Here is a 112,936-nt window from a genome sequence, read left to right on the forward strand (position 1 = left end):
TCGGCGCGATGACCTTGTGACCGCGATAGGATGTGCCAAGAATGTATAAGTTGTGGGCGACCATGACATCTGCGAGCGTTTGTCCGATCAAGATCGAGCCCTCTGGAACACGTATCTCGAACATATCGGCCCTAAGCCCATAGGTGTTTTCGACATAGGTCTGCATGGACCGGGCTGAGCTTGCGTCCTCGCCACGCTCTCGCTGCGCAGGGAGAACCCAACGACCAAAGAGCACAAAGTAAAGCACCCCTGTCAGCACCAGCATCACACCGATAGGCGTGACTGAAAACAACCCAAATGTCTCCATTTGTTGGTCAGCCGGAAGGGTTGAATTTGCCGAAACAATCAGGTCATTCAACAGGATGAGGGCGACGACCCGACCAATGTGATCGTACCACCCAGAATCGCGCAAAACCCCATGGGCATAAGCAACCTACTCATCGGGATTTCCGTACGTGCGGAGATGCGGCTCACAACTGGCAGAAAAAGCGCAGCAGCTCCCACGTTCTGCATGAAAGAGCTGATCACACCAACCGTAGTTGAAATTATCGGGATTATCCGTGCCTCTGTCGTGCCTCCGTTCTTGAGGATCAGGGCCGCAACCTTTGACATGAGTCCAGTCTTATCAAGCCCAGCCCCAATTACCATAACTGCGATGATGGACATCACAGCGTTCGAGGAGAACCCTTCAAAGAGCTTGGATGTATCGGCTAAATTACTTAACCCCGGTAGATAGCTCAGTGCACCAAGCAGAACCATTACAAGAATTGCTGCAACATCGATCCGAATAATCTCGGTAACAAAAAGTAAGACTGTAAAAGACAATAGACTCAGTACGACTATCATTTCGTACGTCAGTGTTGGTAATTCCATATTGTACTCCCAACCTAACGTTACCTGACTACCAGCAAATACGAAGGACCAACTCTGCGCAGCAGATAAGGCCAAAATCCATCAAGCCAACTCAAGCGGCTCGTTTTCTCGGACGTGATATCTGCTGAAACCTGGAATTCGCCTACCCAATGAGATGCTGATGACAAACTCATAAGCCTCTCTCGAACATCGCGATGCGAAATGAACTTTCACTATTGCTAGATTGCCAACATATTAATTTGCCGTGTCGTCATCATTCATTTTCAGTCAATTTTGCTACCGGGATTCTGACATTGTGGCCGTGATTACTGAGGCCAATCGCGGTTGCGAGCGGTGCGGAAACAGCTGCCGGACGCAAATCTTCGATGCCTGGATCGTCAACATGTGCCGCTGGTACATGCACCGCACGGTGGAAAACACCGGCAAGTCGAAGGCCAAGTTCAACATCCGACAGCTGCCGAACGATCCCCTCCGGTGTCAGAGTTGAGGCTATTTGGGTCATCCGAAAGTGACGGCACCGAGATCGGTTGCCTGCCATTGAAGCTGAAGCTTCGGTTTCCCGCTCTTCTTTTTAGGAAGACGCAGTTACGAAAGAACAGCCGTTTTGGGCATTTGCCATCACCGCCATCTTTGGCGTGTTCTGCAAATGATGTGGCGGGAGATGCCATAAACATTCTCGGCTGCATTGGCTATGTTCGGTTCAATCGCCAACGAGCAGATTAATGCCAACGCCTGACAGAATAAAGACGCCAGACACTTTCTAGAACGCTCTTTAGAGCCTGTCGATCAATCGTGCTGCGCTCCTGCGAGAGGCCGAGCTTCCGTCGAGCGCGTTTTCGTCAGAGGCGCGCATGAGCACGAAGCAACTCTTTGCAGTGTGGGAAGCGCTACAAACAAGCTTAGAAGTCCAGGTTCTCGACACTCAATGCGTTTTGCTGAATGAACTCACGACGGGGTTCGACCACGTCGCCCATCAGCTTGGTGAACAAGTCATCCGCTTCAACCATATCGTTCACCCGCACTTGCAACAGCGTCCGCGCGTCAGGATCCAGCGTGGTTTCCCAGAGTTGATCGGGGTTCATCTCGCCCAGGCCTTTGTAGCGTTGTAGGGACAGGCCCTTTTCGCCCTCTTCCAGAATGGCACGCAGCAGGTCCAGCGGGCCGTGTATTGCCTGCAAGCGGTCGCGGCGGATCAAGCTGGCAGGGCTGTTGTAGATCTCTTGCAGGCTTTGGGTGAAGCTGCCGGTTTTGCGGGCCTCGCCCGACCGCAGCATCGGGCCGTCTAGTGTGCGCACTTCTTCGACGCCGCGCAGAATGCGAGCCAAACGGATGCCGTGATCTTGCGTGATGCGACCTTGCCAGCCGCGTTCATACTCCAATGCGATCAGGTCCAGACGCGCAGCGACCTTATCCGCTACACCTTGAAGATCGGCATCTACCGCGCCGGGCACAAAGGCGCCCGCAACGGCCGCCTGTTCCAGAATATGGCGCGGATAGTGGGTCGGGAACGCGTCCAGTACGCGCTTTAGCTGCCGGGCCTCATCCACAACCCTGGTCAGATCCTGACCGATGATTTCCTCACCCGAACCAAGCTTCAGCACGGCGCCTTCGACGCCTTGGTTGATGAGGTAGTCGTCCAGCGCTGCCTGATCTTTGAGATAAACCTCGGATTTACCACGCGAGACCTTATAAAGCGGCGGCTGGGCAATATAGAGATATCCACCTTCAATCAGCTCCGGCATCTGGCGGTAGAAGAAGGTCAACAACAGTGTCCGGATGTGCGCGCCGTCCACATCCGCATCGGTCATGATGACGATCTTGTGGTAGCGCAGCTTTTCGATGTTGAACTCATCGCGGCCAATGCCTGTACCCAGCGCCATCACGAGGTTGCCAATCTCCTGTGACGACAGCATCCGGTCAAACCGTGCGCGTTCAACGTTCAAGATCTTACCGCGCAGGGGCAAAACGGCTTGTGTCAGCCGATCACGGCCCGTCTGTGCAGATCCCCCGGCCGAGTCACCCTCGACCAGGAAGACTTCGGTCTTGGACGGATCTTTTTCCGAACAGTCTTTCAGTTTTCCGGCCAGGTAATTCACATCCATGGCCGTTTTGCGACGTGTCAATTCACGGGCCTTACGTGCGGCCTCGCGCGCCAAGGCGGCTTCGATGATCTTGCCGACAATAATCTTGGCTTCGTTCGGGTTCTCCTCAAACCACTCGGCCAGTTTCTCATTCAGCATGCTTTCCACCGCCGGACGAACTTCGGAGCTGACGAGCTTGTCTTTGGTCTGAGACGAGAATTTCGGATCCGGAACCTTTACCGACAGCACGCAAGTCAGACCTTCGCGGGCATCGTCACCGGTGAAGTTGATTTTCTCTTTTTTCGCGATCCCGCTGGATTGCGCATAGTTGTTGATCGTTCGGGTCAAGGCACCGCGGAAACCGGCAATATGGGTGCCGCCATCGCGCTGTGGGATGTTGTTGGTGAACGGCAGAACCGTCTCATGGTAGCTGTCATTCCACCACATCGCGATTTCGACGCCGATGTCGTCACGCTCGCCCTTGATATAGATTGGCTCTGGCATCGCAGAAGATTTTGACCGGTCCAGGTACTTTACGAATTCTTTGACGCCACCTTCGTAGAACAGCTCCGTCTCCAGCCGCTCAGCGGGGCGCTCATCGATCAGGATAATACGCACGCCTGAGTTCAGGAATGCCAATTCGCGCAGGCGTTTTTCCAGTGTTTCGAAGGAGTATTCGAGGTTCGAGAACGTATCGGTCGACGCCAGGAACCGTACCTCGGTTCCTGTCCGGTCTCCGCAGTCACCGACCACTTTCAAGTGTTCCGTGGTTTCACCGCCTTCAAAGCGTGCCACATGTTCTTTACCTTTGCGCCAGACGCGCAGTTCCAACCAATTGGACAGGGCGTTTACGACGGATACCCCAACTCCATGGAGACCCCCGGATACTTTGTACGAATTGCTGTCAAACTTACCCCCCGCATGCAGTTGGGTCATGATGACTTCGGCAGCAGAAACGCCTTCTTCGGGATGGATATCCACCGGAATTCCGCGGCCGTTGTCACTGACGGATACGCTGGAATCAGCATGAATTTTCACCGTCACATGGTCGGCGTGACCGGCCAGCGCCTCGTCAATTCCGTTGTCGACCACCTCGTACACCATGTGGTGCAGACCCGAGCCGTCATCGGTATCCCCGATATACATGCCGGGGCGCTTACGAACCGCCTCTAAGCCTTTGAGAACTTTGATGGAATCAGCGCCGTATTCCTGAGGTGCCTGTGCGTCTTCGGACATGCCGTTAGTACCTATATTATTTTAGGAACTTATACGTTCTCTGGTAGGGATTGTCACGCGATCCCCCAATATTTTGTGTTGGCATTGAATGTTTATATCCAACATGACCACCCAAGCCTGTTGCGTCAAAGCCGGTCGATATCTGCTGCAATATCCGCAGCTATTGCCCGCGCGTCCACGTCACTGCGCTCCGCCGACAATCGCAGACCCAAAAGGTCGGATTGATACCGCGCCGCCAGCCGATCAGGATCGTGTCCGGGGCTTATCTCACCCGCAGCTTGGGCTCGGCGAAACAGGTTCGCGAAACAGGCTTTCATCTGATCCAGATAAGCCGCCGCCCTTTGCGCCAGATCATGATCCTTGGCCTGCAATTCGGCATAGGTCTTTGCCAGCATGCAGGCTTTGGTGGGCGCCAGGGTATCTTCGATCACGCGCTTCGGCTGCGCCATGAGCGCGGCCTTGGGTCCTAAACTGTCAGCCAGCGCTGTCAGTCGGGCAATCCCATCCTGTGTGTAGCGCTCCAGTGCCAAAGCATAGAGCGCGTCTTTGGAGCCGAAGGCGGCATAGAAACTGCCCGGGTTCAGCTTCAACTCACGCTCCAGATCCTTCAGCGATGTTCCCGCCCAGCCCTGACGCCAGAAGACGTCGCGGGCCTGCACGATCAGGACCTCTCGATCATATTCGGGTTTACGGGGCATCAGTTTCACCAATTCTTGAACGTTCGCTCAAATATATACTTGAACGATCACTCAAGAAAGCCTATTTCTACCCCATCGCGCCAAAAAAAGGAGTTCCGATATGGCTGACTTCCCCTCTCATGACCTCGAAACCGCCCCGGACGGGTCCAAACCACTGCTTGAGAAATCGCAGGCTGCATTCGGGCGTCTGCCAGGGTTGCACAAAGTCATGTCTGAAAGCCCCCAGCACCTGGAAGGCTATCAGGTTCTGCACCACCTGTTCCTGCAAACCGATTTCGACAATGACGAGAAAACCGTCGTCTGGCAGACCATTAACGTTGAAAACGAATGCCACTATTGCGTGCCCGCCCATACCGGTATCGCCAAAATGATGAAGGTCTCGGACGATATCACCAACGCATTGCGTGACGAGACACCTCTGCCCACCGCCAAACTGAATGCGTTGCGCACGTTTACCTTACAGGTGATGCAGCAACGTGGAAACGTCACCGACGCAGAATTGCAGGCGTTCTTTGACGCGGGTTACACGCACCGCGCGGTGCTCGATGTGATCCTGGGCCTCGCGCAGAAAACCATGTCGAACTACGTCAACCATATGGCGCAAACGCCAGTAGACGAAGTCATGCAAGGTTTTCTGTGGGAACGTAAAGTTAGCGAACCTGCCTAGGTCGTAACGACCGAGCCGTCTTCGTCTTCGGTTACAACCAACGATTGGGCTCGATCGCCCAGTTCGGCAAACAGCTCAGGCCCGGTGCCCGTCATCCAGGCCTGAGCGCCCAGCGCGCAAATCTCGTCATACAATGCAGCCCTGCGCGTCGCGTCCAAATGCGCGGCCACCTCATCCAGCAAGACGATCGGCGGTGCGCCGACCATCCCTGCCAAGGCCCGCGCGTTCGACAGGATCAGCGAGACGAGCAACGCCTTTTGCTCGCCTGTCGAGCAATCCTTGGCTGGCACCCCCTTGGCAGCAAAGACAGCATACAGGTCCGATCGGTGCGGCCCGACCAAAGTCCGTCCCGCCGCCAAATCGCGAAACCGGCTTTCTGCCAAGGCGCCCCGCAGATCGTCTTCGGTCGTCGGCATTGTGCCTTCAGTCTGAACAAGCTCCAACTCAGCTGATGGAAAGGCAGTTTCAGCCTGATCCTGCGCAGTCCTTAAATGATCCAATGCAGCCTCGCGTGCCACATGTATGCGAGAGCCCGTTTCGGCCATCTGCCCTTCCAGTGCAGCATACCAATGGCCATCCCGTACCTGGTCCTTCAGCAGCCGATTGCGCTCACGCATAGCCTTTTCATATGTCAGCGACGCTTCGGCATGAGCGGGATCGAAACTCAGGGCAATCCGGTCCAAAAACCGGCGCCGTCCTTCGGCGCCTTCGATCCACAGCCTGTCCATTGACGGGATCAGCCAGACAACGCGCGCCAACTTGCCGAGTTCAATCTGATTGGAGGCTTTGTCATCAATCCGAACCTGCCGCGCCGCGCCAGATTCGGACCAGGTTTCAATTTCCGACCGATGTCCAAGAGAATCCAGTACTCCGGACAGCTTCCAGCCTAGCGCCTCTGGCCTGCGAGTCATTTCGGCAGCGCTGGCCCGGCGCAATCCACGCCCGGGTGAAAACAGAGAGACGGCTTCTAGAATATTGGTCTTGCCTGCGCCATTCGGCCCATGAATAATCACAGGCCGCCCATCCAGTGACAGCCGTGACAGTTTGTGCGACCGAAAATGCGAGACTGTCAGCTCGGTCAGGGCCAAAGCCATGACCCCTCCCTTCATCTTTTCAAAAATACTCGCGCCGGAGGCATCGCGCGTCAGCGCGATCAGACGCGCATCGGCATGACGACATAAACCGCACTCTGATCATTGCCTTCGCGCATCAATGTCGGGTCACCTGCCGAATTGAACATGAAAACCGCGTTTTCCCGATCCACCTGAGATGCGATTTCCAGCAGGTACTTGGCGTTGAAACCAATTTCCAGCCGTTCATCACCGTAGGCCACAGCAAGCTCTTCTTCAGCAGCACCGCTGTCGGGTGCGTTCACTGACAGGACAAGTTTATCCGCATCAAGCTGCAGTTTGACGGCGCGGGACCGTTCTGACGACACAGTCGCAACTCGGTCTACCGCCTGCGCGAATTCGGCTGCGTCAACTTCCAGCTTCCGGTTGTTCCCCTGTGGAATGACACGCGTGTAATCCGGGAAGGTTCCGTCGATCACCTTTGAGGTCAAGGTAATATCAGGCGTTGCAAAGCGAATCTTGGTTTCACTGACCGAGACGGCAATGTCCATCTCGTCATCTTCCAGCAGCTTACGCAGCTCTCCCACCGTCTTGCGCGGCACAATCACACCCGGCATATCCGCCGCACCGTCCGGCAGGTCGGCATCAATGCGCGCCAGTCGATGCCCATCTGTTGCCACGCACCGCAGAACCTTTCCGCCGTCAGATCCATCTGAAATATGCATGTAAACCCCGTTCAGATAGTAGCGGGTTTCTTCGGTTGAGATGGCAAACTTCGATTTGTCGAACAATCGGCGCAACAGCGCAGCGGATGCGGTAAAGTTCGATGCATATTCCGAAGATGCCATCACCGGAAAATCTTCTTTCGGCAAAGTTGCCAGCGAGAAATTCGAGCGCCCAGCCTCGACCGTCAATCGGCCCGCGGCGCTGTCGGCCGTCAGCGTCACCAAGGCGCCATCCGGCAGCTTTCGTACGATCTCGTGCAACGTAGTTGCGGCAACCGTGGTGGCCCCGGCTTTTTCCACCTGCGCCGGGGCTTTGTCGACAACTTCGATGTCCAGATCTGTTGCACGAAACTGCGCTGTATCGCCTTCGGCCTCGATCAGCACATTGGCCAGGATCGGAATTGTGTTGCGGCGTTCCACAACGGACTGAGCCTGCGAAACGGCCTTGAGAAGGGTGCCGCGTTCGATGCTGATCTTCATACCCTCAATTCCTCTGACTTAAGTGCCGAAATAGGCGGGACTGGCAAGTTAGCGGTTCAGCCCTGAGGCACAAGGATTTTTTATGGATTTCTGGGTCGGAATACCCATTGCGTCAAGAGGCACGTGGTGCGCCGGTCACAGTTCAGCATCGACCGTGGACAATTGCGCACAAGAAAACGCCCCGGACATCAAATCCAGGGCGTTCCTGACTGGTTTTGGCGACTTACCTCAGGCTTCGAGCGACCGGCGCAGCATTTCCACATCTTCGGCGATCTGGCCGTCTGTCACTTTCAACTCTTCGATACGTCTGACGCCGTGCATGACCGTGGTGTGATCACGCCCGCCGAACCGGCGGCCAATCTCGGGCAGCGAACGGCTTGTCAATTGTTTGCACAGATACATCGCGACCTGACGCGGGCGGGCGTAAGATCGCAAACGTTTGGGCCCGATGATATCTGACAGGCGGATATTGTAGTAGTCTGACACCTTGCGCTGGATCTCTTCGACTGAGATCTTGCGCTCAGACGCCCGCAGCACGTCGGCCAGGCAATCCTGCGTCAGCTCCATATCGATTTCGCGACCCACGAGCGATGCAAATGCAAACAGACGTGTCAGCGCGCCTTCAAGCACGCGGACATTGGTCGAGATACGATGCGCGAGGAACTCCAGCACGCCGTCGGTTATGGTCAGATCAGGGTAGGTGCTGCGGTATTGCTGCACCTTGTTCTGCAGGATACCCAGGCGCAGTTCATAATCGGTTGGGTGCAAGTCAACAACCAAGCCACATTGCAGACGCGACTTTACACGATCTTCAAGGTCTTTGATCTCGCCCGGCGCACGGTCGGCCGAAATGATGATCTGCTTGTTCTGATCCACCAGTGCATTGAACGTATGGAAGAATTCTTCCTGCGTCGAATCTTTGCCCGCGATGAATTGGACGTCATCAACCATCAGCACGTCAACCGAGCGGAACAGGTGCTTGAAATCCATCATCCGACGCTCGCGCAGCGCCTGCACAAAGCGGTACATGAATTGTTCGGCGGATAGGTACAGCACGTTCAGCTCGGGATGCTTGGTTTTGAGTTCCCACGCAATGGCATGCATCAGATGTGTCTTACCCAGCCCAACACCGCCATAAAGAACCAGTGGGTTGAAGGTGACGGGCCCGCCTTCCGAGACGCGGCGTGCGGCGGCATGGGCCAGTTCGTTGGGCTTGCCAACAACAAAGCTGTCGAAAGTAAAACGGGAATCCAGAGGCGCAGCTTGCAATGAATCCAACGGGGATTGTGGGTTATCCATTTGCGGCACAACAGCTACCTCCGGGGTCGCTTTCGATGAAGATTCGGTCACTTGCGTTGGCCGAACCGGTGAGTTGGCGGCGACGCGAAAGGCAAGGCGCTGCACCGTTTCACCCGAGGTGTTGAGCTCGTATAAAATGAGGTCCGCAAAATTCTGGCTGACATAGTTGCCCATGAAATTGGTCGGCACTGAAAAGACGGCCACACCATCCTGCAACTCCTGAAACTCCAGAGGTTCAATCCAGGTGGTGAAGTTGTTCCGACCAATAGCCTTCAGCAACTTGTTTCGAAGTAGTCCCCATTTCTCTTGTGTCATTCAGCGCCTCACGCATCCCATTCTTATTGGCCTGCCGGCCTTATCAATATGATCCGGTTCCCCGGTTTATGTACCCACACGCACAAAGGTCTACCGTCGCCAAACCAGGGGTTCAGCGGGTCAATCCTTGAAAGCTCGGTTCTTCCGTTTTTTGAACACCCCACAAAACAGGAGTGCCCCGAAAACCGGGTTGCACGTCGCAATCTCATTTTTCGACAGGGCCAAGATCAGCGGTTGTCCCGTGATCCTTAGCAGATCGGCAGCCCGGCCTAGGCCGGTCGACGACTAACGTTCCACAAACTTCCTGATGCCCGTCAGTCCGAAAGTGGAAACAGCCTGTCCCCCCAAGCGAGTGAATCGCTGGAACAGTGGTAGCAAGAGCAGCCCGGTCGCGGCAACGAAACTCTGATATTGACTCGGGTCTTTGGCCGAAAGAATCTCTTGGTTTTGGGAAGGCGCGGTATTCTGGCAACACGAAAAAAGCGCCGCAGCACGCGACGCTTTTCAAAATAGTTCAGCCTTGCTTACGTGACCCTAGGTCACTTTCTGGGCTTAACCCAGAGCTTTGACGCGCGACGACAGACGCGACATTTTGCGGGCTGCGGTGTTCTTGTGGAAGACGCCTTTGGTGACGCCGCGCATCAGCTCGGGCTGCGCTGCACGCAGAGCTGCGGTTGCAGCGTCTTTGTCGCCGGATGCGATCGCTTCTTCAACTTTACGCAGGTAGGTGCGGATGCGCGAACGACGCGCTTTGTTTACTGCGAAACGCTTTTCGTTCTGACGAGCGCGCTTCTTTGCCTGGGGCGAGTTTGCCATGTGTGTATCTGACCTTTGTTCGGTACGGTTATCTGGGTTGCGCGCCACGGGTTTGTCCGCACCGGATCAGGAATCACGAGTGTGAGTCGGGCCAAGCGGGCCGCACGCGCATGCATAGCGGCGCTAGTTATCCAAGTTTGTTGGGTTTGCCAAGCCGATTCTTGCACTCTGCATATCTGCCATGAAAAAGGCGGGCCTGACCCGCCTGTTCCGATCAAACTGTCATGCGACTTACTTATCGCGGAACTGAGCTGCGCGCTTTTCAAGGAATGCGGCCATGCCTTCTTTCTGATCTTCGGTCGCGAACATGGAGTGGAATACGCGACGCTCGAACAGCATGCCTTCACTGAGCGGCAATTCATAGCTGCGGTTAACCGCCTCTTTCGCGGCCATTGCAGACAGCTGGGATTTCTCAGCAATTTTCTGAGCAGCCCCGATTGCTTCTTCCATCAACTTCTTAGCGGGCACAACCCGGCTGACCAAACCCGAACGGTCAGCCTCTTCCGCGTCCATAAAACGGCCGGTCAGGTTCATGTCCATCGACTTGGATTTACCAACAAACCGGGTCAACCGCTGGCTGCCACCCAAACCGGCAATGACGCCCAGATTGATTTCAGGCTGGCCAAACTTGGCCGTATCGGCGGCGATAATGAAATCGCACAACATCGCCAGTTCACATCCTCCGCCCAGCGCGTAACCTGCCACGGCTGCGATGATCGGTTTGCGGATAGCGCAAATACGATCATTGACGTCGCCAAACAGGTTTTGGCCGTAAACGTCGACAAAGCTCATTTCGGACATCTCTTTGATGTCTGCGCCCGCAGCAAAAGCCTTGTCCGACCCGGTGATGACGATGCAGCGCACTTTATCATTTTCGTCAGCCTCTTCCAACGCGGTGCACAATTCACCCATCAACTGGGTGTTCAGTGCATTCAACGCATCGGGTCTGTCGAGCTTGATAAGGGCAACGTGGTCTTCGATTTCGACGATGATCGTCTCAAAAGCCATGAGATGCGAGCTTTCAGTTGTTCCGTTCAGATACGATTCCTTATCACGCAAAAACGCTGGATCAAGCTATCTTTGGCATTGCGCACAATAGAATGATGAGCGACCCGACTGGGTGATTCTCTTGATTGGTCGTCCGCAGCCATCGGTTCGGCAGGCCTCACCTTCACGTCCATATACATCAAAGCTGTGCTGAAAATATCCAAGTTCTCCATCGGCTTGTCTGAAATCTCGCAGGGACGACCCGCCCGCCTCGATCGCGTCCCGCAACACTTTCCGGATGATCGGAACCAAGGCCGCGACGCGTTGCGAAGAAATTTGACCAGCTTTACGACGTGGCGACACACCAGCACGAAAAAGCGCTTCGCAAACATAGATGTTGCCCAGACCCGCAACGATTCCCTGATCCAGAAGCGCGGATTTGACTGGCGTGTTCTTATCGCGAAACCCATCAATCAAATGCTGTTCGTGGAAATCATTGCCCAGCGGCTCGGGCCCAAGCACAGATAGCAGTTTGTGACTTTCCGCAGTCGCGGTCTGTAACAAGTCCATCGCTCCGAACCGGCGCGGATCATTAAAAGTGATGCGCGCGCCATTTTCCATGTGAAACACCACGTGGTCATGTTTTTCGGGCATCGGATGCGTGTGCGCAAACTGCCCGAGCGGATCGCCCGAAACCGTCAAGCGCCCAGACATCCCAAGATGAACCAGCAAGGTTTCCCCGCTGCTGAGATCCGCGAGAATGTATTTTGACCTTCGGCGCAGACGATCGACTCGCTGCCCTGTCAGCCGGTCGGCCATCCGCTCGGGAAACGGCCAGCGCAAATCGGGGCGATTCACATCCGCCTTGTCAATCACCACACCCTCCATTGCAGGGGTCAGGCCGCGTCTTACTGTCTCGACCTCGGGCAATTCGGGCATCTGAGAGCTCCTAATTCAATGGGCCGCATTGTGCCCGGTCCTTATGGCCCTATAACAGAGGCGAAATTCGACAAACGGCAAGGCTTATGTCCGACAATAGCGACAAGACCACTCATTTCGGGTTCGAAACCGTGCGCGAGGCTGAAAAGGCCGGCCGCGTGCAGGGCGTGTTCAACTCGGTCGCCTCGAAGTACGATGTGATGAACGACGTTATGTCGATGGGCATCCACCGCATCTGGAAGGACGCGATGATGGATTGGCTTGCGCCCCGCCCCGGCCAGCGATTGCTGGATGTGGCGGGCGGCACCGGAGATATTTCGTTCCGGTTCCTCAAGCGTGCGGGGCACGGTCACGCCACCGTTCTTGACTTGACTGAGCCGATGTTGACCGAAGGCCGTCAGCGCGCCGAAGCCGACCAGATGTCGGACAGTCTGAACTGGGTGGTGGGCGACGCGATGTCCCTCCCCTTCGAAGACAACACCTTTGACGTCTACACAATCTCGTTTGGTATTCGCAACGTGACCCGTCCTCAGGAAGCGCTGAACGAAGCCTATCGTGTGCTGAAGCCCGGCGGCCGTCTCATGGTGCTGGAGTTCAGCCAATTGCCGAATGACGGTCTGCAAAAGCTCTATGACCTCTATAGCTTCAATGTCATCCCGCGCATGGGCAAGTTAATCGCCAACGATTACGACAGCTATCAGTATCTTGTGGAATCGATCCGCAACTTCCCGGATCAGGACACGTTTCTGGGCATGGTCCACTCCGCCGGGTTCGAAAACGCCAAGTATCGCAACCTCAGCATGGGCATCGCCGCGCTGCATTCCGGCTGGAAGATCTGACGCATGCGCGGACCACACAACATCATTCGCCTGATCCGCACAGGCGCCACGCTAGAGCGCACGGGCGCAATGAATGTCGTTCTTGACGCGTTCGAGGCACCGCGCTCATTGCGCTTCGTGGCCCACGCGCTGGGCAAACCCTTCCAATGGCTTGGCTACAAAGGCGACCTCGCCATGCCACCCGCCACGCGCGCCCTGACGGCGCTGGGTCCTGCGTACATCAAATTCGGTCAGGTGCTCTCAACGCGCCCGGATGTGGTTGGAAACGAGCTGGCCGAACAATTGCGTGTGCTGCAGGATAAGCTGCCCCCTTTCTCCAAAGCCGAGGCGATGGCCGAAGTGGAAAAAGAACTTGGCCAACCCGTGGCCGAGATTTTCAGCGAGTTCAGTGAACCCATCGCCGCCGCGTCAATTGCACAGGTTCACAAGGCAAAGCTCGTCAGCACCCGTGAAGACGTCGCCGTCAAGGTCCTGCGCCCCGGTATCGAGCGGGCGTTCCGCAAAGACGTCGACGCGTTCTATTTCGCCGCCCGGATCGTGCAGCTGTTTGCGCCCAGCGCCCGACGCCTGCGACCCATGGAGGTGATCGAGCATTTCGATGGGGTAGTCCGGGGCGAACTTGACCTGCGCCTGGAAAGCTCTGCCGCGTCAGAATACGCCGCCAACACAAAAAACGATTCCGGATTCTGGCTGCCGCCGGTTGTCTGGTCCCTATCCGCCCGTCGCGTGATGACGCTCAGTTGGGCGGATGGTGTGCCGCTGGGTGAAAACGATGCGCTGGACGCCGCAGGTCACAATCGTAACGATCTGGCAGAGCGGGTCTTGCGCCTGTTTCTTCTGCACGCGCTACGCGACGGGTTTTTCCATGCTGATATGCATCAGGGCAACCTGAAAGTCGCCGCCAACGGGGACATCATTGCCTATGACTACGGCATCATGGGCCATATCGACGAATACACTCGCCGCGTCTATGCCGAAATTCTCTTCGGCTTCATCCGCCGCGATTACAAACGCGTGGCCGAAGTGCATTTCGAAGCGGGCTACGTGCCTGCGAATCAAGATGTGGACGAATTCGCCCGCGCCCTGCGCGCGGTGGGCGAGCCGATCTTTGGCATGGATGCAACGCATATCTCGATGGGCCGCCTGCTGAGCTATCTGTTCGAAGTGACCGAACGGTTCGGCATGGAAACCCGAACCGAGCTGATCCTGCTACAACGCACAATGGTTGTGGTCGAGGGTGTGGCCCGTTCTCTGGACCCACATATGAACATCTGGGAGGTGGCGCGCCCAGTGGTCGAAGATTACATCAAGCAATCCATCGGACCACGTGCAGCCCTCAGGGATCTTGGCAAAACCGCGATGGTTCTGGCTCGTTTTGGCCCACGGTTGCCTGCCTTGGTGGAAAGCGCCCTGATCGCCCAGACCCAAAAAGACGAACCGCAAAATTCGCGCCTTCGTTCAAAAATCCTGCCTGCAATTCTTGGTGCCGTAACCGGTGCCGCGGTTGTTTTGGTAATCCTGGCACTCGGATGACTCCGGCCCAGCGACTTCATCTGGTCAAAAATATCCTCGGAGGGAATCGCGCCTCGGCGCGATGGGGGGCAGACAGCCCCCCACGCCCGATCGCCGATCAGAGCCGTTCAATGGCAATGGCGATCCCCTGACCACCACCAATGCACATTGTGATCAACCCTTTGCATCCACCGGTGCGCTCCAGCTCATATAGGGTCTTCAGCGTAATGATCGCTCCGGTGGCCCCGACAGGGTGCCCCAGTGCGATAGCCCCTCCATTGGGGTTAACCTTGGCAGCGTCCAGCCCCAGTTCCTGATTGACAGCGAGAGCCTGCGCCGCAAAGGCCTCGTTGCTTTCAACGACGTCGAAATCGCCCGCGGACAAACCGGTCTTCTTCAGCAGGTTCTGCACCGCCGGGACCGGGCCAATCCCCATCACCTCGGGGCGGACACCCGCATGGGCATACCCCAGAATGCGTGCCTTGGGTTTCAAACCCGCCTTCTCGGCCGCGTCTGCGGTGGCCAGGACCATCGCCGCGGCACCGTCATTAATGCCGGATGCATTTCCGGCTGTAACCCGACCGTCTTTTTTGAACACTGCCCGTAACCCTGCCAGCGCCTCAGCCGTGGTCGCTTTGGGGTGTTCGTCGACATTGAAATCAACCATGTCCCGCTTGACCTTGACCTGCACAGGCGTGATTTGGTTTTCGAAGTACCCCGCCTCAATCGCAGCGGCGGCACGGGCCTGGCTCGTCAATGCGAACTCATCCATCTGCTCACGGCTGATCTGATGCTCATCCGCGACGTTCTCTGCCGTAACGCCCATGTGACCGGTGCCAAATGGACAGTTTAGTGCGCCCAGCATCATATCCATCGAGGTTACATCGCCCATCTTCGCACCCCACCGGGCCTGAGGCACAATGTAGGGGCTGCGCGACATGCTCTCGGCACCACCAGCCACTGCAAATTCGGCATCACCCAGCATCAGAGATTGGACGGCTGAGACAATCGCCTGCGCACCCGATCCACACAGACGGTTGACATTCATCGCTGGCGTTCCATTGGGAATACCCGCCTGCATCGCCGCCACCCGCGAAAGATACATGTCGCGGGGTTCGGTGTTGATCACATGGCCAAAGACCACATGCCCGATCTGTGCGCCTTCTACCCCCGAACGCTCAAGCGCTGCTTCGGTTGCGACGGTTGCCAGATCAATGGGGGCGGTTGATGCCAAGGCGCCGCCAAATGTTCCGATTGCGGTGCGGGCACCGTCCAGCAATACGATATCGGTCATATTTTTCTCCTCCAGGGTTTGGCGGCAGTATGCACTCGCAGCATAGGGCTGTCCCATAGGACGTCCCGTCACGGCCAAGATTGACATTGCATCAGCCTGCGCGCATGAATTTCCGTCATGACGGAAGACACAGACGATATCCTGACGCGCCTGCCCGCCCGCCTGAAAGAGGCGCGTCGTGCCAAAGGGCTTTCGCTCGAAGCCGTGGCGAACCTAAGCGGTGTGTCTCGGTCCATGGTCAGCCAGATCGAACGAGGTGAAAGCAGCCCGACAATCTCGACCCTGTGGAACCTGACCCGCGCATTGCAGGTGGATTTTGCAGGGCTTCTGGAAGAGGGCAGCATCGCAGACCAGATTGAGGTTCTCAGAAGGACTGAAGTGCCCAGCATCGACAATATGGGCCAGAACTGCCGCATCCGCATCTTATCGCCGCCCGAAGAGGCTGGCGGTCATGAGGTTTACGACATCCAGTTTGACCAAGATGGGGGGCTGAACAGCCAGCCACATGCGCGGGGTGCGCAGGAGCAATTGACCGTTCTGGAAGGCGCTGTTCGCGTGACATCAGGCTCCGCCGTGTCCGAATTACAGCAGGGTGATACTGCGCGGTACGCAGCAGACGTTGTGCACGCCATTTCCGCGAAGGGACCGGCCCGCGTCTTTCTGATCGTCAAAAACGCCTGACCTCGGCGGCATTCCGCCTTCACGGAAATTTTTCCGTAATCTTGCACTTCTCCTATTTGGGAAATTTATCCGCTATGTTAGATATGCGACTCAAAGCAAGGAGATCGCCATGGCAGATGCATTCCTGTCCCACATCACGGACACCCTGACGCAGATCAAATCTGAGGGGCTGTATAAGCGCGAGCGAATGATCACCTCGCCCCAGGGTGGTGAGATTACTGTGGGCGGCAAGCAGGTGATCAACCTGTGCGCCAACAACTATCTGGGCCTTGCGGATCACCCTGCCCTGATTGACGCCGCCAAAGACGCGATGGAGCCGAAGGGCTTCGGCATGGCCTCGGTTCGGTTCATCTGTGGCACGCAAGACATCCACCGCGAGTTGGAGCAGCGCCTGGCGAAGTTTCTGAATAAGGACGATTCGATCCTATTTGCCGCCTGTTTCGACGCCAATGGCGGGTTGTTCGAGCCTTTACTAGGGCCAGAAGACGCCATCATTTCGGACAGCCTGAACCACGCCTCGATCATCGACGGAGTGCGCCTGTGCAAGGCCAAACGCTATCGTTATCTGAACAACGACATGAATGACCTCGAAGCCTGGCTGAAACAGGCGCGCGAGGAAGGCGCGCGGCATATCATGATCGCGACCGACGGCGTGTTCTCTATGGATGGCTATCTGGCCAATCTGCCCGCAATCCGGGAACTGGCCGACAAATACGACGCGATTGTCATGGTGGACGACTGCCACGCCACCGGCTTTATGGGGCCACACGGTGCGGGCACACCGGATCACTTCGGTGTTGATGTAGACATCCTGACGGGAACACTGGGCAAAGCACTTGGGGGGGCAATCGGCGGTTACATCGCCGGGCCGCAGCCAGTGATCGACCTGCTGCGGCAGCGGGCGCGGCCCTATCTGTTTTCCAATTCGCTGCCGCCATCAATTGTCGCCGCCGGACTGGAAGCCATCCGTTTGGTCGAAGAGGGCGACATGCTGCGCGCCCAGTTGTTTGGTAACGCCAAATACTGGCGCGCGGGGCTGGAAAAGCTGGGCTTTGACCTACTGCCCGGCGAACACCCAATCATCCCGGTGATGCTGGGCGAGGCGCAACTGGCACAGGACATGGCATCAAGGCTGTTTGACGAAGGCGTCTATGTCTCGGGTTTTTTCTTCCCCGTGGTCCCTCGCGGGCAGGCGCGGATCAGAACGCAGATGAATGCAGCCCTTACCAAAGACGAACTAGACAGGGCACTGGCCGCATTTGGTAAGGTCGGTAAAGAGTTGGGGGTGATCTGATGCGCCCTAACACGATGAAAGCGCTGGAAAAATCAAAACCCAACGAAGGTCTGTGGGTGGTTCAGGCCCCGGTTCCTGAAATTGGGCCGGATGAGGTTCTGATCCGGATCAACAAAACGGGGATATGCGGCACCGACATTCACATCTGGAACTGGGATGATTGGGCCGCCGCCACCGTGCCGGTTCCTATGATCACCGGCCATGAGTTCGCTGGTGAAATCGTCGAGCTTGGGCGCAATGTGACGGGCCTGGAGATCGGCCAAAGATGCTCGGGCGAGGGGCATCTGATCGGAACCGACAGTCGCCAAAGCCGGGCGGGTAAATTCCATCTCGATCCCGGTACACAGGGGATCGGAGTGAACGAACAGGGCGCATTTGCCGAATACCTGAAACTACCCGCCTTCAACGTCGTCCCATTGCCAGATGACATCCCGGATGAAATTGGCGCGATCCTGGACCCTTTAGGCAATGCGGTGCACACGGCGCTGAGTTTTGATTTGCTGGGCGAAGACGTCCTGATCACCGGCGCCGGCCCCATCGGCATCATGGCCGCAGCAGTCGCCCGCCATGCCGGCGCACGCAATGTGGTGATCACCGACATCAACGCAGATCGTCTGAAGCTGGCACATCACGTTGTCCCGACGGTCCGCACCGTGGACGTCACAGCAGAAGACCTGCAAGACGTCATCACCGAGTTGGATTTGAAAGAGGGCTTTGACGTTGGCCTCGAAATGTCAGGCTCGCAAGCAGCATTGGATCAGATGATCGAAGCGTTGGTCATGGGCGGCAAGATTGCTCTGCTGGGCATCCCCCCGGGCAAATCGCCTGTGGATTGGAGCCGTATCGTCTTCAAAGCGATCACCATCAAGGGCGTCTACGGGCGCGAGATGTTCGAGACCTGGTACAAGATGATCGCCATGTTGCAAAACGGTCTGGATGTCAGCCGCGTCATTACCCATCGCTATTCCGTCGACGAATTCGCCCAAGGATTCGCAGCGATGAAATCTGGCCTGTCTGGCAAAGTGGTTCTGAACTGGACGTAACCCGCTGGAAAGTTACAAACTCAACCCCTAAACAGGTGCAAAACAACACTGCGGAGGGGTGAAATGGGCGACGAGAATACCGAAGATCGCTTTGTGGAACGTGGCATCGAGGAATCGCTGGTCACCGATTTTGCCGAGACTCATCGCAAGAGTTATGGAGACTTCCTTCAACTCAAGACCCTGCTAAACCTGCAAAAAACCTTTCAGGACCCTGCCCAACCGGATGAGATGTTGTTTATCATCATTCATCAGGTCAGCGAGCTGTGGTTGAAGCTGATGCATCACCAGCTTGTCGAGGTCCGGCGCTTTCTGCAGCACGATGAGTTTGGTCCGGCGATGAAAAATCTGGACCGGATCAAAGCGATCCAGCGCCAACTGATCACCGCATGGGAAACCCTGCTGACCATGACGCCTGCTGACTACATGACGTTCCGCGCGGCATTGGGCAGTTCATCGGGATTTCAAAGCTATGGTTATCGGCAGATTGAATTCATTCTGGGCAACAAAGATGCCTCGACCCTGAAAGTACATCAGCATGATCCTGAAGTTATGGAGATGCTGAACGCCGCCCTAACCAAGCCATCGCTGTATGACGAGATATTGCACATGTTGGCACGTCAGGGTTTTGACGTCCCTAACGACTTGATCGAACGGGACTACGCCGTACCCTATTCCGGGGACCCGCGCGTCGTGCAAATTTGGGTTCAGGTGTTTCAAGACACGCAAAAATACTGGGATCTTTATGCCTTGGCCGAAAAGCTGATGGATGTAGAAAGCCTGTTTCAACGCTGGCGTTTTGATCACGCAACTGCGGTCGAAAGGGTCATCGGCATGCAGCCTGGTACTGGCGGATCCAGCGGTGTCGCCTTCTTGCGCAAGGCGCTGGACCTGCGTTTCTTCCACGACTTGTATGATATGCGGTCCGAACTGATGTATCGCGGGCAGGACTAAGACATGCTATATCGTGGGTTCTCGCATGAGGAATTGGAGCGGGAATACTCTCCAAGTTCAATGATCGGTGGCGACCTGTCTCCCTATCTGGCCAGCTATGACGCGTTGAGCGCCCAGGCGCGGGCGAGTCTGCAGGTGAAAGAAAACCTGCCTTATGGCGAAAGCCCGACGCAGGTTCTGGACTTCTTCCCGGCGAAAGGGGCAGGCGCACCGCTGCATGTCTTTTTTCACGGCGGCTATTGGCAGGCACTTAGCCAGCGCGAGTCGTCCATGATGGCCCCGGCGCTGATCGACGCCGAACAGTCCTTCGCCTCGCTGAACTACACGCTCGCCCCAGATGCTAAGTTGGACCAAATGGTCTCCGAATGCCGCGATGCTCTGCTGTGGCTGGCCTCGAATGCTTTTTCGTTGGGTTTCGACCCATCGCGGGTGACGCTATCGGGGCACAGTGCCGGTGCGCATCTGGTCGCCATGGTCATGGCAACGTCTGCCGATGCGCTGGCGCGGGCTGGATTGCGCGTGCGCGACGTGGTTCTGGTCAGTGGCATTTATGATCTGGAGCCAATCAGCCTGACGTCTGTGAACGATCCGCTACAGCTGACCCCGCTTGAGATACATGATCTGTCGCCCATCCTGCACTTGCCCGCCCCCGGCCCGCGCTACCATGTGACTGTGGCCGAGAGGGACACGCGCGAGTTTATCCGCCAAAGCCGGGAGTATGCGGAACTGCTGCGCAAAGGTGGGCATTCGGTCGGCTTCGATCTGAAGAAAGGGATGCAGCATTTCGACATCATCATGCATCCCGGTACTTTCCTACCCGCCGGGCAGTAGCCACAAAGAAAAACAGCGGCCCTATCGGGCCGCTGTTTTTTTGTCTCGATGACGCTCAGGATCACTCCAAAGTACGGGTGACTTCTTCGCGCTCGAAAATCTCGATCACATCACCTGCGCGGATATCGTCGTAGTTTTCAAACGCCATACCGCATTCCTGACCCGACTGAACCTCGGCCACTTCGTCCTTGAAGCGCTTCAGCGTCTTCAGCGTGCCTTCGTGGATCACCACGTTGTCGCGCAGCAGGCGGACACCGGCAGAACGACGTGCGACACCTTCAGTGACCAGACAGCCGGCGACCTTGCCGACACCGGTGACCTTGAAGACTTCGCGGATCTCGGCGTAACCGATGAACTTTTCGCGGATCTCGGCGCTCAGCAGACCGGATGCGGCCGCTTTCACGTCGTCGACCAGATCGTAGATCACCGAATAGTACCGGATCTCCACGCCCTTCTGGTTCGCAGTGTTCCGGGCTGAGGCATTGGCACGCACGTTAAAGCCCAGGATCGGTGCACCAGAGGCTTCGGCCAGGCCAACATCCGTCTCGGTGATGGCACCCACGCCCGAATGCAGCACGCGCACGCGCACCTCATCATTGCCGATCTTCTCCATCGCCTGAACAATGGCTTCGGCAGACCCTTGAACGTCCGCCTTCATCAGGATCGGCAGTTCGGCCATGTTTTCGTCTTCCTTGGCCTTCTGCATCAACTGCTCAAGGGTTGTCGCGGCGCCAGCGGCAGCGCGTTTGTCCTTGGCGGCTTTCTCACGATACTCAGCGATTTCGCGGGCCTGAGCCTCGGTCTCGGTCACGTTCAGAACGTCCCCAGCTTCGGGTGTACCGTTCAAGCCCAGAACCTCGACAGGCACAGAAGGTCCTGCCTCTTGCACGCGCTCGCCCTTGTCGTTGATCAGGGCACGGACTTTACCGTACTGCTCACCCACAACAAAGATATCGCCCTGACGCAGTGTGCCGTTCTGAACCAGAACGGTGGCCACAGGACCACGTCCTACATCCAGCTGCGCTTCGATCACTGCACCCTGGGCCGCGCGATTCGGGTTGGCCTTGAGTTCCAGAATTTCGGATTGCAGCGCAATGGCTTCCAGCAGTTCACCAAGACCCTGACCAGTGATGGCCGAGACCTCAACATCCTGCACTTCACCCGACATCTTCTCGACGATCACTTCGTGCTGCAGCAAGTCTGTGCGCACCTTGTCCGGGTTGGCATCTGGCTTATCGATCTTGTTGATCGCCACGATCATTGGAACTTCGGCAGCCTTCGCGTGGTTGATCGCCTCAATCGTCTGCGGCATGACCGCATCGTCAGCAGCAACAACCAACACAACGATATCCGTCACCTGTGCGCCGCGTGAGCGCATCGAGGTAAAGGCCGCGTGGCCCGGCGTATCCAGGAAAGACAGCGTGGTGCCGCCCTCGGTTTTCACCTGATAAGCACCGATATGCTGTGTGATGCCGCCTGCTTCGCCAGCGACGACACGCGCATCACGGATTGCATCCAGAAGCGATGTCTTGCCGTGGTCGACGTGACCCATGATTGTAATGACCGGCGGACGTGACTGCAGGTCTTTGTCGTCATCTTCGACTTCTTTGATGACGTCTTCCACATCCGAATCAGAGACGCGGGTCACCTTGTGACCAAATTCTTCGATGATCAGCTCGGCTGTATCGGCGTCGATGGTTTGGTTTTGCGTCACCATCATGCCCATGTTCATCAGCGATTTGACAACATCTGCCACACGCTCGGCCATACGGTTGGCCAGCTCTGAAACCGTGATGGCCTCGGGCAGCTGTACGTCGCGGATCACCTTTTCCCGCTCGACAGTTCCGCCCATCGCCTTTTGACGTGCACGTTCCTGCTTGCGCTTCATCGCCGCCATAGAGCGCTGGCGTCCACCTTCGCCACCGGTAGCCTGGCCCAGAGTCAGTTTGCCGGAGCGACGGTTGTCATCACGACCTTTGCCTCGGTTGCCGCGTTGCTCACGCTCGCGATCGTTTTTCCTTGGCGTTGCAGCCGGTGCAGGTTTGTTGGCCGGACTACGCGGAGCCGCCGCCTTAGGTTCCACCGGTTCTGCCGGAGCAGCGGCGCGTTGTGCCGCTATTTCGGCCTCTTTGCGCTTGCGATCTTCCTCTTCGGCCTTAGCGCGCGCGCGTTCTTCGGCTTCGCGCTGTTCGCGTTCCTTGGCCTCTTGTTCGGCACGGCGACGGGCACGCTCTTCTTCGCGCGCCTTTTCCTGTGCTTCTCGCTGTGCGGCCTCTTCGGACTCGCGCGCTTTGGCCGCCTGCAATGCCTTCATACGGCGGGCCATCTCGGCATCAGAAATGCCTGCAGGACGACGCGAAGGATCACCTGACGGTGCAGCACCGCCACCGGACTTGGTTGCGCCCGGCTTGGGGACCACCACGCGTTTGCGTTTGGTTTCCACCACGACATTCTTGGTGCGTCCGTGGCTGAAACTCTGTTTCACATTTCCGGGGCGTGCCCCGCCACGTAGACCCAATGTCTTTTTGCCGTCACTATCGCTCATAAAGCTTCTTACCCTTCCGCGCGGCCCTTGCCGCCGTCATCCTTTTCGCGCAAGCCACGCAGGCGCTGCGCTTCCTCTACAACACGTTTGGCGAGTCCGCCAGAGGCCAGCGCCGCATGAATCACGGTTTGGCGCCCAAATGCCTGTCCTAACTCGTCCGCAGTCAGCCAACCGATGTACTTGCCAAAGTGCGGCGTGCTCAGTTTGGACTTACCGCGCCCAGATCCATCAGCGGCCTGTAGCAGAACCTGAGCCTCTTCCCGGTCCAGCCACGTCTTGACCTTTTCATAGCCCGCGACAGCGTCGCCTGACTTGCGCGCCAGGCTGAGCAACTCAACCACACGGCGCGCGACTTGCTTTTCGACCTCGTCCGCCAGATCCTTTGATGCAGTCACCTGCGCCTTGAACCCGCGTGCGAACAGTTTCTTGCCGATGGCCTTATCCAGCGCAGCACGGTCCGATGCCACATAAACCCCGCGTCCCGGCAGTTTTGCCGCAACATCGGGAAAGACCTGACCATCCGGTCCCGACACAAAGCGGATCAGCCCATATTTTGGCTGAACCTCGCCCGTGGCGATGCATTTGCGCTCAGGTCCTTCGGACCGATCTTTATGGACGCCACCGCGACCCATTTACGCCACCCGAGACCTGAGATCAGGCCTCGGCCTCCTCTTCAGCTGTTTCGCCTTCGATCTCTTCTTCGGCCTGCTCCAACTCGGCCGGGTCAACCCAACCCAGCATGATGCGTGCCGTCATAACCAGATCCTGAGCTTCTTCCAAAGTCACACCGAAAGGTTCCAGAACCCCATCATCTTTGATGCGTTCACCATCGACTGTGGTCCAACCACCGGCCAGTTCCCAATCGGCGCAGGTTGCGAAGTCTTCCAGAGTCTTCACGTCATCCTTGGCCAGTGCCTCAACCATCTGGGGTGTCAGGCCTTCAAATTCAATAAGGCTGTCCTCAACACCCAGGGCACGGGCCGCGTCAAGCGCGGCTTTGGCCTGTGCTTCAAGGTATTCGCGGGCGCGTGCCTGCAGTTCATTTGCGGTGCCTTCATCAACACCGTCGATGACCAGCAGTTCGTCCACTTCGACATATGCAACCTCTTCGAGGTTGGTAAAGCCTTCGGACACCAGCAACTGAGCAAAGAACTCGTCCAGATCGAGGCTCTCCATGAACAGCTGGGTGCGGGCTTCGAACTCTTTCTGACGGCGGGCCGACTCTTCGGCTTCGGTCATGATGTCGATGTCCAGATTGGTCAGCTGGCTTGCCAATCGCACGTTCTGACCACGGCGACCAATCGCAAGGCTCAGCTGTTCTTCGGGAACAACAACTTCGATTTTGCCGGCTTCTTCATCCAGAACAACCTTGGTGACCTCAGCGGGCTGAAGCGCGTTCACCAGGAAGGTGGGCTGATCTTCGTTCCACGGAATGATGTCGATCTTTTCGCCCTGCAGCTCGTTCACAACGGCCTGCACACGGCTGCCGCGCATACCAACGCAGGCACCGACGGGGTCGATCGAGCCGTCATAAGAAATAACGGCGATCTTGGCGCGCGAACCGGGGTCACGGGCCACGGCCTTGACCTCGATGATGCCATCGTAGATTTCCGGCACTTCCATCTTGAACAACTCGGCCATGAACTCCGGCGCAGTGCGCGACAGGAAAATCTGGTGACCACGCACTTCGCGGCGGACTTCCTTGATATAGGCACGTACCCGGTCATTCGGGCGATAGCTTTCGCGACCGATCTTGTCATTGCGGCGCAGAACGGCCTCGGCCCCACCCAAATCAATGATGACGTTGCCGAATTCCTCGCGTTTAACCGCACCGTTGATGATGGTACCGGCGCGATCCTTGAAGTCTTCGTACTGGCGGTCACGTTCAGCTTCGCGAACTTTTTGCAGAATCACTTGCTTGGCTGACTGCGCCGCGATCCGACCCATTTCAACCGGTGGAACCTCTTCGACAAAAGTGTTGCCGACTTCGGGCGCTTCCATGTACTGCCGCGCCTGTTCGACGGTCATCTCGGCTTGATAATTCTCGAGTTCTTCATCTTCGACGACGGTGCGGACGCGGGTAAAGGTCGCTTTACCGGTCTTGCGATCGATGGACACGCGAATGTCCATCTCGGCACCATACCGGCTTTTGGCGGCACGGGCGAGCGACTCCTCCATCGCTTCGACAACCAGACCGGGGTCGATCATCTTTTCGCGTGCTACCGCCTCGGCGGTTTGCAACAGCTCCAGCTGGTTGGCTGAGGTAATTGCCATCAGTTCGTCTCCTCTTGGGACTCGTCGGTCTCTATCTCGTCGAAGGCGTTTTCGTTCAAAGCCCCCGCATCTTTGCGTTGGCGCAGCATTTCCTTGATCAAGTCATCCGTCAGGACCAGCTTGGCGTCACTCAGCCAGTCAAATTTCAGACCAATGGTGATCGTCTCATCCCCTTCGGGAATATTGATCAGAACCTCATCCCCTTCGATCCCCGCAAGTTCACCTTTAAAGCGGCGGCGACCATCAATGAGGTCCGCGGTTTCGATCTTGGCCTCATACCCTTCGAACATCTCGAAATCCTTGAGACGGGTCAGAGGGCGGTCGATGCCGGGGCTTGAGACTTCCAGCGTATAGGCGTCAAGAATTGGGTCTTCGACATCCAGAGAGGCACTGACCGCGCTCGAAATCTCGCCGCAATCATCCACTTCGATCCCGCCATCAGGCTTATCGGCCATGATCTGCAGGGTGGTCAGCTTACCGCTCATTAAACGGACGCGAACCAACTCATACCCCAGATCCTCGATCACCGGTGTGATGATCTCGGCCAGTCGCCTGTCAATGGCAGCTTTGGCTATCAGGTCGTTTGTCATCTGGTACTCTACCCTTGTTCGGGCACAAAAAAACGGGCGCGCGGCCCGTCGAAATTTCCGGTGGAGCCTCGGACCAGAAGTCCGACACGCCGCTGTTGAAACGCATATACGCAGGACATTCCCAAACTGCAACCCCCCGAGAAAATCGTGATCGCAATTAGGCCGGTTTCAGGCCAACCACCACCGTTCCGCAATACGGCCGTCGTCCAAAGCACCGCGCTGACCGACCTGCCGCGGCAGTCCAACCGATCCGGCAATCGCCAGCGCCATGTATGATTCGCTGGGATGGAACCGCAGGCCACGCTGACCCAGCAGGCCTTCGTGTGCGGGCAGGGCTGCGACATCCACATATCCGTCCCGCAATGCTTCGGCGCGGACATGGGCGTCGGGAATGACGATCACCTCGAGCGCATCAAGCCACCCCGCCTGATTGTCTTTGTAATGCTCTGTCACCCTGCGACCAAGAAAGTGCCGCCCGTCCTCGGCCCGTTCTACCAGGTAACACCCCGTACCGTTGGCGGTCTTCAAAGGCGTCACACCCTGACCATCACGGGTGATGACATATCTATTGTCCGCCAACAGGAACGGCAAACCAGGATTGGGGTCGGCCAGTTCCAGTCGCACAACACCGGCGCCCAGAGCTTCGGCTTGCCCGATCTCCTCCAGAACAGCGAGAACGTCCCGAACCTTCAGTTCGGCGCCATCGTGATATTGGACGTTTTCGCGCAGATCAAATTGCCAGACACGGGCGCCAGCGTCGGTTTTCCAGCCCGTTGCCAATTCGCCGCGCAAGGTGCCATCCGGGGCAATCTCGGTCAGAGTATCAAACACGGCGCCGCGAACCACCTGATCAAGGCTGTCATCACGTGGGACCGCAAGCCGCAATGTTCCGCCTGATTTAGGAGTGTCCGCCAATGATGCCCCGGTCGCGGCCAGCAGTGCCGCAGCAGCACCCGAGGCAAACAAGGCACGGCGGTCAATCCGGGTCATGCCACGCCCTCCGCCACACGGTCCATGATGCGAACCAGTTCGGCGCTAATCCCCGGTTCAGACAGGGCGTGCCCTGCGTTGCGCACCATCTTCAAATCAACATTGGGCCAGCGCTTAGACAGATTCCAAGCCGCCTGGGGCGGGCAGATCATATCATAGCGGCCTTGGACAATGTGGCCCGGAATATGTGCGATCTTGTCCATCTGGTCCAGAATTTGCCCATCCGCCTCAAGAAATCCACTGTTTATGAAATAGTGGTTTTCAAGTCGCGCGAAGGCCCGTGCGTATTCGCCGGGGCTTTCTCCGGTCGTCCCATTTGAATGGATCGAAGCCAGGGCGTTTTCCCAGCTGGACCAGGCGCGTGCGAACAGGATTTCCGTGGCCCGGTCACCTGAAAAGAGACGCTTGTTATAGGCGCCAATTGGGTTCGACAGTTCATCCTCGGACAGGAGAGACGTGAATTTCGACCATTGCTCGGGCCAGAATCTTCCGACGCCGCCGCCGTAGAACCAATCCAGCTCCGCCTGGGTCATCAGGAAAACGCCACGTAATACCAACCGGCTCACGCGGTCCGGATGCGCTTGCGCATAGATCAGCGCCAACGTCGCGCCCCAGCTTCCGCCAAAGACGGTCCATTCTTCAATATCCAGCAAGCTCCGCAGGCGTTCGATATCGGCGACCAGATGCCAGGTCGTGTTATTCTCCACCGACGCATGGGGGCGCGACTTACCGCAACCTCGCTGATCAAACAGAATCACCCGAAAAACGCTGGGATCGAAATAGCGCCGCATAGCCGGGCTGCATCCACCGCCCGGACCGCCATGCAAGACCACGACCGGCACCCCATCTGGATTGCCGCTTTGCTCCATATAAACCTGATGACCGTCGCCCACACTGACCAAACGCTGATCGAACGGGTCGATCGGCGGGTACAGATACTGAACTGCGCGCTTTTGGTCCGGGTACTTGTCCATTATGGGCCTATATAGTCCTTAAGCGTAAAAGAGCATACGGAGACAGGAATGCAAGCGCATCCGAACACGGTGGACCCATCCGAGATCGCAAAATTCGAGGCGATGGCCGCAGAATGGTGGGACCCGCATGGGAAATTCAAACCGCTGCACATGCTGAACCCGTGCCGTTTGGACTATATCACACAGCAAATCGCAGGCGAATTTGACCGTGACCTGAAAGCCCCGAAACCGTTCGAAGGGCTGCGCCTGCTGGATATCGGCTGCGGAGGAGGCTTGCTGAGCGAACCCATGGCTCGTCTGGGGGCTGAGGTTGTAGGCGCTGACGCGGCCGAAGGAAACCTGCCTGTCGCTCGCATTCATGCTGAACAGTCCGGGCTGCAGATCGACTATCGCCACACGACGGCCGAAGCAATGGCCGCAGATGGCGAGCAGTTTGACGTGGTGTTGAATATGGAAGTGGTCGAGCATGTCGCTGACCCGCAAAGCTATCTGACCGCAACGCAGCAACTGCTGAAACCCGGTGGGTTGCAGGTGTGCTCGACCATCAATCGCAATCCGAAATCCTATGCGATGGCCATTTTCGGGGCCGAAGTCGTCATGCGCTGGCTGCCGCGAGGCACGCACGAATGGAACAAGTTCATCACTCCGGATGAGCTGTTTGAGCTTCTAAGGCAGGCTGGTCTTGATCCAGTGGATCGCAAAGGCTTTGTGTTCAACCCGATCCTCTGGAGTTGGTCAATCTCGGATCGGGACCTAAGCGTGAATTATGTGACTGCGAGTGTGAAGCCCGGCTGATTCTATTCTTCTTCCAGCTTCAGTCGCAAATCACGCAGCACAGGCAGGGTAGAACGGACTCGCTCCAGCCCCAATTCTCCGACCACACGGTTGATCAGCGGCGCGATTGAAGAAATCGCCTGATCGCGGGCGCGCCGCCCAGCGGGGCTGATCGCCACCATTTTGCGGCGGGCATCGTCCCAATCGGGACGGATATGGATGTAGCCGGCCCATTCCAGCTTGGCCAAAGTGTTGGTCATGGCACCTCGGGTCACGTGAAACGTATTGGCCAGTTGTGCCGGGCTGCGTTCGTCGCCGACAAAGACCAGATGGTTCAGCACCGAGAAATGCGAGATTTCCATGCCCTTGGGCAGAACGCGGCTCAGCCGGTTCCGCAACAGTTGATCGGCGGTCAGGATCTCGCTGAACAGCGTGACCGCCAGGGCATTGTGTTCGTCAGTCATGGCCCGATTCTGGATCAAGGCCCGTCGAAGGGACGGGTATGTGTCAGAGAGGGCACGCGTCGGCGTGCCTCTGTCACAGAACTATCATCCAAATCGAAAAAGTGAATGCCCGGATCGGTGCCTGCGTCGATCAGCACCTCTCCCCACGGGGCCACAACCATGCTGTGACCGTAAGTCTGACGTGTTTTCCCGCGCGTTTTGGGATGGTCACCCGTCTGGGCGGGCGCAAGGACCCAGCAGCCGTTTTCTATGGCCCGTGCACGCAGCAACGATTCCCAATGCGCCGCCCCGGTGACCGGCGAAAAGGCGGCCGGAACCGTGATGATCCGCGCACCAGCCTGCGCCAAAGTGGCATGCAGATGCGGGAAACGTATATCGTAACAAATGGTCAGCCCAACTTTGCCAAAATCCGTCTCGGCCACCACCGCCGTTGTACCGGGCCGGTAGTTAGCTGATTCGCAAAAGGTCTCGGTTTCGGTAACCTGCACATCAAACATGTGGATTTTGTCATAGCGTGCCGCGATCTGCCCGTTTGGGTCGATCATAAAGGACCGGTTGGCGAACCGGCCATCCGCATCGTGGGTCTTGATCCCCAGCGACCCGATCAACAACCAGACGCCTAGAGCAGCGGCCTGCTCACGCAGGCCCGCAAGGGAGATGTCATCTTCTTCTTCCTGTAAAACCTCGCGCTGCCGTGTGGTGCTGTTGGAAACACAGTTTGTCACCTCTGGCGTCAGGATGAACTGTGCACCTTGCCCGGCGGCGTCGGCCATCATCGAGCGCACCATCTCAAGATTCTGAACCGGATCGTCAGATGAGGTGAGTTGAAGCAGCGCGGTTTTCATCAGGCCGCCAACAGGTTGTCCAGTTTACCCTGCCGCTCGAGATCATACAGATCGTCGCAGCCGCCAACGTGGTCAGTGCCGATGAAAATTTGTGGCACGGTGCGTTTGCCACCCGCGCGTTGTATCATTTCAGGCTTGCGCTTTGGGTGCATCAAGACATCGATTTCCTTGAACTCGACCCCTTTCTGTTTCAGCAGCCGCTTGGCCGCATGACAAAACCCGCATAGAGGCGAGGTATAGATTTCAACCGATTTCATATTCCGTTCCTTCGCGTTTCGCGTAACTTGCCGCGAATTAGGCATCCTTGGCAACGCGTGCCAGTACCAACACGAAAATATGATTCGCCCCCGATGATATGCAAGCCTGTGTACATGCGGCCAGAGTCGCGCCCGAGGTCATCACATCATCGACCAGAAGAACATCCCGCCCGTGCATTCTGTGACGCCGCTTCGGATGTGCAGAAATCGCATTTTTCAATAATCCGGCCCGCTCCGCCGCAGTTTTACCGTCCAGCACAGGTGTCTTAGCCCGGCGCGTCAGCAGATCCGGGCAGGTTTCCAACCCAACCTCTCGCCCAAGATGTTGGGCCAACAGCGCCGATTGGTTGTACCGTCGTTTGATCAGGCGTGACCAATGCAAGGGAACAGGTGCAATCACCATGCCAGGTCTGAACAGCCCGCGACCCGCCTGTGCCATCCACTGCGCAGCGGGCCTAGCCAGCTCTGGCCGGTCACTATGTTTTAGCGCAAGGATCAAAGACCGGGCACGTCCCTGATACAACAATGCAGCGCGCCCATCCCGCCAGGGGCGAGGCGCCTTCAGGCAATCATCACACTCGATCCGGTGGCCGTCTCTACCGCCGGGCAAGGGCATCCCACACCTGTCGCAAACCGTTCCGCCGATAAAGGGCGTATCGCGCCAACACAAAGCGCATAAGCCGAAATCTGATTCGGTCAACTCTCCGCAACTTAAACATCTGGGCGGATAGATTAGTTCGACAGCGGTTTGAACTCGCTGCCAGATGCGATACTTGCGAGCTATGAAACCGCCTGCGTCCACCGCACCCTCTCTATTTGACCGGTCAGCCCTGTCCCTGCGCCGCGCACGTGCGCAGGACGAAGCCCTATTCCTGCACCGCGCCGCCGTAGACGAAGTGCAGGATCGGCTATCGATGATTAACAGAACCTTTACGGCACCAGCCATAGTGACGCCTTTCCGTCAAATCTGGCAGAACGTTTTGCCAGACGCGAATATCATTCCGGATGATGAGACATTGGCATTAACCCCCGGCACACATGATTTGGTGATTCATGCCATGGCCTTGCATTGGGCCAACGACCCGGTTGGACAGCTCATCCAATGCAACCGGGCTTTACGTCCTGATGGCTTATTGCTGGTCGTATGTCTGGGCGGAGAAACCCTGCACCAACTGCGCGCCGCACTGGGGCAGGCCGAAATTGCTGTCACGGGAGGGCTTAGCCCTCGCATCGCTCCAATGGCTGAGCTGCGGGATCTGGGATCCCTGCTGCAACGGGCCGGGTTGGCGTTGCCAGTGGCCGATGCAGCCGCGCTGACGGCCGAATACAAGGATCTGCACCATCTGATGCGCGATCTGCGCGCGATGGGCGAAACCAATGTTCTGTCACATCGCCTAAGAAGGCCCACGAAACGGCAAATCTTTGACCAGGCACAGAAAGCCTATAGCGAACACTTCGCGACGCCAGAAGACCGGCTGCCTGCAACGTTCGAGTTGATCTGCCTGACCGGCTGGTCCCCCGATGAAAGCCAGCCCAAACCCTTGCGCCCTGGGTCTGCCCAGATGCGCCTTGCCGAGGCCCTGAACACAGATGAGGGCAATCTGCCGGATTGACGGCCGGGTTTTTCCCTTTATCTCAGATCAGACCACATAAATTCAGGAAGCCCAATATGTTTGACGCAACCCGCCCCGCACATGCACCCGCCGACCATCCGAAGGTCAAAATGGGGCGCGTTGGGATTCTGCTGGCCAATCTGGGCACTCCGGATGACTACACCTATTGGCCGATGAGACGTTATCTGAACGAGTTTCTTTCAGACCGCCGTGTGATCGACTACCCGGCGTGGAAATGGCAGCCAATCCTGCAGGGCATCATTCTGACCAAGCGCCCTTTCAGCTCGGGCGAGGCCTACAAATCCATTTGGAATCACGACAAGGGCGAAAGCCCGCTGATGACGATCACCAAGGATCAGACCGCAAAACTCCGCGATGCAATGCAAGAGCGTTACGGCGATCAGGTCATGGTGGATTTCTGCATGCGCTACGGCAACCCAGCCACCAAGTCCAAGGTTCGGCAAATGGTGGCCGAAGGCTGCGACCGCATTCTGTTCTTCCCGCTTTATCCGCATTACGCGGGCGCAACGACGGCAACAGCGAACGACCAGTTCTTTCGCTCGTTGATGGAGGAGGCCTGGCAACCCGCCAGCCGCACCGTTCCAGCATACTATGCGGAACCGAGCTATATTGACGCCCTAGCACAGTCGGTCGAACGCGCCTATGCCACAATGAACACCAAGCCGGATACTTTAGTCTGCTCTTACCACGGCATGCCCGAGCGCTATTTGCAACAGGGCGATCCCTACCACTGCCAATGCGTGAAAACGTCAAGATTGCTGAAGGAGCGGCTGGGATGGTCGGACGACCAGATAATCTCGACCTTCCAATCGCGCTTTGGTCCCGAAGAGTGGTTGAAACCCTATACGGTGGATCACGTTGCTGAGCTGGCGCGTCAGGGAAAAAAGAACATAGCCGTCATCGCACCGGCCTTTTCAGCCGATTGCATTGAAACGCTGGAAGAGATCAACGAAGAGATCAAGGAAAGCTTTGAAGAGGCGGGCGGTGAGACATTTACCTATATTCCCTGCCTGAACGACGATGCGCCGCATATCAAAGCGCTCAGCACGATCATTGAAAACAACCTAAGTGGTTGGTTGGACTGACGCGCGCTACAGTTAGGCGTGAAAAAAGGCGGTGGATTGCTCCACCGCCTTTTTTCTGAATTTCGCTCGTAGAATTAACCGGCTGCAACAGCTGCGGCAACAACGACCAGCAGAATCAGTGGCAGCAGGATGCCCTGCGAAGAACCCTGTGTTTCTTCTACAACAACAGGAGCCTCAACAACCGGCTCTTCCAGGTTGCCAGCAAAAGCGGTCGAAGCAGCAGCCGTCAGAGCAGCGGCGAGAACGAGTTTTTTCATATTAACCTCCAGAATTTGCGCAATTCCAATATCTGGAACCACACACCTAAGACTTACCTCGTGGCTTTTTTCTAATCAGCATTAAAGCTGGAATGCAATTGCAACTTGAGCGGCAAGCGGCTTCGAGCGCGAAAATGTCGTCAAATTAGCAACACTTGCGTGCCGACCTTCGTCATTGAAAACAACTCGGCGATGTCGTCGTTGAACAAGCCGATGCAGCCGTTGGACGACCGACGCCCAATTTTTCGCGTGTCATGGGTCCCGTGGATACGATAATACTTCCAACCTAAGTACAAAGCGTGCGTTCCCAACGGGTTATCGGGACCCGCAGGAATGAAATCCGGCCATTCAGGGTTTCTTTTCTTCATCGACGGCGTCGGAGCCCAAGTTGGGCCTTCGACCTTGCGGATCACACTTGTACGCCCCCGGCGGGTCATTTCTTCGGTCAATGGTACCGATGAAGGATAAAGTTTGTAGGTTGATTGATCATCTGACCAATAATGCAGCGCACGGGACACGGTATCGACGAGAATGGCACCGTTTCGCGTGTTTGAGAAATAGGGCTGCCACTCGAGCGCACGGAACCCTGAAACGTTGCGACGTACTGCGGGTTCGTCCTCTGGTGCGGGGCGCAAGGGATCGCCGGGGATGTATTGCGCAATCGCCGGGCTTGCCAATGTTGCCGATGCACCAACAATAAATCCACGGCGGGTTGAAAAGGGAATGCGTTTCCTGACCATGAGAAGCGGTCCTTTGCTATCGCGACATCTGAAATTCGGGGCATTCTATGACCAGAATGCTTCAGTCGCAAACCAAACCGGCAGATTCACGCGACATGTGGCCATTGCGCATTTGCTCAGAACTGTAAGGCACGCTATGCCCTGAGACGACACAATAATCAGGTCAAACATGACGCGTATCGTTTCTTTACTATTGATTTGCTTTGTCGCGCTAGCGGCATGTACCAGCACCGGAACTTCCACAATTGGCCCAGACGGGCGGCCTTTGCCGACTGTTTACAAGATTCGGGGCAACCCCGAAAAGCTGCAATTCCGGATGCTTGATTCGGTGAATGCATTGCGGCAGGCACAGGGTCTGCAAGCTGTTCAGCTAAATGCGCAGCTCAACGCAGCTGCAGCAACGCATTCCAAGGACATGGCCCGACAAAACCGGCCCTGGCACTTCGGCTCGGATGGCTCATCACCCCTGGATCGGGCTGCACGGGTTGGATATTTCGGGACGTTTCTGGGCGAGGCAATCTCAGAAACCTATGAAACGGAGACCGAGACGCTGGCCGCCTGGATGCAGGAACCTGGTCCGCGTTCTGTCATCATGGACGCCAAAGCTACTCAGATGGGGTTTGCCTGGCACCAAGAAGGCGGCGGCAAGATCTGGTGGACGCTTGAAATGGGAACTGGCGGCTGATCAACGCTGCTTGAAGACGACAAAGCCCCCATGTTCTGGGGGCTTTTTTGTTTACGCCGCTTGCATCGACTGCGCTTCGGTCAAAATAGCATAAAGCTTGGTCGGGTCAGGGTTGGCCCTCAGTTTAGCGCAAACTGACGTGTCGCGCAGCGTCCGCGATACCAAAGCCAGCGCTTTGAGATGATCAACACCAGCCTCTTCCGGGGCAAACAGCGAAAAAGCGATATCAACGGGCTGTCGATCCACCGATCCAAAATCGATGGGTTTTTCCAGCATGACGAACACACCTGATACCGTTTCAATTTCGGACAGGCGCGCATGCGGCAGTGCCACACCATGACCCACACCCGTAGGGCCGAGGCTTTCGCGCTCCAGCAGGCAATCAACAACGGCCTGGGCCTCAAGACCCAGTGTCGCTGATGCGACATCACCTATTTCCTGAAACAACCGCTTCTTACTGGAAGCTGCGGACAATACGCGTACTGCCTCGGGCTTCAGTATGCTCGAAAGCTCCATAATCATGCTCCATGACATTGCCCCTGCATTCGCCGGCGCCTGCCTCGCTATCTTTGCCTGTTACGGATCAATCCAGCCGATGTTTCCGTCGTCCCGACGATACACCACGTTCAATCCGTCCTTGTTCTCATTGCGGAACACCAACACCGGGGCGCCAGCCAGTTCCATTTGCATGACAGCTTCACCAACACTCAGCGATGGGATCTTGGTTTCCATCTCAGCCACGATCATGGGCTGCAGAGATTCTGGTTCGTCAGCCGTCCCTGATTCTTCAGACGCGAGGATATAAGAGGACGCACCAAAGAGTTCAACCGGTTCCGAACGATCCTTGTGATGGTCCTTGAGACGGCGCTTATAGCGGCGCAATTGCTTGTCCATCTTTTCACAGCACCCTTCGAACGCCGCGTAGATTTCTGTTGCATGCGCTTTGGCTTGCGCCGTCAGACCAGTCGATAAATGTACTGTAGTTTCGCATACATACTCATGCGCCGAACGGGAAAAGACAACATTGGCGTCCGTGGGGCGCTGGGCATATTTGCCCACAACCTCACCCAACTCGGTCTGCACATGGGTCTGCAGGGCCGCGCCGATGTCGATCTGTTTTCCGCTGATTTGGTAACGCATGTGGTCTCCTTCACATTTCACACCCATTCTGACGTCACGTTACGAGACGTGATTGTTGTTATCGGGTGGGGGGTAAGGGCATGTCCTGCGGTTGTCTGCGGTCACACCCTTCAAAGAAGGGACATCGTGATCCAGTCTGGAACCGAAGAAATGCCATACACCAATTGAGGCAAGAGACGGTGGAAGAGTCAATCAAAACAGGAATGTATATACGCGATTTCCGCCTTGCTCCCGGCGCAATTCCGCGCAAGCTTATGATATCCGGAAATTTTCACCCAAATACACGCGGCGGACGTTTTCGTTTTCCACCACTTCCTCTGGCGTTCCAGACATAAGTACCTGACCGTCGTGCAAAATATAAGCGCGATCGACAATCTCCAGCGTTTCCCGGACGTTGTGATCGGTGATCAATACGCCGATTCCGCGTTTCTTGAGATCGGCTACAAGGTGACGAATATCGCCCACACTGATGGGGTCGACCCCCGCAAACGGCTCGTCTAGCAACAGATACTTCGGGTCGGCGGCGAGACAGCGCGCAATCTCAACGCGGCGGCGCTCCCCTCCGGACAGGGCCAGCGCGGGTGCGCGACGCAGATGTTCGATTGAAAAATCCGAGAGCAGCTCTTCCAACCGCTCTTTGCGGCGGTGGGCGTGATCGACGGTAATGTCCAGAACGGCGGCGATGTTGTCTTCAACGCTCATACCGCGGAAAATCGACATCTCCTGCGGTAGGTAGCCGATACCCATGCGCGCGCGTCGGTACATCGGAAGCGTCGTTACGTTTTGCCCGTCCAGCGTTACGGTGCCCGCTTCGGGAAAGACCAGACCGGCCACTGAGTAGAACGTCGTGGTTTTGCCCGAACCGTTGGGCCCTAAGAGTGCAACCACCTCAGATCGGCCAAGCGTCATCGAGACGTCCCGAATCACGGTTTTCTTGCGGTAGGACTTGCGCAGCTTTTCAATTCTGAGCCCGGGGCTACCCCCAGCAATTGACAGACTAGGGGTGGCCATCAGTTGTTACCCTGCTGCAGGATCGTCTTGACCCGCCCCGTCATGGTCGCCATGCCGGTCGTCAAATTTGCGTTCATCTGATCGCCGCTGATTATGCTTGGGCCTTGTGTCAGCAACACATTGCCCTTCATAACGATCACACCTGAGCCAATCGTGTATTCAGCCCAGTCACCCTCAGCCGCGTCTGGCGGGCTAACCAGAACTACATTTTCTGTAGCTTCCATTCGATCAATGGCCGAACGGTCTTGGTTATAGATGACCAGAACCCGCTCGGCCGTCAGTCGCATTTCACCCTGAATGACGATGACATTGCCCACGAATTCGGCCGATCCGTCCTCTTGATTCACGTTCAGCGTTTCCGACGTCACTTCGACCGGAAGGCTGGGATCGGTCTTGACAGACCCAAAGGCCAGTTGCGCTTCCTGCGCAGTTGCAGAAACGGCACCCGTTACCAGTAAGAAACACAAAAGGACAAAACGAAAATCGAACACAGGTTATCTTTCTGCTTTTTCAGGCTCATATACCAGCTTAACGCCGTCTGTAAAAAGAATATGGACCGGACCGTCCTTTTTTTCAGTTCCGAAAGTCATTCGCCCCGCTGAAAAATTGCCGATCACCCCGGTTCCGTTCACCTGCCCCGGCGTATCGCCGCGAATTTCATCCAGCGATGTGTTCAGAAGATCCGTGGTAACCAGGATACCGTCGGTTGTGGTGATTACGACATCCCCGACAAACGTCGCCGTCCCCTGGTTTGGTCGTATCAGGCCTGAATTCGAGTCCAGCGTGATCACGCCTCCGTTCAACAGGCCAAAGCGCCCCCGAAACTCGGACGCAGCGGGAACCGATTCCTCCGAACCTTGGGTTGCCTGGGTCGCTCCGATCTGGACGTCTTCGCCTTTGCGCGTCGTTCCACGGTAGTTTGGCTGCGTAACCACCTGGTCGGCCAGACGTTCATCGATGTCTTTCTGAGCAAATGGAACCGACACATTGGTTTCAACGCTGCGGGACAGAAGGAAGACTGTGGACAGCATGATAATAGCCGCTAGCGGCAACAGAACCTTGAAGAACTGAACCATGCGCGAATATCTGTCCACTGCAGCCTCCCTCAGCCTAAACCGACGCGCAGGCAGTCATGGATGTGCAACAAACCCTGCGCCTGGCCTGACGCCTCAGGATCGACCACAAAAAGCGAAGTGATTTTTCGGTCGTTCATGATGGCCACTGCTTCTTCGGCCAACGCGCCCGGCGCAATGGTGGTCGGGTTCTGTGTCATGACCTGTTCAGTGGTCTTGTCCAGCAGTCCGTCCATATGACGCCGAAGGTCACCGTCGGTGATAATCCCCATCAGCACGTTTTGTGCATCGGTGACGCCGGCGACACCAAACCCCTTCTGGCTGATCTCGATCAACGCGTCGCTCATCGGGGTGCTTGCCGCTACCAACGGCAGCGCCTTACCAGTGTGCATCAGATCCCGCACGGTGCTAAGCCGCGCCCCCAGCTTACCACCGGGGTGGAACGCGCGAAAATCTTCGGGCTTGAAGTCCCGGTACTTCATTAAAGCAATGGCCAACGCATCGCCCATCGCCAATGTCAGCGTTGTCGAAATCGAAGGCACCATGCCAAACCCGCATGCCTCACCCATCGACGGGATCAACAAATGCACATCTGCCTGTTTCATCAGCGTGCTTTCTGGCTTGCTCGACAATCCGATCAGCGGGATACCGAACCGCCGTGTAAATGCCAGAAGGTTTGCCAGCTCGGGTGCTTCGCCCGAGTTCGAGATGGCAAGCACCACATCCCCTTTGGACACCATGCCCAGATCACCATGGCTGGCTTCGGCCGGGTGTACGAAATACGCAGGCGTTCCGGTACTGGCCAATGTAGCGGCGATCTTGTGTCCGATATGGCCGGATTTGCCGATGCCGCTGATGATGATGCGACCTGGTGCCTGCAGGATCAGCTGCGCCGCTTCGGCGAAATGCTCGTCCAGACTCTCGGTCAGAATGTCTAGCGCGTGGGCCTCGTCCGTAATGACCTGTCGGGCCGTTCTCAGGAAAGATTCGTTGTCGGTCATGAGTGTGCAAAGATATCCGTTTCGGGCCAACCAGCGAGGTCCAGTTTCGCACGCATCGGCAGGAAATCAAAACAGGCCTGCGCCATCTCGACCCGGCCTTCACGGGCCAGCCGCGCGTTCAGTTCATCCCGCAGGCGATGCAGATACAGCACGTCAGAAGCGGCATAGTCCAGTTGTGCATCGGTCAGGGTTTCAGCCCCCCAATCGCTCATCTGTTGTTGTTTCGAGACATCAACCCCGATCAGCTCCTGACACAGGTTCTTCAGCCCGTGCCGGTCGGTATAGGTCCGGATCAGACGGCTGGCGATTTTGGTGCAATAGACCGGCGCGGCCAAAGCACCAAAGGTATGGTACATCGCGGCAATGTCGAAGCGGCCAAAATGAAACAGCTTCAACACATCCGGGTTTTTCAGCATGGCACATAGGTTGGGCGCCGCGGTTTGTCCCTTTTCCACTTGAACGATATGGCTGTTGCCGTCCCCGCCCGACATCTGGATGACGCAAAGGCGATCACGATGAGGGTTAAGCCCCATGGTTTCACAATCGATGGCCACTACTGGGCCCATGTCCAACCCGTCGGGAAGGTCGTTTTTGTACAAATGGTTCGCCACGGATTTGTCCTTTGTGCCGTATTGCCCCCCGAGATAGGCGGTTTGACCTATAAACTCAACGCCACCCCTTTGACACTGGCCAATCCATGCCTCAGCACTTGCTTTTATCCCTATGGGGGGGATATGGATAGCTATGAAAGACAACCCGCACCAATCGCACCCACAAATCACCGCGCGCCTCAGGCGTGCCCACGGACATTTGGCCAAGGTCATTGCAATGCTCGAAGAGCAGGCCCACTGTTCCGATATCGCCCAACAGCTGTTTGCGGTCGAAAAAGCGATCGTCAAAGCCAAGCGCGTTTTGATCCATGATCACATCGACCATTGCCTGTCATCAGACCGGGAAAGCAGTGGGCCCGACATCGAGGATTTCAAAACCATAACGAAGTATCTGTAACTCATGCTAAGCGTCCTGCGGAACCGGACCTACCGTCACTTGCTGGGCGCCCAAGTCGTTGCTCTTACAGGAACCGGGCTGGCTACAATCGCGCTGGGCCTGTTGGCCTATGATCTGGCCGGGGACGCCGCAGGGATGGTTCTGGGCACCGCTTTGACCATCAAAATGCTGGCTTACGTCGGCATTGCCCCATTGGCCGCCGCCTTTGCCGAGCAGCTCGACCGACGCAAGATGTTGGTTTTTCTGGATCTGGTGCGTGCGGTCGTTGCCTTGTGTTTGCCTTTTGTAACCGAGGTCTGGCAGATTTACGTCCTCATCTTTGTGCTGCAATCCGCATCTGCCGGATTCACCCCGGCATTTCAGGCCACGATCCCCGATGTCCTTCCCGATGAGCGCGACTATACGCGCGCGTTGTCCCTGTCCCGCCTTGCAGTCGATATGGAAAGTCTGCTGAGCCCGATGCTCGCGGCCGCCCTATTGGTCTTTCTCAGCTTTGAGAGCTTGTTCTGGGGCACAAGCCTAGGGTTCGTCGCGTCGGCGGTTCTTGTTGTATCAGTCGCGCTGCCATCGCCCAAAGCGATCCGGCGAAAGGGGATCTACGACCGGACAACACGCGGCATTCGAATCTACCTCGCGACTCCGCGTCTGCGTGGACTACTGGCGCTCAGTTGGTCTGCCGCCGCGCTAAGTGCGATGGTCATTGTCAACACGGTGGTCATTGTCCGCACCGATCTGGGCCTGTCCGAAAGCGCGGTCGCCATCGCTTTGGCAGGGTTCGGCGGCGGTTCGATGATAGCAGCCTTTGCATTGCCGTCCCTGTTGGATCAGTTCGAAGATCGCCGGGTCATGTTGACGGGATCTGCGATTGGGATCGCATCGATGGCAACGGCCGCGTTTCTGTCAGCCATGGCCCCTATCACATTGAGTCTGCTTACCATTCTGTGGGGTCTCGTTGGCTTTGGGTACGCTGTCACCCTGACTCCATCCGGTCGCCTTTTGACCCGCTCTGCCCCAGCCGAAGATCGCCCGGCCCTGTTCGCCGCGCAGTTCACCCTGTCGCATGCCTGTTGGTTGGTCCTTTATCCGTTGGCGGGTTGGCTGATGACACGATTCGGTGCAACCGTTGCCTTGGCCTGGATGACCAGTGCCGCGATTTTCGGTCTGGTCACAGCAGTGTTGATCTGGCCGCGTTCAGAAAGCCATTCGGCGACACATCAGCCTTGAGCCTTGGCACCGATCTGAAATACACCATTGCGAACCCATGACGGAGACCCCATGGATCAGCTTGACCGCCGCATCATCGCAGCGCTGCAACACAACGCCCGCGAGTCGACTACGAAAATCGCCGCAAGACTGGGCGTGGCACGCACAACTGTGCACGAGCGGATCAGTCGAATGGAAGATCGAGGGGTGATCGCGGGGTACTCGGTTGTTCTGAGCACCCCCGAGGATGCCCCACGCGTACAGGTTGTTGTTTTGCTGGAAGTACAGCAGAAGGAAACTACGCGTATCATCAAACGGCTTGAAGCATATCCCGAAGTCAAACGCTGTTTGTCGATCAATGGTGAATTTGACCTGCTACTTTCGGCCGAGGCACCAAGGATCGAAGATCTGGACATTATTGTTGATGAGCTGGCTAAGATTCCGGGCGTGTTGCGCACCAACACCAGCGTTGTGTTCGGCAGGCGAATTGACAGAAAGTGATAGGCCGATAACCGGCTGTAAACCAATGAATGGCTAGCTTGGTCCGGACTGATCAGAATCCCGGACCGGCAGAATGCCAAATCGCAAGTTCCCGTTTTTCCTATTCCTGACGCATGTGTTGATGGCACCGGCAGCTTTTTCCATGCCCAACGCCCGCGACGGAATTTGTGATCAAGCCGCCCGGCGGGCGGCTTTGGCCGAAGACGTACCGCTGGATGTTTTGCGTGCCATCGCGCGCGTGGAAACCGGGCGCACCCGCGATGGCCGCCTGGAACCCTGGCCCTGGACCATCAATGTCGAAGGGCAAGGATATTGGTTCACCTCCGAGGTTGAGGCGAAATCCTACGTGTTCAAGATTTTCAAAGCTGGTGTGCGCAGCTTTGACGTCGGATGCTTTCAGATCAACTACCGCTGGCATGGCAAGGCGTTTCGATCCATCGACGCGATGTTTGATCCGGACGAAAACGCCGCCTATGCGGCTGGGTTTTTGAAACAACTACGTGTCGAACTGGGGTCCTGGCCTGCCGCAGCTGGCGCATACCATTCCCGCACGCAATCACTGGCCGAAGCGTATCGCGGGCGCTTTCAGACCACTCTGGCGCAGCTTGATGGCACCCAGACCACACAAACCGCTCGGCTATCCCGAGATCCCTTTACCGGTGCCGCCGCCCCTTTGATACCGCTTCACACCGAACAACCCCCGCAAGGGGTGCTGGGCTCCCTGGTGCCAGCGGCAAGAACTGGGACCGCCTTCATCGCCTTCAACTAGGAGCTCTGCGTGCCCAAGTTCGACCCCCGATCCCTGTTTTCACCCACGGTTTTGCTGGCGCTGGCGTTGATGACGGTCATCGTGATGATGATCCTGCCGATGCCAGCCTGGGTGCTTGATGTCGGATTGGCGACATCCTTTGCGCTTGCGATCCTGATCTTCACCCTGACGCTGTTCATCGAGCGGCCGTTGGATTTTTCATCATTCCCGACGATCCTGCTGGCGTCGCTGATGCTGCGCCTGTCGCTCAACGTATCGTCCACCAAGCTAATCATCGGGCAAGGTCATACTGGCCCAAATGCGGCGGGTGACGTGATCGAAGGCTTTGCCAATTTCGTCATGGGCGGCAGCATCTTTCTGGGTCTCGTGGTGTTTGGCGTGTTGCTGATCGTGAACTTCATGGTCATCACCAAAGGCGCGGCGCGCATGGCCGAGGTCGGGGCGCGCTTTGCACTGGACGGGATGCCGGGCAAACAGCTGGCCATTGACAGCGACATGTCGGCAGGGGCCATCGATCACCAACAAGCCAAGGAACGGCGCGAACGGGAACAGCAGGAAACCACCTTCTTTGGCTCGCTTGATGGCGCATCCAAATTCGTCAAGGGTGATGCTGTTGCCGGGTTGCTGATCACTCTGTTGAACCTTGTCATGGGTCTGGTGATGGGTGTGATCGTGCACGGCATGCCGGTTTCATCTGCGTTCGAAACCTACGCAATCCTGACCGTCGGCGATGGGCTGGTCTCGCAGATCCCAGCAGTGATCATCTCAATTGCATCGGCCTTGTTATTGGCCCGGGGCGGCACCCAAGGCGCGACGGACAGCGCGATCTTCTCGCAGCTTGGGCGCCATCCGGCGGCACTGGGGACTGTGGCGATGCTGATGGTTCTATTCGCGCTCGTACCCGGTTTGCCGTTTCTGCCCTTTATTCTGGGGGCCGCGGTTTTGGGATACGCAGCCTACCACGTCTACCAAAAGCAAAAAGCAGCAGAGGTTGAGGCTCAGGTTCCCGCGACCGAGACTGACACACCCGTATCTCAGGCCATCGGCGATATTCTGGATCTGGATGACGTACATCTAGAATTCGCACCCGATCTGGTCAGCATGGTCTTGAACCAAGGCACAGGACTGGACGCGCGGATCGCCAATATGCGAACCTACGTGGCCTCCAGCTTTGGGTTGATCCTGCCTGAAATTCGCCTGACCGATCGCGCCGATCTGCCAACCGGCACCTATGTGATCAAAGTGCATGGGGTCGAACAGGCGCGCGGCGTGTTGAACCCCGATCTGGTGTTGGCGCTGGTGCAAGATGGGTTGGAACTACTGCCTGATGGCAATGACGTAACCGAACCTGTCTATGGCGCACCTGCACGCTGGATTCTACCCAAGGATCAGGAAGAGGCCGCGCTGAGCGGGGCCACGATCGTGTCGCCTCCGGAAATACTTGCAACGCATTTGCTGGAGATCATCAAACAGAATTTCTCGCGCTTGCTAACCCTGAAATCCCTGCGCCGCTTGTTATCCGAAATGACCCGGCTCAGCGATCCAGTCCGGGCCGAAGCCAATCGCAAACTGCTGGATGAGTTGGTTCCGGACAAGGTTCCAATTGACACACTACACGCTGTGTTGCGCCTGCTGCTGGATGAACGGGTCTCCATCCGGAACATGGCACTGATTCTGGAAAGCGTGGCCGAAGCACGGCTGACTACAACTCAACCCGAAGGCATCTGCGAGCTGGTCCGACAAAGGCTTGGTTTTCAACTGGTTGCCGATATGAAACGCGAGGACGGCTCGATCCCCTTGATCCAGCTTGCCCCAGAATGGGAGGACACGTTCGCTACCTACCAAATCGATGCTCCGAATGCGGGGTTGGACGTGGCGCTGCCACCTAACTTGTTCAACAAACTTGCTGACGGCGTGGCCGACAGCGTCACACAGTCCGCCGACCACGGCTTGTTTCCGGCCGTCGTGACATCGACCCGTCGCCGTCGGCTGCTGCGTACAATCATGCATGCCCGTGGCATGTCCAACCCGGTACTGTCATTCGAGGAAATCGGGATTGAAGCCCGACCTGCCCTCGTCGGAACGGTGCCCGCGTGATTGCTCTGCCGCCCGAGTTACTACAACAATTGGGAGGCGGGCTATGGCAGCTATTCGCTGTATTTTTACGAGTATCCGCATTGGTTTCACTGCTGCCCGCCTTCGGCGAGCGCAGCATTCCGGTACGCGTCAAGCTTGGCTTTTCCGTAGCGTTTACGTTGATCATTTTACCCGCCATACGCCCGCCTGATTTTGCACCTGGCTTTTTGCAGATCGTGCGTCTTGTCGGGACCGAAGTCTTGGTCGGGATGGCTCTTGGAATGGGGCTGCGACTATTTGTTTTGGCACTACAGACCGCTGGATCCGTCGCGGCTCAATCTACATCGCTTTCGCAACTGCTGGGCGGGGCAGCGGCTGATCCGGTGCCCGCGATGGGCTATCTTCTGACGCTGGCGGGATTGGCTTTGGCAACCTTGTTAGGACTTCACATTCAGGCCGCACGGTTCCTGATTAACAGTTACATGCTTTTTCCGATGGGAACCGTTCCAGCCGCACCAGATTTGTCCCAATGGGGCGTTCAGCAGATATCGCACAGCTTCAGTCTCGCCTTCGCCGTTGCCATGCCATTTGTCATAGCCTCACTGATCTACAATCTGGCGCTGGGGGTCATTAACCGAGCGATGCCGCAACTGATGGTGGCTTTCGTCGGTGCGCCTGCGATCACATTCGCAGGTCTATTTCTTCTATTCGCAGGCACTCCTCTGATCCTGTCGGTTTGGGCCGAAGAACTGTTCGCATTTATTCTCAACCCGGTTGGGCCACAACGATGAGCACCTCGGATGATGACAGCGATAAGTCCTTTGATCCCACACCGCAAAAGCTGCAAAAAGCACGGGAAAAAGGCGAGGTTGCCAAATCCAGCGACCTTTCGGTGGTTGCGGGATACACAGGTTTGCTGATCGCACTTTTGATGGCCGGCCAATACACGGCGGAACATCTGGGCACCCTGTTTGCCGTATTACTGGATCAATCGGATGAGATTGCGCAATTGGTTTCAACCGGCCCGGCTGACGCTCCGGTCGCTGGGATGCTTAAAAATGCGTTGATCCCGGTGGCATTATTGTTTGCCCTGCCCGCCGCAGCCATACTGCTGAGCCTGATTGCGCAGCGCGCCCTGATCTTTGCGCCCAGTAAGTTACAACCCAAACTGTCGCGTATATCCATTCCCTCGATCGCCAAAAACAAGTTCGGTCGAGGAGGGTTGTTCGAGTTTGCCAAAAGCTCGGTCAAACTTGTTATCTACAGCATATCGTTGGCTATTTTCCTCAAGGCGAATCTGACCGAAATCCTCTCGGCCAGCGCTGCGCCAGCAAAATCGTCGATTTTGTTGATGATGAACCTGCTGTTTCGCTTCCTGTTCATCGTCATCACCATAGCGCTTGCAATTGGTGTTGTGGACTATCTTTGGCAATTTGCCGAGCACATGCGTAAAAATCGTATGTCGCGTAAGGAAATCCAAGACGAAACAAAAGACGCCGAAGGCGATCCGCATGTCAAACAAAGCCGCCGTCAACGCGCGCACGAGATCGCAACCAATCGGATGATGGCCGACGTGCCCGATGCGGATGTGGTGATCGTCAACCCCACCCATTATTCCGTCGCGCTCAGATGGTCACGCGCGATGGGCACTGCACCGGTATGCGTCGCAAAGGGCGTGGATGAAGTTGCCGCAGCCATCCGTTCAGCCGCCGGGCAAGCCGATGTGCCCATTCATTCCGACCCACCCACTGCACGCGCCTTGCACGCGACAGTGGAAATCGGTCAGGAAATCGCTGAAGAGCACTATCGTGCGGTGGCCGCAGCAATTCGTTTCGCAGAAACCATGCGGAAGCGTGCAAAGGAACGGATCAGATGAAGTACTCCAAACTGTCGGACCTCAGAAGCGTAACGGAAGCAGTATTCCAGAAACAATTTCAAACGCTACGCCCGCTTCTAGAGGCAGAAGCCAAAATTCAGCGGCAACTGGCTAGTCTGGGTGCACAAGTCAGTCAGGCGCGTCGGGACGGGCCTCAGGCTGAGGGCTACAAGGTTACAGGGGCCGACATGCTGTGGCAGGGATGGGAGTCGTCTACCCGCCGGCAGTTGAACTTGGACCTTGCTCGACTGAGGGCTCAAAAACGCAAACAACTTGACGCGCTGAAGGCCGCATTTGGGCGCAAAGAAGCAGTTTCCAGTCTGTCCTCAGCCTTACTGAAAGACCATCGACGGGATCTCGCCAAAAAACAGTCGAACTATTAAGAGCACCAAATGCGCCCTGGATCAGTTGCGACGCTTACGAGTCCTGGCGATTGATGCTCATGATCAGGACCTGAGAAACACTGTCACCCAAATCCTTGCGCGCCACCTCTAGCAAAGCCTTGCGCAAAACGCCCAGATTGCCCGACTCGGTGAACGTACCGTTAAACCCGCCGATATTTGCATGATCAAATATAACTTGCAGAAAAGCGTCCCGCAGTTTTGGTTCGATAGAGTAAAATGCCTCGGTAATGGCAGGGTCGGCTTCCAGACTCAGCGTCATGGTGACAATTGCAGAGATTTTGTCATCATCGACAACCGGCACCACAAATTGCTTCGTCATCTTAAGGTATTCAAACCCGCGCTCACCGTCCTTTTCAGTGGGTTTCTTGGGCTTAGCTTTCTTGCCTTCAGACTCTTTTGTTTCTCTATCTGCCTCGTTTGCTTCGGGCGCGCCCTCCGGTGCCTTGGCCGGAGCCAGGACGACTCCGGCGCCAATCCCTACACCAAGCCCGACGGACAAAAAGACAACAGGTACTATCAATTTGATCACGCCCGCACCTCAGAATGGCAAAAGAGAATCCAGGACTTGTTGGCCGTATCGCGGTTGCTGCACGTCTGTGATTTGCCCCCGCCCCCCATAAGACACCCGAGCCGATGCGATTTTGTCATAGGTGATTTCATTCTTGCGCGAGATGTCCTGCGGACGGACATATCCGGCGACCAGCAGCTCTCTCAGTTCAAAGTTTACCCGCAACTCCTGTGAACCGGAAATTGACAAAACTCCGTTTGGCAACACGTCTAGTACAGTTGCCGCGACGCGCAATGTCAGTTTTTCGTTGCGTCTAACCGATCCTCGTCCTGAGCTTGATGCGTCGGACTCGATTGACACGGCTTCATCCAACGACGCGCCGTCGGGCAAATGCTCTTGCACGCGCTGCGGCAATCCGAACAAGCCGGGCACCTCAAGGCTCTCAGATCCAGCGCGTGATCGGCTTGTTCTGTTCGAAATCTCGGCCTTTTCATCCAGTTCGATGACAACTGTTAGGATGTCCCCCTTCTTGATAGCTCTTTGGTCGCCCAACAAGGATTGCTGCCCGCCACTCCAGAGCGAGGATTTGTCGACCGAGCGCTGAGTTTGGGTGTGCAGGGGCAAACCCGGCCACAGCATCGCAACTTGTTCCGGCGAGTCCTCGTTGGGCGTAAAGCTTGGCGCTTTGCCAAGATGATCCAGCCGACCGCAAGCGGACACTGCTAAGACTGCGAGCAAAATTGGTTTTGACAGTTCAAACATTAGTTTACCTCGATTTGGCCATCGGGCCGGATATGGCCGGTCACGGTCGTTCGGGACGAAAGATTCATCACGCGAATACGGTCACCGACCGCCCCACGCCCTAGTGCGCGACCTTCAGCGGTGATCGACAAGGGCCGGCGGTTGAACACCAACAGGACCAGATCATTGCGATCAACGATGGCGGGCGGGCCCACGTCGCTGCCCCGAATTGGTCGCCCTGGATACAGGGCCACCCGGGCCTCTTGCCCGATCAAATCCTGAGGGTTCGTGATCGCGCCGGAGGCATTCGTGGCTTTCATGTCGAGATCGGTCGCCGAAATTATCTCTTTCGCACGAATGGTTCGGTTGGATACGACCATTTCGGCATGCGCCGCCACCGGCATTGCCAACGCAAGCGTCAGGTAAAGGAATCGCATCACCGCACCTGTGTTGTTGCGCTCATCATCTGATCAACGGCTGAAATGACCTTGGCGTTCATTTCGTAACCGCGTTGCGCTTCGATCAGTTCGGTCACTTCGCGCACGGCATCAACTGAGCTGTCTTCAAGATATCCCTGCCGCAACGTGCCCAGCCCATCTTCACCCGGAGGGCCCAAAACCGGCGCGCCGGACGCTTCGGTTTCCTTGAACAGGTTGCTGCCGATTGCCTCAAGACCCTTTGCATTCGAAAAACTCGCCAGCGTGAACTCACCCAGCAACTGACCTTCCGGCGCGTCATCAAAATAAGCGTAGACTTCACCAGACGCGTTGATCGAAATGGACCGCGCGTCATCGGGTATGGTGATTTCCGGAGCAACGGCAAACCCGTCGGAGGTCACAATAAGCCCGTCAGCAGATCGTTTCAGGCTGCCATCACGCGTGTAAGCGGATTGACCGCTTGGCAGCGCCACTTCCAGATATCCGCGCCCCTCGATGGCGACATCAAGATCACTGCCGGTAGCCGACAGACCTCCCTGGGCCAGCTGTACTGTCACTGCGGCAGGACGAACGCCAAGACCCAGTTGAATGCCAGTTGGCAAAACCGTTCCGTCCGAGGCGTTAACGGCCCCCGCACGGGCCAGTTGCTGATAATGCAAATCGGCAAATTCAGCACGGCGTGCATTGTACCCAGTGGTGTTCATGTTCGCCAAGTTGTTCGAGATCGTCTCGACCCGCATCTGCTGTGCGGTCATGCCCGTGGCCGCGATTTTCAAAGCTCGCATTTCGAATTCTCCTTAAACTATCAGCGCATCAAAGCCTTCAAAGCACCGCGCACACGTTCGTCTTCGGTTTCCAGAAAGCTCTGACCCAGCTCATAGGCGCGTTGAATTTCAATCAGACGCGTGACCTGATGAATGGCGTTGACGTTTGAGCCTTCGAGAAACCGATGCAAAACAACAGGCTCATCAACGGCTTGCACGTCTCCTTCCGGGCGGAACCGGGTATTGCCTTCGCGCACCAGATCCTTTGGTTCATCGACCCGGTAGACCCCGATCTGGCCCAAAAGCTGACCATTCACGCTGAGTGTCCCATCGCTGCCGATATCAATCGAAGCCGCGTCCGGTGGTATGAAGACCGGAGACCCGTTACTATCCAGAACACGTGATCCATCTGCCGCCACCAGATCGCCTTCGGCATTGGGTGTGAAGCTACCCGCACGCGTCAGGCGGTTGCCTTTTGGCGTTTCGACCATGAAAAACCCGTCGCCCTCGATGGCGAAATCGAACGAACCACCTGTTTCGATCAAAACGCCCTGTTGCAGCGATGTATTGCGCGCTTCGGCGCGGCTCATGGACAGGGACGGATTGTTCGGCACATCGCGAATGAACTCTGAAAACACCAATCCTTGCTGGCGGTATCCGGTGGTGTTGGCATTGGCGATATTGTTCGCAACCAACCGCATTTCATTCATCAGCCCGGATTGGCGGGACAGGGTGACATAGGCGGTGTCCATCAGCGGCCTCCTGCAATCAGTGGAACAAGTGTCCTGGTGAAAAACGTGACAAGTGTCTGGGTCATGAAGCCCATCGACATCCAGAAAACAATGACGATGGCGATCAGTTTTGGAACGAAGGTCAGGGTCATTTCCTGCACCGATGTCAGGGCCTGAAACAGGCCTACGACAAGGCCCGAAATCAGCGCCACCGCCAGGATCGGAACCGAGGTGATGACCGCAATCCACAAAGCCTGTCGCATGATGTCATAGAAGAGGCCTTCGCTCAGCATCTCTCAGACCGGCATCCGCAAGATTTCCTGGTAAGCTTCGACCACTTTGTTGCGCACAATGACAGCTGTCTCGACGGCCAGTTCGGTATGGGCAAGCGCCTGAACCAAAGCATGCGGATCGGCCTGTCCTGTCATCGCTGTTTCTGCCATTTGCTCGCTGTGTTTCAAGGTTGCCGCAAAATCCTGAAAGGTCGAGCGCATTCCCTGCGCCATACCGCCTTGTTCTGGGTCGGCCTGTGTTGCAGGGCGTGCAAACGCATAGTTCTGCGCAGCTATCAGAGATCGGATATCCATTCTGGTTTTCCTTTACTTTCGAAGTAGTTCCATCAGGCTTGACGACATCTGCCGCGTCTGGTCGAACATTTTGAGATTGGCCTCATAGCTGCGCTGAGCTTCGCGCGCATCGGCGATTTCGATCATCAAATCGACATTTGACCCCAGATAATGACCGCTTTCATCGGCCATAGGATGACCAGGGTCGTGAATGCGGTTTAGGTCGCGCCGGTCCAATTTGACTTGACCGGTCTGAACCATCGCCTTGCCGTCTTTCTGCACCATTTCAAACGGCACGGTTTTGCGCCGGTACCCCGGTGTGTCTGCATTCGAGATATTCTCGGAAACGTGTCGCAAACGCGCTGCTTGAGCACGCAATGCGCTGGCCGAGGCGGCAAGGGAATGGGAAAAATCGCTCATGTCAGATGCCCTTTACCCGCGACCCAAACTGGTCCGAATGATCCCGATAGACGAACGATAGATGGCTATGGCGCGGTCGTGCTGGCGTTTGACTTCGACCGCCTTCAACATCTCTTCTTCCAGCGAGATGCCGTTGCCATTGGGATCGCTCGACGGGTTGGCCACATATTCGGCCCATGTCTGCTCCGCCTGACCAACGCCATTCAGATGGCCCTGCCGGGTTGCGGTCATAGCCGTCTGCCGATCTGTATTATCGAATGCTTTTTGAAAAGCCTCGATATCGCGCGGCTGATAGCCCGGGGTATCTGCATTGGCCATGTTGCGCGATATGACGGCTTGCCGTTGTCCGGCATGGGTTGCCATTGCGTGCGCTGTCTTAAAGACGTTCAGGTCATAGAACATCGGGGCTTCTCCCTCGATCAATTTCAATCAAGGCTTAACCCCGATTCCTTTAGAAACAGTTTTCAGAACTCAGTTGGAGACCCCACAATGTCCGAACTCGACCCGATGCTTCTGAAATGTGAATTCAACAGGATGACTGCGGTTCGCCATGTCGGGCTTGTCTCAGGCGTTGCGCATGGCGTGATTGAAATCAGCGGTTTGACCAAACAGGCCCGGATCGGTGACTTGCTGACCTTGCAGCGCTGCTCGGGCCCCGATCTGGCTGGTGAGGTGCTAGATGTCGGCGCGAATCACATCCATATGATGCCCAACTCTGCCCCAGACGGGGTTAGCTTGGGGGATCGGGTATGCCTTGACCCCTCACCCGATTTTGCACCCGGAATGCACTGGTTGGGACGCGTGATTGACCCGTTTGGCAATGCTCTGGACGGCAAGCCATTGTTAAACGGTGGGCAGGACCGGAACATCCAGCAAGCGCCGCCCCCCGCCGTTCGGCGCAAACCTTTGGGCGAGCGTATGGCGACCGGGCTGGCGGTGCTCAACACCATGTTACCCATCCTGCGCGGGCAGCGGATTGGCCTGTTCGCGGGGTCCGGTGTCGGGAAGTCCACGCTTTTAGCGACGTTGGCGCGATCAATGCAGGCAGATGTTGTTGTGGTTGCCTTGATTGGCGAGCGTGGACGCGAAGTGAACGAATTTGTGACCCGCGCATTGGGCCCCGAAACCATGAAACACTCGGTGGTTGTGGCCGCCACGTCAGACCAGTCTGCGCTGGCCCGAAGGCGCTGTGCATGGTCCGCAGCGTCTTTGGCCGAGTACTTGCGTGATCAGGGCATGCACGTGTTGCTGTTGGCAGATTCGGTCACACGCTTTGCCGAAGCGCATAGGGAAATCGCTGTGGCGATGGGCGAATCGCCATCGCTGCGTGGGTTTCCCCCTTCGGTCACTCCGCTAATCGCCAACCTGTGCGAACGCGCCGGGCCCGGAACACAGGATCAAGGTGACATCACAGCCGTATTCAGTGTCTTGGTCGCCGGATCGGATATGGATGAACCCGTCGCGGATATGTTGCGAGGCGTTCTGGACGGGCACATCGTCCTGAGCCGGGACATTGCCGAGCGCGGGCGTTTCCCGGCCATCGACCTCAGCCGCTCTGTGTCGCGCAGCTTGCCTGGCGCGGCCTCAGAAGCCGAAAACCAGATAATCGCGGAAACGCGGAAACTGGTCGGCAGCTACGAGCAATCCGAAGTGATGATCAAAGCCGGGCTCTATTCCGAGGGCGCAGATCCTTTGCTGGATCAAGCCGTGCGCGTGCATGACGAGTTGGATAGCTTCTTTGGCAAAGCGGATGCCGAGGGTGTCGAAAACAGCTTTAGTCATCTCTCGCTGATTCTGCGCCGCGCAACAGCGGGCTTGCCGCGATAACGGGATATCCAGACAGTTTTAAGTGTTAAGGCCACCTTAAGGCCCATGCTGCTACTCCAGTAACTGGGTGATAAAAAGGTGGTGGAGATGGGTGCGCAATCCAATGCGGCGCCAATCATCATCAAGAAGAAGCGTGTATCGGGTGGCGATGGCCATCACGGTGGCGCGTGGAAAGTCGCATATGCGGACTTTGTAACGGCCATGATGGCCTTCTTCATGTTGATGTGGCTGCTGAACGCAACGACCGAAACGCAACGCAAGGGGCTGGCGGATTACTTTTCGCCAACCATTCCGGTCAGCGCTGATTCCGGCGGTGGCGATGGCGCCTTTGGCGGCGACAATATGTTTTCTGAACAAACGCTGGCCATGAACGGCAAAGGTGCGACCAGGCGCAACCCGACCAGATCTCATCAGGCACGGGGATCGACAGGTGTTGATGCCGCGGGCGGTGGGAAGGACGCGGTGCAGGACTTCACATCGCTTGAGGCTCAGCTGTTGGGTCGTACAGGCGAAAGCGAGGTGTCGGACAAAATCCTCAAACACATCGTCACGCGGGTCACGGACGAAGGTCTGGTGGTCGAGCTATTTGATACTGACGATCAGCCCCTTTTCGAATCGGACACCGACACACCTACGCCACTCATGCGTGCGCTGGCATTGCTGATTGCACGGTCTTCGGATCTGGTGACAAACCCCATCGCAGTCGAAGGTCATGTCAAAGCGTCGCCCGTTGTTCTGGCCCGCAATCCTGCCTGGGATCTTTCCACCGCTCGGGCGCAGATTGTACGTCAGATGCTGCAGGACAAGGGCGTTGTTGCCGAACGCCTGAACCGCGTGACCGGCCACGCAGACCGAGAGCTGTTCAGTCAAGATCCAATGGCCACCCGCAACAACCGGATCGAGGTCATTTTTCTGCGCGCGCCCTGAAGGATAGAACGCATTTTACTTGTTAGCGCGCTGTTAAGGGGCAGCGCGTTACCTGTTGCATCAAAGATTGACGCAACAGAAGGGCGTGCCAATGACAATTTCCTCTTCGCTGAATGCCGGTGTCGCCGCTTTGAAGGCCAACGCAAACAGACTGGCCACGATTTCCGACAACATCGCGAACTCCTCTACATTTGGCTACAAGCGGGTCGAGACGGATTTTCATTCCATGGTCACGTCCGGCCAGGGGGGCAGTTATTCGGCAGGGGGTGTCAGAACAACAAGCCAACGCCTGATCGATCAGCGTGGCTCTCTCGTTACAACCAACAACTCCACCGATCTGGCGGTTCGCGGACGCGGTATGATTCCGGTGCGCCCCAGTTCGCAGATTGCGGCTGGTTCGAACGAAATGCTGCTGACCACGACGGGGTCGTTCCGCACCAATGAAGAAGGGTACCTGGTAACCGAATCCGGCCTTGTCCTGCTGGGATGGCGTGCCGCTGCGGATGGATCGATCCCCGCCGTTCCGCGGGACACGCCGGCAGCGCTTGAGCCCGTGCAACTCAGCGTAAATCAGTTATCAGGCGCGCCGACCACCCGGATGAACTTGCGGATGAACCTACCCGCAACCGCAACAGATGCCGGCGCGCCCGGCGATACGCAGCCGCTGTCTGTCGAATATTTTGACAATCTGGGCAAATCAGAAAGCGTAGATATCGAACTCGTTCCGACGGTCCCCGCAACCGGAAGCAGTAACGAATGGACGATGATCATGCGCGATTCGGCATCGGGCGGTGCGATCATTGGTGAATACACGCTGACCTTTACCGATAGCCGAACCGCCGGCGGTACCCTGGCAACCGTGACTGCGGTGTCAGGTGGCGCGTACGACCCGGCAACCGGCAGTGTTGTCGTCAACGTTGCCGGTGGCCCCATGGAGGTTAACATTGGCACGATCGGTGATGCTGATGGCATTACTCAGCTGTCCGATACCTTTGCGCCTGTTTCGATCACCCGCGATGGCTCGGCCGTTGGAACCATGACCAGCGTTCAGGTCGACGAAAACGGCTATGTCTATGCGTTCTACGATACAGGTGTCAGTCGCCGCATGTTTCAGATTCCTCTGGCAGATGTTCCCAATCCGAACGGCCTGACCGCGCTGGACAGTCAAACTTACGCGCCATCTCGGGAAAGCGGCACCTTTTTTCTTTGGAACGCAGGCGAAGGCCCGACCGGCGATCTGGTGTCTTTCGCCCGCGAAGAATCAACCACCGATGTCGCGACCGAGCTGACCGCGTTGATTCAGACGCAGCGCGCGTATTCTTCCAGCGCCACGGTGATCAAGACCGTGGATGAGATGCTGCAGGAAACGACAAACATCAAACGTTGAACTGGGTTCTGAAAACAGGAAAGGAGCGGTCTGATGAACATGTCGACGGCGTTGAACAACGCATTGGGCGGGCTAACGGCAGCCAGTCGCGGGGCCGCAGTGGTGTCAGGGAACATCGCCAATGCTCTGACGCCGGGCTATGCGCGCCGATCCCTTGAACTGACAACCAGTCCAATTTCGGGCAACGGCGTACGTACTGTTGGGGTGATACGTCATCAGGATCCTGTCTTGACCGCCAACCGGCGCGTAACCGATGCAGATCTGGCGCGACAAACGGCAGTTTCAGACTTTCACTCACGGTTCGAAGGGTTGGTTGGATCACCTGAGGATGCAACCTCTCTGGCCGCCCGCTTATCATCTTTCGACGGGAGGCTGATCACGGCTGCCAGTTTGCCCGACTCGGCCGAACGTCTTGACCAAGCCGCACGAACAGGGCGTGACCTTGCAAACAGTTTGAACATCGCGTCCGAGGGAGTTCGAAAAGCACGTTCGGATGCAGATCGAAAGATCGGAGCGCAGGTCGACAACCTGAACCGTGACCTCAAGGATATCGAAGACCTGAACGCCAGGATTACTGCCGTCCAAAACTCGGGCGGCGATATCGGGGCCTTGCAGGATCAGCGGCAAATCCTGATTGATCAGGTTAACGAATTGGTTCCGGTCAACGTGGTCGCAAGGGCAAATGATCAAGTGTCTCTCTACTCTGACGGCGGCTTGATCCTTTTGGAGGGCAAAGCCGCGGAGTTTTCGTTTTCAACAACCGGCGACACGAAACCGCATATGACCGTTGCAAATGGGCTGTTGTCCGGGCTGGAAATGAATGGCAAACCCGTGCGCATAAGCGGCGACACCGCCCAGATCCGCGGCGGCGCGTTGGCAGCCCAATTCACCATACGCGATGACTTGTCGGTCGAAGCGCAGAACCAGTTGGACAGCGTTGCCCGCGATCTGATCGAACGGTTTGAGACACCGGGGTTGGATCCTACAGCGCTTGCTACCGATCCTGATCTTTTTACCGATGACGGCAATCGGTTTGATGTGGCGTTCCTGCCCGGGCTGGCATCACGTATTTCTCTCAATTCCATTGTTGATCCAGATGCGGGCGGAGACAGTTGGAAGTTGCGGGCCGGATTGGGCGCCGCCGGACCCGGCGACCCCGGAGATTCCGCGCAATTACAAGCCTTCGGCGCAATCCTCAGCGATGCTCGGCCGGTATCTGGATCCGTGTTCGGAACCGGCGATATGCGCGCCGCCGAGGTCATCCAGGCGTTGCTGTCGAAAGCCGGGGCAAATGCCCACGCGGCAGATCAACGCAAAACCTTCGCAAATGGCGCGCGATTACAAATGGCGCAGATCGAGGCAGAGCAAGGCGTGGATACAGATCAGGAATTGCAGCGCCTGATGCAGATCGAACAAACATATGCTGCAAATGCGCGAGTCATCACAGTTGTTGATGAGCTTCTACAAACCCTTCTGAGGCTGTGATCATGAATTTGACTGCCATGGGTGATCTTGCACGTGGACTGACGCTTCGGTCTCGTGCGACGGAAATCAAAGCCCAGATTGAAACACTGTCTTACGAAATGTCATCCGGCAAAGTGCAGGACATCTCTGGGCGGTTGGGCGGTGACTATTCTCAGATCCTCGATCTGGATCGCAACCTTGCCCGGCTCGATGCGTTCAAAATCGCTACATCCGAAGCTGGTCTTTTTACGGATGTCATGCAGCAAAGCCTGACGACATTCGATACTTCGGTTGGTGAAGTTTCCTCATCCCTATTGGCATTCGGTACGGCAAAACACACGGTCACGCATGAGCAGGCATCGGTTCAAGCCCGTAATGAGCTTGATACAATGATGTCGGCTCTGAATACACGAGTAGGCGGGCGCAGCCTGTATTCCGGAGTGGCGACGGATGTCTCGCCATTGTCATCTACCGACGCACTCCTGACTGCGCTTGAGGCTGAATTGACAGGCCTTACGACTGTTACCGATATACGTGCGGCGGCAGAGAGCTGGTTCAATGATCCTGTCGGATTTGACGCGGTCATCTATCAAGGTTCAGATACGCCGCTAGCATCAATGCAAGTCTCTGAGAACGAGCGTATCTCGATCCCGATTACAGCAACCGACCCAGCGTTCAAGGCAGCGCTGCGGGACACTGCAGTGGCCGCTCTTGTCTCGGACGATGCACTTGCTTTGGGTACGGATCAGCGCACCATCCTGTTTACGCAATTGGGTGTCGATCTTGCCAATGCAAAAGATGAAACGGTCAAGCTTAGGGCCGAAGTCGGCGCTGCAGAAGCGCGCGTTGAAGAGGCTGCCACCCGCAATTCGGCAGCGCGCACCAGCCTGGAATACAGTCGAAACCAACTGATCGCGGCCGATCCATATGAAACCGCTGCAAAGTTGCAGGCCGTGCAGTTTCAACTGGAAAGCCTGTATTCCGTCACGGTTCGAAATGCGAACCTGTCACTGGTGAATTTCCTGAGATGAAAGTTCTTCTTTTCCTTCTCTTGCTTCTTCCCGGCTTGGCATCCGCTGGCGCGATCCGTTTGAAGGACCTTGTGAACTTCGATGGCGTACGGGGCAACGATCTTGTCGGGTATGGTTTAGTTGTTGGTCTCAACGGTACTGGTGACGGGCTTCGCAATTCGCCGTTCACCGAAGAAATCATGTCCAACATCCTCGAACGCTTAGGGGTCAACGTCACAGGTGAAGATTTCCGCCCTAAAAACGTGGCGGCAGTGCTGGTGACAGCCAGCTTGCCGCCATTTGCCCGGGTTGGAGGTCAGATTGACGTCACAGTGTCGGCCATTGGCGATTCCAACAGTTTGTTGGGTGGAACGCTGATTATGACACCGCTGAACGCAGCCGACGGTCAGATTTATGCGGTGGCGCAAGGCACAGTCCTGGCTGGTGGTGCGGTCGCCGAAGGCGAAGCAGCATCTGTTGTCCGTGGTGTGCCAACAGCTGGCGTGATCCCATCTGGTGCCCGTGTCGAACGCGAGATTGATTTTGATCTTTCGAGCATGTCTCAGATGCGACTCGCCCTACGAGAACCCGATTTCACAACCGCCGGTCGGATTGAGACCGCCATAAACCGGGAATTCAACCGCGCGGTCGCAATCATGCGCGATTCCGGAACAGTCGAGCTGAACATTGCAGCCACACAATCCGTTTCAACCGCCCATGCCATCGGGCGTATAGAAAATATCTTGGTTGAGCCCGAGACCAAGGCACGGGTGGTGGTCGATCAACGATCAGGCACCATCGTCATGGGGCAAGAGGTTCGCATATCACGCGTTGCAGTGTCGCAGGGCAACCTGACCCTGACAGTCGAAGAAGCCCCGATCGCCGTCCAGCCTAACCCATTTGCACGGGGCGAAACTGTTGTTGTGCCCAGAACAATCGCAGGTATCGAGCAAGAAGAAGGGACCGGTCTCGCCGAAATACCCGAGGCTGCCACTTTGTCCGAAGTGGTGGCAGGGCTGAATGCCTTGGGTGTTTCCCCGCGCGACATGATCGACATTCTGAAAACAATCAAAGCAGCTGGCGCCTTGCACGCGGAATTCATCGTCAGATGACGGCGGCTTTAAAACCCTAACGGTCATCAATGCTTCGCCGATCACGTCGCCTGACCTATTTGGACTTCCAGCTGTCCAGCCAACGGCGAAATCTACTGCGCCGCTCTTCAATCGCGTCGCCCGCCGCGTAAAACCCATCTTCCACATTCTCAAGCATCGGATCGATCCGAGCCTGCCTGAACCTGCGCCACCGGACCCAAATGGCCCAGACCAAAGCGGCAAAAACCGTCAGGAAGATGATATTGAACCAGGGGATTAGCCGTACATCCGGTCCATCGACGTGTTTGATGAAAATCGCATTGGGGAATATCGACATGAACTCATTGCGCCACCCATAGTGGGTGATCGCAACCCAATCCGGGTCATCTTTAGTCGATTTTGCGTCATTGGCCTCGGTATACAGATTGGCTGTGTCGAATTTGAAATAGAATGGCCAACCCCAACCGGTGTCTTCGTTGCGATACACAATAGGTTTGCCGTTGGCCCGCACCGCCTGAATGAACTGAACATCCCGATTGGACAAGCTGGCGGATTGGTCTTCGGGTTCTGACCAGAAAATCCGAGTCCAGTCGTTCAGGTCCTGACGTTCCTCATAGGTATTCACGATCCGCACGATGTCGCGCTGCGGCAACGCGTATTGCAGGATCACGGCAATCGCGCCCCAGAAGATAATAATGAACGCCCATTTCACATAGGCCATGCCGTATTCCTCACATGTAATTCACAATATAGATCAGCGCGCCAATCGCCACCCAAGGTACAACATAGACACCCAGGATCAGTTTGCGACGGAACGAATTGTCATAGACGTGCAACCCGCGCTCGACAAAAGCTCCCTTATTGCCGCTCTTGCCCTTCTCGTCCCACCAGGTTTCAAGCTTCTGACGCCGAACACTGCGCGAATACAGAGACAGCGCGAAATAAGCGATGGTCTGGATGACCAGCAGGATCAAAAACAGGCGCATCGCTCCGAACATATCAACTCTTCCTTACAGAACCCCAGGGGCCAACACGGGCAATCACCGCATCGCCGACCCGGTCTTCGCCGCTCATATCGGGTTCATGGCCAAACAGCGCAGCGCGGGCACCCGATTTGTCCACCTGATACTCGCGCGCGAGGAAGTCGGCAACATAGGCTTTCTTGGTCTCGGGCCAGCCAGAGTAGGTGCGGTAGAACAGCTCTTTGTGGCAAATGAACATCTGCCGAGGGTCCAGAGGGGCCAGTTCCGACAGCAGCATATTCACCAGATCGCGGTTGGGCGTATCAGCCGCGCGTAAAGTGTAGAAATACGCCGGGTGGTCCGAGGTAATACGCGGCCAGCGTCCGCCATCCGTTGCCCATCGCATCAATTGTGCCAGACCGTGATAGGCATCCGGCAACCGATCCGCGTGATTGCGTGCCAGACGCCGCATGTCCGAGCGATCCAAACCGGTCAAATCGACATTGGCATCCGCGGCGGCATCGATGGTCAGGAAATCCATCTTTTGCTGCAGGATCGCGGCTGCATCGACACCGCGCGCTTTGACAATCGGCTCGACCAGATCGTTGTAGTCCAGAAACTTGGCGATCTGGTTTCGCTGCGACGGGTTAAACGTGTATTTGATCTTTAGATCGTCGGGCTTTTCCCTCATGCAGATCGCGGCCGGGTGGTCCATGTCTGGAAACAAGTACAGCCCGCCGAAATGGGCTGTCCAAAAGTTGCGCTGTTCAAACGCGGTGTGGCGCAGACGGACGGGGTTGCGGGTGACGTCGCCGGTTTCCTTGGCGGTTTTGATCATCCTGGCGATCAGCACATCGTCGAACCAAGCGTCCTCTTCGGTTTTGAACTGTTCAACCATGCCCGCCAATTGCTCGGCCTTGCGCAGGGTGCCGCCTGCGGTGTCGGCTTCGATCTCGATCTTGCGCAGGTTCAGCAGGTCGCCCGGCGTGGTGAGTTTGATGACAGAGTTCACCAGCTCTCCGGCCACCGCATCGGTGGCGGTCAGAGCGAAAAGCTGCGCCTCGTTCATCTCGATGAACTCGCGCAGGATTTCGCGCGAGGTCGAGAATTTGACGTTCAGCAAAGGCGCGCGTTTCTGCTCGGTCGTCAGCAGGATGAACTGCCGGTTGACCCCGTTGGGGTTCAGGTAGAGCTCATCCTCCAGCTCAATCCCCACCTCCGGCGAATAGCCTGAAATATCGACATGAAAATCCGAAAGCTGAGTGGTCTTGCCCGCCAGATGCTGCAGCGCGCGGTTATACCGCTCGACCAGAGCCGGGCTGGAGATGTGGACGAGGTTGCCGAACATCAGGCCTTTTTCGATGAGGCGGATCATGAATCAGCTTCCGCCCAAAACTCACTGGTATCTACCAGCTTGCGAAGTTCAAATTTAATTTCGTGAAGCCGCATCCTAGATAAGCGCTCCCGTTGTGGTGGCGAAAGTGCCTTCTCCATTGCGAGTAGAAATTCTATTTTCGGAATGAGGTCAGCAACTAGATTGGTTCTTCCTGGAAGCTTGTAATCTACGGACGTGTGCAACAACTCCCAAAGATGCGGATACGTTCCTCTCAGCCGTCTACGCAGGTCAATGATAGCTTCGTCTATAGTTTTATCCGCGTTCCGTTGATCCCCAAGATAGTAACTATGAACTTCACCATTACTATTTAGGTCGTCAAAAAAGACATCATTCGAAAAATGCCAACCTAGGCCCTTGGCGCTGGCTTCATTTATTTCCACAATCAATGATCTTAAGTTCTCGTTAAACAACGCTTCCACGCGATCCTCTTCTCGTTGCCGAGCTTCGCCTTCAAATATCTTGGCTTGCGCAGACAACGAACGAGCCATTTCCTGCGTGGCTTCACGTTGCTCTTTCATTTCTTCCTTCTGCAAAGCCAAAACTCGCCGCTGCTCACCAAGCTCAACGGATTGCAACAAAACGGTAGCGATCAACCAAATAAAAGCGAGTACCCCGGCCAAACCTGCCAAGGTGTCGCCGACCTCATTTGGAGGAGCAGCATAGAGATGTCTCCATTTCGGTGGGCATTCCCCTTTCGGGAAAAAATCGCCACTGCATGTAGGAGCCAAACCAAACCAAGTTATCAGCCCAGCGAAGCCAACCGTGGCAATACAAGCCCACAAGATCGGGTTACCTAGACGCCAGAAACCGGGTCGATCTGTTTCCGTCATCTACCCCTTCCCCTCCAGATACCGCCGCTTGGCCTCTTCCATCCGGCCCATCTCACGCACGGCATTCTCGATGGCGACCTCATCACTTTTTTCGGCATAGCGGAATTCGCTGTCGGCGTAGCGGTTGATCTCCTGTATCACCATCTCGACCGTGATCGGCTGGCGCAGGCCCTCGATCATGGCCTTCTTGGTGTCGTAGTCGCGGAACAGGAACAGGTCGGGGTTTTCCATCCATTCGTCGGGCAGTTCGAAATCCATCGCGCGGACCTTGACCGCGTCGGTAATGTTCTTGATCGCGCGGCCGGTGAACCGCTCATCTGCCTGTTGAATCGCCTTGAGGTAGGTGCCCATCTTGGCAATTGTGTCCATCTGGCCGATCTGGCCGGAGACCCGGTCATAGACCTGCAACAAAGCGTCCTCATGCGGGCGGGAATGGCTTTCGAAACTGGCGGCGACGGCTTTCTTGATCTCCTGCGCGGCATAAGCTTCGTGCTCGCCCAGCGGGATGTCGTGGTTGCGGCCCATCAGCAGGTGCAGGATGTCGATGTAATCCTCGCGCGTTTGCGGCCCGTCCACCAGGAACCGCGCACCTGCCCGCTGGCGCAGGGCATCGTCCACATTCTCAGGGTAGTTCGAGAACATGCCAAAGGTGCAGTTGCCCCGCACGACGGTGTTGGCGCCCGCAAAGCTCTCCATCAGCACGGCGGTGATTTCCAACTGCCCGGCTGAGGACTGCCGGTCGCCGCGTTTGCCCGCAAGCTGGTCGATATCGTCGATGGTGCCAAAGCCGATGACCGAGGGGTCGATGATCGTGTTGATAAACGCCTTGGCGTTCTGGCCGGATTTGCCCTGATAGCTGTCGATATTGTCGGTGCTCAGGTTCTGATAGCGGAACGGGTAGCCCGCGTTCTGGCAATAATCGTTGATCAGCCCGGCCATCATCTGGATCAGGGTGGTCTTGCCAGTGCCCGGTTTGCCGTCGCCCATGAAGGTAAAGATGAATCCGCCAAGTTCCGCAAACGGGTTCAGGCGGCGGTCGAAGTCATAGGCCATGACCATCTTGGCCAGCTTCATCGCCTGATATTTGGCGATATGGTTACCGACCACCTCGTTCGGCTTCTTGAACGTCATGGTGAGGGTGGTGGACTTGGCTTTCGACGCCGGTTCAAACCCCCGGATCGTCAGGTCGTCGGCCTCAATGTGCCAAGCGGCGTTCTGGAACGGGGCCAAGTGGCCTGCGGACTGCGCGCGGAGGGCGGATTTTTCCATCAGTTGTTCGGCATAGGCGCTGGTGGCCGCAATCAGATGGGCGTCATCGGGGGCGTGTTTGGCCAGTGTCTGGTCCAGCTCCCACAATGCGCCGTGCAGGGCAAGCTGGCCGTTGTCGGTCAGAACCTCTTCGATTTCTCCAATATCAACGGTGGTTTCACCCAGATGCGAGGACATCAGATAGGCCAGCGCGTTGCCGAAAGTGTGCGCGGTGACCAGAGCGTCAGCCGTCAGCAGTTCCGAGAACTCGGTCTTGCGCGCGGCGGGCAAGTCCCCGGCCAGATTGGCGCGTTTCAGGTCGGCCAGCGGGGTCTGTTCCGCATAGGCCTCACCCACGGCCAGCGCGATGGCAATCGCGCGCCGAATGGCCTGTTGCGCCGTGGCCTGAGGTGGCGAGACCAGCGCATCGCCATCGTCCGAGGCCTCGATCCGTTCAACCAAATGCACCCCGTCTGCGCGCACGGTTCGGCGTGTCACCAACCCAGGTGTCGTGGAGCGAAACCGCCGCCCAGTTGAAACGCCCGGAGACCGCTCGGTCGCCACCTCAACCGCTTTGGCTATCCGCGGCGCGTGTTCAAAACCGTTCAGCAGGGCGGTCGCTGCCGGATAATGCTTGCGAATATCGTCTTCGCGCAATTCCATCTGATCTGACGTCAAACTCATTTCAAAACCGCCCTTGCTTCATCTTTTCAAAAATACTCCCGCCGGAGGCCAAACTAATAGCGCAACACCTGCCCGCTCTTGCTGACCACGAATTTGCGCACATCACCAAATCCCGACGGGTTACGCTCAGCCAGCACCTGAAACGGACGCTGAGGCAATATGATCGACCGCTGGGTGTGGGTCGCCCCGGTCTCGGCCCCCTGCCCGCCGAACGGGTCCAGTGCAAAAACCTCACGCTCGACGGTAGAAAACCAGCCGGCGCGTTCTTCGATCACTTCTTCGCTTTGCAGCTCTTCGGTGGTCCAGGCCAGCGCCCAGTCTTCCCCCTGCGGCGATTGCGCGTCCTCAAGCACCTGCCGCAGAGGACCGGATTGTTCGGTATAAGCCGAGGAATACATCGGTCCCACATGAATGCGGCGCAAATGTTTGGGATGGAGGTCGTCGAAATCCTGATCGAACCCTTTGGCGATCGTAACCAGTTTCAAACCGCCCAGCGCCTGCGCCATCAGATGGGCCTGAACCTCGGGCCAGCGGCGCTGGTCTTTGGGCAGGGCGGTTTTGCCGCCGTCCTCCAACTGCATCAGGTAGATGACCGGCAGATTGATCTGGCTGTCATAGACCGCCCAGTGGATGAGGAACCGCCGCCGCTCGCCTTCATTCCCGATCCAGTGGCATTCGGGATCGTTGCGAGCCCAGAACAGCTCTCCTTTCAGCAACTCTTCGTAATAAAGCCGTTGCGACAGCGCGAATTGCAGCTTGGTGGGGATGTCCCGGTCGCCGATGATTGTGCGGACCATGTCGGTTTTCAGCTCATCCTCGGAGGGCATATTCGCCAGATGCACCTGCGCCTGCTGCGCGTCATTGGCCATGGTCAGCAACTCGGCCGCCACCGGAAACCCGCTGTCGCGCTTGTCCATGGCGAGGCTGCCAAAGAACCGCCCGGTATCGCGCCCGACCAGCAGGTATTTCATGCTGAGTGCACGAAAGGTGTAAAGCAGCCCCGAGAGGTAGCGCGACACGATCCGCACCTCTTGCTTCGAGATCGCGCCCTCTGCCTCCATCGTCGCGGCCACGCGCAGGAGGTGAACGGTGATTACCTCAAATTTGCGGAAATAGCGGCGCGAGGCAAAGGTGTCGGTCAGGCCGACATGGTCTTGGGTGGGATCAGTCATAAGCTGAGCTACTACGCTTGTCCTTACAGCTTTGGCGAAGCCGCCAAGGCAGAAGAAGAACTTCTGAGATCAGGTACAATGCGAAAACTATGAGTCCAATAACAATGCTTCCCGGCCCAACGTAAACGGCGAGGATACCTAGCACTTTGTAGGCACCACCTTTTGCATCGATTTTGTCCAAAAAAAGCGCCAAGCCATAAATTGGGATGGGCCAAATTACGAGAAAGAGGCCGACCCAGAGTAACCTAATGTCTTTGCGATTAAGCCACGTCATCAGTAGAACCTATTTTAATTGGTTTTTTTTGATGTTTTCGCGATGCGAAGGTATCGGTAAGGCCGACATGGTCTTGCGTGGGGTCAGTCATGCTCGTGATCTCAGTTCATCGAGTTCGCGCCTCGACTGCTCAATTTTTCCCACGACCATAAAACCAACAAAGCCTAGGACGCCTCCCCAAGGAAGGCCCCAATTCAGAAAGACAATAGCTGCGACCAATGTCCCAAGATCAATGATCCAATACCGTTTGAAACCTCTTATCCACACTTCCTTGTCCTGACACGCTTGGAGAAAACTCATCCGGGTTTTTACTTTGCTTCCATCCTTGGCTAATTGCGGCGACACTCTGTTGAGCGCAAAGCCACCGAATAGAAAAACCCAGACCGCAAGAACAATTAGATCGGAGTTTTCAGTCCCAATACCGCGCAGGATCATGGAAAATGGGACTACAAACAACGCAACTGTCAGAACCACGCGCCATTTCTTAGGCAGTTCCTTCAACGGCTTTAACCCCCATACAGATTCTTATCATGCTTCTCCACAATCGACGCAAACCGGCGCGCGAACCGCTCATCCGCCTTGGCCTTTTTTTCCAGCACGTCGCGGGCAAAGACCATGTGGTCCTCATGCGCTTCGAGCATATCGGCCATTTTCTGGTTGGTCGCGGTGCCAATGGCGGCCATGGCGGTTTGCGCCTCTTGGTCCGTCTGCACGCCAATCTCGTTGATGCGGTGGGCCACGTCCTGCTGCTGCGCCGTTTTCAGCGATTTGGTCAGGGCGTCATACAGCACCACGCGCTGTTGCGTGTCTGTCTGCAGCTTATTGATCAGCACCATCTGTGTCGCCGCCTGGTTCTGCAGTGAATCGACCCAGGTCTTTCCCTTTTCGATGTAGCGTTCGAGCGTTTGTGACTTGGCCAACTTGACCTGCTCTTCCTGAACCTTGGCGTTATATTGCTTGTTCAGCTCGGCCAGTTCGGTTTCCAGCTGTGTCCGCGCGGCGGCGTCCTGTTCGACGGATATCTTGTTTTCCAACGTGATGATCGTCGGGTCCATGCCCTGAATCTCGGCCCGCAGTGCTTCCAGTTCAGCGACAGTGGCTTCACGGTCGTCCAGCGTGACGGTCAGGTTGTCCTCGACCTTGACGCGCTGTTCTTCCAGCACTGACAACTGCCCTTGCAGCAGCTTTACGATCACATCGGATTTCGCAATCAGGTCCTGCAGCTTGTCATCGATATTGGCGGTGCGCATACGCTCCTGCCGCATCGACTCGGACTTGCCTTTCGAGAAGATGCCGACAAACGATTCCCACCCGGATTTCGAGCGCATTTCGTCGAAATCCTTGGAAAAAGCGCTGGTGACATCGTCCAGACCCATGATCAGCTCGGCAATGTTGGCGTTCATCACCTCGGTATGGGCATGCACATCCCCAAGCGTCGCGTTTTCGATGTCGATATCCGCCTCGGCGGTTCCGATCTTGGCGCGGGCGGCTTCGATCCGAGATGTCAGACCTTCGATCTGCGACTGCGACTCACGCACCTTTGTCTGAGTCTGTTCAATCAACGCTTCGAATTGCTGGTTCGACATCTTTGCTATCCCTGTTTTTCTTCAATTGCCCAATAAGATAGGGAATGTTAACATGGTTTACATCCCCTTGGGCGCACAATTTAGTGGGACTTTGGCAAAATCGCAGCGAAAAAGATAGGCAAGACAGGGCAGTCCAAAGAAGATTTGGTATGCCGCGCATCGCCTGAATTTTATACGATCTGGATTGATCCGACAGGCGGAGTGGTCCTAGACAAGACCCGCCCCACCTGATTGTGTGCACCCAATTCTTTTCCTGCCGGAGGCCAAGCTATGCTGGACGCAACAACCGATCTGAAATCGATCCTGAAAGACCCCGAATTGCTAGCGACCAAAGCCTATATCGGCGGTCAGTGGGTGGATGGTGATAACGGGAGCTTTCCTGTCACAAACCCGGCACGCGGCGATGTTTTGACCGAGGTTGCCGATCTGAGCCGCGCACAGGTTGCGGGCGCCATTGCCCAGGCCGAGGCCGCTCAGAAAGAATGGGCCAAACTGACCGGGAAAGAGCGCGCAGTGATCCTGCGGCGCTGGTTCGACCTGATGATGGACAGCGCCGAGGATTTGGGAAAAATCCTGACCGCCGAACAGGGCAAACCGTTGGCCGAAGCCGTGGGTGAGATCGGCTATGGTGCTTCTTTCATCGAGTTCTTTGGCGAACAGGCCAAGCGCGTCTACGGAGAAACCATCCCCGGGCATCAGCGCGACAAACGGATCACAGTTTTGAAACAGCCGATTGGTGTTGCGGCCTCGATCACGCCATGGAACTTCCCCAACGCCATGATCACGCGCAAGGCCGCGCCTGCGCTGGCCGCCGGGTGCGCCTTTGTTGCACGCCCATCCGAAGAAACCCCGCTTTCGGCGTTGGCACTGGCCGTTCTGGCCGACCGTGCAGGCATTCCAGCAGGCGTGTTCAATGTTGTCCCTTCAGTGAACGCCAGTGAAATCGGTAAGGAATTCTGCGAAAACCCGGGCGTGCGCAAACTGACCTTTACCGGCTCGACCCAAGTGGGGCGGATCCTGCTGCGGCAGGCTGCGGATCAGGTTATGAAGTGCTCGATGGAACTGGGCGGAAATGCACCGTTCATTGTTTTCGACGATGCTGATCTGGATGCGGCCGTCGAAGGCGCAATGATGTGCAAGTTCCGCAACAACGGTCAGACTTGCGTATGCGCCAACCGTATCTACGTACAGGCTGGTGTCTATGACGCTTTCGCCGCCAAGCTGAAAGCAGCGACCGAAGCGCTGTCTGTTGGCGATGGTCTGTCCGAAGGCGTCACAACTGGCCCGCTGATCAACGAAAAGGCGGTCGTCAAAGTTCAGGATCACATCGCGGATGTCACCGCTCATGGTGGTCAGGTTCTGACCGGCGGCCTGCCGCATGATCTGGGCGGCACCTTCTTTCAGCCGACCATCGTCACCGGGGTTACTCAAGATATGAAAGTTGCTCAGGAAGAAACCTTTGGCCCGCTGGCACCGTTGTTCAAGTTTGAAGACGAGGATGATGTAATCGCGATGGCCAACGATACGATCTTTGGCCTGGCCTCTTATTTCTATGCCAAAGATCTGAGCCGCGTTTACAAAGTGGCCGAGGCGCTTGAATACGGTATCGTCGGCGTAAACACTGGCATCATCTCGTCCGAACTGGGTCCGTTCGGCGGCATAAAGCAGTCTGGTCTGGGACGCGAAGGCAGCCATCACGGGATGGAGGATTACCTGGAGATGAAATACATCTGCATGGCGGTCTGATCACAAGCGGCCCTTGGTTTTGGGTGCCCGGACGGGGGCCGCGTAATTCATCCCCAGTTTTTCGCCGCTTGTCACAAAAGCGCATTCAAAGCGTCACAAATCTGCAATCAACGACGGCCATCCCACTCTCATCCAAGTGAGAGAGGATACCAACCGATGTCATTGCGCTTTGTTTGCCTGGCATCTGCCCTTGCCCTGACCGCCGGTCAGGCCATGGCAGAGATGAATTTCAACAGAATTGCGTCCTTCCCCGTCGTGAAGAACATGGCCGAAGGCGCGGACACCAACCGCGAAACCTCACCCGAGATCATCGCCGCCACCGTGGATGGCATGATGCTGGTTTACACCGACAGCCCGCTGGGTGCGATCGGCATGATCGATATCACCGACCCGGCCAACCCCGCCCCCGCCGGCACAATGGATGTGGGTGGTGAACCGACATCCGTTGCGATCGTCGGCACAACTGCGTTTGTCGGGGTTAACACATCCGAAAGCTACACCGCGCCTTCCGGCAAGCTGATCTCGGTCGATGTTTCAAGCAAAGCGGAAACCGGCGCCTGTGATCTGGGTGGCCAACCCGACAGTGTCGCCATTGCGCCTGATGGCAGCTTTGTTGCCGTTGCGATTGAGAACGAGCGCGATGAAGGCCTGAATGAAGGGATCATCCCGCAGTTGCCCGCCGGGTCTCTGGCACTGGTCCCACTAAAAGACGGCGCCATGGAGTGCGCGGCGATGAAAATGGCCAACCTGACCGGCCTGACCGAAGTTGCACCCACCGATCCTGAGCCTGAATTCGTGGACATCAACGGCCTAGGTGAAACGGTCATCACCTTGCAGGAAAACAACCACATCGCGGTTGTCGACAAGGATGGCATCGTAATCAACCATTTCTCGGCTGGCAGCGTTGACCTGGAAGCCATTGACGCCACAGACGAACGCGGCGCGCTGATCTTCACCGAAAGCCAGAAGGGACGCCTGCGCGAACCTGATGCGGTCAAATGGATCGACGGCAAGCACTTCGCCACCGCAAATGAAGGCGACTACAAGGGCGGTTCACGCGGATGGACGATTTTCCACAAGGACGGCAGCGTCGTTTATGAAAACGGTACCGAGTTCGAAAAGGCCATCATTCAGATCGGCCACTACCCCGACAAACGGTCCGACAACAAAGGCGTGGAACCCGAAAGCGTAACAGCTGCCACCTTCGGCGACACGCCAATGATCTTTGTCGGAGCAGAACGCGCCTCGGTCGTTGGTGTCTATGATGCCACGGACCCGGCCAGCCCGGTTCTGAAGCAGTTGCTGCCCTCGGGCGTTGGCCCCGAAGGCTATGTGGCGATCCCCGAGCGTAACCTGCTGATCTCGGCCAATGAAAAAGACCTGATCGAAGATGGCGGCCCGCGTGCCCACGTCATGATTTACGAGTATCAGGACGCGCCCGCCACCTATCCGCACCTGACCTCGGAAGGTGCGGATGAGTTGATCGGATGGGGCGCGCTATCCGGTCTGGTCGCGGACGAGGACGGCATGATCTATGCCGTAAATGACAGCTTTTACGGCTTCCAGCCCTCCATCTTCAAGATCGACCCCAGCCAACAGCCCGCCCGCATCGTAGACGTCATCCGCATCCACCGCCAGGACGGCAACGCGGCGCAGAAACTAGATCTGGAAGGCATCACGCTTGACGGTGAAGGCGGATTCTATGTCGCCTCGGAAGGCCGAACAGACCGCGTCATCCCGCACGCGATCTACCACGTCTCGCAGGACGGCTTGATCAAGGACCGCAAGGGCGAGATCGGCCTGCCACAGGAACTGATGGCCGTTGAAAAACGCTTCGGCTTTGAGGGTATCACCAAGGTCGGTGACACCCTGTGGATGGCCGTTCAACGTGAGTGGAAGGACGATCCCGAAAACCATGTCAAGCTGGTCGCCTATAACCTTGAGACCAAGGAATGGGGCGCCGTGCACTATCCAAAAGCCGATCCCGAAACCGGTTGGGTCGGCCTGTCGGAAATCGTGGCCTTTGGTGATCATGTGTACGTCATCGAACGCGACAACCAACACGACCACCGGGCGGTGACTAAGAAAGTCTATCGCATCCCGCTGTCAGAAATGACCCCTGCCCCGCTGGGTGGCGAACTGCCCGTGGTCAGCAAGGAGCTGGTCCGCGATCTGCTGCCCGACCTGACTTCGACGGGTGGCTATGTCTTGGACAAGATCGAAGGTCTCGCCATCCTGTCTTCGGGCGAAGCGTTCGTGATGACTGACAATGACGGGGTCGACGACGCCTCGGGCGAAACGATGTTCTGGTCGATAGGATCGGTAACGGCCGGGAATTGACCAAACTGCCCTGCACCTACCGCCCCGCCCACAAGCGAGCGGGGCGGTACTGGGTCCAATGAACGAGACATTCGTGCCTTACGCAAGCCGGTCGCAATTCATTGCTCGACGGCGAGAGTTGCACCTTTCGACAGGACGTCGTCGAATATCTGTGCGATTTGCGCGTCACTAGGCAGGGATCGATCGTCGGAAGTTTCAGAGAACCAAAGAAACTTGTTTTCTTTCGGTTCGGACTGATAGATGCGCAAAAGAAGCTCGGCTTGCGAGACATCAAACGCACGCGGATCCATCACCCGAAACAGGAAAACGCCACTGTAGGCCTGCTCAGGAAACTGTAGGAATGACTGCTTGTCGTGGTAAGACAGCCAGTGTGTTTCGTTAAAAAGAACGTACTCAACCTGATCAGTAACCTGTTTCGCGACCAGTGTTCGTCCGTTTGCATCCTGGGCAAAGCCTTTCAAACGCGTAAGATCAAACGGGCCCGGGCGATAGATTTCTTCGGTCGGACCCTGACCGATGCGAACCTCGGTAATCTCAGACGCATATCCGCCATCAATCATTTTAGCGCATATCAAAGCGCAATCCGGAGACTGTGATCCCACGACCAGAATGTTGGAGTCGTTCATTCCAATGGAATCAGGCAACACAGCAGCTGCTAGAAATTCATTCGTCGTGTTGTTTTGCTGAATGCTGTTAAGGGCGGGAATTCCAAAAACACCCAAGGCCGCAACAACGAGCATACCACCGCCAACAGTCTTTGATCCACGCCCGGCTCTAAGAAGAAGAAACACTCCAATCAGACAAAACAAGCCCACGGCAATGTAAGGCGACAAAACAAGCAAGGCATAAAGTACGCCAAAGTCACCTTCGCCCAATCGGCATTCCTTTCTTCGATCCAATCACTGCGCAGTCTCACTCGTACAAGAGCGATCTTGTCACTCAATTTAAGAGGCTGCAATCAGGGTCCGGCGACCGACAGCATAGTTTTCCTACATTTCACCCCTTGCTACAAACAACGCCCCGCGTCTGGAGGAACGCGGGGCGCGTGTTGCGACAATCCAAGGGAGGAGAGGATTACCGCGCGATTTTCATAAGCCTTAGTTCACGGCTTTGGCGTCAACCACGTCCTTCTCGATCGCATTGGCCGAAGAAATCTCGATCCGGCGTGGTTTCAGTGCTTCGGGCACTTCCCGCTTCAGGTCGATATTCAGCATGCCGTTCTCATGGCTGGCACCTGTGACACGAACATGATCGGCCAGAGCAAAGCGACGCTCGAATGCGCGGGTCGCGATGCCACGGTGCAAATAGCTGCGCTCTTTGTCCTCGGTCGATTTCTTACCGGCCACGAGCAGTGAATTCTCTTTCATTTCGACCGACAGGTCATTTTCGGAAAATCCGGCGACGGCTACTGAAATCCGGTAGGTGTCAGCATCGGTTTTTTCGATGTTGTATGGTGGATAGCTAGGTTGAGCCACGTCATTGGTCAGTACACGGTCCATCATGTCTGCGATCTGGTCGAAACCAATGGTGGCGCGGTGCAGCGGTGCAAAATCAAAACTACGCATGTGTCGTATCCTCATTCTTGAGCGATTTACGAAATAGGCCCTCCGAATGGACGGGCGGTGATTGGTACCGAGCCCCATATTTGGCGACCCGGTACAATTCACATGGGTAGCGATTTGGCCGAGTTCAACCCCCTCCGGAACTGATGAATTTAGCCCCTGAACTGGACTTGTCCGAACCAACCTGCAGCCTGCGGATTGTAGGCTTTGGCTGCGGCGCATCGCGGCGCAAGATCGTTTTGAGATCGGCTACAACTTCCGCCAGTTCCATGCCAAAACCAATTTTCTTGCCACGGTGGAACCCGACCGCCGAGACGACCGACAAAATCTGCCAACGCGGCCCGTTCTTGGCCAGAATGGCCGAGCCTGATGAACCGAAAGTGACATCGCAATCAAAGGTGATCAGACCTTGCCGGCGTTCAAGCATGCGGCAGGACCGCTCGCGCGTGATCGTCTCGGATCGTCCCCGCCCGTACGAGGCGATGCTGATCTCTTTGCCGGACACGCGCCCACTGTACAGGGCAAAGGGATCCGCAACCGAGTAGGGGATCGGTTCTTCCAATCGCATCAATGCGACGTCAACCCGGATGCTGCTAGGCGATAACACGTCATTGGTGCCATAGCCGGGGTGGGATGCAATTTGCACAACCTTGCGGTCCGCCAGGGCCGCCCCATTGCTGAGCCCGGCCCGGAATGTGACCTCGCCCGGCAAATAGGCTTTGCCAGTTTTCTTGTCCAAAGCACAGTGGGCTGCGGTCAGAACAATATCCTGCGCGATCAATGTACCGGTGCAAAAGGAAACGGTGCCAATGTCCAGTCGGCCAATCGCTTCCCAGCCATACAGATCATCCCGATCGGTCAATTTGCGCTTGCTGCTTTGTGCATATCCGGTGGTCACGGCCATCAACAGGCAAAGCAAAGAGATTGTAAGACTTCTGATCATGGCCGAATAAACCTCGCGCCGATATTCTTGCCGGTGTCATTTCCGGGCGCGGACAAGCCATAGCCGCGACCTGCATCAAGCTCGGCACGCAGCAATTCCAGCGAGTTTTCGACGGACGTTGCGATCGCCACGCTTTGGCCATCCATGCTGGCCTTGGCTGCGACGACCGACACGATCTGAGGACGTGTTTCAGAGAACGAAAAAACCGGGGCACCGGATGAGCCGAAATTCACGTCACAGGACATCACCAGAATCCCCGAATTGCGGTTCATGACCGAGCAGACCTGCTGAAGCGAGGGCGCCTCGGCCCGGTCCTGCGCATAGGATACGACACCCACGTCTTCACCCCGGGTGGGTTGAACGCCTGTCTCAAACGGAACAACGGATGTACTTCTGATCGGCTGCCAAAGCTCGATCAGCGCAATATCCGCACGAACGCGGTCTTTAGAGGCTATTGCGCTATACTCATAATCTGGATGAACAACCGCTTGGCGCGCCGTTCGATATGCCAGTGCACGCCCCAGACGCCAGCCCGCAAGAAACTCGATATCCGCCGGATTGACCCGCTTACCGGTTGCCTTGTCAAACAAGCAATGCGCGGCTGTCAGGACAAGGTCGGGCGATACCAGTGTTCCGGTGCAAAACCCGCCACCCGCGATATCCAGACGCCCCACCGCCATCCAATCCCGTCCGGAATCAGATGTCTCCAGGCTTTTTAGCCCGGAATCCTGCGCCGTGGCCGCGATAGGCAGCACACTGATCGCGATGGCCATGATCCAGTTCCGCACGCGGTTCTCCGGCAAATACCCCGAGGTAAGTGTCTTATGTGCCGCGTTGGGCGAAAATAGGGCGGTGGTGTTGCGCCCGGTTTTCAGGCGCAACTGATGCTGGTCTGCATCAGCAAACTGCTATCGCAGGATTGGCACATTTAGATCGACACCGTCGCCGTGCCTCAGACCGCGTGGTTCAGGGCCGCCAGTGACCCAATCCAGCAGCTCGACCGTATGCACGATCGGGATGCTGGTGCCAGACCCGATCTGCATCATGCATCCAATATTGCCCGCCGCGATGACATCCGGTTTTTTTGCTTCCAGCGTTCGGACCTTGCGCTGTTTCAGCTGCGCCGAAATCTCGGGCTGCATCAGGTTGTAGGTCCCCGCACTGCCGCAACACAGATGGCTGTCCGCCGGTTCCACAACAGTGAACCCCGCGCGTTTCAGCAGATCCTTTGGGTAACTCTTGACCTTCTGGCCATGCTGCAGCGAACAGGCTGCGTGATAGGCAACGGTCAATCCCGTGTCATCCGCAGTTGGCAAATCCAGTTGCATCAGCAATTCGCTGATATCCATCGCGACTGCCGATACTCGCTGCGCATCTTCCGCCAGAACGTCATTGCGGAACATATGCCCGTAATCCTTGACCGTTGTCCCGCAGCCCGAGGTGTTGATGACGATGGCATCCAAGCCGTCACTGTCCATCTCGCGCGTCCAGGCCCTAATGTTGGCCGCCGCCGCTGTGTGGCTTTCCCGACTTTTACCCATGTGATGGGTAAGGGCCCCGCAGCATCCCGCCCCCTCGGCCACCACAACTTCGCACCCCAGACGGGTCAAAAGCCGGATCGTGGCATCGTTGATATCCGTGTTCAGTGCCTTTTGTGCGCACCCGGTCATAAGCGCGACGCGTTTTTTGCGTGGACCCTTGGGTGCAAAGCTTTGTGGGTCATCGTTCCGACTGACCGGTGGAATATGCTTGGGCGCCATTTCCAACATTGCGCGCAATCGTGCATCAGGCATCAGGAACCGGAAGGGGCGGCCCAGTTTGGCCCCGATCAAAGCCCACCGAAACCGCATTGGATAAGGCAAGATCTGCGCCAGAATCCATCTTAGTACGCGGTCCGAGAATGGTCGCTTGTAGTTGTCCTCGATATATTCCCGCGCGTGATCGACCAGATGCATGTAATGCACGCCCGACGGACAGGTTGTCATGCACGCCAGACAGGACAGGCATCGGTCGATATGTTTGACGGTTTTCTCATCCGGCACACGCTCATTCTCAAGCATGTCCTTGATCAGATAGATACGCCCCCTTGGGCTATCCAGTTCATCCCCCAGAATCTGATAGGTCGGGCAGGTCGCGGTACAAAACCCGCAATGCACACAGCTTCGCAGGATTTCGTTCGATCGCTGGGTTGCTGGATCCTGCAACTGTTTGTCCGAAAAAGTCGTTTGCATCCGCCTACCCCATCAGACCCGGATTGAAGATCCCATTGGGATCGAACCGTTGCCGCAGTCCTTGCGACAACGCAGCAACGCCCGCAGCTTCAGGCTGAAATCGGCCCAAGGCCTGAACCGTTTCGGCATCCGCCCGCACCAGTGACGCGTGACCCTCAAACGCACCCAATCGCGTGCGAACATCCGAGCCTTCAGGAACCAATGCCCAGATCAATCCGCCGCCCCAATCCAACAACAACTTTTCGGCCTCTAACCTTGCCGCAATTTCAGAAGCCGCACCCGGTTTGACCGAGATGCGCCAGACATCACCTTCGACATCGCTGAACATGCTGACATCGCGCACGGAACGCCAAAGCGTTTCGCCGTCTTCGATCTCTGAAATTTCGCCAAACCCAGCCAATTCGGTTTTCAACCGGTCAACCCGGTACGCAACCGAATCTGCAAAGCCTTCAAGCCGCAATAGCACGTGCCCTGCTGCCGGATCATATGCCCCTCCGCTGACCTCAAACGGGGATTTCAGTGCCGCAGATAGGGTCTGAACAGCCTGAGCAACACTCCCAACCTGAACGGCCAACGCGGCAATCGACTCTGATTTGGGCAAAACCTTCAACGACACTTCGGACAGCACTCCCAAGGTCCCCCAGGACCCGGCCATCAATTTGACCAGGTCATAGCCAGTGACATTCTTCATCACCCGGCCACCGTTCTTGATGACTTGCCCAAGCCCGTCGACATAACGCACACCCAACAGATAGTCGCGGCATGCCCCGGCCTGAATGCGGCGCGGACCCGAGACATTCGCGGCAACCACACCACCAATGGTCGGATCGCCATCCGTCCCCATCAGGCCACGATGATCCATCGGCTCAAACGCCAATTGCTGCCCTTCAGCAGCAAGTACAGCCTCAATCTCAGAAACCGGTGTTCCAGCCTTCGCTACCAACGTCAACGCGCCAGGTTCATACAGTGATACTCCACTCAAACCCGCAATGCTCAGTACTTGTTCGGATCCGATGATACCTCGCGTACCGCCCCCTACTATTCGGACCGGCTGATTCAGATCGGCCACAATATTGGCCAGATCGGCCTCGGTTTCAGGTTTCATGGTGCTTCATCTTTTCAAAAATACTCTGGGGGAGGCGCGCGTAGCGCGGCGGGGCATAGCCCCTCTATTCTGCGGCTATTGGCACGGAACGACGCTGCTCGGACACGTCCAGCGGAAACACCTTGGCCGGGTTCAGTAGCCAACGCGGATCGAAGACGTCTTTGACAGCCATCTGCGCCTCAAGATCCTGCGGCGTATATTGATGTGACATCAGATCCCGCTTCTCGATCCCAACGCCATGTTCACCTGTTAGACAGCCGCCAACATCCACACACAGCTTCAGGATTTCAGCACCGAACGCCTCACATTTCTCAAGATCACCGGGTTTGTTGGCATCAAACAGGATCAGCGGGTGCATGTTGCCGTCACCCGCATGAAAAACGTTACCGACCGGCAAGCCGTATTCCTCGCTCATTTCTCCGATCCGGCGCAGCACTTCGGGCAAGGATGAGACCGGGATTGTGCCATCCAGACACATATAGTCATTCATCTGCCCCATGGCACCAAAGGCCGATTTCCGCCCCAGCCAGATTTTTGCGCTTTCCTCAGCCGATTGGCTTTCGCGCAGTTCGACCGGGTTGTGGCGTTTAGCAATCTCGATGATTTTCGACAGCTGGTAGTCGATCTCGGCTTCCGAGCCTTCGACCTCTACGATCAAAAGCGCGGTGCAATCCGGATATCCAGCATGTGCAAAGTTCTCGCACGCCTTGATACAAAGCGTATCCATGAATTCGATCGCCACGGGCAAAATGCCGGATTTGATGATGTCGGACACGCACTGCCCCGCCACCTCATTGTCATCAAAGCCCATCAGGACGGGCCGCGCGCCTTCGGGCTTGCGCAGAATACGCAGCGTTGCCTCGGTCACGACGCCCAACTGCCCTTCGGATCCGCAGATCACACCAAGCAGGTCCAGACCGCCTGAATCCAGATGGGCTCCGCCGATCTCGACCACACAGCCATCCATCATGACCATCTTGACGCCCAACAGGTTATTGGTCGTGACCCCGTATTTCAGACAATGCGCCCCGCCCGAATTCATCGCGATGTTACCCGCAATGGCACAGGCCAACTGCGAGGATGGGTCGGGGGCATAAAAGAAGTCTTCTTCCTCGACCGCGCCGGTCACACTCAGATTGGTGCGCCCCGTCTGAACCCGTATGAACCGATTGTCATAATCGGTCTCGAGCACGTCGTTCATCCGCGCAATGCCCAGAATCACGCAATCGGCGGTTGGAAGGGCGCCGCCCGCCAACGATGTGCCCGAGCCGCGAGGTACAACCGGCACGCCCTCGTCATGGCAGATGCGCAAGACATCCGAGACTTCCTGCGTAGTCGACGGCAGGACCGCCAACATCGGCGGGCATCTATACGCGGTCAGCGCGTCGCATTCATACGCCCTTGTTTCTGCCGGATCATGAATGACGGCATCCGCAGGCAGGACCTGCTGCAACCGCGCAAGCACGTTTTGCTTTCGGGCAAGCACGTCGGGATTTGGCCGGGGCATTTCCATTGCTGATCCTCCATTTGGTAAAATAATATTACCAATTTCTTCGTCTGGCAAGTTCTGATATCCGGACGTACTGTCGCGGGCATGACCTGGATCGACCGCGCCCTGTTGTTTTCGTCACTGGACTATGCCGCCGTTTTGTTGCTGATCGGCGCATGGCAATGGATTGGCTGGAAGATCGAACACCCGTCGCCGAACAAGCAATCCGTGTCGATGATGATGGACGACTTTCGCCGCAATTGGATGCGTGAGATGGTCACCCGCCAGCCCAGGATGTTCGACGCTCAGGTCGTGGCGGCGATGCGTCAGGGCAGCACGTTTTTTGCCTCGACAACCATGATCGCGATTGGCGGCGGTCTTGCCCTGCTGGGGAACACCGAACGGTTGGCCGGGGTTGCCAGCGATCTAGCCATTGGCAGCGCGCCTGCCCTGGTTTGGGAAATCAAGATACTGGCCGTGATCCTGCTTTTGGCCAACGCGTTCCTGAAATACGTCTGGGCGCATCGGTTGTTCGGGTATTGCGCAGTGTTAATGGCCGCAGTTCCAAATGACCCCGAAGATCCGCAGGCGTATCCCCGTGCCGCACAGGCCGCCGAAATCTGCGTGACCGCCGCCCGCAGCTTCAACCGCGCGCTGCGCGCGACTTACTTTGCGCTGGCCACCTTGGCCTGGATATTGGGACCTGTCGCGCTGATTTTGGGCACCGCTATTACTGTCGGTGTTTTGTACCGGCGGGAATTTGCATCGCATTCTCGGTCAGTTCTTTTGACCCTCCTCCCAAACACAGAGTCGTGATTCCCATGCTATTCACCAAACAGTATGGTCAGCCCATGCGATACTTGATTCTCAGCGCCGTTCTGGCTGCGCCCGCTTTTGCCGACCCGTCGGTTATCGAGAACGTCTCGGCCAGCCAAAGTGGCGAGACATGGCGCTTCGACGTGACGATCAGGCACCCCGACACTGGGTGGGATCACTATGCAGATGGCTGGCGGGTTCTTGACATGAACGGCACGGAGCTGGGCATGCGAGTGCTGCATCACCCGCATGAGAATGAGCAGCCGTTTACCCGATCGCTAAGCGGCGTAGTTATTCCGGAAGGCGTTACGCAGGTTCAAATTCAAGCGCGGTGCAATGTCGACGGCTGGGATACCGAAACGACGCTTGTCATGTTGAACTGAGCTTCAAAAGATCCCAAGGCTAAGACCAGCGGCCATGGCGGCCCCGATCTCGCGACAGGAACTCAGTTGGTTTTCCGGGATGGTCTTTTCGGCCAGAATCGACTCTGGTGATTGAGCGTGGGTGCAGATGATCAATGGCGATTGCACCTCTTTCAAGCGCCAACCAGTTGCGATCCGCGCCATTTGACGGGCTGCGTTTTCGCCATCGGATCCGGCGCATACCATCAGCGCATAGGGTCGCCCTTCGATGCGGCCCAGCACAGGGTAATAGCTCCGGTCAAAGAAGTCCTTCATCACACCTGAAATCGCCGCCAGATTTTCAGGTGCGCAAAAAACATAGCCATCTGCTTTCAAAAGATCATCCGCGCACGCCAGATCGGCGGTTTTCAGAATGGTTTCTGCGTCGTCCCGCGCAGCATCGGCGGCCGCCTCGGCCATTTGCCGACTGCCGCCGGTGCGTGAGTGGTAGACGATCAGAAGCTGCGCCATGTCAGACCCGGTGATACGGCCCGCCAGCAAGTATGGTCGCGGCCCTATAAAGTTGCTCGGCCAGCATCACACGGACCAGCATGTGTGGCCAGACCATCGACCCGAATGAGATCGAAAAATCCGCCTCAGCGCGCAGCGACGGGTCGATGCCGTCCGCACCGCCGATGACCAGGGCCAGATCCTGCCGCCCCGCATCGCGCCAGCCGCCCAATTTCTGCGCGAAAACAGGCGAAGACATCACGCACCCGCGTTCATCCAGAGTACAGATCACCGCGCCTTTGGGCACCGCTTTGCGCAGCAGCGCCGCTTCGGCACCCATGCCCGTGTTTTTCTTGTCCTCAACCTCAACCACCGACGCAGGCCCAAGGCCCACCGCGCGGCCGGTCCGGTCAAATCGGGTCAGATAGTCGTCAAGCAGGGTCTTCTCCGGTCCGGCACGCAATCGCCCGACCGCACAAATGCTTATACGCATATTTCTCTCGCCGCCGGCCTGTTAATGCAGGCCGGGATGGCGCCTCAGTTGGCTGAGGCGCTGCCGCCCTGAGGCAGCCACATCTTTTCCAGCTGGTAGAATTCGCGCACTTCGGGGCGGAAGATATGGACGATCACGTCGCCCGTATCGATCAACACCCAGTCGCCGGCATCCTTGCCTTCGACCTTCGAGGTGAAACCGAATTCCTGCTTGATGCGATCCGTCAGCTTTTCCGCCATGGCCGAGACCTGACGGGTCGACCGACCCGAAGCAATCACCATGTGATCCGCAACCGAGGACTTGCCTTGCAGGTTGATCTGCACGACGTCTTCGGCCTTGTCATCGGAAAGTGAGGAAAGGATACGTTCAAGCAGCTTGTCGCTGATTGACTGAGAGTGGGCCATCATTTTGGCCCCATCATCGGCGGGCAAACCCGCCTGAGTATGTAGAGACAGGACATAGTCCTCCTTTGCTGCGCGCCGACAATCCCCGGCGCAGGGGTACATATAAGGTAACAAGCGGATTGCAACATTTCAATGAAGGGCCACCGAGGCCCAGACACGACGGATCATTCTTTAGCGAGTTGTTGCCCGTCTGCGTCGTCAGATTCGCCACCAAGCAGCCGAACCTCACGCTGTGGGAAGGGAATCGAAATGTTCTCGGATTGGAAGGCATCCCATAACGCCAGATAGATATTGCCCCGGATATTGGTCAGCCCTTTGGTCGGATCACTAATCCAGAACCGCAGAACATAATCGACGCTGCTATTGCCAAAACCGGTGATATGGCAGACAGGTTCGTGCTTGCCACCACTGAGCACACGGTTGACGGTTTTGACCGACCGAATGGCCGCTGCACGGACCTTGTGGGGATCGTCCCCGTAGCTTGTTCCGAAATCCAGATCCAACCGCACGAAACGGTCCGAATGTGACCAGTTCACAACTTGATTGGTGATTAGGTCTTCGTTCGGAATCAGGTATTCGCGCCCGTCGCGGGTCACGACCGAGACATAGCGCGCGCCCAGCGCATTGATCCAACCAAACGTATCCCCAAGCGAGATCACATCGCCCGGTTTAATCGAGCGGTCCATCAAAATGATGATGCCTGAAATCAGGTTGGACACCACTTTTTGCAGCCCAAAACCAATACCGACACCAATCGCACCGGACAAAAGTGCAATGCCGGTCAGGTCAAAACCAAGCGTTCGGATTGCCGCCATGAAAACGGCTCCAAACAGCAGCACCTGGATGCCTTTGGCCAGCAACACCTGCATGGAAGGTGAGATATCGTCGTTGCTTTTCAGGCCCCGCTCGGCCGCACCGGCCCCGATGCGGGCAAGTGTCAGCAGAACCCCGATCAGCAAAACAGCCTTGAGTATACCTAACGCCGTGATGTTCAGATCACCAATCGAGACGGCCACGCCATCCAGAAAATCAGCGACATCGTCGGTCAGCCCCAACGCGACCAGCGTCGCATAAATCCACATGGACCATTTGAAAATCCGCCTGATCGTCCGATTACGTACCAGTCGGGCCAGTAGCGCAATAACGAGCCACGCCACGGCCAGCGTGGCAAACACCCCGATCAAATAGCTGCGCGACGGCCACGTGACCTGCTGCATTATCAGGTACAGACCCCAGGACAGGATCACGAAATACACCAGCGTCAGGCGGCGCATCAGCTGAACCAGAATGCGCAAGCGCCATTTGGGCCAACCTGTACGCGACCGCGCCCACTCCTCCCACCTGCTCTGGGTCATCAGCTTCAGGCAGAAGGCCAGCATCCAAAGAAACACGATGATGATGATTTGATACTGCCGCCAGCCCGGCGTGACGACCAGTTCGATCAGGTTTTGGAATTGCGAAAAAAAGGCAGCCGTCATGTTGGCGTAGAGGTCCGAAAGCGAGTCCGGTAGCAGATCCTGGTTCATGCACGTCTCCTGCTAAGCAGCTTGGACAAGGCTGGCGTGCGATGCAACCCAAAGCCATGGGCGCAAGCGGAATAGGGATTGAACCTTGATTGACGCGGAAGCCCGATATATCTGGTGCGCATGAGAGTCTTTTTGGCCCCAGCTCCGACGTTGCAAGACCGCACGCGCCTGCGTGAACGGTTCTTTGGGGCCGCCCGCACGATTCTGGCCCGCCTATAGGCGGCACCCAGCCACTCGCCAGCTATTTCTCATTATCTACGGGAGAGGACCGATGTCCCCCAAAACACTCTATGACAAGATCTGGGATTCCCATGTCGCGCACGAAGCCGATGATGGAACCTGTTTGCTGTATATCGACCGCCATCTGGTGCACGAAGTCACCAGCCCACAAGCCTTCGAAGGGCTGCGTATGGCCGGTCGACCAGTCCGCGCACCGGAGAAAACCATCGCCGTACCGGATCACAATGTACCAACCACGCCGGACCGCGTGAATGGGATCGAAAACCCGGAATCACGCATTCAGGTCGAAGCGCTGGACAAGAACGCCAAGGACTTCGGTATTCACTACTATCCGGTGCATGACGTCCGACAGGGCATTGTTCACATCGTCGGTCCTGAACAGGGTTGGACTTTGCCGGGTATGACCGTTGTCTGCGGCGACAGCCACACCGCCACCCACGGCGCGTTTGGCGCGCTGGCGCATGGTATCGGGACGTCCGAAGTTGAACACGTTCTGGCCACGCAGACCCTGATCCAGAAGAAATCAAAGAACATGAAGGTCGAGGTCACCGGAAAACTGCAGCCCGGTGTGACCGCCAAAGACATTACTTTGGCCGTGATCGGTGAAACCGGCACTGCTGGTGGTACGGGCTATGTCATCGAGTATTGCGGTGAAGCAATCCGCGATCTGTCGATGGAAGGCCGCATGACTGTCTGCAACATGGCCATCGAAGGCGGCGCCCGTGCGGGTCTGATTGCCCCGGATGAAACCACGTTCGAATACGTCAAAGGCCGCCCACATGCACCGAAAGGGGCTCAGTGGGAAGCCGCATTGAACTGGTGGAAAACGCTCTTCACTGACGAAGACGCGCATTTCGACAAGGTCATCACCCTGCGCGGTGAAGACATCGCGCCCGTCGTCACCTGGGGCACCAGCCCCGAGGATGTTCTGCCGATCACCGCAACTGTGCCAAGCCCCGATGACTTCGAAGGCGGCAAAGTCGAAGCGGCCCGTCGTTCAATCGAATATATGGGCCTGACAGCCGGCCAAAAACTCAGCGATGTGGAAATCGACACGGTCTTTATCGGGTCTTGCACCAACGGTCGGATCGAAGACCTGCGCGCCGCAGCCGAGATTCTGAAGGGTAAAAAGGTGAAAGAGGGCTTGCGTGCCATGATTGTACCGGGGTCTGGTCTAGTTCGGGCGCAGGCCGAAGAAGAAGGTCTTGCCGAGATCTTCAAAGAGGCCGGGTTCGAATGGCGCCTGGCCGGATGCTCGATGTGTCTCGCAATGAACCCTGATCAATTGCAACCGGGTGAGCGCTGTGCCGCAACCTCGAACCGCAACTTCGAAGGTCGTCAAGGACGCGGCGGACGTACCCACCTGCTGAGCCCCGCAATGGCCGCCGCCGCGGCAATCACAGGACGGCTGACAGATGTCCGAGAGTTAATGTAAGCTGCCCACATAAATCAACTTATAAGGGATTGAGGACATGAGTGATTGGGTCAAATGGCTTCTGCTGGGGCTGCTATCGATAGCATTTGGCGTCTTTGCGCTGGGTAATGCTATTGCCGCATCGCTTGCGGTGACGCTCGTGACCGGTGTGTTGCTGCTGGTAGCGGGAGCATTTCAGATCGTCGGCGGCTTCACCGTCGAAGGTACCGGCAACAAGATTCTGTCTCTTGTCATGGGTGTGGTCATGCTGTTTTTGGGTTGGTCATTCCTTGATCATCCCCTGCAGGGCACGCTGACACTTGCGACCGTCTGCCTCATCCTGTTCTTGGCAGGTGGGATCGCTCGGGTCTTTTTATCCTTTCAGATGCGTGGAACACAGTTTTTCTGGCCCACGCTAATATCGGGCATCCTGTCGATCATCCTCGCCGGCATCATCTGGTCTTATGCCGCTGCAGAGCCAGGCGTGCTTTTGCAACTGCTGGGAATTCTGCTGGGCATCGAGATGCTGTTCAATGGGTTTGGATTGGTCTTCATGGCGTTCTTCGTCAAGAACGCACCCAAAACCGATACGACTGACGCGAAAGAAGCTTAAACGCGGGGCACGGGCGCGGCCCTCTCCCGCAGGAGTGTGAACATGGAAAAGTTTGACAAAGTCCACGGGGTGGCCGCCCCAATGCCATTGATCAATATCGATACCGATATGATCATTCCGAAGGTGCACCTGAAAACCATCAAGCGGTCGGGCCTCGGCGTCGTGCTGTTTGACGAAATGCGCTATCACGATCATGGCGGCGAGAATGAAGAGTTCGTTCTGAACAAGCCCGCCTATCGCAACACCGAGATTCTGGTGGCTGGTGACAATTTCGGCTGCGGCTCATCGCGTGAACACGCGCCTTGGGCCATCAAGGATTTCGGCATCAAGGTTGTGATCTCGACCAGCTTCGCCGACATCTTCTTCAACAATTGCTTCAAGAACGGCATCCTGCCGATCGTGGTTGAAGAGGAACACCACGCTGTTTTGATGGATGACGCTCATAAGGGTGAAAATGCTCGTATGACCGTGCATCTCGAGGATCAGCAGATCACCACATCGGATGGCATCGTGATCGAGTTTGATATCGACCCCCATCGCAAGCATTGCCTGATCCATGGTCTGGACGATATCGGGCTGACGATGGAAAAAGATCACCACATCGACAAATTCGAAGATCACGCAAGCCAGGCCCGCCCGTGGGTCTGATTCTTGGGGACGATTCTGTGGACACTCAACCTAACGGGGACGCCAAGGCGACCCCGTTCGCATTTTAGGGGTTAAACCTGATACACCCACAACATGTAGTGGGTCGAATCTTTTACACGTCGAATTTACGACAGCAATGATGCAAAGCCGCACCACTTTCGCCATCATTTTGCCCGAAATCGGGTGTCTTCTGCGCCATGGCTTGAGCGAAATGTCGCTTATCGCCAATGTGTCGTTAGACAGGCAACCGCCAGGAAAAAATCGGCGGAGACAAGTTGGAATGTAAGTCGGCAGAGATCGGCTACTCCGGTTTGAAAAAAGGGTTCGGAATTGTGATTGCGCGCACATCAGGGGCGGCGATACGTGGAATATTGGTGGCACTCATGGTGCTTACTCCCGCGTTATACCTCCCAGTATCATCGACGAACGGGACCGAGATTGTGGTCTTTCTCGCGATACTCGCGTTTATCTTGACATTTGCTGAATACAATTCTGCCTTTCCCAGTTTCATTGAGTTTCGTGATGCGCCGCCGGTGAACCGGTTGCGATTCGTTGGCCTGATGTCGATGGTCACTTTTCTAACGCTGATCTGTAAGAACACTTACGCCCCGACAGAGCTGACAACATTCTTCTATTCAATGGGTCTGTCCGTCGCCAACGTTGTCGACTTCCCGTATTCGCCGGTTCGTCTGATCGTGTTGATGGTTCCCGCTGACGCAAGTCTGCCATTGATTGAACTGGTTCGCGTCACTGCCAGTGTTGCCTATGTTGCCGCCTTGGTGACGATCGCCAGCTTTGCGTATGCCGTCAAACTGAAGGGGTGGCCCACCGGCAATGGCGCGTTCAACGTGTGGACCAATTTACCGCTGTTTGACCCAACCAAAGGTGGGGATGTTGTGGCTCGGCTACAGCGCGATGGACGTTTGAATATCTGCATCGGTGTCTTGCTTCCTTTTCTTATCCCTGCCGCGATTGAAATGCTGACAAACTTCGCCAACCCGATCTCGCTGAGCAATCCTCAGACCTTGATCTGGACGCTAAGCGCTTGGGCCTTTTTGCCCGCCAGCATGATCATGCGGGGAATGGCGACACTGCGCATCGCAAGTTTGATCGTCGAAAAACGCCGCGCCTATTCCACGAACGAGACAACTCAGGCTGCATGATACGCGCCCTTGTTCTGTGTTTGCTGCCCTTTGCGGCGCATGCAGATGTGATACGTGTTGCCACCTTCAACACCGAACTCAGCCGAAAAGGTCCGGGGCTTCTGCTGCGTGACGTTCAACGCGACGATCCTCAGGTCCAGGCCGTTGTCGCAGTACTGGTGGCAATGCAGCCCGACATTGTGGCCTTACAAGGCATCGACTGGGACATGGATGGCCTCGCCTTGACCGCTTTGTCCCGCAAACTGCGTGAATCGGGACTGGATTTTCCCTACCACTTTGCCGCCCAGCCCAATTCCGGTTTGGACTCTGGCCTTGATCTGGATGGGGATGGTCGCACGCAGGGTCCCGGAGATTCGCATGGCTGGGGGTTGTTTACCGGTCACGGCGGCTTGGCCGTGCTGTCAAAGCACGAAATTCTGCGGTCTGAAATCCAGGATTATTCCAAGGTCTTGTGGCGTGACCTGCCCGGAGCCGAATTACCGACGGTTGATGGCGAACCCTTCCCTTCGGATCAGGCTCAGGCCGCGCAACGCCTGTCGTCGACCGGGCACTGGGTGGTGCCTGTTGCTACACCGATCGGCCACATCAGTCTGATGACCTTTCACGCCAGCCCGCCAGTGTTTGACGGGCCGGAAGACCGCAACGGGCTACGCAACCGGGATGAGATTCGACTTTGGTCATTGCTGATGGATGGTGATCTTGGCCCCGTGCTGACGAACCGCTTCGTGATCGCAGGGGATGCCAATCTGGACCCGGATCAGGGCGATGGGCGCAGACACGCAATCCGGTCGCTTCTGGCCAATCTACACCTGCAAGACCCGCAGCAAAAGGATGCGACCGGCGCGTTGGCAACGGTTGACTGGAAAGCCGCCGGAAAGATGCGTGTCGACTACGTCTTGCCGTCGGCAGACCTCAAAGTCATGGATGCGGGTGTTTTTTGGCCTGCTCCGAATAGCGACCTGCGAGACGCGGCCCAAAGCGCCAGCCGTCATCGTCTGGTCTGGGTGGACGTGGCGGTACCCTAGACCGCTCAAACGGCCACTGCTTTGGTCGCGCGCGAAGGCCCTGACAGAGACGCGGGAATTGCGGATCGCAAGACATCGTCCAACCCGGTCTGCTGCACCTCTCCCAACAGCTCGGCCATCAGGCTACCATCCAACCGATGGGGCACATCCCATAGATACCGCATCTCAAGCAAGTGCGGGGCCAGTCGCCAGAATGGTTTAGCAAGGTGAAGGGGCCACCAACTCATCTGTTTGATCGTCACGGTCTGGGCGGTCACCCGTGACAATGCCGTGGCAATCTCTGTTCCTGTCAGAGTGTGCCCGGCGAAGGGGACATCACAGAACCGAGGCAGCCTATCGCGCATCTCAGCCAACGCAGCGGCTGTTCGCGCCAAATCAGGGAGGTAAGCCCAAGCATGAGGAATGCTTGGATCGCCAGGGTAAACCAACCGACCACGCGATAAGTGTTTTATCATGACCTGATCAAACCAGTTGCCCGAGGCGCAGGTATCGATGAAATCCCCTGCTCGCAGGATAATCGTCCGCACGGATGAACTGCGATAGGTTTCTTCCATTTCTATTCGGATACGACCCAGCGGGTTTGTCGCCAGATGCGGTGTGTCACCCGACCAAGGGCTCGGCGTATTGGCGCCAAACACATAGACATTCCCCGGAACAATGACGGTTGCACCGGTTTCCGAGGCCACGTTGATCACCTGCCGATGCAGTTTCAGCACCAGACGCGCCCAGTCCGGATAGGGCGGGTTCCAGGCATTGACGATGACATCCGCCCCTGTCGCCGCCTCTTCCAGCACGTCGGTCTTACGATCAAAATTGCGCACGACCCAACCCGCATTGCCAAAAGCCAAAGCGGCGTTGCGGCCAAAGCGACCTGATGCACCCAAAACTAGAACGGTCTGTGTCATGGCATTCTCCTGTCAGCAGCCAATGTAGTCATTCAATTCAATTAAGGAATTGCCGGTCGGTGTAGATTGTGTATTCATTTTTGAATGGACAGAACCTTAACACATGCGGACTGGTCCCTGATTCAGAGCTTTCTGGCCGTTGCCGAAACCGGATCACTGTCTGCCGCGGCGAGGCAGCTGGAACGCAGCCAGCCAACATTGGGCCGACAGGTCCAAACGCTTGAGGCTGAGTTGGGCGTGTCCCTGTTCGACCGACACGCACGCGGGCTGAAGCTCAGCGAGGTTGGATCTCAGCTTTTGCCGATGGCACAACAGATGCACAGCGCCATGAGCGCGTTCAGTATGACCGCAGCAGGGCAGTCGCAGCAATTGGAAGGCTCCGTTCGGATCACCGCATCCGTTTTTGCCTCACACCATCTTTTGCCGTCGATTCTGGCGGACATACGTCGGCAGGAACCGGCGATTCAGCTCGAGCTTGTGGCGACCGATGCGAGCGAGAACCTACTGTATCGCGAGGCTGATATCGCTGTGCGCATGTACCGCCCTGAGCAGATGGACATCGTGTCCCGTTACATTGGTGACGTGCCGCTTTGCTTTTGCGCGGCCAAATCCTATCTGGATCGGGCGGGTCGGCCCGAAACCCCCGAAGATCTGTTCCGTCACGATCTGGTAGGATTTGACGCCAACAAGCAGATCATCGACAAAATGCGAGAAAAGGGATGGCCAGCCAGTCGCGACAGTTTTGCCACCCGCTGCGATCTGCAAAGCGCCTATTGGGAGCTTATCCGGGCGGGCTGCGGCATTGGTTTCGGCCAGGTTCAGGTTGCCCAAGCAGATCCCAAAGTGGAAGTCGTGCGCCTGGATGTTGAGATTCCCATTTTGCCGGTCTGGTTGGCCGCGCCACAGGCCATGCGTCAGACCCCGCGCATCCGCCGGGTCTGGGATCTTTTGGCAGAAGGGTTAAAAGCCAGCCTGTAGGCATTTTTGGCAAAACTGATGCCGTGCGCCAGCCAAACCGTGGCCAACCTGCGCTTTCGGTGTGAATCGGCTGGATCGTCTCATTGACCCGATGCGGCACAGACGCTAGGGCCATTGCGACGAAACGCAAGGAGACCCTTCATGTCCAACCCCTCGCTCCTCATCCTGCCCGGAGATGGAATTGGCCCCGAAGTCATGGCCGAAGTGCGCAAGATCATCGACTGGTTCGGTGCCAATCGCGACCTACAGTTTGATGTCAGCGAGGACCTTGTCGGCGGTGCGGCCTATGACGCTCATGGTGCTCCGTTGTCGGACGAAACAATGGCAAAAGCGCAGGAAGCGGATGCTGTTCTGTTGGGGGCCGTTGGAGGCCCTAAATACGATGATCTGGATTTCAGCTTGAAACCAGAACGCGGCCTGCTGCGTTTGCGCAAGGAAATGGACCTGTATTCGAATCTGCGCCCAGCGCAATGCTTTGACGCGCTGGCCGATTTCTCATCTTTGAAAAAGGACATTGTCGCAGGTCTCGATATCATGATCGTGCGCGAGCTGACGTCAGGTGTCTATTTCGGCGAGCCGCGTGGTATCTTCGAGGAAGGCAACGAACGCGTGGGGATCAACACGCAGCGTTACACTGAATCCGAAATCGAACGCGCCGCGCGCTCGGCCTTTGAACTGGCGATGCGCCGGAACAAGAAACTGTGTTCGATGGAAAAGGCCAACGTGATGGAATCCGGCATCCTGTGGCGTGAGGTCGTAACTCGTGTTGCTGCGGATTATCCCGAAGTTGAACTGTCGCACATGTATGCCGACAACGGCGCGATGCAACTGGTCCGGGCGCCCAAGCAATTCGATGTGATCCTGACTGATAACCTGTTCGGTGACATCCTGTCGGATTGCGCAGCTATGCTGACCGGTAGCCTGGGCATGCTGCCTTCTGCCAGCCTCGGCGCGCCGATGGCCAATGGTCGGCCTAAGGCGATGTATGAACCGGTCCACGGATCTGCGCCCGATATCACGGGACAAGGCAAGGCCAACCCAATCGCGTGTATCCTCAGCTTTGCAATGGCATTGCGCTACAGCTTCGACCAAGGCGCTGAAGCGGATCGTCTGGAAGGCGCGGTCGAGAAGGTTCTGGCCGACGGCGTGCGCACTGGCGATCTGCTGGCCGATGAAGGGGTCGAGCCGGTTTCGACTACGGAAATGGGCGCTGCCATCATCGCAGCGCTGGACGAAAGCCTGTAAGTGGTGTTGGGAGGTGCAGCGCACCTCCCAACCCTTCGTGGAATTTAGTTCCCGCCGAATATGTCCTTCAACAGATTGTCGACGGCCTTGGCAAACCCGCCACCCTGTTTGCGGCGCGGCTGGCTGGGTTGTTGCACCTGCACCGGCGGAGCGGGTGCCAGCATCGGCAGCGGTGTCGGGGTCATGCCTTCGGTCACACGCAACATGGTTTCCCGCCAGATTTCCGCAGGCAAACCACCTCCAGTCACACCTGACAGCGGCGTGTTGTCGTCATATCCCATCCACACGCCAGTGACATAGTCGGCCGTAAACCCGATGAACCAGGCATCGCGCGCAGCCTGAGTGGTGCCGGTTTTACCCGCGACTTGCCAGCCGGGCAGTTTGGCCCGCCCGCCGGTCCCCTGGGACACGACGCGTTCCATCATCCAGGTCAGCTGCTTTGCGGCTTCATCGCGGATCACCCGCTCGCCGATTCCGGTTGTCGTCACCATGACCGGCTTGTCATCCCCCAACAGCTTAAGCTCGGTCAAACCGTAGGGCTCCACGGCCGAACCGCCGTTCAGGATACCGGCATAGGCCCCCGTCATCTCGATCAGCGTGCTTTCGGATGCGCCCAGCGCCAAAGCGAGCCCTTGCGCGAGATCGCTGGTGATTCCGAACTGGCTGGCCACGGTACGGACGTTTTCCAGCCCCGAAATCTCGGCCACTTTAACAGCTGGAATGTTCAGTGAATTCTTCAGCGCATCGGCCAAACTGACCCGGCCATAATACTTCTTTGTGTAGTTCTCAGGGCACCATTGACCGGACCCGGCAATGTTCCAACATGTGGGTTCATCCATCACAGTATCCAGCGGGGAGTATCCCAGTTCCAGCGCCGTTGCATAGACAAAGGGCTTGAAGGATGACCCGGTCTGCCGCAGCGCCTGCGTGGCACGGTTGAATGCGCCAGATACACGCGTCTTGCGACCGCCGACCATCCCGCGCACCGCGCCATCGGCTGACATCACAACAATCGCGGCCTGTGCTTTCGATCCTTCGCGCACCTTTTCCTGAAAGATGTACTTCAACGCCTCTTCCGCAGACTTCTGAATACGCTGATCCAGAGTAGTGCGGATCACCACATCCTCGGTCGTATTTCGCGTAAAGAACTCTGGTCCGCTGGCCATCACCCAGTCTGCAAAATAGCCCCCGGCACGCGCTGCGGCAGCTTCGGACAATTGCGCCGGCCTGCTACGGGCTTCACTTGCCTGGGCGCCCGATAGATAACCCTGAGTTTCCATCAGGCCCACCACAAGCCGCGCGCGGTCCTGGGATCGCTGCAGGTCGTTTGTGGGCGCATAACGCGTCGGTGCCACCAGCAGACCAGCAAGCATCGAAGCCTCGGCTGGTGAAACTTCGGCGGCAGATTTGCCAAAATAGCGCTGGCTCGCAGCTTCGAACCCGCGCGCGCCTGCACCCAGGAAGGCGCGGTTCAGATAGATTGTCAGAATCTCATCCTTGGAGTATTTGACCTCCATCGCCATTGCGTAAATGGCTTCTTTGCCTTTGCGCCACAGCGACCCTTGCCGACAATCGGATTCATACGCGGCCTCGGACTCCCACTGGTCAGGTTCATAGGGCACGCCAAGACACAATAGTTTCGCCGTCTGCTGCGTGATGGTCGAGCCGCCATGGCCAGACAACGGCCCACGCCCTTCGCTAAGGTTGATGCGCACAGCGCTGGCCACGCCACGTGGACTGATCCCGAAATGACGGTAGAATCGTTTGTCCTCGGTCGCGACGACGGCGTTCTTCAGGTGGGGTGAGACGGTATCGGCCGTGATTACCCCACCGAACTGGTCTCCGCGCCACGCAAAGACCTTGCCGTCGCGGTCTAGCAGCGTCACCGATCCCCGCGCACGTCCGTCCAAAAGCGCGTCGACATCCGGCAATGTGGTATAGACGATACCCACCGCCAATGCGACCAACATGCCGACAATAGCTCCGACACGCCATGTCAGACCCCAGATCAACCGCCATATCCAACGGAAAAGACGGCGAAAGATGCCACCGCCGTTGCCGCCGGACATTCTCCGTGTTTTTTTCCGTGCGGTCTTGCGCGTTGTTGCCTTGCGTGCGGTGGCCTTCTTGCCCGCTGGCTTCGCAGCGCGCTTGGTCGCCGTGGGCTTGCGCCTCTTCGACGGGTATCTTTTATCCGCGACCAATGTCGATTTACGACGTCTGGACTCAGTCATGCTCAAACTCTGCCCGATTATGCTTTTGGGCCACCTTACCCCGGTACTCTGGGTATGTAGAGGTCAGAAATTCCGGAATTTCCCCTTCTCATTGATGCTTAATTTTTAATCTACTTGCGCAATTTGTGCAAAAAATGTGCAACTTTGCGTCATTTAACGGCGCTTTTACGTCCCGTGACCGTTCCCTACGGCGGTCTCTCGCGCTCTTTTTCTGCAGGTGCAAACAAACCGGTCCCGCCGGGGAAGCAGAGGGGAAAGACGTGAAACTGATTATTGCGACAATCAAGCCGTTCAAGCTGGAGGAGGTGCGCGAAGCACTGACCACGGCCGGGGTGCGCGGCATGATGGTGACCGAAATCAAGGGCTTCGGCTCGCAATCCGGTCACACGGAAATTTACCGTGGGGCCGAATATGCTGTGAATTTCGTGCCCAAGATCAAACTGGAAATCGTGGTTCCTGCCACCATGGCCGACCAGATCGTCGAGACCATCACCAAAACCGCCAAAACCGGCAAGATCGGTGACGGCAAGATTTTTGTCCTCGATGTCGAGCAGGCGCTGCGCGTGCGGACCGGGGAAACCAACGAGGAAGCGCTGTAGGCGCCCTTACTCCACATCATTCGAGGACTGACAATGAACCTGATGAAATCTCTCATCCCTGCCGCCGCGATCGTCGTGCTGCCGCAGATGGGTCTTGCGCAAGAGGACGCCGCAACCGGCGAAGCTGCGCTGCATACACAATACATCTTCACCACCTTGCTGTTCTTGATGGCGGGCTTTCTGGTGTTTTTTATGGCCGCTGGTTTTGCCATGCTCGAAGGCGGGCTGGTGCGATCGAAAAACGTTGCCATGCAGATGATCAAGAACGTGGCGCTGTTTTCCTTTGCCGCAATCATGTACTGGCTTATCGGCTTCAACCTGATGTACCCTGGCGACGGCTGGACCATAGCGGGTTGGGTTGGCCCGTTCTTCTCAACCACAGTTCTGGATCCCGTGGGAGTCCCCGCCGCGGAAGCGGCGCTGGATTATGCGTCGGTTGGCTCGGACTTCTTCTTTCAGCTGGTGTTTGTGGCCGCAACCGCCTCGATAGTTTCGGGTGCCGTGGCGGAACGGATCAAACTGTGGCCTTTCCTGATCTTCGTGATCGTGCTGACCGGTGTGCTTTACCCGATCTCTGGGTCCTGGCAGTGGGGCGGCGGCTGGTTGTCCGAAGCAGGCTTCTCTGACTTTGCTGGCTCAACTGTTGTGCACTCGGTCGGTGGCTGGGCGGCTCTGGCTGGCTGTCTCATCCTTGGCCCGCGTATCGGCAAATATAAGGACGGCAAAGTCCACCCGATGCCCGGTTCAAACCTGGCGCTAGCCACCTTGGGGACATTCATCCTGTGGCTGGGTTGGTTCGGCTTCAACGGCGGCTCGCAGCTGGCGATGGGCACCGTGGGTGACGTATCTGACGTATCGCGCATCTTTGCTAACACCAACATGGCCGCTGCGGCGGGCGCTGTTGCCGCCCTGATCATGACACAGGTTCTGTACAAAAAGCCTGATCTGACCATGGTTCTGAACGGCGCGCTTGCTGGTCTCGTCTCGATCACTGCCGAGCCTCTGGCGCCGACCCTGTTCGGCGCGCTTTGGATCGGTGCAGTCGGCGGTATCATCGTTGTCTTCGCGGTTCCCATGCTGGACAAGTTCAAGATCGACGACGTGGTCGGTGCCATCCCGGTTCACCTGTTCGCAGGCATTTGGGGCACCATCGCCGTGATCTTCTACGGTGAGGCCAGCCTGATCACTCAGCTGACCGGTATCGTGGCCTACGGCATCTTCACTTTCGTCGCCGCCTTGATCCTATGGTCCATCCTGAAGGCCGCCATGGGCATCCGCGTCAGTGAAGAGGACGAGATCAATGGCCTCGACATGGCCGAACTGGGTATGGAAGCCTATCCAGAGTTCTCCAAAGGCTAGACCTTGATTCAAAAGACACGAAAACCCGGGCGCTTGCGTCCGGGTTCTCTTGTTCTAAATCGTGTTCGTTAGACGCCGACGTCGACAATCGCTTTGGCCAAGATCGGCACAGTTGTGGCGTTCAGGCCTGCGATGTTCAACCGGCTGTCACCAACCATATAGATACCGTGATCGCCCCGCAGTTGCTCAACCAGGTCCGGTGCAGCGCCGAGGCGCGAGAACATACCGCGATGCTGTGCGATAAACCCGAAGCGATCTGAACCGCTGTGGCGCTGCAACTCATCGGCCAGTTGTTGACGCAGGTCCAACATCGACAGACGGACCTCTTCCAGCTCTGCTTCCCAGTCCGCGCGAAGTTCCGGGTCTGTCAGGATCGTTGTTACAACTCTTGCCCCGTGATCCGGTGGGAAGGAGTAGTTCTGGCGGTTCAGGAAGGCCAGCGTCGACTGGTTCAGCGCCGTTTGCGCCGCATCATCGCTGATTGCCATCAGTAGGCCAGTGCGCTCACGATAAACGCCGAAGTTCTTCGAGCAGGACGCCGCGATCAGGCATCGTTTGACGGACGAGGCCACCAGACGGGTCGCCTGCGCGTCTTCCTCAAGGCCGTCGCCAAAGCCCTGATAGGCGATGTCGATCATCGCCACGAGACCAAGCTCATTGATGATGTTCACGACGTCTTGCCACTGGACCATGTTCAGGTTGGCCCCGGTCGGGTTGTGGCAGCAGCCATGCAATAGGACGACGTCGCCAGCATTGGCAGTTTTCAGGTCCTCGATCATACCGTCGAAATCGACGCCACGGGTCTCGTCGTCAAAATAGCGGTAAGGAACCGCTTCCATGCCCAGATAGTTCAGGATCGACAGGTGGTTGGGCCAAGTTGGGTTCGATACGAAGACGCGGGCCTCAGGGTTGGCCATGCGGATCATCTCGAACGCCTGACGGCAGGCACCGGTGCCACCCGGAGTCGCAACGGCGGCAATATTGGCGCGCGGGACGGATGCACTAAGGATCAGATCAATCATCGCATCGGCATAGGCCGGATCACCGGCAAGGCCGGTGTAAGCTTTGCTCTCCTGCTCCTCCAGAATGCGCTTTTCAGCTGCTTTCACCGCGCGCATCACCGGGGTGATACCATCAGCATTCTTGTAGACGCCGACACCGAGATCGATCTTTTGATCCCGCGGGTCCTCGCGGTACATTTGCATAAGCGCCAGAATCTTGTCGGCAGGTTGCGGTTTGAGATGTTCGAACATCAGTTCTCTCCGGTTGCGACGGGCAGGGTCGGGAAGGCACCCCATTCAGCCCAGGAGCCGTCATAAAGCGAGTGATCTTTCTTGCCCATGCGCTCAAGCGCAAGGCTAAGGATCGCGGCTGTCACGCCCGACCCGCAGGATGTGATCGCGGGTTTCGACAGATCGACGCCTGCGGCCTCGAAAATGGCGCGGCACTCCTCGGGTGATTTCATCGTATGGTTTCTGTTCAGCAATGCACCGAAAGGCACGTTGCGAGAGCCAGGGATGCGCCCCGACCGCAACCCTTCGCGCGGTTCGGGGTCTGTACCCGTGAACCGGCCCGCCGCGCGCGCGTCTATGATTTCGTGGTCGCCTAGCTTGGCAGCGGCAGAGACTTGCGTGACATCGCGCACAAGCTGATTTTGCACCCGCACGGTCATGTGGCGGTCGCGGACAACAGGCGGCAGATCCTCGATTTCACACCCTTCGGCCTGCCATTTTGGCAAGCCCCCATCCAGAACGGCAATGTTTTCTTGTCCCATCAGACGGAACAACCACCAGACGCGCGCTGAAGACATAAGACCGGCACCGTCATAGACCACCACCTGATGGCCGTCGCCCACGCCCATAGCGCGAAGACGCGACATGAACTTTTCGACCGGCGGCGCCATATGTGGCAAATCTGATCGCTGATCAGAGATGTCATCGATGTCAAAAAACCGAGCGCCCGGGATGTGGCCCGCATCGTATTCGGATTTGGCGTCACGCCCCTGTTGCGGCAGGTACCACGACCCATCCAGAATCCGCAGATCCGGGTCCTTCATATGAGCGGCCAGCCATTCGGTAGACACCAGGGTTTTCGGATCGTCCAGCATCAATGCCTCCCCAAAACGTGCAGGAGTTTCCCTATACTTGGCGGGATGCGTATTCAAGACTGGATGGAGGATGTTAGCGCTGTTTCACGTCTTCATCGCGCGCGACGCAGCCTGATATGCTGTATAATTCCGATAAAGCTGATTGCGATCCAGAAACTTTCGATCAGCATCGAGGCCAGATTGAAGTTCTGCAGCAAGGAATAAACGATCAGAATTGACCCAAGCAGGTTGATCACCGGAAAGGCCAGATCATCGGAGTTCATCATGCGCATCTGCGTCGCGAAATAAGCCCCGACCACAACCAGTGCGCCAAACGACCCGAGGGCATCGGCCCAAGTCAACGTGTCCAAAAAAGCAGCCATCAATAGCCCTCATTATCAGTTCAGCGGGTGGAAACTTGGTTCAGGTAACCGGCTCTGACGCAGCCGTTTGCCCATAGTGATGCATATTCAGGAACATCGCTCCTGTTTGCCCTGCGCGATACCCGTGTGGGACATCCGCCGAGAACCGCAGACCCTGCCCCGCGTGCAGCGAAACCCATTCATCGTCGCGCAAAACGTCAAGGGCCCCATCAAGGACAAATACCTCTTCGGTAACTCCGGCAGCATGGGCTGGCGATTCGTGGCATTGGTTTGGAGTCAGGGAAACGTGAAAGGTCTCTGCCCCCAAAACCGGGTCAAACGGAAACACGATCTTTACTTCGATACTGCCTGGAAAAGTCACCGTTCGAAACATGTTCGCATCCGATGAGTCACGCAAAACAGACGTTCCGATCAGCGCACTGAGAGGCAGCTGAAACCCTTTGGCAATCTTCCACAAGGTGGCAATCGTCGGGCTTGATTCGCCGCGTTCGATCTGGCCCAGCATTGCTTTGCTGACCCCGGTCAATTCCGAAGCTTTTGACAAGCTCAGCCCCGAGGCTGCCCGCACATCCCTCAGTTTTAGCGTGATTTCGCCAGTTTCAGCCAATGTTTCCATGCCAGTGCCCTGCGATTTCCCTTGTACGTTATAACGCACATATGATACGTGCGCTATAACATACGCACCCAGATACCGCAGGTAGGGCAAAAGGGAAACAGCATCATGCCAATGTACCGATCCAGAACCTCCACTCATGGCCGCAACATGGCCGGTGCCCGTGGCCTGTGGCGCGCCACCGGCATGACCGATGGCGATTTTGGCAAACCGATCGTCGCCATCGTCAACTCTTTCACTCAGTTTGTGCCCGGCCACGTGCACCTGAAAGATCTGGGTCAGATGGTCGCGCGCGAAGTCGAGGCCGCAGGTGGTGTCGCCAAAGAATTCAACACCATCGCCGTGGATGACGGCATCGCCATGGGTCACGACGGGATGCTCTATTCGCTGCCTTCCCGCGAGGTGATCGCCGACAGTGTGGAGTATATGGTCAATGCCCATTGCGCCGATGCGATGGTCTGCATCTCGAACTGCGACAAGATCACCCCCGGCATGTTGATGGCCGCGATGCGGCTCAACATTCCGGCGATCTTTGTTTCGGGTGGCCCGATGGAGGCGGGCAAGATCGACATCGCCGATCTGGACGCTAAGAAGATCGACCTGGTGGACGCGATGGTTGCTGCTGCAGACGACAGGTTCACGGACGAACAGGTCAAACATATCGAAGAAAACGCGTGCCCTACCTGCGGGTCATGTTCAGGCATGTTCACTGCCAACTCGATGAACTGTTTGGCCGAGGCGCTTGGTCTGGCCCTGCCGGGCAACGGCTCGACCCTTGCCACCCATGCCGACCGGAAAGAGCTGTTTCTGGAAGCCGGGCGCAGAATCGTCGAGATCACCAAGCGCCACTATGATCTGGATGAGAAAGGCTTCTTGCCGCGTGAGATCGCCACGTTTGAGGCGTTTGAGAACGCCATGAGTTTGGATATCGCGATGGGCGGGTCGACCAATACGGTCCTGCATCTGTTGGCCATCGCGTATGAAGGCAATGTCGATTTCACAATGACCGACATGGACCGGCTTAGCCGAAAAGTGCCATGCCTGTGCAAGGTCGCGCCCAATACCGAGAATGTGCATATGGAAGACGTCCACCGTGCGGGCGGCATCTTCTCGATCCTTGGAGAGTTGAGCCGTGCGGGGTTGTTTCACGATGATTGCAGCACGGTCCACTCGCCCACGATGGCCGAGGCCATTGCCAATTGGGACATCAAGGTCGCCAACAACCCAAGGGCTCAGGATCTGTTCAAAGCGGCACCAGGTGGCGTCCGCACCACGCAGGCGTTTAGCCAGTCCAACCGTTACAAAGAGCTGGATACAGATCGCGAAGGCGGTGTGATCCGCTCCAAAGAACATGCCTTTAGCCAGGATGGCGGTCTTGCAGTTCTGTTCGGTAACATCGCCCGCGACGGTTGCATCGTAAAAACGGCTGGTGTCGACGAGAACATTCTGAAGTTCACCGGATCGGCCTATGTTTGTGAAAGTCAGGATCAAGCCGTCAGCGATATTCTGACGGGTAAGGTCAAAGAAGGGGATGTTGTCGTCATCCGCTACGAGGGGCCGCGCGGCGGACCGGGGATGCAGGAGATGTTGTACCCGACCTCATATCTGAAATCCAAAGGCCTCGGCAAGGCCTGCGCCTTGCTGACCGATGGACGGTTTTCGGGCGGCACGTCAGGTCTTTCAATTGGTCATGTTTCACCCGAAGCCGCGGAAGGTGGCGAGATCGGCCTCGTGCAAACCGGCGACAAGATCGAAATCGATATTCCTAACCGAACAATCCATCTTGCGGTGTCTGATGAAGACCTCGCAGAGCGCCGCAAATCTCAAGACGAAAAAGGTTGGGTTCCTGCGGCACCGCGCAAGCGCAAGGTCTCTACTGCGCTTAAGGCCTATGCAAAACTGACAACCAGCGCGGCAAAAGGCGCTGTTCGAGAGCTTTAACTGAACCCAAGTACTCCCGCGCCCGATCCGCCGCATCGGCTTCGCCCATACGGTGGTCGGTCTTGGGCCCGGCGCCGCGCAGAGCGCGGCGCCGGGCCCAACCAGAGGAGATGTCTCGCAAGAGACATTGACGATGGGCGGGAGAGTTTGCCAGCGATCAGTCGCCCAATTTGGCGTGAACCTCGTCCAGATCAATCTCACCAATCGGCATCTTGTTGGACGGGTCATGAAAATCGTATTTGAACAGCTCGAAATCCTGCTTGTAGATTTCATAGACCAGATGCATCGACAGGTCGTCGAAATAGTCCTCGACAGGATGGGCGCGTTTGGGTCCGTGCCCCTCGGATTCGTTAAACCGAGGAATATCTGACAGAGCTATCGCGTGCTGCGTGTCCGTTTTGTCCAATACACCTTGCATGCCGTCATTGAATTTCTCGGTCCAGAATATCCTGTCATATTGCCCGCCATTCACTATGAAGGTCGAGACGTGGCCCGACATGGCAGACCAGTGAATGTCCGGATCCATGGGCCTACGCCACCGGATCGTGTCGCGCGCAAACAGCAAAAATCGGCGGAAGCTGGCGATTTGGTCAAACTCACCTTTTCCGTCGTCACCGCCGACTTCAATCCCATAGTTGTAGATCAGCGTCGGAACCAGATTGCCCCGGTATCTTTTACCGTTGCGCTGGATGCCACAGATCTTGTCGAAAAATGAACTAAGGATTCTTGTGTACGGGTTGCGCACACAGGTGAAAGAAAACGACGCGTGATTACGGACATTCGTGGAGATCAAGCCTTGGCTTTGATCAAACGCCCATTTGTGCATACCACCTTTGGCATCATGAATATCGCCGTCAAAAAAATGACCATGATCCGAAAAATACATGATCTGACCAATGGTCGAGCAAGCACATTTTGGCACCACACGGTATACCATACTCTCGCTCTCGGTCATCCAGGTGCCGGGAAAACCCATCTGCTGCGCCTCCTATACTGGCCGGGCCTAAATTGGACGTGCCAGCATTTGAGACCAAAGAACCAAAAATATTCTGTTTATTCAATCGTTCATCCTCAGTATCACGGTTGGAAACGGGCAGAAACGGAAATTGCGTAAACCTCATGGCAAAGATTGCCTATATTTTGCTTTGTCACAAAGACCCTGATGCGATCATCGCACAGGCCGAGCAGCTAACTGCCGTCGGGGATTGCATGGCGATTCACTTCGATGCCCGCGCCAATGCGGCGGACTATGATCGCATCCGCGCTGCACTGAAGGACAATCCAAACGTCACATTCGCCAGCAAACGCATCAAATGCGGCTGGGGAGAATGGTCGCTGGTTCAAGCCACGCTAAACGCCCTGCAGGCTGCTGTTGACGCTTTTCCCCGTGCCACGCATTTCTACATGCTTTCGGGCGATTGCATGGCGATCAAGACCGCTGAATACGCGCATCAATTCCTCGACGAGAACGACTTGGATTTTATCGAAAGCCATGACTTCTTTGAGAGCAACTGGATCAAGACTGGTATGAAAGAAGACCGTCTGATCTATCGCCACTACTTTAACGAACGCACGCAAAGCGGGCTGTTCTACGCGTCTTTCGAAATGCAGAAACGTTTCGGCCTGACCCGGGACATCCCAAAAGACATCCAGATGATGATCGGCAGCCAATGGTGGTGCCTGCGCCGCAGAACCATCGAAATGATTCTGGATTTCCTGAACCAGCGCCGCGATGTGATCCGGTTCTTCTCGACCACCTGGATCCCAGACGAGACGTTTTTTCAAACTCTCGTCCGCCACCTGATCCCAAAGGGCGAGATCGAAAACCGCACACTTACCTTCTTGATGTTCTCAGACTACGGAATGCCCGTCACGTTCTACAACGACCACTACGACATGCTGTTGGGTCAGGATTATCTATTTGCCCGCAAAATCAGCCCCGAGGCGCATGAGCTGAAAGACCGGCTGGGCGCATTATACGCCAGCGAAGGCGTTGATTTTCCGATCTCGAACGAGGGCCGCAACCTGCATGCTTTCCTGACAGGGCGGGGGCGTGTCGGCCGCAGGTTTGGCCAGCGGTTCTGGGAAACGGAAAACACGCTGGGACCAGAGCGTGAGTTGTTCCTGGTTGTGTGCAAAAAGTGGCACGTGGCCAAACGGTTGGTGGATCAGATTGCATCAGAAACAGATATCCCGTGTGTCGAATATCTGTTCAACGAACAAGACACCCCGCTGCCAGATCTTGGGGGGATCGAAACGACATTGACGAAGCGGTCCAGACACCGGCGGTCTGTGGTTCGCATGTTATTCGAAGGGTTTGGGGCGGACCGGCTGGTTTTGTGCCTGGACCCTGCCAATCTGGACATCATCCGCGATTTTTGCCGTGACAAGGCCAAAACGCGTGTGCTGGAGATCGAATGCGAATACTCGGACGAGTATCTGATCGGCCATGCCCGACGCGTTGGGTTGGCAGGTGAGAACAGCCCGTCAGAAACCGTATCACGCCTGTTACCCACACTTCACAATGATCTGGCGTATGAATCTGAACAGATCCGCAATGCCGAGTTTGACGGCTACTTGCGCATTCGCGAGACATCGGACCGAACTGAGAACGAAGCAGTTATCGCCAAGTTTCTGGGGATTGGGGCCGAAAAAGCCCAGGCGGTGATGCGGCTGGACTATCTGTTTTCCGACTGATCACAAAGTATCCGGCGGCGCGGGTCAGCACCGCCGGAAACATCTTCAGATATCGAATTTGACGCCCTGCGCCAGAGGCAATTCGGCCGAATAGTTCACCGTGTTTGTCTGACGACGCATATAGGCCTTCCAAGCATCTGATCCGCTTTCACGCCCGCCGCCGGTTTCTTTCTCACCGCCAAACGCACCACCGATTTCGGCACCCGACGGGCCGATATTGACGTTGGCAATACCACAATCCGATCCAGCGGCTGTCAGGAATTGTTCGGCCTCACGCATGTTCAACGTAAACACACAAGAGGACAGACCCTGCGGCACGTCATTCTGAATTTCCAGCGCCTCATCAAAATCGTCATAGCCCATGACATAGAGGATCGGGGCAAACGTTTCAGCCTTCACGGTCGCGGATTGACCGGGCATTTCGACAATCGCCGGCTCCATGTAAACACCAGCTGGTACACCGTCCGTCACGCGATTGCCGCCGAACACCGACCCGCCTTCGGCTTCGGCGGACTTCAGCGCTGCAGTCATTGCAGCGCCCGACGCCTCATCCACCAGCGGCCCGACCAGAATGCCTTCTGCCAGCGGATCGCCAATTGGCAGGCCAGCATAGGCCTTTTTCAGACGCGCGACCAATTCGTCCTTGATCGAGTTGTGAGCAATCAGCCGGCGCAATGTGGTACAACGCTGTCCTGCGGTGCCAACGGCCGAGAACACGATTGCGCGCACCGCCATTTCCAGATCGGCCGACGGGCCGACGATCATGGCGTTGTTGCCGCCCAGTTCCAAAATGCATTTGCCAAACCGCTGCGCCACAATCGGGGCAACTGCGCGGCCCATACGGGTGGAACCGGTAGCGGAAATGACCGGTACGTCCTCGCTGGCCACCAATGCCTCGCCCAGCGCCGCACCGCCAACCAGCGTTTGCAACAGACCTTCGGGTGCGTCGCCAAATCGGACCAATGCACGTTCGAAAATCTTCTGACAGGCCATCGCGGTCAGCGGTGTTTTCTCGGACGGCTTCCAGATCACTGGATCACCGCACACCAAAGCCAATGCCGCGTTCCAGGACCAGACCGCGACCGGGAAGTTGAAGGCCGAGATTACGCCGACGGGACCGGCAGGATGCCATGTTTCCATCATCCGGTGACCGGGGCGTTCCGATGCAATGGTCAAACCGTAAAGCTGGCGTGACAGGCCCACGGCAAAGTCACAGATGTCAATCATCTCCTGCACTTCGCCCAAACCTTCGGAAGTGATCTTACCCGCTTCCCAGCTGACCAATGCGCCCAGATCTTCCTTGGCCTCGCGCAGTTCTTCGCCCAGCAGTCGGATAAGTTCACCCCGGCGCGGGGCTGGAACCGTACGCCACGCTTTGAAGGCCGCCTTGGAGCGGACAATTACCGCATCCATATCGCTGACCGGTGTTTCATGCACCTCGGCCAGCAGGCCACCGTCGATGGGCGAGGTCACCGGCAATGTGCCACCGGTCAGTTCTGCCGTGGTCATATCCAGTTTTGCAAAGATGGTTTCTGCTGTCATTACAACGTCTTTCATGTCTCAAGCCGCCTTGTTTTGTTGGGTCACATCGCCGGCGCGATACAGCCGGCCAAACTCGGTGTTCAGGAAATCGGAGAGCTTCACCTGCTCCTGTCGGATAAATCCAGTGGACGGCAATGCGCCGGTGCGCATCAGATCCACCACGCCCAGCACACCTGCTGCGGTGGTGACCTGAATCGCGCTCCAGACCTGTCCGTTGATGGTGCGTGCAAAGGATTTATTGATCAGCGATTTCTCTCGCAGCTCACCGTTGATCAGGCCTTTGGCGGTGCAATAGACCAGCACCACATCCTGATCCGTGCGTGGCAGGGCGGATTCGAAAATCTCTTTCAAAAGGTCGCGACGATTTTCGAGACCAAGATCCTTGAGCAGCAGCTTCAGGATATCACAATGCCCCGGATACCGGATCGAGCGATAGGATACAGCACGTGCCTTTCCGTCCAGCGTTTCGGGCAAGGTACCCAGACCACCTGAGGTATTGAAACACTCGTATTCTACGCCGTCATGACCCAGAACTTCGTAATCCTCCAGTGGTGCGGTCTTGACCAGTTTGCCATTCACAATGGCATCGCAGGGATTGCAGTATTCATTGATCAACCCATCGGTTGACCAGGTCAGATTGTATTTCAACGCGTTGGTCGGGTAGAGAGGCAGCGCCCCCACCCGCATATGCAGGCTGTCGATTTCATCGAACTCCGCCGCAAGCGACGCACCTGAAATCCCTACAAAGCCCGGCGCCAACCCGCATTGCGGCATAAAGGCCGTTTCACTGTCATCGGCAAGCGCGCGGACAGCGTTTGTGGCAGCCACATCCTCGGTCAAATCGAAGTAATGCGCGCCTGCATCCTTGGCGGCCTTGGCGATTGTTGGGGTCAGGAAAAAAGGCGCGGCAGAAATCACCGCATCAAATCCGGTCAGGCCTTGGGCCAGCCCGTCCGCGTCTTTGGCGTCGATCTGTTTCGTGGCGACGCCCAATTTGGCAATCTCGCCCAGCGCTTTCAGATCATGATCCGCGACAGTGACGCTGTAATTTGCTGAGCCTTTTAACAACGTGGCAATCATCTGCCCGATTTTGCCAGCCCCAACGACGCATACATTCCAGGACATTGCGTGCCTCCTCTTGGTGTTTCCTAAGAGAATGAAGCAGCAAGCGGCCGTTTCAGAGGGTCAATCTTGACGAAATCAACTGTCAATCCGTCTAAGTGACGGAAATATTGACGAATTGACTGCGCCCGTTATTCGAGTAGGCCCCAGATGGAATTGGTTCAGTCATCACGAAGTGCCCTGGGTGTATCGGACTAGATGCACCCAAGGCTTTCTAGTCTTCTCGACTTAACGCAGGGCTTGGCTTAAAGCCTTTTCCCGTCCTCGCCAAAGGACAGAACTTTGGCCTGATCAAAGCTGATACCGACTTCCGCGCCGGGCAACACGTCGTGCTGGCCAAAAGCACGAACTGTAAAGGGCTTGTCTGTGCCAATATTGATCATCGCATTTGTGTCGGCGCCCAGCTTTTCAACATGGATCACAGTCCCGTTTAGCTGCCCGGTCTGACCAAGCTGAGCGTATTCCGGGCGAATGCCAATAAACGTCCCTGTGTTGCCGCCAATCATATCAGCGGGCACAAAATTCATCGCGGGCGATCCAATGAATTCGGCGACAAACCGATTGGCTGGGTCGTTGTACAACTCCATCGGGCTGCCGATTTGTTCGACCCGGCCATCCCGCAGGACAACGATCTTGTCGGCAAGTGTCATCGCTTCGGTCTGATCGTGGGTCACGTAGATCATGCTGGCATCCAGCTGACGGTGAAGATTGGCAATCTCGACCCTTGTATTCAGGCGCAGCGCCGCGTCGAGGTTGGATAATGGCTCGTCAAACAGGAACAGTTTGGGGTTGCGCACAATTGCGCGCCCGATGGCAACCCGCTGACGCTGTCCGCCGGACAGCTCGGCCGGGCGCCGGTCCAGATAGGGTTCCAGCGACAGCATCCGGCTCGCCTCGGCGATCCGCCGCTCGATCTCATCTTTGGGATGGCCCGCCTGTTTCAGGCCCAACACCATGTTGCCCCGCACGGTCAGATGCGGATACAGCGCGTAGGATTGGAACACCATGGCGATCCCGCGCTTGGCGGGTGGCACGTCATTGACCTGCTGGCCGTCGATTTCAACTGTGCCCGAGGTGGCGTCTTCTAGCCCGGCAATCACCCTGAGAAGGGTTGATTTACCGCACCCCGAAGGGCCGACAAACACAACGAATTCGTTTTCCTCGACAGTCAGATCGATGTTCTTCAGAACGTCCACCTTTCCAAAGGACTTGCACACATTGCTCAGCGTCAGGGCGGTCACGTCATGTCTCCTTCAGGTCGACCGGCTGGCCGGTTCGTATACTTTCGTCGGCGGCAAGGCAGATGCGCAGCGATTGCACTGCGTCGCTCATATGGCGGGTCAGATCGATGTCCTGGGCAATCGCCTGCAGCATGTAGGCTTGCTCGGCATCGCACAGCTGTTGATGACCCGGTTCGCCGTCCATTTCGATCAGGGTGTCTCCGTCAGGTCGATGGATCAGAATGCCACCAACTTTGGTGTGGCCGTCCACATCATCTGAGTCACCCTTGTTGCCTTCGGTGATCGACACGGCACCGTTGGGTGAGACGATGTCTTTCACGAAGAACGCCGTTTCAGACATCATCGGGCCCCATCCGGCCTCGTACCAACCCACCGAACCATCTTCGAAGACAACCTGAAACTGGCCGTAATTATACATATCCGGCGCTATTTCATCAGACAGGCGCAGGCCCATTCCGTTTACACGAATGGGCAGCGCTTCTGTGATTTGGCACATCACATCGACATAGTGGACGCCACAGTCGACGATGGGGGACGTGGTCTGCATCAGCGCCTTGTGAGTTTCCCATGTCGGGCCAGTCGACTGCTGATTCAGGTTCAGGCGAAAGACATATGGCCCGCCCAGATCGCGCGCCTCGGAAATCAACCGCATCCAGGACGGGTGGTGGCGCAGAATGTACCCAACGACCAGCTTACGATTGGTCTCAACTGCTTTGGCAACAACACGACGAGCATCCTCAACCGTCGTTGCCAGCGGCTTTTCGACAAACACATGCGCGCCAGCCTCCATCGCCGCGCAGGCATAGTCAGCATGGCTGTCCGAATAGGTCGCAATTACCGCGAGATCGGGTTTGGTCTCGGCCAGTGCAGTGTGGAAATCAGTGTAGACCGGATAGCCTTGCAGATCAGTGTGAGTTACCTCACCTGATCGATTCACCAACCCAGCAATTTCTGCGTCGGAATGGTGATGATGGGCCAGCGCGTGGCTAAGACCCATATTGCCCAAACCTGCGATCAAAACGCGGATCATTTGACCGCCCCTGACGTGATGCCGCGGATCAGTTGCCGCGAGAAGATCACGTAGAGAACCATGACCGGCAGGATCGCCATGCTTAGCGCAGACAGAACAGCGTTCCAGTCCGTGACGAACTGTCCGATGAAGACCTGACTGCCCAGTGTGAGCGTCTTGGTTTCTTCTGCCGGGGCCAGGATCAGCGGGAACCACAAGTCGTTCCAGATCGGGATCATGTTGAACACAGCGACGGTTGCCATGGCTGGACGGACCAGCGGCAGGACCAACCGGAAGAAGATGGTATATTCGCTCAGCCCATCAATGCGGCCTGCGTTTTTCAGATCGTCGCTGACCTGGCGCATGAACTCAGACAGGATGAATACGGCCAGCGGCAGACCTTGCGCGGTATAAACAAGGATCAGGGCCATCAGCGAGTTCACAAGCCCCGTTGCCACCATCATGTCAAGGATCGCCACCGTGCCGATACGGATCGGGATCATGATGCCCAGCGCCAGATAGAGGCCCATCAAAGTATTGCCCTTGAACCGATACTCGCTAAGCGCAAAGGCCGCCATCGCGCCGAACAAAAGGATGAAGAACAACGACGCCACCGTGACGATCATCGAGTTCTGGAAGTACAGGAAGAAATCCCCCTGTTTCATCACCGTCTGGTAGCCAATCATCGAAAACGTGTCGGCATCAGGCAAAGCCAGCGGCTCGCGAAAGATCGCCTTACGGGATTTGAAGCTGTTGATCACGATCACAAAGACCGGGAAAAGCGCGATCAATGTGTACAGGATCAGCGCGCCGTGCATCGCGGCAATGTTGAACGGGTTTCTGCGGGCTTTGTTCATGGTCATTCCCTCAGAATTGATAGCGGCGGATACGGGTCTGGATCAGGAACAAATACATGCAGACCCCTGCCAGGATGATGAAGAACATGCCCGTCGCGATGGCCGACCCCATATGAGGATCCCCCAGTTGCAGCTGAAACCCGAAGAAGGTGCGATACATGAAGGTGCCCAGAATATCGGTCGAGAAATCCGGCCCCGCCAGCGCACCCTGTGCGGCATAGATCAAGTCAAACGCGTTGAAATTGCCAACAAATGTCAGGATCGAAATGATGCCGATCGATGGCAGGATCAGCGGCAATTTGATCTTCCAGAACGCGGCCAGACCAGTGATCCCTTCGACCTCGGCCGCCTCCAGAATTTCTTCTGGGATCGACAGAAGGGCGGCATAGATCAGCATCATCGGGATCCCGATGAATTGCCAGACCGAGACCAGCGCCAGTGTGGTCAGCGCGTATTCTTCCTTGCCCAACCAGGGCGCATACAGGGATTTCAACCCGATCGCGGACAGCATGTCTGGCGCGATCCCCCAGATTGGCGACAGGATCAGTTTCCAGGCAAAGCCAACGATCACAAATGACAGGATTGTCGGGATAAAGATGGCAGAGCGGTAGAAGGCTGCAAATCGCAAACGCGGGTGGGACAGCATTGCAGCCAAAACGATCCCAATGGGGTTTTGAACCAGCATGTGGATGAAGAAGAACCAGAAATTATTCCCCAAGGCATTCCAGAACGCGTCAGACCACAGCGGGTCGCCAAACAGGGTGCGGAAGTTGTCCAGCCCAACAAACACACGGGACTGATCGACCTCGGTATACAGCGCCAAACGCAATGTATTGAAAAGCGGAAAGACCATCACGGCCGAGTAGACGAGCACTGCGGGCGCAAGAAAAACCACGATGTGCCATTTGATGCGGCTGCTGCCCATAACGTGCCTCTACGGTTCAGGGTGGTTCCGGCCTTAAGGCCGGAACCGGTTTCAAGTGAGTGGTGGATTATTGATGGGGCGCGTACCAGGTGGCCAAGCCATCCTGCAGCCGCTTGCCTGCATCCTCGGGGCTTTCTTCACCTTTGATCACCTGAACCGAGGCGTTCCAGGTTTCGTTTTCAAGGTTCGGCGTTCCGCGCGACAGGATTTGATAGGTCGAACGGATGGTCGACCCACACTCTCCGCGCCAGCTGACGAATTCCTGAGCCAGCGGGTCCTCCATGGCAACATCGAAGTTCGAAAGCGAGAAGAAGCCTGGCAGCGCGTTTGCATAGATCGTTGCAAACTCTTCTGATCCAACCCAATCAAGGAAGGTCCGGGCAGCCTCGGCGTTGGGGGAGGCGGCATTCATGCCAATGGCAATATCCGTGTGGTCCGAGATATAGCAATCGTCGCCTGCGTTCGGAACCGGCGGTTTGAAGGCGCCCATTTCGAAATCAGCCAGATTGTTGAAACCGCTGATTTCCCAACTGCCCGCCGGATAAACGGCCGCGCGACCCAGTGTGAACAGGTTCTGACTGTCGGGATAAGTCTGTGCCTCATACCCGTCGCCCAGATACTCACCCCATTTGGCCAACTGGCGATACGGCGCCACCCAGGCCTCATCCGTCAGCTTCTGCGAGCCGTCGATCAAAGCCAGACGGCCTTCTTCGCCTTTCCAGTAGTTCGGGCCGACGTTGTTATAGCCCATCGTCGCCGCTTCCCACTGGTCATTGGTACCCATGGCCATCGGAATATAGTTACCGTCTTCCTTGATCTTGCCCAACACTTCAAAGAATTCCGCCTCGGTTGTCGGAACAGACAGCCCCAATTCGGCAAAGGCGTCTTTGTTGTAGATGAAGCCATGGATCACAGACGCCATAGGAACACAGAACGTGGCCGAGCCATCATCGGACTGCCAGGCGGATTTTGCGACGTCCGAGAAATTGGCCATACCGCCCAGATCGGACAGGTCAGCCAGATGGCCAGCATCATAAAGACCCAAAGATGTATCGAATGGGCGGCATGTGATCAGATCACCGGCCGAGCCTGCATCCAGCTTGGCATTCAGCGCCGCATTGTATTCTGCCGGGGCAGATGGTGAGAATTTGATCTTGATATCCGGGTTCTGCGCTTCAAACGCCGGTATGATCTTCTCCTGCCAAAGTGCCAGGTCATCATTGCGCCAGCTTTCGATGGTTAGCACCGTTTCGGCCTGTGCCGCACCGGCCAAGGCCGATGACGCCAGCAAAATTACAGTAAGCGATGTTTTTCTCATGGTCTTCTCTCCCTAGTGTTTGTTGTCATTCACAATTGCTCAAGCGCGGGACGCAAATGCCCGCCGGATTGGGCCAACATCTGATCCGCTTGCGTTACAGTGGTTGCGCCGGCCGCCAACAAGATGGCCGGCTTCAAGTTCCCTGCGGCCTTATGTAATGCCAGGCTCGCCTCGGCATCTGAAACGCCGGCGATCTTCTTGATTATCCCCTCTGCGCGTTGGCGCAGTTTGCGATTATCCGCGACAACATTCACCATCATGCCGTCGTGAACATGACCCAGCCGAATGCCCATCAGCGTCGACATCATGTTCAACGCCACCTTTTGTGCGGTGGCCGCCCCCATCCGAGTGGAGCCTGCGATCAATTCTGGCGGCGTGTTCAGGAAAATCGCGCAATCCGCGTGCTCGAATAAGGGAGCGTCATTGTTGTTAGCTATGCAGATAATCTTGGCGCCAGCACTGCGGGCGTGACGCACAAAATCAAGCGGAAAAGGTGTGGAACCGCTGGCGGATATGGCAATAACCGCATCCCCCGACCGTACCCCTGCCGACGCCACCTTGGCTGCATCGACATCATCTTCTGTATGACCCGGCATTTCGGCCCCAGTCGGAATTCCGCCAGCCATGGAAATTGAGATGGACTCGGGTGACAGGCCGTAAGTGCCGGGCAATTCCGCACCATCGGCAAGACCCATCAACCCTGAAGATCCAGCAGCAACATAGTGTATGCGTCCACCGTTCTTGATCGCGTTCGAAAGAAGTGCCGCGCCCTGCGACAGCCCCGCCAGACACCCGTCCAAACCGTTCAATGCAGCCTTTTGCGCATCAAGCAAGCAGGCGAGCACGTCGGCATCGGAACGCAAATCCAATCCCTTCGTTCCCTCACCCAGCATTTCAGTTTGCGGCAGCATATGATTCCCCCTTGGTATGCCATATAATACCTATACAATACCTTTTGTCTATACCAGCCTTTGAATTTTCCCTATTTCAGCCGATTTCTCGAGATTTTCCGGATAATTTTCTGCAAAGGTCTTTTTTTCAGCCGAAAGGTATTGTAAAGGTATCTATATGACTGAGTCCTTCCCATATCTTATTGCAGTTGATGGTGGCGGCACGCGCTGCCGATTTGCCATGACCTCACCCGCGGGCCTGCTACGGGTGACTCTGGGCAGCGCCAATGTGTTCTCGAATCGCGATTCAGCGATCCACACATTGAACGCAGGTTTGAGCAAGCTGATGGAACAGGCAGCTCTGCCTCAGTCAGCTTTGGTCAACATTCCTGTCTATGCGGGCCTTGCCGGCGTCACGGACGCACAGGCGGCATCGGAAGTTGCAAACCAGCTGCCTTCGCGGGTTGTCGAAGTCGAGGATGATCGCAGATCGGCAGTCGTTGGCGCGCTGGGATCAAATAACGGTTGTCTGATGGGTGTCGGGACCGGATCGTTTCTGGCCCGCCAGGTAGACGGTCAGATCAGTTTCATTGGCGGCTATGGCCCTGTGATTGGGGATGAAGCGTCAGGCCACTGGCTTGGCAAACAGCTTTTGCGATCTGTGCTGCTCGCCATGGATGGTATTCGACCCCACAGCCCTTTGACGCAAGACATCGGCGCTCGATTCAACTATGACCCCGCGAAAATTGTTGCGTTCTCAGGTGCTGCACGCCAGGCAGAAGTTGCGGATTTTGCACCTGATATCGTTTCCGCTGCCAAAGCAGGAGATCCGGCGGGGCAGGAGCTTATGCAGAAAGGCGCTGACTATTTGGCGGGGGGCTTACGTGCGCTTGGCTATTCCAGCGGAGATCCAATCTGCGCCATTGGCGGCGTTGCGGCCTGCTATCAGGATTACTTGCCAGCCGAGATGGCTGCGGCGCTGACCGAGCCGGAGGGAACAGCCATTGACGGAGCCCTGCAACTGGCGCGCCGGTTGGCAAAACGCGCAAAGGTGGGTGCTGAATGACTGCGGATACAATCGAAGACTTTCTGAAGTCCGATGACTGGATGCAGGACGCTGCCGGGCCCCGATACGTGCGTCTGCGCAAGCGGATTGAAGAGAGCATCGAAACGGGCCTTCTGGGCGAAAGTGCGCCGCTGCCCGCGGAACGAGAGATCGCCACTCTGACAGGCTTGTCCCGGGTAACAGTTCGCCGGGCAATGCAGGATCTCGTCGACCGGGGCATCATTGTCCAACGCCAAGGATCCGGCAGTTTCGTTTCAGACGGAACGCCAAAGGTGGAACAATCTCTGTCCCGGCTGACATCCTTCACCGAAGACATGACCCGGCGGGGCCTGAATTCATCCAGCGAATGGCTGGAGCGTGGCGTTCACACCCCGTCACCGGAAGAAGTGATGGCACTTGCGCTGTCGTCGGGCGAAGCTGTCGCTCGGATATCCCGTTTGCGACGCGCCAACGACCGGCCAATGGCAATCGAACGCGCCTCATTG

The 112,936-nt window shown here is 56.8% G+C and carries 114 protein-coding genes and 1 pseudogene (2 of these 115 cut by a window edge); 43 read left to right on the forward strand and 72 right to left on the reverse strand.

Annotated elements, in window-relative coordinates; all coding sequences use genetic code 11:
* The 3 genes and pseudogenes from Q1B21_RS08260 to Q1B21_RS08270 all read right to left on the reverse strand — a co-directional run.
* Window positions 1-873: pseudogene (locus Q1B21_RS08260) on the reverse strand (SLC13 family permease) (it extends 1,016 nt beyond the left edge of the window).
* An 899-nt stretch (window positions 874-1,772) separates the two neighbouring features.
* Window positions 1,773-4,190 (reverse strand): DNA topoisomerase (ATP-hydrolyzing) subunit B, encoded by a 2,418-nt coding sequence (gene gyrB, locus Q1B21_RS08265; RefSeq protein ID WP_299888198.1) that lies wholly within the window; start codon window positions 4,188-4,190, stop codon window positions 1,773-1,775.
* A 125-nt stretch (window positions 4,191-4,315) separates the two neighbouring features.
* On the reverse strand, window positions 4,316-4,888 hold the full coding sequence (locus Q1B21_RS08270; protein ID WP_299888201.1) for a TetR/AcrR family transcriptional regulator: 573 nt from the start codon (window positions 4,886-4,888) through the stop codon (window positions 4,316-4,318).
* Between the two features lie 100 nt (window positions 4,889-4,988).
* On the opposite strand from Q1B21_RS08270, the gene Q1B21_RS08275 reads away from it, so the two are divergent.
* Window positions 4,989-5,555 (forward strand): carboxymuconolactone decarboxylase family protein, encoded by a 567-nt coding sequence (locus tag Q1B21_RS08275; protein WP_299888204.1) that lies wholly within the window; start codon window positions 4,989-4,991, stop codon window positions 5,553-5,555.
* Here Q1B21_RS08275 and recF read toward each other — a convergent pair.
* From recF to mutM, 6 genes are all read right to left on the reverse strand, one after another.
* The gene (recF, locus tag Q1B21_RS08280) at window positions 5,552-6,649 is read right to left on the reverse strand and encodes a DNA replication/repair protein RecF (protein ID WP_299888207.1); all 1,098 of its coding nucleotides are present in this window, start codon (window positions 6,647-6,649) and stop codon (window positions 5,552-5,554) included. The genes Q1B21_RS08275 and recF overlap by 4 nt on opposite strands.
* Before the next feature lie 59 nt (window positions 6,650-6,708).
* Complete coding sequence (gene dnaN, locus Q1B21_RS08285; protein ID WP_299888210.1) at window positions 6,709-7,830, reverse strand: DNA polymerase III subunit beta; 1,122 nt, start codon at window positions 7,828-7,830, stop codon at window positions 6,709-6,711.
* A gap of 228 nt (window positions 7,831-8,058) precedes the next feature.
* Window positions 8,059-9,444, reverse strand: a complete 1,386-nt coding sequence (gene dnaA, locus Q1B21_RS08290; RefSeq protein ID WP_298936399.1) for a chromosomal replication initiator protein DnaA — start codon at window positions 9,442-9,444, stop codon at window positions 8,059-8,061.
* A 552-nt stretch (window positions 9,445-9,996) separates the two neighbouring features.
* Window positions 9,997-10,260: a 30S ribosomal protein S20 gene (gene rpsT, locus Q1B21_RS08295; protein WP_170575014.1), complete on the reverse strand. Its 264-nt coding sequence runs from the start codon at window positions 10,258-10,260 to the stop codon at window positions 9,997-9,999.
* Between the two features lie 231 nt (window positions 10,261-10,491).
* A complete protein-coding gene (locus tag Q1B21_RS08300; protein WP_299888214.1) occupies window positions 10,492-11,268 on the reverse strand; it encodes an enoyl-CoA hydratase in 777 nt (258 codons plus the stop codon).
* Window positions 11,269-11,334: 66 nt separating this feature from the next.
* Window positions 11,335-12,186, reverse strand: coding sequence for a bifunctional DNA-formamidopyrimidine glycosylase/DNA-(apurinic or apyrimidinic site) lyase (gene mutM / locus Q1B21_RS08305; protein ID WP_298936401.1), 852 nt, complete (start codon window positions 12,184-12,186; stop codon window positions 11,335-11,337).
* Between the two features lie 86 nt (window positions 12,187-12,272).
* On the opposite strand from mutM, the gene ubiE reads away from it, so the two are divergent.
* Window positions 12,273-13,025 carry a bifunctional demethylmenaquinone methyltransferase/2-methoxy-6-polyprenyl-1,4-benzoquinol methylase UbiE gene (gene ubiE, locus Q1B21_RS08310; RefSeq protein ID WP_299888219.1) on the forward strand — a complete coding sequence of 251 codons (753 nt, stop codon included), beginning with the start codon at window positions 12,273-12,275 and terminating at the stop codon, window positions 13,023-13,025.
* Window positions 13,026-13,028: 3 nt separating this feature from the next.
* The gene (gene ubiB, locus Q1B21_RS08315; RefSeq protein WP_299888222.1) at window positions 13,029-14,558 is read left to right on the forward strand and encodes a 2-polyprenylphenol 6-hydroxylase; all 1,530 of its coding nucleotides are present in this window, start codon (window positions 13,029-13,031) and stop codon (window positions 14,556-14,558) included.
* Window positions 14,559-14,655: 97 nt separating this feature from the next.
* On the opposite strand, the gene Q1B21_RS08320 is transcribed toward ubiB, so the two are convergent.
* Entirely contained in the window at window positions 14,656-15,831 is a 1,176-nt protein-coding gene (locus Q1B21_RS08320) for an acetyl-CoA C-acyltransferase family protein (RefSeq protein WP_299888224.1), read from the reverse strand.
* Window positions 15,832-15,948: 117 nt separating this feature from the next.
* Here Q1B21_RS08320 and Q1B21_RS08325 point away from each other — a divergent pair, with 117 nt between their 5' ends.
* The 5 genes from Q1B21_RS08325 (at window position 15,949) to Q1B21_RS08345 (ending at window position 20,631) form a co-directional block, all read left to right on the forward strand.
* Entirely contained in the window at window positions 15,949-16,512 is a 564-nt protein-coding gene (locus tag Q1B21_RS08325) for a helix-turn-helix domain-containing protein (protein WP_298936405.1), read from the forward strand.
* Between the two features lie 109 nt (window positions 16,513-16,621).
* Window positions 16,622-17,806, forward strand: a complete 1,185-nt coding sequence (locus tag Q1B21_RS08330) for a glycine C-acetyltransferase (protein ID WP_299888226.1) — start codon at window positions 16,622-16,624, stop codon at window positions 17,804-17,806.
* Between the two features lie 14 nt (window positions 17,807-17,820).
* Window positions 17,821-18,849 carry an L-threonine 3-dehydrogenase gene (tdh, locus tag Q1B21_RS08335; RefSeq protein ID WP_299888517.1) on the forward strand — a complete coding sequence of 343 codons (1,029 nt, stop codon included), beginning with the start codon at window positions 17,821-17,823 and terminating at the stop codon, window positions 18,847-18,849.
* A gap of 63 nt (window positions 18,850-18,912) precedes the next feature.
* Entirely contained in the window at window positions 18,913-19,800 is an 888-nt protein-coding gene (locus Q1B21_RS08340) for a tryptophan 2,3-dioxygenase family protein (RefSeq protein ID WP_299082222.1), read from the forward strand.
* Window positions 19,801-19,803: 3 nt separating this feature from the next.
* The gene (locus Q1B21_RS08345) at window positions 19,804-20,631 is read left to right on the forward strand and encodes an alpha/beta hydrolase (RefSeq protein WP_299888229.1); all 828 of its coding nucleotides are present in this window, start codon (window positions 19,804-19,806) and stop codon (window positions 20,629-20,631) included.
* A 61-nt stretch (window positions 20,632-20,692) separates the two neighbouring features.
* On the opposite strand, the gene infB is transcribed toward Q1B21_RS08345, so the two are convergent.
* The 6 genes from infB to pip all read right to left on the reverse strand — a co-directional run bounded on the left by infB (window position 20,693) and on the right by pip (window position 28,004).
* The gene (infB, locus tag Q1B21_RS08350) at window positions 20,693-23,176 is read right to left on the reverse strand and encodes a translation initiation factor IF-2 (protein WP_298936409.1); all 2,484 of its coding nucleotides are present in this window, start codon (window positions 23,174-23,176) and stop codon (window positions 20,693-20,695) included.
* 8 nt (window positions 23,177-23,184) lie between these two features.
* Window positions 23,185-23,808 carry an RNA-binding protein gene (locus Q1B21_RS08355; protein WP_299888231.1) on the reverse strand — a complete coding sequence of 208 codons (624 nt, stop codon included), beginning with the start codon at window positions 23,806-23,808 and terminating at the stop codon, window positions 23,185-23,187.
* A 22-nt stretch (window positions 23,809-23,830) separates the two neighbouring features.
* Window positions 23,831-25,450 (reverse strand): transcription termination factor NusA, encoded by a 1,620-nt coding sequence (nusA, locus tag Q1B21_RS08360; protein WP_299888234.1) that lies wholly within the window; start codon window positions 25,448-25,450, stop codon window positions 23,831-23,833.
* Window positions 25,450-26,040, reverse strand: a complete 591-nt coding sequence (gene rimP, locus Q1B21_RS08365) for a ribosome maturation factor RimP (RefSeq protein ID WP_298936412.1) — start codon at window positions 26,038-26,040, stop codon at window positions 25,450-25,452. The genes nusA and rimP overlap by 1 nt, the downstream gene beginning before the upstream one ends.
* 168 nt (window positions 26,041-26,208) lie before the next feature.
* Window positions 26,209-27,030 (reverse strand): ABC transporter substrate-binding protein, encoded by an 822-nt coding sequence (locus Q1B21_RS08370; RefSeq protein ID WP_299888237.1) that lies wholly within the window; start codon window positions 27,028-27,030, stop codon window positions 26,209-26,211.
* A complete protein-coding gene (pip, locus tag Q1B21_RS08375) occupies window positions 27,027-28,004 on the reverse strand; it encodes a prolyl aminopeptidase (RefSeq protein WP_298936415.1) in 978 nt (325 codons plus the stop codon). Before pip ends, Q1B21_RS08370 begins: the two co-directional genes overlap by 4 nt.
* 48 nt (window positions 28,005-28,052) lie before the next feature.
* On the opposite strand from pip, the gene ubiG reads away from it, so the two are divergent.
* Window positions 28,053-28,799: a bifunctional 2-polyprenyl-6-hydroxyphenol methylase/3-demethylubiquinol 3-O-methyltransferase UbiG gene (ubiG, locus tag Q1B21_RS08380; protein ID WP_299082231.1), complete on the forward strand. Its 747-nt coding sequence runs from the start codon at window positions 28,053-28,055 to the stop codon at window positions 28,797-28,799.
* A gap of 2 nt (window positions 28,800-28,801) precedes the next feature.
* Here ubiG and Q1B21_RS08385 read toward each other — a convergent pair whose 3' ends face one another.
* Genes Q1B21_RS08385 through Q1B21_RS08400 form a run of 4 tightly spaced genes read right to left on the reverse strand, consistent with a single transcriptional unit; the run spans window position 28,802 to window position 31,146 of the window.
* Window positions 28,802-29,242, reverse strand: coding sequence for a MarR family transcriptional regulator (locus tag Q1B21_RS08385; protein ID WP_298936417.1), 441 nt, complete (start codon window positions 29,240-29,242; stop codon window positions 28,802-28,804).
* 14 nt (window positions 29,243-29,256) lie between these two features.
* The gene (locus tag Q1B21_RS08390; RefSeq protein ID WP_299888243.1) at window positions 29,257-30,087 is read right to left on the reverse strand and encodes a carbon-nitrogen hydrolase family protein; all 831 of its coding nucleotides are present in this window, start codon (window positions 30,085-30,087) and stop codon (window positions 29,257-29,259) included.
* Entirely contained in the window at window positions 30,087-30,344 is a 258-nt protein-coding gene (gene grxC / locus Q1B21_RS08395; protein WP_298936419.1) for a glutaredoxin 3, read from the reverse strand. Before grxC ends, Q1B21_RS08390 begins: the two co-directional genes overlap by 1 nt.
* Before the next feature lie 37 nt (window positions 30,345-30,381).
* Complete coding sequence (locus tag Q1B21_RS08400; protein ID WP_299888247.1) at window positions 30,382-31,146, reverse strand: ComF family protein; 765 nt, start codon at window positions 31,144-31,146, stop codon at window positions 30,382-30,384.
* On the opposite strand from Q1B21_RS08400, the gene Q1B21_RS08405 reads away from it, so the two are divergent.
* Window positions 31,127-31,957, forward strand: coding sequence for a class I SAM-dependent methyltransferase (locus tag Q1B21_RS08405; RefSeq protein ID WP_299888250.1), 831 nt, complete (start codon window positions 31,127-31,129; stop codon window positions 31,955-31,957). The genes Q1B21_RS08400 and Q1B21_RS08405 overlap by 20 nt on opposite strands.
* A 56-nt stretch (window positions 31,958-32,013) precedes the next feature.
* Entirely contained in the window at window positions 32,014-33,063 is a 1,050-nt protein-coding gene (gene hemH / locus Q1B21_RS08410; RefSeq protein ID WP_299888252.1) for a ferrochelatase, read from the forward strand.
* 74 nt (window positions 33,064-33,137) lie between these two features.
* On the opposite strand, the gene Q1B21_RS08415 is transcribed toward hemH, so the two are convergent.
* On the reverse strand, window positions 33,138-33,320 hold the full coding sequence (locus Q1B21_RS08415) for a hypothetical protein (protein WP_120631809.1): 183 nt from the start codon (window positions 33,318-33,320) through the stop codon (window positions 33,138-33,140).
* A gap of 140 nt (window positions 33,321-33,460) precedes the next feature.
* On the reverse strand, window positions 33,461-34,060 hold the full coding sequence (locus tag Q1B21_RS08420; RefSeq protein ID WP_298936424.1) for a L,D-transpeptidase family protein: 600 nt from the start codon (window positions 34,058-34,060) through the stop codon (window positions 33,461-33,463).
* A 169-nt stretch (window positions 34,061-34,229) separates the two neighbouring features.
* On the opposite strand from Q1B21_RS08420, the gene Q1B21_RS08425 reads away from it, so the two are divergent.
* Entirely contained in the window at window positions 34,230-34,745 is a 516-nt protein-coding gene (locus tag Q1B21_RS08425) for a CAP domain-containing protein (protein WP_298936425.1), read from the forward strand.
* A 51-nt stretch (window positions 34,746-34,796) separates the two neighbouring features.
* Here the strand turns inward: Q1B21_RS08425 and Q1B21_RS08430 are convergent, their stop codons facing one another.
* From Q1B21_RS08430 to Q1B21_RS08460, 7 genes are all read right to left on the reverse strand, one after another.
* Window positions 34,797-35,261: a PTS sugar transporter subunit IIA gene (locus Q1B21_RS08430; protein ID WP_298936426.1), complete on the reverse strand. Its 465-nt coding sequence runs from the start codon at window positions 35,259-35,261 to the stop codon at window positions 34,797-34,799.
* A gap of 60 nt (window positions 35,262-35,321) precedes the next feature.
* Window positions 35,322-35,885: a ribosome-associated translation inhibitor RaiA gene (gene raiA, locus Q1B21_RS08435; RefSeq protein WP_298936427.1), complete on the reverse strand. Its 564-nt coding sequence runs from the start codon at window positions 35,883-35,885 to the stop codon at window positions 35,322-35,324.
* A 252-nt stretch (window positions 35,886-36,137) separates the two neighbouring features.
* Complete coding sequence (gene lptB / locus Q1B21_RS08440; RefSeq protein ID WP_299888259.1) at window positions 36,138-36,896, reverse strand: LPS export ABC transporter ATP-binding protein; 759 nt, start codon at window positions 36,894-36,896, stop codon at window positions 36,138-36,140.
* Window positions 36,896-37,387 carry an LptA/OstA family protein gene (locus Q1B21_RS08445; RefSeq protein WP_299888261.1) on the reverse strand — a complete coding sequence of 164 codons (492 nt, stop codon included), beginning with the start codon at window positions 37,385-37,387 and terminating at the stop codon, window positions 36,896-36,898. The genes lptB and Q1B21_RS08445 overlap by 1 nt, the downstream gene beginning before the upstream one ends.
* Window positions 37,388-37,390: 3 nt before the next feature.
* Window positions 37,391-37,990, reverse strand: coding sequence for a hypothetical protein (locus Q1B21_RS08450; RefSeq protein WP_299888263.1), 600 nt, complete (start codon window positions 37,988-37,990; stop codon window positions 37,391-37,393).
* Window positions 37,991-38,001: 11 nt separating this feature from the next.
* Entirely contained in the window at window positions 38,002-38,970 is a 969-nt protein-coding gene (locus Q1B21_RS08455; protein ID WP_299888266.1) for an SIS domain-containing protein, read from the reverse strand.
* Window positions 38,967-39,581 carry a ribonuclease D gene (locus Q1B21_RS08460; protein ID WP_299888270.1) on the reverse strand — a complete coding sequence of 205 codons (615 nt, stop codon included), beginning with the start codon at window positions 39,579-39,581 and terminating at the stop codon, window positions 38,967-38,969. The genes Q1B21_RS08455 and Q1B21_RS08460 overlap by 4 nt, the downstream gene beginning before the upstream one ends.
* Window positions 39,582-39,714: 133 nt before the next feature.
* Between Q1B21_RS08460 and Q1B21_RS08465 the strand changes: the two genes are divergently transcribed.
* The 8 genes from Q1B21_RS08465 (at window position 39,715) to Q1B21_RS08500 (ending at window position 46,786) form a co-directional block, all read left to right on the forward strand.
* Window positions 39,715-39,978 (forward strand): metal-sensing transcriptional repressor, encoded by a 264-nt coding sequence (locus tag Q1B21_RS08465; RefSeq protein WP_299888273.1) that lies wholly within the window; start codon window positions 39,715-39,717, stop codon window positions 39,976-39,978.
* Window positions 39,979-39,981: 3 nt separating this feature from the next.
* Entirely contained in the window at window positions 39,982-41,202 is a 1,221-nt protein-coding gene (locus tag Q1B21_RS08470) for an MFS transporter (protein WP_299888275.1), read from the forward strand.
* Between the two features lie 51 nt (window positions 41,203-41,253).
* Window positions 41,254-41,682, forward strand: coding sequence for an Lrp/AsnC family transcriptional regulator (locus Q1B21_RS08475; RefSeq protein ID WP_299082251.1), 429 nt, complete (start codon window positions 41,254-41,256; stop codon window positions 41,680-41,682).
* A gap of 73 nt (window positions 41,683-41,755) precedes the next feature.
* Window positions 41,756-42,451, forward strand: coding sequence for a transglycosylase SLT domain-containing protein (locus Q1B21_RS08480; protein ID WP_299888278.1), 696 nt, complete (start codon window positions 41,756-41,758; stop codon window positions 42,449-42,451).
* Window positions 42,452-42,460: 9 nt separating this feature from the next.
* Window positions 42,461-44,548, forward strand: a complete 2,088-nt coding sequence (flhA, locus tag Q1B21_RS08485; RefSeq protein ID WP_299888281.1) for a flagellar biosynthesis protein FlhA — start codon at window positions 42,461-42,463, stop codon at window positions 44,546-44,548.
* The gene (locus Q1B21_RS08490) at window positions 44,545-45,318 is read left to right on the forward strand and encodes a flagellar biosynthetic protein FliR (protein ID WP_299888284.1); all 774 of its coding nucleotides are present in this window, start codon (window positions 44,545-44,547) and stop codon (window positions 45,316-45,318) included. Before flhA ends, Q1B21_RS08490 begins: the two co-directional genes overlap by 4 nt.
* Complete coding sequence (gene flhB, locus Q1B21_RS08495) at window positions 45,315-46,403, forward strand: flagellar type III secretion system protein FlhB (protein WP_299888287.1); 1,089 nt, start codon at window positions 45,315-45,317, stop codon at window positions 46,401-46,403. The genes Q1B21_RS08490 and flhB overlap by 4 nt, the downstream gene beginning before the upstream one ends.
* Window positions 46,400-46,786: a hypothetical protein gene (locus Q1B21_RS08500; protein ID WP_299888290.1), complete on the forward strand. Its 387-nt coding sequence runs from the start codon at window positions 46,400-46,402 to the stop codon at window positions 46,784-46,786. Before flhB ends, Q1B21_RS08500 begins: the two co-directional genes overlap by 4 nt.
* A 34-nt stretch (window positions 46,787-46,820) precedes the next feature.
* Here the strand turns inward: Q1B21_RS08500 and Q1B21_RS08505 are convergent, their stop codons facing one another.
* The 9 genes from Q1B21_RS08505 to Q1B21_RS08545 are packed head-to-tail and all read right to left on the reverse strand — an operon-like array spanning window position 46,821 to window position 51,376.
* Window positions 46,821-47,336, reverse strand: a complete 516-nt coding sequence (locus Q1B21_RS08505; protein ID WP_299888293.1) for a flagellar basal body-associated protein FliL — start codon at window positions 47,334-47,336, stop codon at window positions 46,821-46,823.
* Between the two features lie 9 nt (window positions 47,337-47,345).
* Complete coding sequence (gene flgH, locus Q1B21_RS08510; RefSeq protein WP_299888296.1) at window positions 47,346-48,077, reverse strand: flagellar basal body L-ring protein FlgH; 732 nt, start codon at window positions 48,075-48,077, stop codon at window positions 47,346-47,348.
* Window positions 48,077-48,493: a flagellar basal body P-ring formation chaperone FlgA gene (gene flgA, locus Q1B21_RS08515; RefSeq protein WP_299888299.1), complete on the reverse strand. Its 417-nt coding sequence runs from the start codon at window positions 48,491-48,493 to the stop codon at window positions 48,077-48,079. Before flgA ends, flgH begins: the two co-directional genes overlap by 1 nt.
* Window positions 48,493-49,278, reverse strand: coding sequence for a flagellar basal-body rod protein FlgG (flgG, locus tag Q1B21_RS08520; RefSeq protein ID WP_299888302.1), 786 nt, complete (start codon window positions 49,276-49,278; stop codon window positions 48,493-48,495). The genes flgA and flgG overlap by 1 nt, the downstream gene beginning before the upstream one ends.
* Window positions 49,279-49,298: 20 nt before the next feature.
* Window positions 49,299-50,009 (reverse strand): flagellar hook-basal body complex protein, encoded by a 711-nt coding sequence (locus Q1B21_RS08525; protein ID WP_299888305.1) that lies wholly within the window; start codon window positions 50,007-50,009, stop codon window positions 49,299-49,301.
* Window positions 50,009-50,281 carry a flagellar biosynthetic protein FliQ gene (locus Q1B21_RS08530; RefSeq protein WP_299888307.1) on the reverse strand — a complete coding sequence of 91 codons (273 nt, stop codon included), beginning with the start codon at window positions 50,279-50,281 and terminating at the stop codon, window positions 50,009-50,011. Before Q1B21_RS08530 ends, Q1B21_RS08525 begins: the two co-directional genes overlap by 1 nt.
* A gap of 3 nt (window positions 50,282-50,284) precedes the next feature.
* Window positions 50,285-50,575, reverse strand: coding sequence for a flagellar hook-basal body complex protein FliE (gene fliE, locus Q1B21_RS08535; RefSeq protein ID WP_299888310.1), 291 nt, complete (start codon window positions 50,573-50,575; stop codon window positions 50,285-50,287).
* Window positions 50,576-50,587: 12 nt separating this feature from the next.
* Complete coding sequence (flgC, locus tag Q1B21_RS08540; RefSeq protein ID WP_299888313.1) at window positions 50,588-50,974, reverse strand: flagellar basal body rod protein FlgC; 387 nt, start codon at window positions 50,972-50,974, stop codon at window positions 50,588-50,590.
* Window positions 50,975-50,986: 12 nt separating this feature from the next.
* Entirely contained in the window at window positions 50,987-51,376 is a 390-nt protein-coding gene (locus Q1B21_RS08545; protein WP_299888520.1) for a FlgB family protein, read from the reverse strand.
* A gap of 105 nt (window positions 51,377-51,481) precedes the next feature.
* On the opposite strand from Q1B21_RS08545, the gene Q1B21_RS08550 reads away from it, so the two are divergent.
* From Q1B21_RS08550 to Q1B21_RS08575, 6 genes are all read left to right on the forward strand, one after another.
* Window positions 51,482-52,801, forward strand: a complete 1,320-nt coding sequence (locus Q1B21_RS08550) for a FliI/YscN family ATPase (RefSeq protein WP_299888523.1) — start codon at window positions 51,482-51,484, stop codon at window positions 52,799-52,801.
* Window positions 52,802-52,888: 87 nt separating this feature from the next.
* Window positions 52,889-53,728, forward strand: a complete 840-nt coding sequence (locus Q1B21_RS08555; RefSeq protein ID WP_299888316.1) for a flagellar motor protein MotB — start codon at window positions 52,889-52,891, stop codon at window positions 53,726-53,728.
* Window positions 53,729-53,819: 91 nt separating this feature from the next.
* The gene (locus Q1B21_RS08560) at window positions 53,820-55,115 is read left to right on the forward strand and encodes a flagellar hook protein FlgE (RefSeq protein ID WP_299888319.1); all 1,296 of its coding nucleotides are present in this window, start codon (window positions 53,820-53,822) and stop codon (window positions 55,113-55,115) included.
* Between the two features lie 33 nt (window positions 55,116-55,148).
* A complete protein-coding gene (flgK, locus tag Q1B21_RS08565; protein ID WP_299888322.1) occupies window positions 55,149-56,600 on the forward strand; it encodes a flagellar hook-associated protein FlgK in 1,452 nt (483 codons plus the stop codon).
* 2 nt (window positions 56,601-56,602) lie between these two features.
* A complete protein-coding gene (locus Q1B21_RS08570) occupies window positions 56,603-57,610 on the forward strand; it encodes a flagellin (RefSeq protein WP_299888325.1) in 1,008 nt (335 codons plus the stop codon).
* Window positions 57,607-58,701: a flagellar basal body P-ring protein FlgI gene (locus Q1B21_RS08575; protein WP_299888328.1), complete on the forward strand. Its 1,095-nt coding sequence runs from the start codon at window positions 57,607-57,609 to the stop codon at window positions 58,699-58,701. The genes Q1B21_RS08570 and Q1B21_RS08575 overlap by 4 nt, the downstream gene beginning before the upstream one ends.
* Window positions 58,702-58,756: 55 nt before the next feature.
* Here Q1B21_RS08575 and Q1B21_RS08580 read toward each other — a convergent pair whose 3' ends face one another.
* From Q1B21_RS08580 to Q1B21_RS08615, 8 genes are all read right to left on the reverse strand, one after another.
* Window positions 58,757-59,401: a DUF1523 family protein gene (locus Q1B21_RS08580; protein ID WP_298936455.1), complete on the reverse strand. Its 645-nt coding sequence runs from the start codon at window positions 59,399-59,401 to the stop codon at window positions 58,757-58,759.
* Window positions 59,402-59,411: 10 nt separating this feature from the next.
* Window positions 59,412-59,678, reverse strand: a complete 267-nt coding sequence (locus Q1B21_RS08585; RefSeq protein ID WP_299888331.1) for a hypothetical protein — start codon at window positions 59,676-59,678, stop codon at window positions 59,412-59,414.
* Window position 59,679: 1 nt separating this feature from the next.
* Window positions 59,680-61,017, reverse strand: a complete 1,338-nt coding sequence (locus Q1B21_RS08590) for a DUF6638 family protein (RefSeq protein WP_299888334.1) — start codon at window positions 61,015-61,017, stop codon at window positions 59,680-59,682.
* Window positions 61,014-61,868: a hypothetical protein gene (locus tag Q1B21_RS08595; protein ID WP_299888337.1), complete on the reverse strand. Its 855-nt coding sequence runs from the start codon at window positions 61,866-61,868 to the stop codon at window positions 61,014-61,016. The genes Q1B21_RS08590 and Q1B21_RS08595 overlap by 4 nt, the downstream gene beginning before the upstream one ends.
* Complete coding sequence (locus Q1B21_RS08600; protein WP_299888340.1) at window positions 61,869-63,800, reverse strand: ATP-binding protein; 1,932 nt, start codon at window positions 63,798-63,800, stop codon at window positions 61,869-61,871.
* A 53-nt stretch (window positions 63,801-63,853) separates the two neighbouring features.
* Window positions 63,854-64,972, reverse strand: a complete 1,119-nt coding sequence (locus tag Q1B21_RS08605) for a hypothetical protein (RefSeq protein WP_299888343.1) — start codon at window positions 64,970-64,972, stop codon at window positions 63,854-63,856.
* Window positions 64,973-65,333: 361 nt separating this feature from the next.
* Window positions 65,334-65,747 carry a hypothetical protein gene (locus Q1B21_RS08610; RefSeq protein ID WP_299888346.1) on the reverse strand — a complete coding sequence of 138 codons (414 nt, stop codon included), beginning with the start codon at window positions 65,745-65,747 and terminating at the stop codon, window positions 65,334-65,336.
* Window positions 65,748-65,752: 5 nt separating this feature from the next.
* Window positions 65,753-66,832 (reverse strand): hypothetical protein, encoded by a 1,080-nt coding sequence (locus Q1B21_RS08615; RefSeq protein WP_299888349.1) that lies wholly within the window; start codon window positions 66,830-66,832, stop codon window positions 65,753-65,755.
* A gap of 270 nt (window positions 66,833-67,102) precedes the next feature.
* Here Q1B21_RS08615 and Q1B21_RS08620 point away from each other — a divergent pair, with 270 nt between their 5' ends.
* Window positions 67,103-68,578 carry an NAD-dependent succinate-semialdehyde dehydrogenase gene (locus Q1B21_RS08620; protein ID WP_299888352.1) on the forward strand — a complete coding sequence of 492 codons (1,476 nt, stop codon included), beginning with the start codon at window positions 67,103-67,105 and terminating at the stop codon, window positions 68,576-68,578.
* 156 nt (window positions 68,579-68,734) lie between these two features.
* Window positions 68,735-70,918 (forward strand): esterase-like activity of phytase family protein, encoded by a 2,184-nt coding sequence (locus tag Q1B21_RS08625; RefSeq protein WP_299888354.1) that lies wholly within the window; start codon window positions 68,735-68,737, stop codon window positions 70,916-70,918.
* A 98-nt stretch (window positions 70,919-71,016) separates the two neighbouring features.
* On the opposite strand, the gene Q1B21_RS08630 is transcribed toward Q1B21_RS08625, so the two are convergent.
* From Q1B21_RS08630 to Q1B21_RS08660, 7 genes are all read right to left on the reverse strand, one after another.
* A complete protein-coding gene (locus Q1B21_RS08630; RefSeq protein ID WP_299888357.1) occupies window positions 71,017-71,793 on the reverse strand; it encodes a hypothetical protein in 777 nt (258 codons plus the stop codon).
* Window positions 71,794-72,015: 222 nt separating this feature from the next.
* Window positions 72,016-72,483: an Hsp20 family protein gene (locus Q1B21_RS08635; RefSeq protein WP_298936468.1), complete on the reverse strand. Its 468-nt coding sequence runs from the start codon at window positions 72,481-72,483 to the stop codon at window positions 72,016-72,018.
* A 124-nt stretch (window positions 72,484-72,607) separates the two neighbouring features.
* On the reverse strand, window positions 72,608-73,423 hold the full coding sequence (locus Q1B21_RS08640) for a trypsin-like serine protease (RefSeq protein ID WP_299888359.1): 816 nt from the start codon (window positions 73,421-73,423) through the stop codon (window positions 72,608-72,610).
* Window positions 73,420-74,211, reverse strand: a complete 792-nt coding sequence (locus tag Q1B21_RS08645) for a trypsin-like peptidase domain-containing protein (protein ID WP_299888362.1) — start codon at window positions 74,209-74,211, stop codon at window positions 73,420-73,422. Before Q1B21_RS08645 ends, Q1B21_RS08640 begins: the two co-directional genes overlap by 4 nt.
* Window positions 74,212-74,331: 120 nt before the next feature.
* A complete protein-coding gene (glcF, locus tag Q1B21_RS08650) occupies window positions 74,332-75,654 on the reverse strand; it encodes a glycolate oxidase subunit GlcF (RefSeq protein WP_299888365.1) in 1,323 nt (440 codons plus the stop codon).
* Between the two features lie 4 nt (window positions 75,655-75,658).
* Window positions 75,659-76,759, reverse strand: coding sequence for an FAD-binding protein (locus Q1B21_RS08655; protein WP_299888368.1), 1,101 nt, complete (start codon window positions 76,757-76,759; stop codon window positions 75,659-75,661).
* Window positions 76,760-76,823: 64 nt separating this feature from the next.
* On the reverse strand, window positions 76,824-78,272 hold the full coding sequence (locus Q1B21_RS08660; RefSeq protein ID WP_299888371.1) for an FAD-linked oxidase C-terminal domain-containing protein: 1,449 nt from the start codon (window positions 78,270-78,272) through the stop codon (window positions 76,824-76,826).
* An 81-nt stretch (window positions 78,273-78,353) separates the two neighbouring features.
* On the opposite strand from Q1B21_RS08660, the gene Q1B21_RS08665 reads away from it, so the two are divergent.
* Together Q1B21_RS08665 and Q1B21_RS08670 are read left to right on the forward strand one after the other, a co-directional pair.
* Window positions 78,354-79,064 (forward strand): DUF599 domain-containing protein, encoded by a 711-nt coding sequence (locus Q1B21_RS08665; protein ID WP_298936473.1) that lies wholly within the window; start codon window positions 78,354-78,356, stop codon window positions 79,062-79,064.
* Window positions 79,065-79,099: 35 nt separating this feature from the next.
* Complete coding sequence (locus tag Q1B21_RS08670; RefSeq protein WP_298936530.1) at window positions 79,100-79,447, forward strand: hypothetical protein; 348 nt, start codon at window positions 79,100-79,102, stop codon at window positions 79,445-79,447.
* Window positions 79,448-79,450: 3 nt separating this feature from the next.
* Here the strand turns inward: Q1B21_RS08670 and Q1B21_RS08675 are convergent, their stop codons facing one another.
* From Q1B21_RS08675 to Q1B21_RS08690, 4 genes are all read right to left on the reverse strand, one after another.
* Window positions 79,451-79,936 carry a flavodoxin family protein gene (locus Q1B21_RS08675; protein ID WP_299082336.1) on the reverse strand — a complete coding sequence of 162 codons (486 nt, stop codon included), beginning with the start codon at window positions 79,934-79,936 and terminating at the stop codon, window positions 79,451-79,453.
* Window position 79,937: 1 nt separating this feature from the next.
* Window positions 79,938-80,408, reverse strand: coding sequence for a 23S rRNA (pseudouridine(1915)-N(3))-methyltransferase RlmH (gene rlmH, locus Q1B21_RS08680; RefSeq protein WP_299888376.1), 471 nt, complete (start codon window positions 80,406-80,408; stop codon window positions 79,938-79,940).
* Window positions 80,409-80,452: 44 nt separating this feature from the next.
* Window positions 80,453-80,815 (reverse strand): ribosome silencing factor, encoded by a 363-nt coding sequence (rsfS, locus tag Q1B21_RS08685; RefSeq protein ID WP_050605604.1) that lies wholly within the window; start codon window positions 80,813-80,815, stop codon window positions 80,453-80,455.
* A 161-nt stretch (window positions 80,816-80,976) separates the two neighbouring features.
* On the reverse strand, window positions 80,977-82,338 hold the full coding sequence (locus tag Q1B21_RS08690; protein WP_299888379.1) for a mechanosensitive ion channel domain-containing protein: 1,362 nt from the start codon (window positions 82,336-82,338) through the stop codon (window positions 80,977-80,979).
* Between the two features lie 271 nt (window positions 82,339-82,609).
* Here Q1B21_RS08690 and leuC point away from each other — a divergent pair, with 271 nt between their 5' ends.
* The 5 genes from leuC to Q1B21_RS08715 all read left to right on the forward strand — a co-directional run bounded on the left by leuC (window position 82,610) and on the right by Q1B21_RS08715 (window position 87,441).
* On the forward strand, window positions 82,610-84,013 hold the full coding sequence (gene leuC, locus Q1B21_RS08695) for a 3-isopropylmalate dehydratase large subunit (RefSeq protein ID WP_299888382.1): 1,404 nt from the start codon (window positions 82,610-82,612) through the stop codon (window positions 84,011-84,013).
* Between the two features lie 37 nt (window positions 84,014-84,050).
* Complete coding sequence (locus Q1B21_RS08700) at window positions 84,051-84,605, forward strand: HdeD family acid-resistance protein (protein WP_299888385.1); 555 nt, start codon at window positions 84,051-84,053, stop codon at window positions 84,603-84,605.
* A gap of 42 nt (window positions 84,606-84,647) precedes the next feature.
* Window positions 84,648-85,253, forward strand: coding sequence for a 3-isopropylmalate dehydratase small subunit (gene leuD / locus Q1B21_RS08705; RefSeq protein WP_299082345.1), 606 nt, complete (start codon window positions 84,648-84,650; stop codon window positions 85,251-85,253).
* Window positions 85,254-85,636: 383 nt separating this feature from the next.
* Entirely contained in the window at window positions 85,637-86,416 is a 780-nt protein-coding gene (locus Q1B21_RS08710) for a hypothetical protein (RefSeq protein ID WP_299888389.1), read from the forward strand.
* Window positions 86,413-87,441 (forward strand): endonuclease/exonuclease/phosphatase family protein, encoded by a 1,029-nt coding sequence (locus tag Q1B21_RS08715; protein WP_299888391.1) that lies wholly within the window; start codon window positions 86,413-86,415, stop codon window positions 87,439-87,441. Before Q1B21_RS08710 ends, Q1B21_RS08715 begins: the two co-directional genes overlap by 4 nt.
* Before the next feature lie 5 nt (window positions 87,442-87,446).
* Here Q1B21_RS08715 and Q1B21_RS08720 read toward each other — a convergent pair whose 3' ends face one another.
* Window positions 87,447-88,346, reverse strand: a complete 900-nt coding sequence (locus tag Q1B21_RS08720; RefSeq protein WP_299888394.1) for a sugar nucleotide-binding protein — start codon at window positions 88,344-88,346, stop codon at window positions 87,447-87,449.
* A gap of 84 nt (window positions 88,347-88,430) precedes the next feature.
* Here Q1B21_RS08720 and Q1B21_RS08725 point away from each other — a divergent pair, with 84 nt between their 5' ends.
* Complete coding sequence (locus Q1B21_RS08725; protein ID WP_299082351.1) at window positions 88,431-89,324, forward strand: LysR family transcriptional regulator; 894 nt, start codon at window positions 88,431-88,433, stop codon at window positions 89,322-89,324.
* 141 nt (window positions 89,325-89,465) lie between these two features.
* On the forward strand, window positions 89,466-90,569 hold the full coding sequence (gene leuB, locus Q1B21_RS08730; protein WP_299082353.1) for a 3-isopropylmalate dehydrogenase: 1,104 nt from the start codon (window positions 89,466-89,468) through the stop codon (window positions 90,567-90,569).
* Between the two features lie 44 nt (window positions 90,570-90,613).
* Here leuB and Q1B21_RS08735 read toward each other — a convergent pair whose 3' ends face one another.
* Entirely contained in the window at window positions 90,614-92,803 is a 2,190-nt protein-coding gene (locus Q1B21_RS08735) for a transglycosylase domain-containing protein (RefSeq protein ID WP_298936487.1), read from the reverse strand.
* Window positions 92,804-93,063: 260 nt separating this feature from the next.
* On the opposite strand from Q1B21_RS08735, the gene Q1B21_RS08740 reads away from it, so the two are divergent.
* Together Q1B21_RS08740 and Q1B21_RS08745 are read left to right on the forward strand one after the other, a co-directional pair.
* Window positions 93,064-93,402 carry a P-II family nitrogen regulator gene (locus tag Q1B21_RS08740; protein ID WP_298936488.1) on the forward strand — a complete coding sequence of 113 codons (339 nt, stop codon included), beginning with the start codon at window positions 93,064-93,066 and terminating at the stop codon, window positions 93,400-93,402.
* A 33-nt stretch (window positions 93,403-93,435) separates the two neighbouring features.
* Window positions 93,436-94,761: an ammonium transporter gene (locus tag Q1B21_RS08745; RefSeq protein ID WP_299082357.1), complete on the forward strand. Its 1,326-nt coding sequence runs from the start codon at window positions 93,436-93,438 to the stop codon at window positions 94,759-94,761.
* Window positions 94,762-94,829: 68 nt separating this feature from the next.
* On the opposite strand, the gene Q1B21_RS08750 is transcribed toward Q1B21_RS08745, so the two are convergent.
* From Q1B21_RS08750 to Q1B21_RS08765, 4 genes are all read right to left on the reverse strand, one after another.
* Window positions 94,830-96,014, reverse strand: coding sequence for an amino acid aminotransferase (locus Q1B21_RS08750; protein ID WP_299888400.1), 1,185 nt, complete (start codon window positions 96,012-96,014; stop codon window positions 94,830-94,832).
* Window positions 96,014-96,868 (reverse strand): 3-mercaptopyruvate sulfurtransferase, encoded by an 855-nt coding sequence (gene sseA / locus Q1B21_RS08755; RefSeq protein WP_299888403.1) that lies wholly within the window; start codon window positions 96,866-96,868, stop codon window positions 96,014-96,016. Before sseA ends, Q1B21_RS08750 begins: the two co-directional genes overlap by 1 nt.
* Before the next feature lie 92 nt (window positions 96,869-96,960).
* Complete coding sequence (locus Q1B21_RS08760) at window positions 96,961-97,230, reverse strand: hypothetical protein (protein WP_298936492.1); 270 nt, start codon at window positions 97,228-97,230, stop codon at window positions 96,961-96,963.
* 40 nt (window positions 97,231-97,270) lie between these two features.
* Window positions 97,271-97,846, reverse strand: a complete 576-nt coding sequence (locus tag Q1B21_RS08765) for a helix-turn-helix domain-containing protein (RefSeq protein WP_299082361.1) — start codon at window positions 97,844-97,846, stop codon at window positions 97,271-97,273.
* A gap of 105 nt (window positions 97,847-97,951) precedes the next feature.
* Between Q1B21_RS08765 and ilvD the strand changes: the two genes are divergently transcribed.
* A complete protein-coding gene (gene ilvD, locus Q1B21_RS08770) occupies window positions 97,952-99,784 on the forward strand; it encodes a dihydroxy-acid dehydratase (RefSeq protein ID WP_299888407.1) in 1,833 nt (610 codons plus the stop codon).
* A 157-nt stretch (window positions 99,785-99,941) separates the two neighbouring features.
* On the opposite strand, the gene Q1B21_RS08775 is transcribed toward ilvD, so the two are convergent.
* A complete protein-coding gene (locus Q1B21_RS08775; protein ID WP_299888410.1) occupies window positions 99,942-100,760 on the reverse strand; it encodes a sulfotransferase family protein in 819 nt (272 codons plus the stop codon).
* Between the two features lie 143 nt (window positions 100,761-100,903).
* Here Q1B21_RS08775 and Q1B21_RS08780 point away from each other — a divergent pair, with 143 nt between their 5' ends.
* Window positions 100,904-102,481, forward strand: coding sequence for a DUF5928 domain-containing protein (locus Q1B21_RS08780; RefSeq protein ID WP_299888413.1), 1,578 nt, complete (start codon window positions 100,904-100,906; stop codon window positions 102,479-102,481).
* A 45-nt stretch (window positions 102,482-102,526) separates the two neighbouring features.
* Here the strand turns inward: Q1B21_RS08780 and Q1B21_RS08785 are convergent, their stop codons facing one another.
* The 8 genes from Q1B21_RS08785 to Q1B21_RS08820 all read right to left on the reverse strand — a co-directional run bounded on the left by Q1B21_RS08785 (window position 102,527) and on the right by Q1B21_RS08820 (window position 111,406).
* Window positions 102,527-104,023: an aldehyde dehydrogenase family protein gene (locus Q1B21_RS08785; RefSeq protein WP_299888526.1), complete on the reverse strand. Its 1,497-nt coding sequence runs from the start codon at window positions 104,021-104,023 to the stop codon at window positions 102,527-102,529.
* Window positions 104,024-104,041: 18 nt separating this feature from the next.
* Window positions 104,042-105,148 carry a saccharopine dehydrogenase family protein gene (locus tag Q1B21_RS08790; protein WP_299888416.1) on the reverse strand — a complete coding sequence of 369 codons (1,107 nt, stop codon included), beginning with the start codon at window positions 105,146-105,148 and terminating at the stop codon, window positions 104,042-104,044.
* A 242-nt stretch (window positions 105,149-105,390) separates the two neighbouring features.
* The gene (locus tag Q1B21_RS08795; protein WP_299888419.1) at window positions 105,391-106,386 is read right to left on the reverse strand and encodes an ABC transporter ATP-binding protein; all 996 of its coding nucleotides are present in this window, start codon (window positions 106,384-106,386) and stop codon (window positions 105,391-105,393) included.
* A 1-nt stretch (window position 106,387) separates the two neighbouring features.
* Window positions 106,388-107,416: a Gfo/Idh/MocA family oxidoreductase gene (locus Q1B21_RS08800; RefSeq protein WP_299888422.1), complete on the reverse strand. Its 1,029-nt coding sequence runs from the start codon at window positions 107,414-107,416 to the stop codon at window positions 106,388-106,390.
* On the reverse strand, window positions 107,413-108,252 hold the full coding sequence (locus Q1B21_RS08805; RefSeq protein WP_120631798.1) for a carbohydrate ABC transporter permease: 840 nt from the start codon (window positions 108,250-108,252) through the stop codon (window positions 107,413-107,415). Before Q1B21_RS08805 ends, Q1B21_RS08800 begins: the two co-directional genes overlap by 4 nt.
* A 10-nt stretch (window positions 108,253-108,262) precedes the next feature.
* On the reverse strand, window positions 108,263-109,177 hold the full coding sequence (locus Q1B21_RS08810) for a carbohydrate ABC transporter permease (protein WP_299888426.1): 915 nt from the start codon (window positions 109,175-109,177) through the stop codon (window positions 108,263-108,265).
* 67 nt (window positions 109,178-109,244) lie between these two features.
* Window positions 109,245-110,495 (reverse strand): ABC transporter substrate-binding protein, encoded by a 1,251-nt coding sequence (locus tag Q1B21_RS08815; protein WP_298936503.1) that lies wholly within the window; start codon window positions 110,493-110,495, stop codon window positions 109,245-109,247.
* A 29-nt stretch (window positions 110,496-110,524) separates the two neighbouring features.
* A complete protein-coding gene (locus Q1B21_RS08820; RefSeq protein WP_299888430.1) occupies window positions 110,525-111,406 on the reverse strand; it encodes an N-acetylmuramic acid 6-phosphate etherase in 882 nt (293 codons plus the stop codon).
* A 157-nt stretch (window positions 111,407-111,563) separates the two neighbouring features.
* On the opposite strand from Q1B21_RS08820, the gene Q1B21_RS08825 reads away from it, so the two are divergent.
* Window positions 111,564-112,451 carry a BadF/BadG/BcrA/BcrD ATPase family protein gene (locus Q1B21_RS08825; protein ID WP_299888433.1) on the forward strand — a complete coding sequence of 296 codons (888 nt, stop codon included), beginning with the start codon at window positions 111,564-111,566 and terminating at the stop codon, window positions 112,449-112,451.
* Window positions 112,448-112,936: the 5' portion of a GntR family transcriptional regulator gene (locus tag Q1B21_RS08830; protein ID WP_298936506.1), read on the forward strand. It continues 279 nt past the right edge of the window; the window shows 489 of its 768 coding nt (coding positions 1-489); it begins with the start codon at window positions 112,448-112,450; the stop codon falls past the right edge of the window. Before Q1B21_RS08825 ends, Q1B21_RS08830 begins: the two co-directional genes overlap by 4 nt.

The sequence above is a fragment of the uncultured Ruegeria sp. genome (genome assembly GCF_947504215.1).
GTDB lineage: Bacteria > Pseudomonadota > Alphaproteobacteria > Rhodobacterales > Rhodobacteraceae > Ruegeria.

Coding starts and splice junctions, on each gene's coding strand:
- gyrB (WP_299888198.1), bottom strand. CDS start 4,190: ATGTCCGAAGACGCACAGGCACCTCAGGAATACGGCGCTGATTCCATC.
- Q1B21_RS08270 (WP_299888201.1), bottom strand. CDS start 4,888: ATGCCCCGTAAACCCGAATATGATCGAGAGGTCCTGATCGTGCAGGCC.
- Q1B21_RS08275 (WP_299888204.1), top strand. CDS start 4,989: ATGGCTGACTTCCCCTCTCATGACCTCGAAACCGCCCCGGACGGGTCC.
- recF (WP_299888207.1), bottom strand. CDS start 6,649: ATGGCTTTGGCCCTGACCGAGCTGACAGTCTCGCATTTTCGGTCGCAC.
- dnaN (WP_299888210.1), bottom strand. CDS start 7,830: ATGAAGATCAGCATCGAACGCGGCACCCTTCTCAAGGCCGTTTCGCAG.
- dnaA (WP_298936399.1), bottom strand. CDS start 9,444: ATGACACAAGAGAAATGGGGACTACTTCGAAACAAGTTGCTGAAGGCT.
- rpsT (WP_170575014.1), bottom strand. CDS start 10,260: ATGGCAAACTCGCCCCAGGCAAAGAAGCGCGCTCGTCAGAACGAAAAG.
- Q1B21_RS08300 (WP_299888214.1), bottom strand. CDS start 11,268: ATGGCTTTTGAGACGATCATCGTCGAAATCGAAGACCACGTTGCCCTT.
- mutM (WP_298936401.1), bottom strand. CDS start 12,186: ATGCCCGAATTGCCCGAGGTCGAGACAGTAAGACGCGGCCTGACCCCT.
- ubiE (WP_299888219.1), top strand. CDS start 12,273: ATGTCCGACAATAGCGACAAGACCACTCATTTCGGGTTCGAAACCGTG.
- ubiB (WP_299888222.1), top strand. CDS start 13,029: ATGCGCGGACCACACAACATCATTCGCCTGATCCGCACAGGCGCCACG.
- Q1B21_RS08320 (WP_299888224.1), bottom strand. CDS start 15,831: ATGACCGATATCGTATTGCTGGACGGTGCCCGCACCGCAATCGGAACA.
- Q1B21_RS08325 (WP_298936405.1), top strand. CDS start 15,949: ATGACGGAAGACACAGACGATATCCTGACGCGCCTGCCCGCCCGCCTG.
- Q1B21_RS08330 (WP_299888226.1), top strand. CDS start 16,622: ATGGCAGATGCATTCCTGTCCCACATCACGGACACCCTGACGCAGATC.
- tdh (WP_299888517.1), top strand. CDS start 17,821: ATGAAAGCGCTGGAAAAATCAAAACCCAACGAAGGTCTGTGGGTGGTT.
- Q1B21_RS08340 (WP_299082222.1), top strand. CDS start 18,913: ATGGGCGACGAGAATACCGAAGATCGCTTTGTGGAACGTGGCATCGAG.
- Q1B21_RS08345 (WP_299888229.1), top strand. CDS start 19,804: ATGCTATATCGTGGGTTCTCGCATGAGGAATTGGAGCGGGAATACTCT.
- infB (WP_298936409.1), bottom strand. CDS start 23,176: ATGAGCGATAGTGACGGCAAAAAGACATTGGGTCTACGTGGCGGGGCA.
- Q1B21_RS08355 (WP_299888231.1), bottom strand. CDS start 23,808: ATGGGTCGCGGTGGCGTCCATAAAGATCGGTCCGAAGGACCTGAGCGC.
- nusA (WP_299888234.1), bottom strand. CDS start 25,450: ATGGCAATTACCTCAGCCAACCAGCTGGAGCTGTTGCAAACCGCCGAG.
- rimP (WP_298936412.1), bottom strand. CDS start 26,040: ATGACAAACGACCTGATAGCCAAAGCTGCCATTGACAGGCGACTGGCC.
- Q1B21_RS08370 (WP_299888237.1), bottom strand. CDS start 27,030: ATGACCCGGATTGACCGCCGTGCCTTGTTTGCCTCGGGTGCTGCTGCG.
- pip (WP_298936415.1), bottom strand. CDS start 28,004: ATGGACAAGTACCCGGACCAAAAGCGCGCAGTTCAGTATCTGTACCCG.
- ubiG (WP_299082231.1), top strand. CDS start 28,053: ATGCAAGCGCATCCGAACACGGTGGACCCATCCGAGATCGCAAAATTC.
- Q1B21_RS08385 (WP_298936417.1), bottom strand. CDS start 29,242: ATGACTGACGAACACAATGCCCTGGCGGTCACGCTGTTCAGCGAGATC.
- Q1B21_RS08390 (WP_299888243.1), bottom strand. CDS start 30,087: ATGAAAACCGCGCTGCTTCAACTCACCTCATCTGACGATCCGGTTCAG.
- grxC (WP_298936419.1), bottom strand. CDS start 30,344: ATGAAATCGGTTGAAATCTATACCTCGCCTCTATGCGGGTTTTGTCAT.
- Q1B21_RS08405 (WP_299888250.1), top strand. CDS start 31,127: ATGAAACCGCCTGCGTCCACCGCACCCTCTCTATTTGACCGGTCAGCC.
- hemH (WP_299888252.1), top strand. CDS start 32,014: ATGTTTGACGCAACCCGCCCCGCACATGCACCCGCCGACCATCCGAAG.
- Q1B21_RS08415 (WP_120631809.1), bottom strand. CDS start 33,320: ATGAAAAAACTCGTTCTCGCCGCTGCTCTGACGGCTGCTGCTTCGACC.
- Q1B21_RS08420 (WP_298936424.1), bottom strand. CDS start 34,060: ATGGTCAGGAAACGCATTCCCTTTTCAACCCGCCGTGGATTTATTGTT.
- Q1B21_RS08425 (WP_298936425.1), top strand. CDS start 34,230: ATGACGCGTATCGTTTCTTTACTATTGATTTGCTTTGTCGCGCTAGCG.
- Q1B21_RS08430 (WP_298936426.1), bottom strand. CDS start 35,261: ATGGAGCTTTCGAGCATACTGAAGCCCGAGGCAGTACGCGTATTGTCC.
- raiA (WP_298936427.1), bottom strand. CDS start 35,885: ATGCGTTACCAAATCAGCGGAAAACAGATCGACATCGGCGCGGCCCTG.
- lptB (WP_299888259.1), bottom strand. CDS start 36,896: ATGGCCACCCCTAGTCTGTCAATTGCTGGGGGTAGCCCCGGGCTCAGA.
- Q1B21_RS08455 (WP_299888266.1), bottom strand. CDS start 38,970: ATGACCGACAACGAATCTTTCCTGAGAACGGCCCGACAGGTCATTACG.
- Q1B21_RS08465 (WP_299888273.1), top strand. CDS start 39,715: ATGAAAGACAACCCGCACCAATCGCACCCACAAATCACCGCGCGCCTC.
- Q1B21_RS08470 (WP_299888275.1), top strand. CDS start 39,982: ATGCTAAGCGTCCTGCGGAACCGGACCTACCGTCACTTGCTGGGCGCC.
- Q1B21_RS08475 (WP_299082251.1), top strand. CDS start 41,254: ATGGATCAGCTTGACCGCCGCATCATCGCAGCGCTGCAACACAACGCC.
- Q1B21_RS08480 (WP_299888278.1), top strand. CDS start 41,756: ATGCCAAATCGCAAGTTCCCGTTTTTCCTATTCCTGACGCATGTGTTG.
- flhB (WP_299888287.1), top strand. CDS start 45,315: ATGAGCACCTCGGATGATGACAGCGATAAGTCCTTTGATCCCACACCG.
- Q1B21_RS08500 (WP_299888290.1), top strand. CDS start 46,400: ATGAAGTACTCCAAACTGTCGGACCTCAGAAGCGTAACGGAAGCAGTA.
- flgH (WP_299888296.1), bottom strand. CDS start 48,077: ATGTTTGAACTGTCAAAACCAATTTTGCTCGCAGTCTTAGCAGTGTCC.
- flgA (WP_299888299.1), bottom strand. CDS start 48,493: ATGCGATTCCTTTACCTGACGCTTGCGTTGGCAATGCCGGTGGCGGCG.
- flgG (WP_299888302.1), bottom strand. CDS start 49,278: ATGCGAGCTTTGAAAATCGCGGCCACGGGCATGACCGCACAGCAGATG.
- Q1B21_RS08525 (WP_299888305.1), bottom strand. CDS start 50,009: ATGGACACCGCCTATGTCACCCTGTCCCGCCAATCCGGGCTGATGAAT.
- Q1B21_RS08530 (WP_299888307.1), bottom strand. CDS start 50,281: ATGCTGAGCGAAGGCCTCTTCTATGACATCATGCGACAGGCTTTGTGG.
- fliE (WP_299888310.1), bottom strand. CDS start 50,575: ATGGATATCCGATCTCTGATAGCTGCGCAGAACTATGCGTTTGCACGC.
- flgC (WP_299888313.1), bottom strand. CDS start 50,974: ATGAGCGATTTTTCCCATTCCCTTGCCGCCTCGGCCAGCGCATTGCGT.
- Q1B21_RS08545 (WP_299888520.1), bottom strand. CDS start 51,376: ATGTTCTATGACCTGAACGTCTTTAAGACAGCGCACGCAATGGCAACC.
- Q1B21_RS08550 (WP_299888523.1), top strand. CDS start 51,482: ATGCTTCTGAAATGTGAATTCAACAGGATGACTGCGGTTCGCCATGTC.
- Q1B21_RS08555 (WP_299888316.1), top strand. CDS start 52,889: ATGGGTGCGCAATCCAATGCGGCGCCAATCATCATCAAGAAGAAGCGT.
- Q1B21_RS08560 (WP_299888319.1), top strand. CDS start 53,820: ATGACAATTTCCTCTTCGCTGAATGCCGGTGTCGCCGCTTTGAAGGCC.
- flgK (WP_299888322.1), top strand. CDS start 55,149: ATGAACATGTCGACGGCGTTGAACAACGCATTGGGCGGGCTAACGGCA.
- Q1B21_RS08570 (WP_299888325.1), top strand. CDS start 56,603: ATGAATTTGACTGCCATGGGTGATCTTGCACGTGGACTGACGCTTCGG.
- Q1B21_RS08575 (WP_299888328.1), top strand. CDS start 57,607: ATGAAAGTTCTTCTTTTCCTTCTCTTGCTTCTTCCCGGCTTGGCATCC.
- Q1B21_RS08580 (WP_298936455.1), bottom strand. CDS start 59,401: ATGGCCTATGTGAAATGGGCGTTCATTATTATCTTCTGGGGCGCGATT.
- Q1B21_RS08585 (WP_299888331.1), bottom strand. CDS start 59,678: ATGTTCGGAGCGATGCGCCTGTTTTTGATCCTGCTGGTCATCCAGACC.
- Q1B21_RS08590 (WP_299888334.1), bottom strand. CDS start 61,017: ATGATCCGCCTCATCGAAAAAGGCCTGATGTTCGGCAACCTCGTCCAC.
- Q1B21_RS08595 (WP_299888337.1), bottom strand. CDS start 61,868: ATGACGGAAACAGATCGACCCGGTTTCTGGCGTCTAGGTAACCCGATC.
- Q1B21_RS08600 (WP_299888340.1), bottom strand. CDS start 63,800: ATGAGTTTGACGTCAGATCAGATGGAATTGCGCGAAGACGATATTCGC.
- Q1B21_RS08605 (WP_299888343.1), bottom strand. CDS start 64,972: ATGACTGATCCCACCCAAGACCATGTCGGCCTGACCGACACCTTTGCC.
- Q1B21_RS08615 (WP_299888349.1), bottom strand. CDS start 66,832: ATGTCGAACCAGCAATTCGAAGCGTTGATTGAACAGACTCAGACAAAG.
- Q1B21_RS08620 (WP_299888352.1), top strand. CDS start 67,103: ATGCTGGACGCAACAACCGATCTGAAATCGATCCTGAAAGACCCCGAA.
- Q1B21_RS08625 (WP_299888354.1), top strand. CDS start 68,735: ATGTCATTGCGCTTTGTTTGCCTGGCATCTGCCCTTGCCCTGACCGCC.
- Q1B21_RS08635 (WP_298936468.1), bottom strand. CDS start 72,483: ATGCGTAGTTTTGATTTTGCACCGCTGCACCGCGCCACCATTGGTTTC.
- Q1B21_RS08640 (WP_299888359.1), bottom strand. CDS start 73,423: ATGATCAGAAGTCTTACAATCTCTTTGCTTTGCCTGTTGATGGCCGTG.
- glcF (WP_299888365.1), bottom strand. CDS start 75,654: ATGCAAACGACTTTTTCGGACAAACAGTTGCAGGATCCAGCAACCCAG.
- Q1B21_RS08655 (WP_299888368.1), bottom strand. CDS start 76,759: ATGAAACCTGAAACCGAGGCCGATCTGGCCAATATTGTGGCCGATCTG.
- Q1B21_RS08660 (WP_299888371.1), bottom strand. CDS start 78,272: ATGGAAATGCCCCGGCCAAATCCCGACGTGCTTGCCCGAAAGCAAAAC.
- Q1B21_RS08665 (WP_298936473.1), top strand. CDS start 78,354: ATGACCTGGATCGACCGCGCCCTGTTGTTTTCGTCACTGGACTATGCC.
- Q1B21_RS08670 (WP_298936530.1), top strand. CDS start 79,100: ATGCGATACTTGATTCTCAGCGCCGTTCTGGCTGCGCCCGCTTTTGCC.
- Q1B21_RS08675 (WP_299082336.1), bottom strand. CDS start 79,936: ATGGCGCAGCTTCTGATCGTCTACCACTCACGCACCGGCGGCAGTCGG.
- rlmH (WP_299888376.1), bottom strand. CDS start 80,408: ATGCGTATAAGCATTTGTGCGGTCGGGCGATTGCGTGCCGGACCGGAG.
- rsfS (WP_050605604.1), bottom strand. CDS start 80,815: ATGATGGCCCACTCTCAGTCAATCAGCGACAAGCTGCTTGAACGTATC.
- Q1B21_RS08690 (WP_299888379.1), bottom strand. CDS start 82,338: ATGAACCAGGATCTGCTACCGGACTCGCTTTCGGACCTCTACGCCAAC.
- leuC (WP_299888382.1), top strand. CDS start 82,610: ATGTCCCCCAAAACACTCTATGACAAGATCTGGGATTCCCATGTCGCG.
- Q1B21_RS08700 (WP_299888385.1), top strand. CDS start 84,051: ATGAGTGATTGGGTCAAATGGCTTCTGCTGGGGCTGCTATCGATAGCA.
- leuD (WP_299082345.1), top strand. CDS start 84,648: ATGGAAAAGTTTGACAAAGTCCACGGGGTGGCCGCCCCAATGCCATTG.
- Q1B21_RS08710 (WP_299888389.1), top strand. CDS start 85,637: ATGGTGCTTACTCCCGCGTTATACCTCCCAGTATCATCGACGAACGGG.
- Q1B21_RS08715 (WP_299888391.1), top strand. CDS start 86,413: ATGATACGCGCCCTTGTTCTGTGTTTGCTGCCCTTTGCGGCGCATGCA.
- Q1B21_RS08720 (WP_299888394.1), bottom strand. CDS start 88,346: ATGACACAGACCGTTCTAGTTTTGGGTGCATCAGGTCGCTTTGGCCGC.
- Q1B21_RS08725 (WP_299082351.1), top strand. CDS start 88,431: ATGGACAGAACCTTAACACATGCGGACTGGTCCCTGATTCAGAGCTTT.
- leuB (WP_299082353.1), top strand. CDS start 89,466: ATGTCCAACCCCTCGCTCCTCATCCTGCCCGGAGATGGAATTGGCCCC.
- Q1B21_RS08735 (WP_298936487.1), bottom strand. CDS start 92,803: ATGACTGAGTCCAGACGTCGTAAATCGACATTGGTCGCGGATAAAAGA.
- Q1B21_RS08745 (WP_299082357.1), top strand. CDS start 93,436: ATGAACCTGATGAAATCTCTCATCCCTGCCGCCGCGATCGTCGTGCTG.
- Q1B21_RS08750 (WP_299888400.1), bottom strand. CDS start 96,014: ATGTTCGAACATCTCAAACCGCAACCTGCCGACAAGATTCTGGCGCTT.
- sseA (WP_299888403.1), bottom strand. CDS start 96,868: ATGCTGGACGATCCGAAAACCCTGGTGTCTACCGAATGGCTGGCCGCT.
- Q1B21_RS08760 (WP_298936492.1), bottom strand. CDS start 97,230: ATGGCTGCTTTTTTGGACACGTTGACTTGGGCCGATGCCCTCGGGTCG.
- Q1B21_RS08765 (WP_299082361.1), bottom strand. CDS start 97,846: ATGGAAACATTGGCTGAAACTGGCGAAATCACGCTAAAACTGAGGGAT.
- ilvD (WP_299888407.1), top strand. CDS start 97,952: ATGCCAATGTACCGATCCAGAACCTCCACTCATGGCCGCAACATGGCC.
- Q1B21_RS08775 (WP_299888410.1), bottom strand. CDS start 100,760: ATGGGTTTTCCCGGCACCTGGATGACCGAGAGCGAGAGTATGGTATAC.
- Q1B21_RS08780 (WP_299888413.1), top strand. CDS start 100,904: ATGGCAAAGATTGCCTATATTTTGCTTTGTCACAAAGACCCTGATGCG.
- Q1B21_RS08785 (WP_299888526.1), bottom strand. CDS start 104,023: ATGACAGCAGAAACCATCTTTGCAAAACTGGATATGACCACGGCAGAA.
- Q1B21_RS08790 (WP_299888416.1), bottom strand. CDS start 105,148: ATGTCCTGGAATGTATGCGTCGTTGGGGCTGGCAAAATCGGGCAGATG.
- Q1B21_RS08800 (WP_299888422.1), bottom strand. CDS start 107,416: ATGATCCGCGTTTTGATCGCAGGTTTGGGCAATATGGGTCTTAGCCAC.
- Q1B21_RS08805 (WP_120631798.1), bottom strand. CDS start 108,252: ATGAACAAAGCCCGCAGAAACCCGTTCAACATTGCCGCGATGCACGGC.
- Q1B21_RS08810 (WP_299888426.1), bottom strand. CDS start 109,177: ATGGGCAGCAGCCGCATCAAATGGCACATCGTGGTTTTTCTTGCGCCC.
- Q1B21_RS08815 (WP_298936503.1), bottom strand. CDS start 110,495: ATGAGAAAAACATCGCTTACTGTAATTTTGCTGGCGTCATCGGCCTTG.
- Q1B21_RS08820 (WP_299888430.1), bottom strand. CDS start 111,406: ATGCTGCCGCAAACTGAAATGCTGGGTGAGGGAACGAAGGGATTGGAT.
- Q1B21_RS08825 (WP_299888433.1), top strand. CDS start 111,564: ATGACTGAGTCCTTCCCATATCTTATTGCAGTTGATGGTGGCGGCACG.